Below are 115,343 nucleotides of genomic sequence, written 5' to 3'. Positions count from 1 at the left end.
CGGCGTCTTCGATGGTTTCGAGTCGACAATCGGGAAATTGCTTCATGATAGGCACCCGGTTTTCATCGACGATATAACGCGAAGCGCCACCGCGAATAAACAGGGTTGGCCCCGAATATACATCGCTATCGGGGGCGTCGCGCAGATTGTCGTAACAGTCGGCAATCGCCGCCAGATTCATCCGCCACATCCAGCCACCCTGGCCATCTCGGGCAAGGTTTTTCAACAGAAACTGTCTCACGGCAATCTCCGGCACCGCCTCGCGCAGTTGCTCATCGGCGTGTTCACGGTTGCGCAGCGAACGCAGATCCAGCGCCAACAGTGCTTCAATAATGGCATCGTGCCCACGGCCATAGCGCACCGGCGCAATATCGGCGACCACCAACTTGCTGCAGCGCTGGGGATGGCGAATGGCAAACTGCATTGCCACCTTGCCGCCGAGGGAGTGCCCGAACAGACAGCACTGATCTATCTCAAGGGCGTCCAGGGTGACTCGCAAATCTTCGGCCATTTGTGGAATGTCCATGGTATCCCGGTGGGCCGATTTACCGTGGTTGCGCAGATCCATGCGCACCACCTTATAGGCCGGCTCCAGATACCGGCCCAAACTCATCAAATTGCTGCCTGAACCAAACAGGCCGTGCAGCAACACCACTGCGGTTTCTCCGCTGCCACTGATATCGGCATGCATTTGCAGGCCGCCGTCTCTCAGTTCACTTCTCATGTTTCGATCCGGTTGTTAGAATGCTGGCGCATTCAAATGATAAAGGTGTCTCTGTGAGAATCCCGCTACTACTGACCGCTCTGCTTTCGTTGGTGTTATTTACCGCGTGCAGCTCGGTATCGTACAACCCCACGGTGTTCGATTATTTCATCGCCAAAGATGAATTGAAGAAAACGCCAGTGAAAAAGGTCATCATTGCCAGCGTTAACGTGACGGGGGAGCCCACCCGATCCATCTTACGGGACAGCGTACCGAAAATCGACGGCATGGTGATCGACTACCTGAAAAGCAACGGCTACGAAATTGCTCCGCAACACCTGTTCAACAATGCCTGGCAGCAGGCCCTGCTCAACTACGGTGACTTCTACGACCCCACCACCGGCAAGGTGGATACCGTAGGTTGGCAGCGGGTCATGGCGACGACCTTCCAGAGCCTGCAGGAGCACAAGGATATTGATGCGGTACTGTTTACCGATGTGATCGCCCACGATGTACAGCACAGTAGCAGCATGAAGCACTACGCCCGCTGGTATGGCGTGACCCGCGAGCCCGCCACCGAAGGCGCATCCTCCAGCGTGCCCATCGACTTTAACTGGACACAAATTATCAAGGGTGCAAGCCTGGTGATCACCATGTACGCCACTGATGGCCGCCCGCTGTTCGCCAGTCGCGGCGGTATGGACACCCTTCACGCGATTGACACCCGGAAATCCCAAAAGGGCTTTGTGCGGCGCAAAAAAATCCTGTCCAATAGCAGCCGTATTGAGGAAGGGATTGAGTTGGCCTTCCACCCTCTCATAAAAATGAGCGGCTATCCCGGGCCGGAAAAACCCGAGAAAAAAGACAAATCCCAATAAGCAGTACCCTGCTGTAGTCCCACACCGGGCTACAGCAGCTGCATTGCCGAGGCGGTCTCCCAGGCACGTTCCGCCACCCAGAACATCGCCAACCCACCCATCCCCAGAATAATGACACCGCGCACCCGGCGATGCAGTGACGCCCGCGGCCACAGGTCGTCCAGACGCACGACGACCGCAAAGATCAGCGCAAGTATTGCCACAAAGCCAATCTGGCCCAGTTCTACACCCAAATTAAACAGCAAAACTGCAAGTACCAGGCCGTGCTCCGACAAACCAATATCGCGCAGTGCGGAGGCAAAGCCCAGGCCGTGCAAAAAGCCCACTGCGGTAATAACCAGTGGGTACCAGCGATAACGTGGTGGCGTCCGCGCGAGACCTGCGGGGATACCGAGCGCCAGTCCCAGCACACTCAATGCAATACACAACTCAACCAACGGCAACCACAGCAACACCACGCCCAGCGCAGACAGCAACAGGCTCACGCTGTGCCCCAGGGTAAAGGCGGTGATAAGCACAATGCGCTGACGCCAGCCTGCGGTGATTAAAAAGAGCCCTAGCACGAACAGTAAATGATCTGCTCCTTGGGCAATATGTTTCAGCCCGAACCACAACAAACCTTCGTTCGCTGTATGAGCATCGTCGGCGAGCAGGTTTCGACCTGGCCGATCAACGGTGAGCACTGCCTGCTGCGCCCCACCGTCCAAGGGTTGCCAGCGCAGCAATGCGATATTTCGCGCCTCAGCCAGGCCCCGAAGCGCAACGAAAAAGCCTTCGCCACCGCAACGCAGTTGCAGGGTTTCATCCAAAGCACTGCCCTCCACCCTTTGGCGCGGCAGTGCCAGCGGCGAGCACTGCGCAGGCAGCTCCAGCTGAATGTTCGCTCCGCTTGCAACGGGGCGCCGCCACTGGATAGTGACTAACCCCAGCGGCTGAAAATCTACGTCTATCAGAAGGGGAGCCATTTTGTGGGCATGACCAGCCAGCGGCCATTGCACCAGCAGTATGACCAGTAACAGCCCACCGTAACCGAACCTAGCCATGACAGTGGTCCCGATAACGACTGCGCAGGGCTTTAACGGCCAAACGGTAGTGCTCATTACCGCCCGCCGCCCCAGGCCAGCCTTTTTCAAACGCCAGCTGAGCAATCAACAATTGGCGTAATCGCCGACGAATCACTTCGTCGCCCTGAATCAATTGCTCAAGCAGCTCGCTGCCAAGGCCTTCGCGCCGATCAAGTACTTTTTCAATGGCCTCCTTATCAAAGTTCAAAAAACCGAGGTCCTGCCGCAGGCGCTGCCGCACGACCGGATCGAAGCGGTGAAAGCCCCGCAGCAGTGCCTCGCTTAACAATATCTGTTCGTCCTTTAACAGCCGCAGTACCTCGCTTGGCTCAAGGGCCAACCCCTGACGCGCTATTGCCTCCGCTCTCGCGTTCAACATTTCCGCTGAGGGACACACCACCACCCTGGCCTGATAGCCCTCATACCAATGGTTAACTCCCCCTATCAACACCGCCAGAACCGCGAACGCCAGCAGTCGGCGCGGAGTATTCAGCGCTCGTTGTGTGCCGGTGTCACCCATATTGGTGAACTCCATGCCCGTTCGTGAATAACCGGCCGGTGGTCAGCACCGCAGCAGGCCTCGTAACCGCTCGCGATTGTCGATGGCTTGGCGCAATCCACGCCCGCTGCCACACACAGTTGCTGACTCCAGCGGCACCGAGGGTTTTCCACCGCGCGCGCGTAATAGTAGTAGCGGGTGGCAGGGTCAAAATCCGTGTCCTGCCAACGTGCACAAAGGCGCTCAGCCCCTTCACCGCTGGTGGCGCAGCTGGCGGTGTCCACCTCACCCGGCAACGCCGCCACCGCGACATCGATCACCTTTTCCCGGTGCCTGCCCTGGGTATCTACCGACCCGCGAACAATCTGCAATTTGTACAGTGGCAACCCCCGCTGTGAGGCCGAGCCTGCATCCATCGTCGCCTGCACCGCGAACACCGGCCCCGCCGGCATCGCCTCTGGCGGATTCGCTGGCACCATTATTTCCGCCCCCATGGGCACGCCCTGGCGATAGCCCTCAACGGCAAACTCGTCACTCTGACAAATATCCGCGTCCAGCTCACGTCCGCCGAAAAACCGCAGCTCAATCCGCGGGCCACTGGTGGCATAGACTTCGCGGCGCTGCAGTGCATCGAAAATCGCGTCGCGAGTGTTTTCCTCCGCCCACACGGCCGCAAGACCACCGGGATTATATTCCGCATCGTCGGGAAGGCCCTTGGGAAGATGCTCTCCGGTCGGTTTGCCCGCACCACCGTGCCCGATAAAATCCTCTTCACCAACACTGCCCGGCGCGGAGATATGCGTGTCGCTGCTGGCGATAAAGCCAAAGGCCTGGGGGTTGTCGCCGCCATTCTGCCGAGCGATGTCCATGCCATTGCGCAGCACATCCCGCAAATAGCCCGCCTCCCGGCGGGGTGGCGAGCTCAGCCCACTCCAGATTTTGCCCAGAAATTTATCGGAAAAGCGCCCGTAGGGCAGCTGTTCAAAGGCGCACAGCTCGTCCTCGGACTGCAACGGGTCGAAATAGCACTCTGAGCTGCCCTTGTGCTGCATGATTTCCACCACCCGTTCCAGGCGCGCTTGCTGTTCTACCCGCCCAGGGCCAAGGGCGCGGGATTCCTCGGCGTTATTGCGAAACATATAACCATCGCTGAGGTTGCTGTTATGGGGTATCACCAGCGCCTCACAATCGCCGCTGCCGGGGGAACACTGGGCATCGAGGGCGTCCCATAGCGCTGGCGCGGTACTGGCATCAATAAAGCTGATCGGCAATGTCGGCACCGCGTCGTTGCGAAAAATAATATTGCGATGCAGGTTGGCCAGGTTCTCTGCTGCACCGGTCCATTCGTAGGCGACAAAACTGGTAAATTCGCAGGGCGAGTTTGCCGCCTCGGCCGCCTGCCGAATATCCCGCCAGGGGCTTAGCGCCGCCATTCGGCAGTATTCACCGTCGTCGCCACAAAAACCGAGACGGCTGGCCATCGACGACCGAGTGTTAAACAGAAAAAAGGCCGCCCGGGGCATCGCGCGATACACTCGGCACTGCCAACTGTCCCAGGCTGCTTCTGTCTCGTCTACACACAATGCCGTCTCTCCCAGCAGCTCTGCGTGGTCAGTGACCGCCGCGAAGTCCAGCGGCCGCGACAGCTGAATTTCCCGCATGGGTCGGCCATCTTCCGTCCAGGGCTGAACCCCGAGCTTGCCCCCGCGGGCAAAATCGTAGGCATCCGCCGGGGATGTGCGAGTGCCTTGGGTGCTCGCATCCAGAGAGTATTTGGTGTGTACGTGGAGGTCGCCAAACAACAATTGTCGCTCGGGAGTGAAGTCAGCACAGGGTGGCATGCCAGCCGCTACCGCCAAGGGCGCACCCGATGCAGTAACGACAAGCCCCCCAACAAGAAACAGCACCCGGGCCAATGCCCCCATGGGTAACTTCATGACAAAACCCTGATTTTATTGTCATAGACAGGAGGCCGCAGTGTAGCCAATCGGTGCTGGCAATACCTCGTCCAAACAGTACATATCACCGTTGGCTTCAGCTTTGGTTCATCTTGACTGTGCCACTATGCAACCACAGCCAAGGTATTACAGCCTGGCGGTTTGATGAAAGAGAAGGACTGGGAGAAGATCATGAAAAAAGCCATTCTTTGTATCGCGAGCGCAGCAGCATTGATGTTTGCCGGTTCCGCCAATGCCGACCATGGTCACCGCGACTATCGCGCCGAGTTTCACTATGAATCCGGCCGCTACGACCACCACCGGGATCACTACCACAAGGGCAAGCATTACGGCCACTACAAACACGGCAAGAAACACGCCTACTGGAAGGGCTATCGCGACGGCTACCGTGACGCACACTACCCCAGAGAGCGCGTATATTACGAACGCCATGTTCATAGCTCTCACTGCGACCACTATCGCAAGCCCGCGTTTAACAGTCGCGTAAAAGTCTTCCTCGACCTCTAAGTCGAGGAAGACCGAGGGAGTGCTACTCCAGTCGTTCCGCCATCGACGCCCGCCAGCCTTGCAAGGCTGGACAGGTGTCGGGGACATCGCGCTTCACCCACTGGGTGAAGCCCAGACACACGTAAAGATCGATATCCGCCTGACTCAGGCTATCGCCAACCAAAAACTCGCGCCCCTCAACCTCTTGGTTCATGGCTTGGTAAAACCCGTCGATACGCTTCATACCGCGATCAACCAGTGCTGGTATCTGCTCGATAAGCACATCACCTGGCAGGGCGCGATCCTTGAACATATCGCCGGTATTACGCAGCACATCGGCCACGCCCATCAGACCCTCGACATAGAGCCGGTGGCACCAGCCGGCAATCTGCGCTTTTTCAAGTGGGGTCGTACCCATCAACGGTTTGTCCGGGTATAGACTATCGAGATAGGTGCAAATCGCAATAACGTCAGCCAACACGGTGCCGTCGTCCAGTTGCAGCGCGGGCACCGTACAGCGCGGATTGATCGCCTTGAACGCCGGATCAAACTGGGCTTTGGTGGTAAGGTCTACCGTTTCGGTCGCCAGATCAATGCCCTTGTGTTTGACAAAAAGACCCACTCGGCGAGGGTTAGGTGCCATTTCAAAAGTATAAAGTTTCACCACATGCTCCTTTTTGCTGCTTTATGTAATCATGTTAAACATTATTGATTCAGCGCAAGTTAAGCCTTGTCTGCCTAAACTGCAAGAACAAACAGGACTGTGCCCCCTGTTCAATATAGAAGATTTCCCGAGGCAAACTGCCCTATAATCTCCATCAGCAATGTAATGCCAATGTGAAACGACAGATGATATGCCAACTTTATCAGTCAGCCAGATAGCTTCCACGCTATTCCTCAGTGTTGTCGTCGCCGCGCAGTGCCACGCGGGCAACGTACTGGGTGGCCTGCCAAACAGCGGACGGCTGCTCGACCGCCAGGGGCTGGACCTCAAGGGTCAGCGTTTAACCCCTGAACTGAGCGCCCGCGACGCCATCGCCATTGCGGAAAAACGCTATGGCGGGCAGGCCGTCGGTGCTCGACCGGTTGCCACTGCCAGTGGCACCGCGTATCGCGTCCGTATCCTTCAGGACAATGGCAAAATAAAAAACGTAATTATCAACAACCCATAGGCGAATTTGATGCGGGTTCTTATTGTCGAAGATGAAGCGCCACTGCGCGAGCAGCTGGTGCGCCACTTTACCGAGGCAGGTTTCGCCTGCGATGCCTGCGGCGACGGCGAAGAAGCCCTGTTTCTCGGTAAGGAATACCCCTACGACCTCGCCCTTATCGATATCGGCCTGCCCGGCATGGACGGCATCGCTGTTATCCAGTCATTACGCAAGGACGGCATCAGTGTGCCAGTACTGATTTTGACCGCCCGCGATCGCTGGCAAGACAAGGTGACCGGGCTCGAGGCCGGTGCCGACGACTACGTCGCCAAACCGTTTCAAATCGAGGAAGTACTGGCTCGCGCCAACGCGCTGATCCGTCGCTCGGCGGGATTCGCCAGCCCGGTCATGCATTTCGACCCCCTGACCATCGACACCTCGGCAAAGAGCGCCCGAGTCCACGACCGTCCCCTTGAACTGACTGCGTTCGAATACAACGCTCTGGAATTTCTCGCCCTGCGCCGTGGCCAGGTGGTTTCCAAGTCGGAATTGACCGAGCATCTTTACGATCAGGACTTCGACCGCGACAGCAATGTGATTGAAGTCTTTATCGCCCGCCTGCGCAAAAAACTCGACCCTGACAATACCCTGAAGCCGATCGCAACACTGCGCGGCCGCGGTTATCGCTTCGAATTGCAAAGCCGGGAGTAAGTGTGCCCACTAAGCGTGGCTCAATCACCCGGCGCTTGCTGCTGGCAATGCTGGTGGCGATGCCCCTGTTACTGGGGCTAACCGGCCTCGCCATCGACAGCGCCTACCAGAGCAGCCTGCTAAAAGCCGAAGACAGCCGCTTGAAAGCCCTGTTTTTTGGCCTGCTGGGGGCGATTGAATGGCGCGACGGTGCGATAGACATGGGTGACAGGGTCAAAGAGCCGTTGTTCTGGCAATTTCGCTCCGGCCTCTACGCCGATATTCGCGGGGGCGGCGGCGAGCTGCTGTGGCAATCCACCAGTGCCGACACCCTCGAACTTCCTCAGGTGGTTGGCTCGATACCCTCCGGCGAAGGCTACTTCGGCGAGCTACCGGTGGAAGGAGCACCCTATTTTTATTATCGCTACCTGGCGATATGGGAAACCGACGACGGCAACGAGGTGCCACTGTTGTTTTCCATTTATTCTGAAAAGCGTGGCATGCTGCGCGAGCTGACCCAGTTTCGCCAGCAACTGAGTGTTTGGCTGGGCCTCGTGGTGATCTTTTCAATCATGCTGGTGGCGCTGATACAATACTGGGCCCTGCTCCCTCTGCGGCGGCTCGCCAGAGACCTGCGCCACCTTGAACAGGGCCGCCGCGATCAGCTGGTAGACAGCTACCCTCTGGAACTGCAAAGCATTACCGCCAACCTCAACCAGCTGTTAAGCAAAGAACGCAAACAAAGGGAGCGCTACCGGAACACCTTGGGCGACCTGGCCCACAGCCTGAAAACACCGCTGGCGGTGTTGCGCGACAAACACCTCGACCCGGAGGCCCGCCAGGAGCAATTACAGCGGATGGACAATATTATTCGCTACCAGCTGCGCCGCGCCGTCAGCGCCGGTGGCGGCCTGCATCATCAGACCCTGACCCACCCCCTACTGTCGAGCCTCGCCAACACCATGGACAAGGTTTACCGGGACAAGCAACTGTCAATTTCACTGGATCTCGATGAGCAATTCAGCCTGCCCGCGGATGAGCAGGATATTATGGAATTATGCGGCAATCTGCTCGACAACGCCTGCAAGGCCGCCCGCACCGAGGTCACTATTTCCGGCAGCCACACCGGTAACTACACGACCTTGTGCTTTGACGACGACGGCGAGGGCATTGCCCCGGAAGACCACCGCGGCTTGCTTGAACGCGGCAAGCGCGGCGACCAGTATGGCGACGGTCAGGGGCTGGGGCTGGCGATTGTGCTGGATATTGTCGACAGCTATGGCGCAGATTTCCGCTTTGACGCCAGCCCGCTGGGGGGCACCCGGGCAATACTGCGTTTTAAAAACCCAGCTTGAAGCGCCAGAAGAAATCAACTTCGGCGCGGCGCAAGGTTTCCTTATCAACATTGTTGTCGGCAACAGGTCGAGCAGCAATAAACTCGGTTTGCAGCACCTTCTTGTAGTCGGCCTTCAGACTGATACCGGCGTCGGCCACGCTGCGAGTATCGCCCTGCGGCCCCTCGACATCTTCATACCAGACCTGCCCGTGCTCGATAAACACGCCGGGTTTGAATTCAAAGCCCCACAATGGCAGACCGTTGGCCTCGAATTGCAGGCGGCTGTAGGCACCGGAGTCGCCCACCAGAATGCCGGGAAGATAAGCACTCAGGCCATTATTGCCACCGAGAAAATACTGCTGATGCAAGGGCAACTGGCGACCATCGCTCCACTGGCCACTGACACTGGCGGTCAACGAGGCCCAATCCACCAGCCCCAATTGCCAGGACAGGCGCGGCTTGACTACGACAAACCGGCCACTGCGTCGCCCGGGAGCAACCGTGTCTTCCCGGTCGTCGGTATCGAAGGTACCGCCGTCGGACTTCAGCCCCACATCGACAAAATTATGCAGGGTGAATTTGCTCGCAATCCCCGCAACACGGGTAAGGTGATTGTATTTTACACCCAGCTCCAGAGTAGCCTGGGGCTCATCGAGCACATCGCCTCGCCCCTCTGCGGTAATGGTCGATTCCACCACCTCCAGGCGCTCGCTCAGGGTCAAACGATAGAGGGTGTCGCTGAGCAGTACCTGCTCTCCGGTTGCCGCCAGGGACGAGGTTTTGGACTCGACATAGGTCGGTGCCGACGGGTCAACCACGTCCTGGCTCCCCGGCAATGCCGGCGGTGAGGCCAAATTACAAAACAGATCAGCAGCGGAGCAGGCTTGCGCTGTTGCCGCATCGCCAAGCTGCGCCCCATCCACTGTTCGCGCATATTCGGTGTAGCGCCCTTCCAAACCGTAGAGCCCCCACGAAGTGGGCATATTGGCGCGCAGCGTATAACCATTGTAGTAATCGCCACCATTGGTCTCGCCGAATTCGCTCAACGCGCGGTCGTAGCTGAAATTCACCTGTATCGCATTATCGAAGTCATGACGCAGCGACACCCCGGCAAAATACCGACCCAGAAAGCGATTACCGTAGTTGTTGGCATTCAGCGAAATTTCCGTGGCATCGTGGTCGCTGACCGGCTCCTCTTTAAACACCAACGTATAGGCCTGCCGATCAGGGGCCAGCTGATAGCTGACCCGATAACCTACTCCCCGGCGCTCGCTATCAAGATTGGCGAGCACTCTGGGTGCGTCAAACTCACTGCGCCGCAGATCCTGGTCACCAATCAAATCCTCAAAGTAGTGCCGAATCTCCTCTGGCGCCTTGATATCCACCAAATGACCATGCACTACATGGACATAGACCATTTTGTCCTGTTGGGAGTAATACACCGTCGTTAACAGGTGTCCCAGCTGGTAGTAGGCCTGGTTGAGGGCATTCACCGCCTGCGCAGGGGTCTTGGCAGAGGATGTCAGCAAATCCAGCTGTTCGCGATTGAGGTAACGGTTGCCACTTATACGCAGGGTATATCCGGCGATAACAACTTCGTACACAGACTCGGCACCCGCACGGCGTATCTGTTCCACCTGCGCAGTATTGGCAGCCTGGGGAGGAATGATTGGCGGCAGATCTATGGGCATGGATTTTTGTCCTTACTCTTTTTTTTTCCAGTCACAGGGTTGGTACTATTTCAACGCTCGAAGTTCAACTCTGCGATTGTCCCTACGCGCAGCTTCCAGTTCTGCTCCCTGCTTCCCACTGATGGGCACCTTCGGCGATGACTCCCCCAAACCCCGCGCTTCAAAACGCTCTGCCGAGATACCCTCGGCAACAAGAAATTCGATAACGGCCAGGGCGCGCCGCTTGGACAGCCCCAGATTAAAGGCCTCAGCCCCTACATCGTCGGTGTGGCCAACCACCTCAACACGGATATTGGGCACTGCGGCCAAAACCCGAGCCACCTGCCTCAGCACCACCGTCGAGGGCGCATCCAGTACAGCAGTGTTGGTAGCGAAATTCACGCCATACAATTCAAGAGGAGTTTTGGTGTCGAAGTGACACCCCGATGGCAATACCACCGCCCCTATTGGAGACGACAGGCATTTATCAACACTATCGCAAACGCTGTCCCGGTCCGCGTCAACACACTGCCCCGCTGTCACACCGCCCAACTGGATCGGACGCTGCCCCTCGGGCTGATCTTCACGCACGTTCTCCGACGACGAACCCCCGTTGGCGGAGCCACTGCTGATATCAATTGTCAGCACCTGTGGCGCAATATTGGTATCACTGGCGGTGCCCTGCAAAAACTCAATGACCGAGCTCTGCGCTCCGCTGAGGCCGTTTACCAAGGGAGTTAAGGCCGTGCCTCCGGCGCCGCCACCCAGGCCATCTGTTGGCGCCCCCAGCAGCAGAATATCCTGCCCGGACAGCAGCGCGGCATCGGCGCCAAGCACATCCATCGACAGCGCAGAAATATCGTCTTGCGTACTGGAAGCCCCTGGCACAACGATATCAACACCGACACCCAATACATCAACGGCAATTACTTGACCGCTGACCAATGGCGCCCAAGTGATACAACTCACCAGTAACGCAACTATGTGTGCACGAAAATTCAATAGCTTACCTTTAACTCTGCCAAGGCTTACCAGCGCTGCCGGCTCCCGCAGAAAACAATGACACTCACACTCTATTGTCGTACAGGGATGGAAATCTGTATAGGAGATTCACTGGCTATTCCGCCAGCCAGCGATACTGCTCACATAATAGCTGCTGTGTCACAGCTACCACAACCGGCTCTTCATCATAAACCGGCGCTCCCGCTCACCACCGAATGCTGGGTCGGCGCGCCTAACACAATGTGTTAAACCCGCTTTACAGGGCATTGATCAGGTAATTGAAAGGGGTCTGTCCCCGCCCTATTGTGGACAGACCCCTTCGGAACATTACTTAATTCCAGGCAAAAAAAAACAGCCACCGAAGTGACTGTTTTTAAATAATGGTCGGAACGGCAGGATTCGAACCTGCGACCCCCACACCCCCAGTGTGGTGCGCTACCAGACTGCGCTACGCCCCGATTTGAGGGGCTGCATAATACCCCAACTGTATGCCTCTGTGAACTATCTTTTAAGAACTTTTAAAAGTTCTTCCAACTCACCCAGCATCTGGCGGATCACCTGGCGAGTTTGCGAGGCATCGTCCTTGGCTTCATCTCCTGACATACGCTGACGGGCGCCACCGATGGTGTAGCCCTGCTCGTATAGCAGGCTGCGAATTTGACGGATCATCAACACATCCTGGTGTTGATAGTAACGACGATTTCCGCGACGTTTTACCGGTGTCAGCTGCGGGAACTCCTGCTCCCAATAACGCAGCACATGGGGCTTCACACAGCACAGCTCGCTGACTTCACCTATCGTAAAGTAGCGTTTGCCGGGAATGGGCGGTAGTTCGTCGTTATGACTTGGTTCCAGCATAGCCCTCTACCCTGGATTTCAGTTTTTGACCTGGCCGGAAGGTCACCACACGGCGCGCAGAAATCGGGATTTCTTCGCCGGTTTTCGGGTTGCGCCCCGGCCGTTGGTTTTTGTCTCGCAGGTCAAAATTACCGAATCCAGAGATTTTAACCTGCTCATTATTCTCTAAACAGTGGCGAATCTGCTCAAAAAACAACTCGACCAGTTCCTTCGCCTCACGCTTGTTAAGCCCGAGCTCCTCGTAGAGACGCTCGGCCATCTCAGCCTTAGTGAGGGACATCATCGCATTCAGTTCCTTAAGCTGGCACCGAAACGCTCCTGCAGGGATTGCAGTACAGTCTCGATTGACAGGGTAACCTCTTCTTCATTAAGAGTGCGCGATGAATGCCGGTACGTCAAGCCTAGGCCAATACTTTTTCGTTCTGGATCAATGCCTTTACCTTGATAAATATCAAAGAGCTTCAAGTCAATCAGACTCTCTCCTGCCGCGGTTCTTGCACACTGAAGCAGGTCCTGTGCAGCCACATCTCTGGGCAGCAACAGGGCAAGATCACGGCGAACCTCGGGCTGACGGGAAAGGGACGTGAATGCCGGCAGGTCGCGTCGCTGCAGGGCCGCCAATTCCAGTTCAAAGAAGTAAACCGGATTCGGCAGGTCAAACTTGCTCTGCAGCTGAGGGTGCAAGGCGCCAATGCGACCGATTATTTCGCCGCTCAGGCTGACTGAGGCGCTCTGTCCCGGATGGAAGGCTTTGTAGGTTTGCGCGGCAAATTGCAATTGCGTCGCGGCACTGCCGAACAAAGCCTCAAGATCACCCTTGAGGTCGAAATAATCCGCGATCGCACCATCGGACGCCCAGTTTTCCGGCTCGCGACGACCGGACAGCAACGCGGCAAAAGTCTCGGTTTGCGCAATGTTCTCGCCGGTCTTAATGAATCGCTGACCGACCTCGAACATACGCAAGCGGGACTGTTGACGTTTACTATTGTGCTCCGCCGCTTTAAGCAGGCCGGGCAACAAACTGTCACGCATTATCGCCATATCGCTGCTGATCGGATTGAGCAGCGGAATCGACTGCTCCGAGTCGCTGAGCAGCTGGTTAACCTGGGGGTCTACAAAGCTGTAGGTAATAACCTCCTGATAGCCCTTGGCCAGCATTTGCTGACGCAGCGCCGACAGGGACCGTACCGTTTCCGGCGCGGGGCGAATATGCAGGTCAGCATTGATCGGCTTCACCGGCAGGCGGTTGTAGCCATATATGCGCGCCAGCTCCTCCAGCAGGTCTACCTCAAGGTCGATATCAAAGCGCCAGCTTGGCGCCTCTACCTGCCAGGTCTCCCCCTCCCGAGTGACAACCATTCCCAGGCCCGCGAGGATTTTCTCCACTTGCTGGTCTGTTAGCGCCAGCCCCAGCATTTTTTCAATACGCGGCGCCCGCAGGGTCACCGGTTTGTCGCGCTGTGGCAAAGCCCCTTCGGCGACTACCAGCGGCCCGGCCTCACCGCCGCAAATCTGGCGAATCAATCCTGTGGCCCGCTCAATCGCCCGCTGAGGCAATTCGAAGTCTACCCCGCGTTCAAAGCGATGGGAGGAGTCGGTGTGCAGCCCGTAGCTACGCGCCCGCCCAGCCAGACGCTCCGGGGCAAAAAACGCCGCTTCCAGAAAAATATCGGTTGTTGCGGCAGAAACCGCACTGCCCTCTCCACCCATAATCCCCGCCAGCGCGAGAGCCTTGCTGTCATCGGCAATGACCAGGCTATCGGGTTTCAGCGTCAGATCCTGGCCACCGAGCAAGCGCAATGTTTCACCGTCACCGGCGTGACGAACATGAATATTGCCGTCGATATGGGCAAGGTCAAAGGCGTGCATGGGCTGGCCCAACTCGAGCAGCACGTAGTTGGTCACATCGACTACCGCATCCTTGCTGCGCAGACCACAGCGGCGCAGCCGCTCCCGCAACCACTGGGGGCTGGGCACTGAGAGATCAACGTTTTTCAGAATACGCCCCACATAACGCGGGCAGTCCTCCGGCGCCTCGATCAGCACCTCTCGACGGTCGCCATGGGTCGGCGCTACAGCATCAACAACGGGCTCAACGAGGGGAAGGTCATTCAATACTGCCGCCTCCCGGGCAATTCCCCGAATACTGAGGCAGTCGGCGCGGTTTGGCGTCAGCCCCAGCTCAATGATTTGATCATCAAGGCCGAGAAATTCGCGTATATCCAGACCGACTTCGGCATCTGCCGCCAGCTCGAGCAGGCCGTCTGAGGATTCCGCCATGCCCAATTCTTCTTCGGCGCACAACATGCCAAAGGACTCCACGCCCCGCAGCTTTGCCTTTTTGATTTTGAAGTTCCCAGGGAGTACCGCGCCGACGGTCGCTAACGGCACCTTGATGCCGGGCCTTGCATTGGCCGCACCACAGACGATTTGCACGGTTTCACCGCCGGTCGCGACCTGACAGACCTGCAATTTATCTGCATAGGGGTGGGGGCTGGCAGAAAGTATCTCCGCCACCACAACCCCACTGAATTCCCCCGCAACGGGGTCGATGGCATCGACCTCAAGTCCGGCCATCGTCAGCTGCTCAGCCAGCTCCTCGCTATTTACCTCGGGGTTAACCCACTCTCGCAACCATTGTTCGCTGAATTTCATGTTTTATCCGTTTCTTGCTATGTGAGCGCGGAGCTTAGCTCGGCGCGCATTTCCACCGACATTGTCTGGCTAGTTGAACTGCTCAAGGAATTGCAGATCATTCTCGAAAAACAGCCGTAAATCATTCACTCCATAACGCAACATGGCCAGGCGCTCTACTCCCAGGCCAAAGGCAAACCCGGTGTACTGCTCAGGATCGATATTGGAGTGTTCAAATACCTTCGGGTGAACCATGCCGCAGCCCAGAATTTCAATCCATCCGGTTTGGCTACACACCCGGCAACCATCGCCACCACACATCACACATTGAATATCCACTTCTGCCGATGGCTCGGTGAAAGGGAAATAAGATGGGCGGAAGCGCACTGCCAGATCTTTTTCAAAAAACGCGCGCAGGAAAGACTCCAGCATGCCCTTGAGGTCGGCAAAACTGCTGTCTTTATCAACCAACAACCCCTCTACCTGATGAAACATTGGGGTGTGGGTAAGATCCGAATCACAACGATAAACCCGCCCGGGACAAATCAGTTTCAACGGCGGCTCGCTGCTCTCCATCACCCGTACCTGCACCGGCGACGTATGGGTGCGCAATACCGTGCTGGCATCGACATAAAAGGTATCGTGCATCGCCCGAGCTGGGTGGTGGGCTGGAATATTCAAGGCTTCGAAATTGTGATAATCGTCTTCAATCTCAGGACCCTCGGCGATTTCAAAGCCAATACCCTGGAAAAATTCACTGATGCGCTCAATGGTGCGGGTAACCGGATGCAAACCACCGGTATGCTGACCACGCCCCGGCAGGGTCACGTCGATGGTCTCCGCTGCCAACTTGGCCGCTACGGCCTCAGCGTCGAGCTGCTGCTTGCGCTCACCAATTTGCTCAGCCAACTGCTGTTTAACCCGATTGATTTCGGCGCCAGCGGCGGGCCTTTCCTCGGCACTCAGGGTACCCAGGCTTTTTAACAGGGCAGTAATCGAGCCTTTTTTGCCCAAATAATCCACCCGCAACTGCTCCAGTACCCGCCCGTCATCGGCAGCGGCGATCTTCGCAGCGGCTTCGGCGGCCAGGCCTTCCAAACTCTCCATTTCCTACTCCCGACTGTGCAAACGAGATTGCTGGTCGCTCCACGCAACTGAATTCCAGCGAATGCGCAGAGCCTTAAAACAAAATAGGGAAAGAGCAAAGCGCCCTTTCCCTATTAAAATTGATTTGAACAACCCCCACGAGGAGGCTGAAAAATCAGGCCAGAGCTGCTTTCGCGCGGTCTACCACGGCAGCAAAGGCTTCTTTGTCGTGCACGGCCAGGTCAGCCAGTACGCGACGATCCAAAGCGATATCAGCTTTCTTCAGACCGGCAATCAAACGGCTGTAGCTCAGGCCATTGGCCCGTGACGCCGCATTGATACGGGTAATCCACAGCGCGCGGAAAGTACGCTTTTTAACGCGACGGTCGCGGTAAGCGTACTGACCAGCTTTGATAACAGCCTGCTTGGCAACACGGTAGATACGCGAACGCGCTCCGTAGTAACCCTTGGCTTGCTTAAGAATTTTCTTGTGACGACGGTGTGCGGTCACACCACGTTTTACGCGGGGCATAGTCTCTTCCTTTTAATCTTGACGGCTGTTATCAAATGGCACGAAGCATACGGTCAACCAGAACCTTGTCCGACTTGTGGACAGCGCTGGTGCCGCGCAGCTGACGCTTACGCTTTGTGGTCATTTTGGTCAGGATGTGACTTTTATGGGCGCTTTTACGCTTGTAACCGCTTCCGGTCTTTTTGAAGCGTTTTGCCGCCCCGCTGTGTACTTTTACTTTAGGCATCGTTAGATACTCCGCATTGCATCAATCAAATTAAGCAGGCCCTGAGAGCTCACTGCTTTTTCTTTTTCGGGGCAATAACCATGGTCAACTGACGGCCTTCCATCTTCGGAAACTGTTCTACAGCGCCGTATTCAGCGAGGTCTGCTTCAACTCGCTGCAACAACTGCATACCCAGTTCCTGGTGGGCCATTTCGCGACCGCGGTAACGCAGGGTTACCTTGGCTTTATCCCCATGCTCGAGGAAACGTATCAGGTTGCGCAGTTTTACCTGATAATCCCCGTCATCCGTCCCAGGTCGGAATTTGATTTCCTTGACCTGAGTCCGAACCTGGTTTTTTCGAGCCGCAGCTTGTTGCTTCTTGGCCTCGAAAACATGTTTGCCATAGTCCATGATCTTGCAGACAACAGGGTCTGAGTCAGCGATCTGAACCAAATCCAGACTGGCTTCCGTGGCGGCTTTCAAAGCCTCCGCAAGCGGTACTATGCCAACCTGATTGCCCTCGGCGTCGATTAATCTGACTTCGTGGGCTTCAATATCCTGATTTATCAGCGCGCGTTTGCCACGCCCTTTTGCGTTATCGCGTTTAATTGCTAGCTCTCCGATATTGCACGACTGCGAACAGCCACGCTTTCAGCAAGGAGTGTCATCAGGGCATCGTGATCGATTGAACCCAGGTCCTTACCACCTCTTTCGCGCACTGCGACAGTCCGATTTTCGACTTCCTTGTCACCGACGACAAGGATATACGGAACCTTCTGAATAGTGTGCTCGCGGATTTTAAAGCCGATCTTCTCATTTCTCAAGTCCGAACGGACTCTAAACCCACGTTCTTGCAGTATTTTTTGCAATTCACCGACATATTCGGCCTGGCTGTCGGTAATATTACAGATTACCGCCTGCTCAGGTGCCAGCCACATCGGGAAGGCGCCTTCGTAATGTTCGATCAAAATTCCGATAAAACGTTCAAAGGAACCGAGGATTGCCCGGTGCAACATCACCGGGGTTTTGCGCTGCCCGCCCTCATCTACATACTGGGCACCGAGGCGGCCAGGCATGGAGAAATCGACCTGAATCGTGCCTAACTGCCACACTCGACCAATGCAGTCCTTCAGGGAAAACTCAATTTTGGGGCCATAGAATGCCCCTTCGCCGGGAAGGGTTTCCCAAGGCAACGACTTGCCATCGAGGGCCTGAGCCAGGGCCTGCTCGGCGCGATCCCAGTCTTCATCGCTACCCACCCGCTGCTCAGGGCGGGTCGACAGGCGGTAAATCACTTCGCTGAAACCGAAATCGGCGTATACGTCGTGCAAAAAGTCGATAAAGCTGGCGACTTCACTCTGGATCTGCGCCTCGGTACAGAAAATATGTGCATCATCCTGGGTAAAGCCCCTCACCCGCATAATGCCGTGGAGAGACCCGGAAGGTTCATTGCGGTGGCAGGAGCCAAACTCCGCCAAACGCAGGGGCAAATCCCGGTAGCTACGCAGCCCCTGATTGAACACCTGTACGTGACAGGGGCAGTTCATCGGCTTGACCGCAAAATCGCGCTCATCCGCAGACAGGGTGAACATGCCGTCGGCAAACTTGTCCGCGTGACCGGATTTCTGCCACAGCGACAGATCCACCACCTGGGGAGTTTTGATCTCCTGATAGCCGTGCTGAATCTGCTTGCCCCGCATATATTGCTCTATCGCCTGATAGATACTCCAGCCCTTCGGGTGCCAAAACACCATTCCGGGGGCTTCTTCCTGCATATGAAAGAGGTCAAGCTTTTTACCGACTTTGCGGTGGTCGCGTTTTTCGGCCTCGGCAATACGGTTCAGATACGCCTTCAGGGCTTTCTTGTTCGGCCAGGCGGTGCCATAGATGCGCTGAAGCATCGCGTTATTCTGGTCACCGCGCCAGTATGCTCCGGCCACCTTGGTCAATTTGAAAGCCTTCAGCTTACCGGTACTCGGCACGTGAGGACCTCGACACAGGTCCATCCATTCACCCTGACGATAGAGGGAGATTTCCTCACCTTCGGGTAATTCCTTAATGATCTCAACCTTGTACTCTTCACCCAGCGCGGCAAAGGTATCTACCGCCTGTTCGCGACTCATCACCACCCGTGACACTGGCAGATCCTCACCCGCCAACTCTTCCATTCGCGCCTCGATCTTCTCGAGGTCCTCTGGCGTAAACGCCCGCTCAAAGGCGAAGTCGTAATAGAAACCGTCTTCAACAGTGGGGCCAATTGTCACCTGGGCACCGGGAAACAGATCCTGCACTGCCATCGCCAATAAGTGGGCGGTAGAGTGACGAATAACTTCCAGACCATCTTCATCCCGCTCGGTGATAATCGCCAGTTCAGCATCGTGAGCAATGGTGTAACTGGTATCGACCAGGCGTCCATCAACCTTGCCGGCAATTGCCGCCTTGGCAAGGCCTGGGCCGATATCGGCAGCGACCTGTTCGACAGTTACGGCTTGCTCAAACTGGCGTTGGCTATTATCCGGGAGAGTTATGACTGGCATAGTGATTCCTTACAGTGGTGACCCCTACGATAGGCCACATGATTGCGCAGGTGCGCGGCTGAATTTGGCCGCACATTATGTTGATTAATCATCGGCAGTGCAACACGCACTGCCCCCGACATCCGCCAATGTACGGACGAAAAAAAACCGCGCCAAGCGCGGTTTTCTCGACACCCACTCGAGATTACGAGTTTGATGTGTCGGGCGCTGACGACGGCGTGCTTGCTGCCGGAGTCACCGGAGACTCCACCTTGGGCGCGGCCACCGCACTAGGTGCAGGTTTCGCTACTGCCTTTTTCGCCGCAGACTTTCTCGCGACTTTCTTGGCTGGCGTCTTCTTAGCCGGTGCTTTTTTTACCGCGGGCTTTTTGGTCGCCGCTTTTTTAGCCGGCGCCTTTTTCGCTACGGCCTTGCTGGCAGCTGCCTTTTTCGCCACTGTTTTTTTCGCGGTAGCTTTTTTAGCTGTCACCTTTTTGGCCGCTGCCTTTTTAGCAACCGTCTTTTTCGCCGTCGCTTTTTTCGCAGCGGCCTTTTTCGGCGCCGCAGCTTTTGCAGTGCTCTTGGCGACCGCAGCCACCTTAGGATCAGAAATTTTTGCAGACAGTTGTTTAACTGCTTGCTTGTGCTTGCTTACCAATTTGCGCTCTATAACCGCAAGCTTGGCTTTATCGGCAGCACGACGTTTTTTCACAAAACGTTGCTCAAATTGCTTGAGCGCCTTGGCAAGATCCGCCTCTGCTTTGCTAGCCAATGCCTCGGCACGCTCCTGAATTTTTTGCTTAACGGCTTCTTCAGAGGCCTTTACCTTAGCCAGGGCCTTGGCGTCACGCAGTGCCACTTTGCTGTCAGCAACTTTAGCACGCAGGCCTTTCAGTTTTTCGTTTGCTTTTGCCGCAGCCGCAGCAGCCCGCTTGGCGGCATTTTTATCAACGGCCTTCGCGGTTTTTTTCGCTTTTAACTTTGCCGCCTCCAGCTTTGCTTTCGCTGCACTGGCCGCTTTGCGTTCGCTGCTAAGCATCGCTTCAACTTTCTTTAAACCCTCTTCTGCTTTTTTAACTACCGCATCACTGGCTGAGCTGGCCTTTGCAGGTTGACGCTTCGCCTTTGGGGTCGCACTTGCAGCGCGCTTGGGTCGGGGCATTTTCTTCTCCTTAACGGATTTTCCGCACTATTTGCAATAAAAATAGCACACAAAATAATCAGCGCAAAACTTTTGCATAAAAATCAATGATTTTAAGCAAAAAAAGATACGATTTTACATTTTTTCTCAATTTCAGAACGAATGCGAAGACTCAATTAACGGCCGACAAAGATCGACCATCAGTTGTTGATGCGCTTCGCTGTCATTCAGGCAAGGAATGTAACTGAATTGTTCCCCACCATTTTCAATAAATATTTCCCGCGCCTCGCCGTCAATTTCTTCCAGAGTCTCCAGGCATTCCACCGCAAAGGCGGGGCAAATAACGTCCAGACTTTTCTCTGATAGTTTCGCCAGTGCTGCCACCGTTTTGTCAGTATAGGGCTGTAGCCATTCCGCCTTGCCAAGACGCGACTGAAAACTTTGCTGCCATTCGTGAGCTTCCAGACCAAGCTCCGCCACGACCGCCGCAGTGGTTTCATTACAGTGCTGCTCATAGGGATCGCCCAACTCAACATTGCGTTTGGGGATACCGTGGAAGGAAAACAGCAGCTTCTGCCCCCGCCCGTTTTGTTGCCAATGGTCGCGAACTGTTTGAGCAAGGGCCGCAATATAGGCCGGGTGTTGGTGATAGGAACGCACCCAACTCCAGGCAGGAATATTACGCATGGTCGAGAAAACGCGACATATTGCATCGTGTGCCGCCGCCGTTGTTGTTGCAGAGTATTGGGGGTACATCGGCACGAATACAATCTGCTCGACACCGCCCCGACATAGTTCGGAAATGGTGTGACCAATAGAGGGCTGACCGTAGCACATCGCCAACCGCACACTGATCTCCCGGTCGGGGTACAAAGCCGCGAATTTTTGCTCGACCCCCCGGCTCAAACTTTCCGAAAAATGGCGCAGGGGCGAGACATCGCCAAACCAGATCTGCCGATAAGCCCTGGCGACCCGAGGCGAGCGGAACGGCAAAATGACACCGTACAGGATCAGCAGCCACAGCAGTCTGGGCACCTCAACCACCCGGCGATCCGCCAGGAACTCCCTCAGGAAGTTTCGCACGCCTTTGGTATTCGGAGTATCCGGCGTCCCCAAATTTATCAACACCACCGCAGTTTTCATATTTCCCCCACGTGTTGCCAGTCATTGCCCCAACGACAAAAAAGGGCGCCCTCAGGCGCCCTTTTCATAATTCAAGGCTGGTATAGGCACGCACTACGGCAGCACCCACCAAAGAGATCAGCCCTGTAACGCTTCCAGCACCCGATGAGTGATTTCATCGACACTGCCTACCCCGTTAATACGGGCGTAGCGCGGCGCATCGTCGCCTTCAAGCTCGCTGTAAAAGGCCACCAACGGCTTGGTCTGCTCATGATAGACATTGAGACGATTGCGTACAGTATCTTCCTTGTCATCTTCGCGCTGGATCAGGTCTTCACCGGTGAGGTCGTCCTTGCCCTCGACTTTGGGCGGATTGTAGAGCACGTGATAGGTGCGCCCGGAACCTTCATGGGTGCGGCGGCCACTCATGCGAGTCACAATTTCCTGATCTTCAACCGCGATTTCAAGCACAAAGTCTATTTTAACACCCGCCGCTTGCAGCGCTTCGGCCTGGGGGATGGTCCGTGGGAAGCCGTCGAACAGGAAACCGTTAACACAGTCTTCCTGAGTGATACGCTCTTTGACCAGAGCGATAATAATGTCGTCTGACACCAGACCGCCGGAGGCCATCACTTCTTTGACTTTCAGACCGAGCTCGCTCTCTGCCTTAACCGCTGCCCGCAGCATATCGCCCGTTGAAATCTGGGGAATACCAAATTTCTCAGTAATAAACTGAGCCTGGGTGCCCTTTCCGGCCCCTGGCGGCCCTAACAAAATAACGCGCATAGCGTACACTCCCAAAGGATAATAAAACCGGTTTGTGGCCCGTTGTGTCCAGTGCTCTGAATATTGGTGACATACTGAAGTCAAGCAGTGCGTACGCCAATCTGGTAGCCAGTTTGGCCTGCATGAAATGCTGCTGTTTTGGTTTACAGAAAGTCCGGGCGGTGTCAGACAACAACTCGCCGATGTTTTGGGCCACTTTAAGGGCCTAAACGATACACAGCTATCGTCGTTGGCACAAGCCCGAGAAGGTGCGCATAGCACAGCCCATTTACTGTACAGCACAATACAACCGTAGTCAGGCGCAATATTCACATGCAACGCGCTGTTTCAAGTTGTGTCTGAATGACTATGATAGAGATGTCGGGCCGAGATACATTCCCCGTATCCCGCGCCTCCACGCAGTATGGATGACAGGATTCGAGCAATGAAAGTACGTGATTTGTTGTCACTCTGGGAAAATACCGCCAGCGGCTCGCTTACTCCGGAGCGTTACGAAGTACGGCTGCCCATTGAGGACGCCGCCCGCCTCAAGGCTCTCGCCGAGCTCTACCCGAGACGCCACATAGAAGAGCTTATCACCGACCTGCTCAGCGCCTCTCTTGATGAGCTGGAAAGCGTCATGCCCTATATTTCGGGCAACAAGGTGGTAGCAATAGATGAACTCGGCGACCCGATGTATGAAGATGTCGGCCCAACCCCCCGCTACCTCAGTTTGACCAAAAAGCACCTGCGCAAATATCAAACCAAAGACAAGCACTGACGAAGGGCGTTTTTCGCACCTACGGGCAGCAGGGCAGCCTACAACCCCTGGGCCTTGGCTTCGTTCCAGAACAGCTCCAACTGTTCATTTGGCACGTCGGCTGCGGAGGCTTCGCCCTCGAGGGCGCGCTGTTCGACGTATCTGAAGCGTCTCTCGAACTTCTGACCGGCGCGACGCAGCAGCGTTTCCGCATCAAAACCGGCGTGGCGACAGAGGTTTACCGCGGAAAACAGCACGTCACCTATTTCGTCGGCCACGGCGTCCGGCTCACCGGCGGCAAGGGCTTGCTTTAGCTCATCCAATTCGTCATCCAGGGCCGCAAAAACCTGGTCCAGCTGCTCCCAGTCAAAACCAATTTGACTGGCTCTTTTTTGTAATTTGGCCGCCCGGCTGGCCGCTGGCAGCGCGCGGGGAATATCATCCATCAAACTGTGCTGGGCTTTGCTGCCCCGCTCGGCGCTCTTGATTTCCTCCCAGCGAGCCTTGATCTGCGCCTCGTCTGGCGCCTCCTGACTGCGGCGGCTATCCAGTGTGCCGCCGGGAAACACATGGGGGTGACGCCGCAGCAGCTTTTCGGTGATGTCATGAACAACATCGTCAAAAGTAAAGCTCCCCTCCTCCGCCGCCAGTTGGCTGTAAAACACCAGTTGAAACAGCACATCGCCCATTTCCTGGCGGATTTGGTCGGCATCGCCTTGCTCAATGGCATCGACCAGCTCGTACACTTCTTCCAACGTGTGGGGAACTATACTGCGAAAATCCTGCTTCAAATCCCAGGGACAGCCGTCAACCGGGTCTCGCAATCGCGCCATCAAGGTATGCAGGTCACTCAGGGTATGGCGCACTTACAGCTCCCTTATCCGCTTGACCGCAACAACATTGGGCAGGCCGTTCAGACGATTCATCAGTTCTGACAGCGCCGCCAGGTCGCTGATTTCAAGACGAATTTTCATCGTCGCCGTATGGTTGCTGGTATCAGTCACGGTATTCATGGAAATAACGTTAACTTTTTCGGTGGCCAGTTGCTGGGTGATATCCCGCAGCAAGCCCTGCCTGTCGTAGGCTTCAAGCTGAATGTCGACCGGATAGGTATCCACCTGGGCTTCTGCCCAATCAACGGTGATAATGCGCTGAGGTTCAACGCTCTGTAACTGCAACAGCTTATTGCAGTCCTGGCGATGCACGCTCACCCCACGCCCAACCGTGATATATCCGGCGATGGCCTCACCGGGCAAGGGTTTGCAGCAGCGGGCAAAATGGGTGAGCAGATTCCCCACCCCACTGATTCGCACCTTGCTGCTGTCGCTGGACTTCTGGCTCGGCTGGCGCAATTTAAGCGCGGTATAATCACGCCCTTCTTCCCGCCCCGCCAACTGGTGGGCCACTTTTATCACCTGCAGCGTGCTGATTTCGCCGGAGCCCACCGCGGCGTACATATCCTCAACACTGGCACAGTGAATCTGGTCGGCAATAAATTTGTAATCGACGCTGTTCAACGCCAGCCGCTTGAACTCTTTCTCCAGCAACGCCCGACCCGCTGCGATATTGTCATCCTTCGCCTGTTGCCGAAACCAGTGCTGGACCTTGGTACGGGCTCGACTGGTTTTAAGGTAACCAAGGTTGCTCTGCAACCAGTCGCGACGGGGCTTGCTATCCCGCCCTGTGAGAATTTCCACTCGCTCCCCGGTATTCAGCGTGTAGGTGAGCGGCACAATGCGACCGTTAACCTTGGCACCCCGGCATCGGTTACCCACCTCGGTATGAATATGGTAAGCAAAGTCCAGAGGGGTAGCGCCATTTTGCAGATTGACCACGTGGCCATCGGGGGTGAAGACATAGACCCGATCCTGAGCGCGGGTAAACTGCTCGGCGACATCACTGCTGCTGCCACTTTCCTCATGCCAGTCGAGCACCTGGCGCAACCAGGCAATTTTTTCGTCATAGCTGTTGGAGCTTTTGGCGTTCTTGTCAGTGCCCTTGTACATCCAGTGGGAGCACACGCCGAACTCTGCTTCCTCGTGCATGCTGCGGGTGCGGATCTGTATCTCCAACACCTTTCCACCAGGGCCAATAACAGCGGTATGCAGGGAGCGATAGCCATTTTCCTTGGGGTTGGCAATATAGTCGTCAAATTCATTGGGGATGTTGCGCCACAGTCCGTGAACCAAGCCCAACACGGTGTAACAGGACTTCACATCGGGGACCAGCACCCGCACGGCGCGAATATCATAGACTTGGGAAAAACCGATGCCCTTGCGCTGCATTTTTCGCCAAATGCTGTAGATATGCTTTGCTCGTCCAGCGATCTCGGCCTGAACGCCCTCGGCCTTGAGTGCGTCCTCCAGAGTGTGGAGTACCTCGTCGATATAGTGCTGGCGATCGAGCCGCTTTTCGTCCAGCAACTTGGCAATTTTCTTGTACGCAAGGGGCTGAACATAGCGGAAGCTCAGGTCTTCGAGCTCCCATTTAATATGCCCTATGCCCAGGCGGTGGGCCAATGGAGCGTAGATATCAAACACTTCACGGGCGACGCGATAGCGTTTTTCCGGCCGATTTTTTACCGCCCGAATGGCCGAGGTGCGCTCCGCCAGTTTGATAAGTGCCACCCGCACATCATCAACCAATGCCACCAGCATTTTTCGAATGGTTTCGCTCTGCGCCTCCGACTGGCCGAGGACAGGGGCATCGAGCTCGGCATTGACCCTGGAGATCGCCGCCATGCCCAGTACCCCATCTACCAGCTTGGCCACCGGGCCGCCAAAGGAGGCCCGTAGCGCCTCCAGCGACAGGCGGTTTTCCCGCACCGCCCGAAACAACGCCGCAGCAATCAAACTGTCCTGATCAAGGTGCAGGTCGGCGAGAATTTCCACCATTTCCAGAGCGGTGTAAAAACTGTCTGCGGTGTCATCAATTTCACCGGTAAGTGCCGACGGCTGGCTGGCGCATTGCTCTGCGAGTTCAAAGGCTTGCAGCAACCTCGCCGAATCGACCAGGGCCTCGTCGACGGGCAGGCGGGCGATCCAGCGTTGCAGGTCTACGCGACCGTCGGCCAGCCGTGGAAAATCTTCACGAACCTTAACCATACATCCTACTCACTTCGACCCAGCCTTCCCTGACAGACAACGGAGTCTCTGGTTGATTTACCCAAATACGCCAGTGGACAAATAGCGGTCGCCCCGGTCACAGATAATGGCCACAATCACCGCATTTTCAAGCTCGCGGTCCAGGCGCAATGCGCCGGCAACCGCTCCGCCGGAAGACACACCGCAAAAGATTCCCTCTTTTGCCGCCAGCGCGCGCATGGTTTCTTCGGCCTCGCCCTGCTCGATATCCATTACTCGATCGACACGGGGGGCTTCGTAAATACTCGGCAGATACTCCTTCGGCCAGCGCCGGATACCGGGAATGCTGGAGCCATCCTCGGGCTGCAAGCCTACGACCTGAATCGCAGGATTCTGCTCCTTGAGGTAGCGAGAGACCCCCATGATTGTGCCCGTGGTTCCCATCGATGACACGAAGTGGGTAATCAGACCCCGGCTCTGCTGCCAGATTTCAGGGCCGGTGGCTTCGTAATGTGCGCGGGGATTATCCCCGTTGGCGAACTGATCCAGCACTTTGCCCTTACCCTCGGCCTGCATCGCCAGAGCCAGGTCACGCGCCCCTTCCATGCCCTCCTCCTGCGACACTTCAATCAACTCGGCACCGTAGGCCGCCATCGCCAGCTTGCGCTCACTGCTCATATGACTGGGCATAATCAGATACAGCTTGTAGCCACGAATCGCCGCAGCCATGGCCAACGCGATACCGGTATTACCGCTGGTGGCTTCAATCAGGGTATCACCGGGACGGATTTCGCCGCGCTCCTCGGCGCGGGCAATCATACTCATCGCCGGCCGATCTTTTACCGATCCGGCGGGGTTATTCCCTTCAAGTTTAAGCAAAATCGTGTTGCCGGAGTTCGACAGGCGCTGCAAACGCACCAGAGGGGTATTACCAATATATTGCTCAATGGTTGGAAAATCTGTCATGCCGGAAAAGACCTCAGGGTACGCTCTGGTCACCCCTAACCGTGACTGACCACCGATTCCGCAGACAAACTACGCATCCAGCCCGTCCAGGAATAGCGACCTCATGTAATTTCGTTCATCATAATACCATTGCAGCACCACAAGGCTCTACCCGACGATGCGAAGGCGCTTAGGATTTACCTCCCTCATTTCGATACTGGGTTTACTCCCGTTGACATTGATCTGTGTCGGCCTGAGCGCCTATCTCATCGACGGTCAGCTAAAAGAACTGCGCGGCATGATTGTGCAACGAGCAGGCGCGGTATCCGGACAACTCAGTGCACTGGCAGCGCACCTGATCGAACAGGACCGGGAGCTGCTCGCGGAACTCAGCAGGTCAGCCTTGGAAGAGGCCGGTGTAAGAGCGGTGACGATATACGATGCGCAGCTGGAGCCGGTCAGCCACGCCGGCCCGGCAATACAGCCCCCCGACGTAAGCACCCTGAGCCGCGACCAGCCACAGCAATTCCACATAGATGAGGACCAGCTGCAGGTCATCCACGCCATCGTCGGCAAGCGACCCGCCGCAGGCCCCGGTAACGAGGAAATACTTGGCTGGGTGCAAATGCACTTCAGTTGGCATCAGTACGAGCTGCGCAAATACCAATCGCTGCTCAGCACCGCCATGATCCTTGGGCTTTCTGCGCTAATCTCCCTGGCCATGTTCAGCTACGTCAACCACACCCTGCGCGGCGATTTAGTCAATGTGCTGCAAGCGATTCGCCGCCTTGCCAACGGCAGCCGCGACTTCCACATTCATATTCCCGGCAACGACGAATTCAGCGACATCGCCAGGGAATTGAATCGCCTGAGTGCGGCCCAGGTTAAGGAGCTACAGGAGCTGCAGCGCAGCCTCGAAATGTCGAACAGCGACCTGCGGGAAACCCTGGAGACCGTTGAAATCCAGAATATCGAGCTCGATCTGGCGAGACGCGAAGCGGTCCGGGCCAACCGAGTGAAGTCAGAGTTTCTCGCCAATACCAGCCATGAAATCCGCACACCACTTAACAGCATCATCGGTTTCAGCAATATTCTGCTCAAATCAGAGCTTCAGGGCAGGCAGCGCGAAGCGCTGGAAACCATGCGCAACAGCGCGGAAAGCCTGCTGACCATCATCAACGACATTCTGGATTTTTCCAAACTGGAAGCCGGCAAGCTGGTGTTTGACCGCTCGCCGATCAACCTGCGCGAGCTCGCCGAAGATACCCTAATCATGCTCGCACCCCAGGCCTATGACAAAGGGCTCGAACTGGCACTGTTCATTCAACACGACTGCCCTGACACGGTGCTGGGGGATGCACTGCGCCTGCGACAAATGATGACCAACCTCATCAATAATGCAATCAAGTTCACCCCCTCCGGCCACATCCGTGTCGATATTGTGTGTGTCGACTGCAACCCTGAGTCCGCGACGCTGACGGTGCGGGTATCGGATACCGGCATTGGCATCAACGCCGCCCAGCGCGACAGTATTTTCAAGGACTTCGCCCAGGCTGACGCCTCTGTGACCCGACAGTATGGCGGCACTGGACTGGGGCTGGTGATCGTCAAAGGGCTCGCCAAGGAAATGGGCGGCGAAGTCGGTGTGGACAGCGACTTCGGCAAGGGTTCAACGTTCTGGTTTACGGTCAACTTGCCCATTGACCACAACGCCATGCAAATCCGTAACTTCAACGCACTGCGTGGCTATAGCGTAGCCCTTTACGAGCGCAGTACTTTGTATGCACAGTCGCTCAGCGACGTATTGCAAAGCTGGGGAATGGAGGTTCGCCACTGTCGGGATATCCGTCAGCTGGATCGCAGTTGCGACTACAGCATTCTCTGCCTCGACAAGCAGGAGAGCAATCGTCGTCTGCCTTCGGAAACTCCCGGACACCCGGGAATCGTGCTCAGCCCCAACCTCGGCGACCAACCCCATAACGACGGTCGCATCTGGCTGAGCAAACCGGTTTCCTGCGTGCGCTTGTACGACGCCCTCTGCGGTGACATTCATCAGCAGCTCGGTGGCAACAGAGAAGCGCCTTACTTCGGCAACAACCGAGTGCTGATTGTGGACGACAACCCGTCGAACCTGCACATTCTGTCGGCCTTTCTGGCAGACTTTGGCATTGATGCGGTGTCGGCCTGCAACGGCGTCGAGGCGCTGAGCTACTGTCAGGACCAACTCTTCGACCTGATCTTTATCGACATTCAAATGCCCCAGCTGGACGGTATCGAAGCCAGTCGTCAGATACGCCAGAGCAGCCCGAATAGCGCGACACCCATCGTTGCCATCTCTGCCTATCTCGCTCCGGAAAACCCCCAGCAGATCCAGCAGGCGGGTATTAACGAATACCTGAGCAAGCCCGTGGGCGAATCCCAGCTCGCCACAGTGCTCGACCAGTATTTACAGCGGGGATCGCCCTCCACCGAGCCAGTCGCCCACTACTTGCCCGCCAGCGAGGCATTTGCGGATGAACCGCGCCCCGTCGATATTGGCGAGTGCCTGCACCTGTCGCGCCAGCGTCCGGAGTTGGCGATCAACATGCTGGAAATGCTCACTGAGGAACTGCCGGCGACCCGAACCGCGCTCATCAACAGCTACAACGATCGGGACTGGCAGCAATTGGCGGAAATCAGTCATGGCCTGAAAGGGAACTGCGCCTATACCGGAACGCCAAACCTTCGGCAGGCGGTGCTCGCCCTGGAAAATACGCTGAAGGCCGGCGATACCCAGGCGCTCCAACCCCGGCACCGGGAAGTATTGGCAGCCATTGACGAATTGCTCACCTGGACCGACGAGCACGACCTCGAGGTGCTTTTCGAATAGCCTTCAGCGGCGAAACTGGGCAAAGAGTTTGCGGCTGTTGAGGGGACGATCGCCCAGCAGATCAGCCAATACGCGCCGATGCAGGCGTTTTGCGACCAATAAGCCCTGCCCGGAATAATCGTTATCAGCGAGGCGGCGTAACACACCGCCATGCAGACCATCGGGAGCGTCGGTCAGCACAAAGCCCTGCCGGGGAAGAAACTGATAGTTGGCATCGTCGCGCAAACCGCCGCCATCGACGTCAACATAATCAATGCCGTAGCCCAACTCCCGCAATAATCCGCCCTCAAAGCGGCGCAGTGCCAGCTCATAATTGGCATCTGTTGACAGCGCCAGCAAACAACGACCGTACAGCTGAAAAATGCCCGGCTGGGGGTCATGGCGATGCAAGAGACGTTCGATGATTTCGTTGACATAGAAGGTGCAATACAGCGCTGACCCACGCAATTCAAAACGGCTATGCGCTTGAGCGTCGGTCAGGGTCTTTAGTTCACCGCGCCCCTGCCAGGACAGGTATAACAGGTTGCCAACCTGCAAGGCCGCACGCCAGCTTTGGCGATTTTTCCCGCCGCCACGCAGCCCCCGCGCAACGACGCTCACACAGCCGTGATGCTGAGTCAGCACGTCTACAATAGCGCTGGTGTCCCGATAGGGGCGCAGGTGTAGTACGTAGGCCGGTTCAGCATCGACGCGCATGGCTAGTCGAGGTCGTTATATCCCAGACTGCGCAGGGCGCGCTCGTCATCGGACCAACCCGACTTGACCTTTACCCACAAGCGCAGCATTACCTTGCTGTCGAAGGCTCGCTCCATATCCTTGCGCGCCTCAGTGCCTATCTGGCGCAAGCGACTGCCGCCCTCACCAATCAATATTTTTTTCTGGCCCTGACGCTCAACAAGGATCAACGCGCTGATCTCGGTCAAGCGGGGAGACACTTTGAACTCCTCGATTTCAACCGTCATCGCGTAGGGCACTTCTTCACCCAGTTGTCGCATGATTTTTTCACGCACCAGCTCAGCGGCAAGAAAGCGCTCTGTGCGGTCGGTAATCTGATCTTCGGGGAACATATGCACCCCTGGCGGAAGGTGTTGCCGAATTATGTCCTCAAGACCGTCGCGGTTGTGGCCACGCAGGGCCGACACCGGCACCACACCGGCAAAATTATGCTTTTTGCTCAGCGCTTCAATAACCGGTAGCAATTCCTTTTTGTCGTTCAACCGATCGACCTTGTTAATCACCAGCAATACCGGACAGGTACAGCTTTGTACCTTGCTCAGCACCAGATCGTCTTCCTCGGTCCAGCGCTCACGATCCACCAAAAACAGCACCACATCCACATGTTTCAGCGCTGAACTTGCCGCCTTGTTCATATAGCGGTTTATCGCTTTTTCATCATGCAAATGCAGTCCCGGCGTATCCACGTAGATCGCCTGCACCTCTCCCTCGGTCTTGATACCCAATACCTGATGTCGAGTGGTTTGCGGTTTGCGCGAGGTAATGCTTAATTTCTGACCGAGTATATGGTTGAGCAGCGTCGATTTACCGACGTTCGGACGCCCGACAATGGCCACATAGCCACAACGCTGTTCGCCATCCGGGGCATTGTTCATTTTACTGTTTCTCCAATTGAAGCAGAGCTTGTGCCGCGGCGGCCTGCTCTGCTTTACGGCGGCTAGTGCCAGATGCCGTGAATGCGGTGTTCAACATGGCCACATGACACGCCACGGTAAATTGCTGCTGGTGATCCTCACCCTCAGCGGCTTGTACTACGTATTCAGGCAATGGCTGCTTGCGTGCCTGTAAATACTCCTGCAAACGGGTTTTCGCGTCTTTATGGCTGGCCTGCGGGTCCAGTGTCGCAAACCGCCCGCTAAACCAGCGTTCAATACAGTCCCGGCAGGCACTGATATCAGCGTCGAGATACACCGCGCCCAGGATCGCTTCAACGGCGTCGGCAAGCGTCGAGGCGCGGCGGTTGCCTCCGCTTTTTCGCTCGCCGACACCCAGTCGCAAATATGCCCCCAAACCGAGCTCACCAGCGACCTTTGCCAGAGTCTTGCCGCTCACCAAGGAGGCGCGAATGCGGCTGAGGTCGCCCTCGTCAAGATCCGGAAAACGTCTGTACAGGTGGTCACTAACCAGCATATTCAGCAGTGAATCGCCGAGAAATTCGAGGCGTTCATTGTGTTTGGCGGCACAGCTGCGGTGGGTAAGCGCCTGATCCAGCAGCGCCGTATCGGTAAAGCAGTAGCCGAGGGTCAATTCCAACTCGGCCAGATCGGAAAATTTATTCAACGAGGCACCTTGTAAACCATATCGTCAAACTTCACCACTGCGTCGATATTGAAGAACAGCGTCACCCGTTTTTCGTAGGAAGCGTCGATACTGACGCCATTGCTTTCCGACTTTATCAGCATTTTAGCGGGAGAAATGGCGTCAATACGGTTAGTTTGCATATAGCGGCTTAGAGTCGTGCGCACGCTGCCAGGGGTCGCATTGACACCGGTCTGATCGGCGACAACGCTTTCCAATACGCTCTTGAGGCTCCAGTTATCCATGTACAGCGGAACGAGTTTGACTGCCATCGTCAAAATCACACTCGCCATTCCCAGAACTACCAACAGGGACAACATACCCAAGCCTTGCTGTGACCGTCTCATTTAGCAACTCTCCAGAATTAACAGTGGGTTCCTGTACGCCGTCGTCAACGGATCAAGCCTACACGATCGAAGCTGGGCAACTCTGAAAACGACCGCCAGTGCATCCATATCGCAAAGGCCTTGCCGACGATATTTTCCTCGGGCACCTGTCCCCAGACCCGGCTATCGCTGCTGTTATCGCGATTATCACCCATCATAAAATAATGTCCCGGTGCCACCGTCACCTCGAAATCACCGCGGTAAATACGACGGTCGTGGTGAATCAGGTGCTCGGAATTACCCAACTGCTCGCGAATAACCTGGGTGACCGGTCTCAGTGGCGGCACCTCGGCCTCGAGGGTATGCGGTACTAGCTCGCCGTTTATGTAGAGTTTCTTGTTGCTGTAACGCAGCGTATCGCCGGGTAAACCAATCACCCGTTTGATGAAATAACGCTTGTCACCCGGGGGGAAAAACACCATTACATCGCCGCGTTTGGGCTCATCGACCTCAATGAATTTCGTGCCAATCACCGGCAGGCGCAAGCCATATTTGTGCTTATTGACCAGAATATAATCACCGATCTCCAGGCTGGGCACCATTGACGCAGAGGGAATCTGGAAGGGCTCGACAATAAAGGAGCGCAGCAGCAAGACCACCAACAATACCGGAAAAAACGAGCGCGCATTTTCGGCGATCGGCAGAGTGCCTCCCAGCTCCTGCTTGAGACTGTCCTGTTCCTGCTTGACGAAATAGGTGATGTATACCGCAACATTGCCGGCGCTGACAAAGGCGCGACGCCCCCGCTCAAACACAAACTTGTCCAGCCCCGCGATCAAGCCGGCCAACAGCGTCAGCACCACCAATGCCAGCGCAAAATCGCCGTCTTTTATCATAACGACACTGGCAATCCACACGAACCACAGCCCCGCTACGATTCGAAAGCTCCACTCCAACCAGCCGGGAATGACTTGCTGACGTAATGACTGGGCGTCGCTGGCCGTCTTTTTTTCCGCACACCACTGCAGGGCCGTTTGAATCTGGCGCCGCCCTTTCACTTCCTGCAACAACCACACAATAAGCGATGCACTGGCTACGGCCAGCAGTATCAAATTGACCATCCGGTCTGAGCCCCTCAGCTATCGACTTTAAGTACAGCTAAAAACGCCGACTGGGGAATTTCAACGTTCCCCACCTGTTTCATGCGTTTTTTCCCTGCTTTTTGCTTTTCCAACAATTTACGCTTGCGCGAGACATCACCACCATAACATTTTGCCGTCACATTTTTGCGCAACGCCTTAACAGTTTGGCGAGCGATAATATGGCCGCCAATGGCTGCTTGAATGGCCACGTCGAACATCTGACGAGGAATCAGCTCACGCATTTTTTCGACCAGCATCCGCCCCCGGTTCTGGGCAAAGTCCCGGTGCACAATCATCGCCAGCGCATCCACCCGGTCGCCGTTGATGAGCACATCAAGCTTGACCACATTAGCCGCCTCGAAGCGATCAAAACTATAGTCCAGAGAAGCAAAACCGCGGCTGACCGATTTCAGCCGGTCGAAGAAGTCCAATACCACTTCACTCATGGGAATATCCCAGGTCAGAGACACCTGCTGACCGAGGAACTGCATATCTTTCTGGACGCCGCGCCGCTCCGAGCACAAGGTCATCACATTACCCAAGTGTTCCTGGGGACACAGAATATTCACCTTGGCGATGGGCTCGCGGGTTTCCTCAAGCTCGCCCGGGTCGGGCATAGCCGAAGGGTTGTCTACCATCACCACTTCGCCGTTCTTCTTTTCTACCTGATAAATTACCGTCGGTGCCGTGGTAATCAGATCGAGGTCGTACTCCCTCTCCAGCCGCTCCTGGATGATTTCCATGTGCAGTGTGCCAAGGAAACCACAGCGGAAGCCAAAGCCGAGCGCGTCGGAGCTTTCCGGCTCATAGAATAGCGAGGCATCATTGAGCGTCAGCTTGCCCAGTGCATCGCGAAAATCCTCGTAGTCCTCGGTAGAAACGGTGAACATTCCCGCATAGACCTGGGGCTTCACCTTTTGGAAGCCCGGCAGCGCGGCGACCTCCGGGGTCGCGGCATGGGTGAAGGTATCACCGACAGGCGCGCCGAGGATGTCTTTTATCCCGGCGATGACAAATCCCACCTCACCGGCACGCAATACACCGGTATTGGTCTGCTTCGGAGTAAAAATCCCCACAACATCAACTGAGTGGGCTTTACCCAGGGTCTTGCTGATAATCTTGTCGCCCTTTTTCAGGGTGCCGTTTTTCACCCTCACCAGCGACACAACCCCTTGGTAATTATCAAACCAGGAGTCAATAATCAGTGCCTGCAAGGGCGCATCGACGTCGCCCTCTGGCGGAGGAATGGTTGCCACCAAGGCTTCAAGGGCATCGTCGATGCCCAGGCCAGATTTTGCACTGACCGCAATCGCGCCACTGGCGTCTACGCCGATAATTTCTTCTATTTCCTGCTTCACCCGCTCAGGGTCAGCCTGGGGAAGGTCCATTTTGTTAAGAATTGGCAGTACTTCCAGCCCCTGCTCTATCGCGGTGTAACAGTTCGCGACCGATTGCGCTTCAACCCCCTGAGCCGCGTCGACCACCAGCAACGCGCCTTCGCAGGCGGCCAATGAGCGCGACACCTCATAGGAGAAGTCAACATGTCCGGGGGTATCAATAAAGTTGAGCTGATAGGTCTTGCCGTCGTTGGCGGTGTAGTTCAGCGTGACGCTCTGGGCCTTGATCGTGATGCCGCGCTCGCGCTCGATATCCATCGAGTCGAGGACCTGTTCGGCCATTTCCCGCTGAGTCAGGCCCCCACAGGTCTGGATAAACCGATCCGCGAGGGTCGATTTACCGTGGTCAATATGGGCGATAATAGAAAAATTGCGAATCAGATCGAGACTAGGCACGTTTGACTGAACCCCGGGGCATGGCCGCTACATAAAATTAAGGGCGGGATTGTAGCGCAAAGGCTTACCCCTAGGCTACGCGGGCCGATATTTAAAACATCAGGGCCGGTTAACACTCTTTGATTCAGCGGGGCGATGGCGGCTCAACAACCTGCACGACCTGCTCTGCCCCTGTGCTCGCACCGGCGCCGCGCAGGCCCAGCACGGTGGGCGTATAACGCGACACTGAGGAAGAAAATAGCGAGTGGGCGCGAACCCCGACTAAACCGGCGGCCAGCCCCAGGGCCGCGCCGAGGGCAGCCATGCCGTCGGCGGCAAAATAGCGTGAAAACACGCCCATTCCCGCAAGCATGGTCAACAACGGCAACAAATACATTAAAAACGCGCCGCCCAGCAGGGCCGACTCAGGAATGGCGATATCCACTTCGTCGCCAACGTTGAAGTGCTGGTCGTCACGACAGGACACCTTGATCTGGTTGCGCTTGCCATCATGCAGGCTGTTCATCAAGCCCTGGCCGCAACCTTTCTGCGCGGAACAGCTGGCGCAGCTGCTCTGCTGAACCGTTTCCACCCACAGTCCATCACCCTCAACGGCGACAACCCGGCCGCGCTCACAGATCACTGCCGGAGCCACTCCAGCGAACGCGCAATCTGTTTGGCGGTCAGCATTGGCACTTCGCCAACAACACTCACCAGTGCCTGACGCTCCGGCACCGCGACACTGTAACTCACCGATGCACCGCGGCGCATAGGCTGTTCACTGGCAGCCTTTGTGGTAGCGGGGTTGAGCGACTCAACAAAAACAGAGATCACTGCGAGACCGTCAGTAAAGGTCATACCATTGGCATCTTCCCCTTCCACTTCCGCGAGACGAAAACCACTGGGCACCCATGTTGGACGCCATTCGCGCAGGGTTTCACTACGGGCCGCCGCGCCACGCACCGGCACTTTGTGGCTGACCTGAAGCGCCTGACTACTCACTGCGGCGCCATTTTCGCTGTCGAATTCCAATGCGACATATTGAAAACGCTCCAGCACCTTGCCCTGCTCACTAAGTATTTCCGACCGCAGCATCAGCCCGGTTTCTTCATCCAGAGTCAGGGTATAACCCAGTCGGTATTCGTCTTTAGGGCTGATTTTCATCACCACCCCATCGCGACCCGCCACACGGGTCTGACCGTCGATAGCAATGGAATACTGTTGGGTAAGCCCGCCGTCGGCCTGCTCACCCAGCAAGCGAATCATTTCCGGGCCGGGGTGAATACAATTCACATCATGCCCCGAGCGCACCCACTCAGCTTCATTGCCATCCAGGGCTTCGAGGCTCTCAAACTCCTGACCATTGCCCACATAGTGACTGATGCGAAAGCTGTTTACCCGCTCACCAACCTGGTAGGTGACGATACCGCTGTAGTTCAATTGGCGATGGCTTTCAGCCATTCGTGCCAACCAGTCGGTCGCAGCGGTTCCAGCAAAACTGGCCTGCGCCATCACTATCCCTGTAAGAAAACCGCCAACGACTCGACCCAGCACCTTATTCAGACTCCTGCGACACCACTCGGGCATATGTGACAAAACCCTGACCATTATTCAACGAGGCTCTTTCAGTATGTTTACGCAGTAACTCATCAAACCGCTTACGGGCATCGGCGTCGCTTTCGGCCATGGTCGGCATAACACCACCCTGAGCGCTTACCGCGACACCACCATTACCAGCGGTGCTCATTTGCGCGGGATACACCCGGCCGCTATTGGGACTGGCCGCCGCATTGCTCGCGATCTCAGGACCCGCACTACCCGGCAGCTGGCCGTTGCCGGCAAAGACCACCACCGCTGCAACACCAGCGGCAACTGCCAAACCTGCGAGGGTTTGCCGCCAGGAACTGCCGCTGGTCGCGGGTTCATCTTCGATCGCCGCCATCACCCGCGCCGAAATATCCAGGTCGGCAAAGGGAACCTGGCCGTCTTTGCGCAACTGCTGGCCACGGTTAAGGGCGGACCACTCGGCGCGCATCGCCTCGTCATCGGAATTGAGAATCCGACGCAGCTCCAGCTCTCCGGCCTCCCCGTCCATCAGCGCCGACAGCGCCTCTCTGTCAGTGTCTTTCATACTTCCACCTCTTCACCATTTACCTGGGCCTTAACCCGCATATCCACCGCTTCTCGAGCTCGGAATATCCTCGACCGCACCGTACCCACCGGGCAATCCATGACTGCCGCAATGTCTTCATAACTGAGACCATCAAATTCACGCAATGTTAGCGCTGAACGCAAATCTTCTGGCAATGTGTCTATGGCATCCTGCACAACCCGCTTCAGCTCGTCGCCGAACAGCCGGTTTTCCGGCGTTTCAATATCCTTTAACGCCGAGGGGCCTTCGAAATATTCTGCGTCAGCCACATCGACATCGACACCCGGTGGCCGCCGATTGCGTGCCACCAGATAGTTCTTCGCCGTGTTGATCGCGATGCGGTAGAGCCAGGTATAAAAGGCGCTGTCGCCCCTAAACTTTGGCAGCGCGCGGTAGGCCTTCACGAAGGCCTCCTGCGCCACGTCCTGGATCTCGTCGTTATCTTTCACATAGCGAGAAATCAAACCAAAGATCTTGTGCTGGTACTTGAGCACGAGCAAATCAAAGGCGCGCTTGTCACCTTTTTGAACGCGCTCCACCAACTGCTGATCTGTCTGTTTAGACTGGCTCATGATCCCTCACTAGCAGGTCACAGCCAGCTACCGTCAGATAGACCGTGGCACCCATAAGAAGTTCTCTCATTGTTTTCCTTTATTTTCACCCGGTAGTGGGCCGTACACCAAACCGCTTGCCACCCTGGCATTATCCGTCATGGGCGGCGTATATTGGTAAGTCGTCACACTGCAAGTATACTTTGCGCCCCATTTCCCCTTGCGGCATAGTATCTCCGCATCGAGTCAGGAGCAAACCCCCTGAAATGAGTACCCCCCATACCCACGATGTCCTGGTGATCGGCAGCGGCGCTGCCGGCCTTTCTCTGGCCCTGCAGCTGGCTGACCAGGCCAAAATCGCCGTCATCTGCAAAGGCGGGCTGAACGAAGGCGCCACCTACTGGGCCCAAGGGGGCATCGCCGCCGTTCTGCACAAGCAGGACAGCATAGATTGCCACGTAAAGGACACCATCAATGCCGGCGCGCAACTCTGCCATGAAGACGCCGTGCGCTTCACGGTCTCCCACAGCAGCGAAACCATTGACTGGCTGCTGGCCCAAGGGGTGCAATTCAGCCGATTCGACAGCGACCACAACGAGCTTCATCTGACGCGGGAAGGCGGGCATAGCCAAAGGCGCATCATCCATTCCGCCGACGCCACCGGCCGAGCAGTATCAACCACCCTGAGCCTCCGCGCAGAGGAACACGACCAGATTGATATTTTCCAGCGGCATGTCGCCGTAGATCTACTGACGCGCAATAATCGCTGCGAGGGCGCCTATGTCCTGAATAGAGACAGCGGCCACGTCGAATTGTTCCAGGCAAAAGCCGTTGTTTTAGCCACTGGCGGTGCCAACAAGGCGTATTTGTATACCAGCAACCCCGATGGCGCCACCGGCGACGGCATCGCCATGGCCTGGCGCGCAGGCTGCAGGGTAGCCAATATGGAATTCAATCAGTTCCATCCAACCTGTCTGTACCACCCCAAAGCCAAGTCCTTTTTGATTACCGAAGCCATTCGCGGCGAAGGCGGGAGATTGCTCAACGCCCGTGGTGAGCGATTTATGCACCGCTATGACGAGCGTGGCGAACTCGCGCCCCGTGATATTGTGGCCCGAGCCATCGACCATGAGATGAAGCGCCTCGGCAGCGACTGTGTCTACCTCGACATAAGCCACAAGTCGTCGCAATTTCTGCTCGAGCACTTCCCCACCATTAAAGCCCGCTGCCTGGAACTGGGCATCGACATCTGCCGCGAAGCCATCCCCGTCGTCCCCGCCGCCCACTACACCTGTGGCGGCGTGATGGTCGACCACCACGGCCGCACCGACATCGACAGCCTGTACGCCATTGGCGAAACCGCCTTCACCGGATTGCACGGCGCCAACCGCCTCGCCAGCAACTCCTTGCTGGAGTGTCTGGTCTACGGCGGCTCCGCCGCCAGGGATCTGCGCGAGCGCCTGCCAGACCTGCCGGCGCCCCATCCGGCACCCGCCTGGGACGAGTCCATGGTCACTGACTCCGATGAGGATGTGGTGATTTCCCATAACTGGGACGAACTGCGCCGCTTTATGTGGGACTATGTCGGCATTGTGCGTACCGACAAGCGACTGCAACGGGCGTTGAACCGCGCAGCACTGCTGCAACAGGAAATCAACGAATACTATTCCAATTACAAGGTCAGCAATGACTTGCTGGAGCTGCGCAACCTGGCCATGGTGGCCGAGTTGATTATTCGCAGCGCGATGCAGCGCAAGGAAAGTCGCGGCCTTCACTACACCCTCGACTACCCTCACATTGATGACGTGGCGGCGGACACAGTGCTGTATCCCGGCAACTGGAAGGCTTAGCCGTCGGCGGCGTGCAGGGCGAGGCAACGCAACTGGCGATGCGCGTCCGCCGCCAGTTGATCCCACAGGATTGGCACTCGGTAATCACGGCCGTTTAGCCCAATACAGGCAATAAGCAGATAGCGGCTGACAAACTCCCAGCGCAGCAAAACGGGGTGAAATGTTCCATTGGTGTACAGTGCCCACTCATCTCGGTGGCGGCGCAGTCGCAGCTGGGCATAACAGGGGTCGGCGGTATAGCGCTTGAGCATTGCGCCGCCGTATCCGGCGGCCGCCAGCGTCACGCCCAATCGCAAAACCTGCGCCACCCCGCCGACACAGGCGCTGTTGCCGGCAGCGTTTTCCCCATCGGCCAGGGCACACAGCCAAAAAGCAGGCTCGCTGAAAGCCAGCCAGGGCTGACTCAGGAATACGATACAACTACACAGGACACCCAGCAGTGCCCACCGCAAGAAGGGAGACGCGCGGCACTCAATCTCGAGCGCGACGGGTGAAGGTATTGATCTCATCAACAATCAGCGCCAGCTCGGGGTCTTCGGGAGCGCCCTTGCCAAGGAACCAGTGAAACAGCTCGGTATCTTCGCATTCCAGCAGTTTTACAAAACGCTGCTGTCCCACCTCATCAAGCGTTCTAAAGCACTGCTCATAGAAAGGCACCATGACCAGGTCCAGCTCCAGCATGCCACGGCGGCAGGCCCAGTAAATTCGCTTGATCTCGTTTTCTGAAAGCATTATTTTCCACTGCACTAATTAGCGTTCCCGCCCCTTTGTGGCGGCTAAAGGCGTATTATAGCGCGATCACGGCTACAGATTGCAGCCTGCCTGCGTTTATCTGCCGTCCTTTCCCGCACATCAACCTGTATTCAGAGAGCCATGAGCAAATTTGACCAAATCCTTGCCGACCACTTCCCCGACAGTTATTCGGACGACGACGGATATTGGGCCCCGTCACGCGAATGCGGCAACACTGCAACAGCAGTATCGGCGTGCCCTCTCCCCCAATATGATTTTGTGTTGTTAAACGGGCCGGACAGCGCCAAATTTCTACAGGGACAAACCACCTGCGACTGGAACCAGATCACCGCCGAGCAGGCCTCACCGGGGGCCTATTGCAACATCAAGGGCCGGGTCATGAGCAGCTTTCTCGCCCTTGCCCCGGACAACCAATCGGCGATGCTGCGCATGCGCCGCGACATCTGTGAAAGCACTCGGGATTTGCTGGCAAAATACATCGTGTTCTCCAAGGCCGAGATTACTGCCCCCCCGCGCCACTATCACGCTATTGGCCTGTGGGGCGCAAACGCCGCAGACACCGTACGCGAGCTGTTTGGCGAAGCCCCCTCACACCGGTTTCACAGCACTGCCGGCGAACCGGGTTTTGTGCTCCAGCTCGACGACGCCGGAACACGCTTCGAGTGCTGGCTAAGCGACGACAATGCCGCAAGTTTGTGGCCCCGAATCGCCGGGATGGCCGAGGTCTGCAGCAGTGCAGAATGGGAAAGGGGCAATATTGCCGCTGGGCTCGCAGAAATTTCCAGTATCACCCAGGATCAGTTTATTCCCCAGCAAATCAACTACCAGCTGATCGGCGCGGTCAACTTTAAAAAGGGCTGCTATACCGGCCAGGAAATAGTCGCGCGAATGCAGTATCGCGGAAAGCTGAAAAAGCGGCTGTATCGCCTGCGTACCGAGAGCACATGCAGCGCCGCGCGACTCGATGAGATATGCACCACCGACGGCACCGCAGTCGGCACCATTGCTGCCATTGTAAACGGCGGGGCCGCTAGCGACTTACTGGCCATGCTCAATATCGACGCCATAGAGCAAACGTTGCTTGTCGGCAGCGACAGGGTTCCTGCCGCCCTTGAAGACCTGCCCTACCCGCTTCCGCCTATCGACTAGCGGCCCAGGCCTCTTCCAAAGAGAATGGCTAGGCCTCCAGTGGGAGCTGCCAGTCAATGGCAGATTCCCCACGGGACTCAAGATAACGGTTTGCCGCAGAGAAGTGGCCACAGCCGAAAAAACCGCGATAGGCCGAGAGTGGCGAGGGATGGGGCGCCTTGAGCACCAGGTGGCGCGACGCGTCGATCACCGCCCCCTTTTTCTGCGCATGAGATCCCCAGAGAAGAAACACCAGGCCCTCACGCTGACTATTAAGTGCTGCCACCGCGGCATCGGTAAACTGCTCCCACCCCCGTCCCTGATGGGCGCCGGCCTGGCCCTGCTCAACCGTTAACACATTGTTGAGCAGCAACACTCCCTGCTCCGCCCAGGCTTGCAGGTAACCGTGGCCAGGTATCGTCATCCCCACATCGGCATGCAGTTCTTTATAGATATTTTGCAGTGACGGAGGCACCGCCACTCCGGGCAGTACCGAAAAACACAGGCCGTGGGCCTGGCCCGGGCCGTGGTAAGGATCTTGCCCGAGCACCACGATTTTTACCCGTTTAAAGGGAGTGGAGTTCAGTGCGGCAAACCACTGGGGTCCGGGCGGGAATATCTGTGCCCCCTGCGCCTTGCGCTCGCGCAGATACCCGCGCAGTTGCCGCATATAATCCCGATCGAACTCCTCCGCCAGAACCTCTAACCAGGACTCTTCCAACTGTACTGCTCGCACTGACATTGCTCCCCTCACCCACTGCTTTCCCGGGCGCATGATAGCGCAATCAATGCCTGGAACAAGCTGTGCGATCAGGCCCGCTCAAGCAATGGGCGCAACAAGCGGTCATAACTCGCCGGAAAGCAGCGCTGCACCCAGTCGAGCAATTTCGCATCGGCCCCGATCAACAAGCGACGGCGCCGACGTTGCGCCGCGCGTAAAATCTGCGCGGCGGCACTGTCGGCACTGGTTCGTGCAACCTCGTCGAAGGACGCGGCCATGGTGTCGCCGTCGCTGCGTTCCCCGTGCAAATTGTGGAAGTGACGGCCGTTGCGGGCGATATTGGTCTTGATCCCTCCTGGGTGCACGGTGACAACACTCACACTGGTATTGCGCAAATCCTGGCGCAGCGATTCGGAATAGCCCCGCACCGCAAATTTCGCGGCGTTGTAGGCAGATTGCGAAGGCATGGCGATCAATCCGAACAGGCTGCTGATGTTCACTATGCAGCCCGCCGGACGGGATTTCAGATAGGGTAGAAAGGCTTCGCACCCATTCACTACCCCCCAGAAATTAATATTCATCAACCATTCAAAGTGTTCCCGGGCCTGCTCCCCCGCGTGGCAACTCAGCGACACCCCGGCGTTGTTAATCACAACGTCCACCCCGCCGAAATGCGCAACCACAGCAGCAGCCCAGTCGCTGACCCCTTCGCGGTCGGCAACATCCAGGGTGGTCAGCATCAATTGCCCCTCATCCGCCAGGCTCCGCAATGCCTCGCCCCCCTCTGCCGAAACGTCCGCTGCCGCGACACAGTACCCCTGCTCCAGTAATTGCCGCACCATCGCCAGTCCCATGCCGGAGGCGCCCCCGGTGATGGCATATACCTGTTGCTGTGTGTTCATTGTGGTTCCTTAAGAAATAGCCGTTGAGCCGCACTCCGGCGATGACTGCGCTGCAGCGCCCGAGGCACGCAGCAGCTCATAATCCGCAAGGGAAAACCGCCGGGTAATCATTCGGTAACGCCACGAGAAGCCCGGCCACAGCGTGGTGTTTCGGCCATCTTTGGTGAGATACCAGCTGTTGCAACCCGACACCCAGGTGGTGCCCTTGAACATGCGCTGAATTTTGTCGTTGTAAGCTCGGTGAACCTCCGGACGCAGATCAAAGCTGCCCGACGGGGTCTGCTGCAAGGCCTGCCAATACTGCGAGATATAGCGAATCTGCGACTCAATATAGAAAATTACCGAGGTATTTCCCGGCCCCGTATTGGGCCCCATAATGTAAAGAAGATTGGGGTATCCGCTTATCGCCACGCCTTTATAGGCTTCCGCTGCATCCGCCCAGTCCTGAGCCAACTGACGGCCACCCAAACCCTTGATCGGCAGCGGCGCGCCGGCGGCAGGCACCTTGAACCCGGTGGCCAGAATCACCGCATCCACCTCACGACGCTCGCCACTGCGACTGACAATGGCGTTGGCTTCCAGCGCCGCGACGCCATCGGCAATCACCTCTACATTGTCGCGACACAATGCGGGATAGTAATCGTCTGACAACAGCACCCTTTTGCAGCCCATCGAATAATCCGGTGTGAGCTGGCGGCGCAGTGTCGTGTCGCGAATCATTGAGCGCAGATAACGCCGGCCGAGGCGCTCGCCAAAACGGGTGAACAGGCTGTCCCAGATAAAGACTGGCAGCACACTTTCCATTCTCAGGTATTGCAGCGAGCGAGCAAGCCGCTGCAACCAGGGCCACCGTGCGAAACGGCGCTGCTCTCTCGACTGCAGGGGTCGATCGCGCTTCGGCAGCACCCAAGGCGGGGTACGCTGAAAGACCGTGAGCGATTCCACCTCGGGCTGCACAGCGGGAATGACCTGAATCGCACTGGCCCCGGTACCAACAACCGCCACTCGCTTGCCACGCAGGGAATAGGCGGCATCCCACTCTGCCGTGTGCATCACCTTGCCGCGAAATTCGTCCAGGCCGGGAATATCGGGGTATTTGGGAATATTCAATGCGCCAATGGCCATTACCACCATTCGCGCTTGCTGCTGGCGACCGCCATCGAAGCTCAGGCTCCACAGGCCCTGTGCCTCATCATAGTCCGCCGCTTCGAGCGTCCAGCCGAAGCTGATGTGCCGGCGTAGATCATACTTGTCAGCACAGTGGCGCAGGTAGCGATGAATTTCCTGCTGTGGGCTATACAGCCTTCCCCAGCGCGGGTTCGGCGCGAAGGAAAACGAGTATAAATGCGACGGCACATCGCAGGCCGCACCGGGGTAGATATTGTCTCGCCATACCCCGCCGACCTCGCTGGCCCGCTCAAAAATCCGGTAATTGCACCCACCCTGCTGCTGCAAGCGAATCGCCAGCCCAAGACCACCAAAACCCGCGCCGATAATCGCCACATCGATGACGCCGCGGCCCTGTTCATTCAGTTTTGCACCCATATCTCGACCTTATATCTGCAGCGCATCAGCGGGAGTCGCCGCGATGCCGGAATGATGACTCAGCCAAAAATCCGCCATTACCTGCCCGGTGGTACGTGGCTCCTCCAGCATGGGCAAATGCCCCACCTGGGGCAAAACCATCATCCGGGCATTGTCGAGCTGACCGGCAAGGGCGTCTCCACAGGTCACATCCAGCACCCGGTCGCTGTCGCCCCAAAGGATTAAGGTCGGCTGGCGAATCGTCGGCAGGCTCTGCCAGACCTCGCCCAGAGACGCCACCATGCAGGAAAACAGGTACTGATTCAGCGGCAATCGGTGCGCCATTTCCCCCGCCATTGCCAGCGCAAGAAAAGCGCCGAGTGCCCGCTGACGACGATGCAAGCAGATACCAAACACCTGGGCAACCTCGCTGCGCCGGGCCGGCACCAGATAATTTCGACCCGCGGCGATGCCGCTTTCCAACATGCTCATATGCAGTGCCGGGGCACCTGCGGCGTTCATCAGACACACCGCCGCCACCAACCCGGGGTGACGGGCCGCCAACAGTGCCGCGATAGCCCCGCCCATTGAACTACCGGTCACAAAGACATTGTCACGGCCAAGCGCGATCAACCATTGAGCAAGGCGGTCGGCCTGCGCGGCAAGGCTGTAATCGGCGGTGCTGACAAAGCTGCTGAGGCCGAAACCGGGCAAATCCGGCATCAACAGATGAAAGCGCGACGCCAGGCGGGGCGCCAGAAATGCCCAGTTTTCCTTACACGCGCCGAAACCATGTAACAACACCAACGTGGGGCCTTCGGGATTCCCCCCCTCCCAGTAGTGAATATCGTGGCCGTCAATCCTGCGACAACGCCCTGTCTGCCCAGCCTGCAGCGTCATGAATGGCTGTAGGTAGCGCCACAAAGAGCGGTTCAGCGGCTGCCAGCTTTCCAGTCCCTGAGCCGTGGCTCGCACCAACGGCCCGGACTCGAAAACCTGTTGCATCGCGCGCAGTTCTGCCAACCCGGACTCTGCGTTATACCCACTCACACCGAGGCTCCCGCCGCCTTGTTAAAGCCCTCAACCTCAACCACCAGCTCATCGACTTCGGCCAGGTAACGGCGGTTGTCGTGGTGCCAGGGATGAAAGCCCGGTTTGAAGAAATCCAGCCAATCGGGAATCACCCGCCGCAAGGTACCCGGACGCCCCCACAAAAAGTTGACCGCCGTCATCCAACCGCGAAGATCGAACAATTTCCCCTCCCTGCGCACCAGACTGATATGAATGGGAATCACCATCGCCCAGAACAAAAAGGTTGACGCCAGCAGCGCAAAACAGCGGCGCAGATAGGCCAAAACTCCGGTGCCGACGGTCTGTTGGTACACGTCAAATGCCACCGCTTTATGCTCGGTTTCTTCCAGCGCATGCCAACGCCACAGTGCGGCAAAACGCTGCTCGCTTCCCTCGAGGGTACGTGGCTCTCTGAGCACGACATCGGCCAAAATGGCGGTTAAATGCTCCAGCGCAATCGTCACCGCCAACTGCCCGCCCTTGGGCTCTATCCGGCGCACCACGTTCAACAATTTGAGAATCAGCGCGGTATAACGACGAGCGGGCATTCCGCGTTTTTCCAATGCCTCGTTGTACTCTTCATGTTCACGACCGTGCATCGCCTCCTGACCAATAAAACCTCGCACAGCCTCTTTCAGGTTCGGATCGGTAATATCGTCGCGATAGGCGCGAACACTATCGATGAAAAAGCGCTCACCGTCGGGAAAGAACAGCGACATGGCATTAAAGAAGTGACTGACGTGAGTGCCCTTGCCGTGCCAGTCGCCAATACGTTCTTCGGGGAGATGAAATTCGAGATTGCGACGAACCGGGGTAATGTCAACAGTCATGGTAAACGCTCCTGCATACGCTATGTTTCACATATTTATGTTACATCATTTGATGTATAATTACTGTTACATCAAGCGATGTCAAATTAAATCATCTGGAATGTGCTTCACCCGACACAATTAAAAGGGGTTGAAGTGCTGGTACTTGGGGAGCGTCGCTAACTCGCGGAGCCCCTTGAGAGTTTCGTAGGGATTTTCCACAATCAATGCGTTCACGATACCCGCCGGCAAATCACCATTGGGGTCCAGGTGCAACTGAAATTCAACGGCGGTGCGGCTATCTGCCAGCGGCGTCAGCACAAAATGACCCGCAAGCTCCTCGACTCTGACCAGTCCCTTGCCGGCGGGCAGTCGCCCCCTCACTGATTCCGGCAGCGACTCTGCGGCATAGGCCTCCAGACTCACCGATACCACACGGGTCTCCGGATCCTGGGAAATCCGGTTGCGAATCAGCATTTCCCGGTCCGCAGCGGGCCAGGGAAAGTCGTTGACCAAATACTGGTAGCGGTCGAGCAAGGACGGTTTATATATCAGCCGCGCCTCTTTGCAGTTGAACATCCAGCGGGTAAATCCATCGGTATCGTCCAGCACCGCCATCAGCGAATTCAGGCCCGCGTCGATGACCACTTCACCGCGAAATGCCCGATAGGGCGACCCCTCTCGCGATGCGGTAGCTACGCGAATGCCGTCTTTGTTTTGCTCCTCTCGCCACTTCGGGGCTTCCGCATGAAGCTGCATTGCGTTGAGCAAACAGAGAAAGGAAAAGATCAGATAGCGTGCAACAAGTGACAACATAGGCGAACACCTCAGTAGAAAAAGGTCCGGCGGCAAGGGTAAGCCGCCGGACAAGCCGATTACATACGGTAGGTAAATTGCAAAGCCACAGAGCGTGGCGCTTCGATAAAGCCGGTGTGGCTGGTGGTGCCGAACAGGGTTTTGGCCAAGGGAGTGTCCGCTGCGTAGACAATTATCACCTCGTCGGTCAGATTCTTGCCCAATAGCGACAGCTCCCAGGTCTTGTCGATGGCGCCCAGACCGAGACGACCATTGAATTTATAAAAGCCGTCCTGCTCAACCCGCGGATCGAGGTTGCTCGATGGGTTGTAGTTATCGGTAAACACCACATCCAGCGACGCACCAATACCCAAAGTGGGACTGATCGGGCGCAGGTAGCCAATCAGGAAGGTACCCGACCAGTCCGATACATACTGGTTAGACCAGCCGGTGTAATCGCAGTCGCGACCGTTGGCGGCGTCCGGCGTCTGATCCTGCCGACACTGGCCATTTTTAAAATCCTTGAACTCGAAGTCGAGCAGTGCCAGAGCGCCGCCCAGGCTTAGATACTCCGTAAGCTGCCAGCGCCCATCCACCTCGATACCCATGGTGACCGCCTCTTTGGCATTACCGACCTTGAAGCCGATACTGCCGTCGAAAATACTGATTTGCAGGTTACTGTACTCGGTATAAAACGCCGCTACATTAATCTCTGCCGCGCCGTCCAGCAGGCCGGTTTTGACACCGGCCTCATAACTCATCGCCTCTTCTTCGTCGTACTCAAAGGTGCCCTCAAGTATTGTTTGATTGGGCGATACCGCCGCGGAATTGCGATAGGTGAGCTCATCATCCGGCGTTGCATTGGAGCGCGCATCGAAGCCACCGGCTTTAAAACCCTTGGTGGCGGTGACATAGGCCATGCCGTCGGCGGAGTAATCCCATTGCAGGTTTATCAGCGGCGAAAACTGGCTCTCACTGCGTTCGCCCTTCAGATTGTGTCGCTCCATGGCAAAGGTAATTGCCGCCACGGTATCCACTTCGCCTCGGGGTAATTCATTGCCGGCAAGATCGGCGATCGTCAAATGCCGCCGCCCTTTTTTATTTTCGTAGGTATAGCGCCCACCGAGGGTCAACCTCAGGGTATCGTTCACATTGATTGTCGATTGTAAAAACGCCGAGGCAATTCGCGATTCACTGCGAAAATCCCGCGGCCCGGTAATATCGCGAATGGCATTCCCCGCGTCACCAAAGCCCAGCGCCTCATACTGGTCCCCGGTGCCCCCGGCCGGGTCGAAGTCCCCCCGCGCACCGCCTTCAATAAAGTCTGCTGCGTTGAGCAGCTCCACCACCAGATTGGAGTCCTGCACCAGCTTATCGCGAAATTTCAGCGTATTGGTCTGAAAGTAGAGACCGCCGATATAGTCGACTCGCTCACCACCGGGGGATAACCAGCGAAATTCCTGGCTGAGTTGGCTGTAATCCTCTGCCATTTCAAATTTAAACAGCTCCGCAGAGGTTGCATCGCAGTCACACAGGTCTTCATATTCATACATCAGTACACCGGTGATTGCCCGGAATTCGTGTCCCTCGGGATTCACCCAGCTCACGTTCAGCGTCAGATTATTGGTGTCGTTCAGGCTGTAATTGCCGTTGGAGCCTTGTTTGTAGTCCTGATAGTTATTGCGTACCGAATCGTGGGTGTCGACATCGAGAAATGGAGGATAGAAACTGCGATCAAGAATTTCCGCCTGAGTCCGCCCCGCCAGCACGAAATTGTCCGAGGTAGAGGGCTCGTCATTGATGATTTCTGCGTGACGCCCCACCGTGTCAAAACTGCCCCGCTCGTACTTTACTTCCACCTGGGTATCGTCGTTCACGTCCCACATCGCCTTAAACCGATACGTGGCTTGATCGTATTGCGGCGAACGCTCGTCCAATAAAATATTTTCCATATAGCCATCGTATTCCCGCCAGCGCGCAGCAAACCTCACCCCGACGCTATCGCTGACCGGGCCAGACAGCATCACGTCGAGTACCTGCTCGCCGAAATCCGGCTCATAAAGGGCGGATACCATGCCCTCAAACTCATTCCCGGGCGAGGCCGTGACAATATTGATTGCCCCGGCGATACTGTTTTTACCCTGTAAAATATTTTGCGGGCCGCGCAACACCTCCACCCGTGCCAGATCCAGAAAGGGTGCCCGCGCCAGCTGAGCGCGACCATAGTAGATACCGTCTACGTACATCCCTACGGACTGCTCGAAGCCCTGGTTCATTCCAGTACCGATGCCACGGACATAAATATCGGTACTGATCCCGCTTTCGGTCACTGTGAGGTTAGGCACGTAGGCCTGCAGATCCTCCATACGATTGATGCCCGCCTCCAGCATTTTTTCTCCACCGATCGCGCTCACCGACACTGGAACATCCTGCAGACTCTGCTCGCGGTGCTGCGCCGTAACAACGACCTCTTCCAGCTTTGCAGCGTGGCCGGACAAGGAAACACCGCAGGCGATGGCTATGACACTGATACGGGATGTGTTAAAACTGAACATTATGACAGACCCTTACTAAGTCGCTTTATTATGTGACATTATTTAATGGAACATAATGCGATGTGCAATCAATGTCAACATAGCCCGAGTAAAAATGCGTAGTAAGTTCATACCTCGCGTACTTTTGTGCGCCGCGCTATGGCTCAAGGGTAAAATTCTTTAAAATGTCGGCGCCACCGAGTAACCCGCGCGAACCAGAGCTGTAATTGACTATGCGTTTCCCCGAAAACACCATAAACACGATGGCCCAGTACCTTCCCCAAAGCGCCGAGGCCGCTGACGATAGCATTGAGCAAAAAAAGGAATACAGCGTAGAAGAACTGGCTCTGGCGGCGAATACCACCGTGCGAAATATTCGCGCCTACCAGGACCGCGGTGTGCTGCCGCCCCCCGAACTGCGCGGCCGCAAGGGTATTTACAATAATCAGCACCTGTCGCGACTGCGACTGATCGCCAATCTGCTGGAGCGCGGCTACACCCTGTCGAGTATCCGCGAGCTACTCGACGCCATGGCCCAGGGCATCGGCTTGAGTGAAGTGCTTGGCATGGAGTCTGCCATCAACTCTCCCTGGGGTAATGAAGCCCCGGTGAATGTCAGCATGCCCACACTGGTAAAAATGTTTGGCACCAAACTCACCCCCAACGCGATTAAAAAGGCCTCGGATCTCGGGCTGTTCAGCGTGAATGGCAGTCAGTTACGGGTGAGCAGCATGAACACCCTCAAAGCAGCAGAGGAGCTCTGCGCCACCGGCATTCCCCTTGAGGAGTTACTGGAAATACTCGCGATGATGCGCGGCAAGGTGCAACCAGTGGCCGACGCCTTCGTAAAACTGGTGACCCACCACGTGCTGGAGCCCTACGGCGACCAAGCCCTTCCCCCCCGAGAGGAGTTTCCTCAAATTGCCGAGCTGGTCTGGCGCTTGCGACCGCTGGCGCAGATTGTGGTTGATGCGGAGTTGGGCCGCTCGATGGATATCGCCGCCAGCCGCTTCCTTGCGGACAAACTGGAATCCATTATGAAGCAGCTGCCCGAGGAATAGCGCAGGCTAATAGAAGCAATACTCACTGGTTGGCAGCACTTCAATTTCACTAAAATCGATAAATTTGGTGCAGCTTTCCATCATTTCCTGCATGTGGCGCTGACACAGATCAGGCTTGCCCGGGGCCGCGTAGAACACTTCGGCACTGGTCATCGCCTCGGCGGGAAAACACTCTTCTACAATCGCGCTATAGGCGCCACCAGCAGAGTTTAGCCCCGACAACACCCGGTTTTGCACATAGCGAAAGGTCGACTGGGTGGCGATAGCAATCTCGGTATGAGTCTGCTTCCAGTAGCTCAACCACTCCTCGTAGGCCATCGACGAAGGGCAATGCAACAGCGCCAGCTGGCTAAAGCCCGGCGTTCGTTCACCTGGCGCTGTCCAATGAAGTTTATTGGGCAGAGGCTCTTCCTCCTCCACACGATACACCGCAATCCGCTCAGCGCCATCGCTGAGCACCGCCAGCGCTTCACTGACCGTCGCATCATCGGCGGCGACAAAGCTGCACATGGCGTCAAACAGGGTGTCATACCCTGAAATCCGCTTGTCTGCGGCGGCAGCCACCGCCTCATCTGCCAGATTGAATTGCAGGCGAGCAACGCCCGGCAAGTCCAGTAAACGCGTTGCCACCGATTGCAGCAAATAGGAAAAATAGCCCTGATCCGCAGCGGGCGCCCAGAGTAATACCTGGTGTTTCGTCATGCTCGAAATTCCGTCAATGTTCAGATAAGTATGCGGGAATCCGCCACAGAAGATTAGCGCAATCACGCCTGGCTGAAAGCCGGTGTGCACAAACCTAGTGCCTGTTCACAAAAATGCTTTTCCGCGTGTATCTATGGTCTACACTTGTGCAGGCGCGAATGCTCTCTCCCCAAAGCACCTGCATGCAGAGGTCGTGGTCGCGCGCAATAATGGCAAAAATCACTGGCGGCGCTGCGCCGTGACCGATAAATTATCGCGTAATATAAATAACTGGACCTGATCAATGCGTATTGTTTCGGTAGCTGAAAAGCTCGCCTACTCCTCTTTATTGCTACCCCTGCTTGCGGTGTTATCGGTACGTTTGGGCTTAAGTCATTTTCGTCTGGGGCTGGCCGCCTTTGTTGTCGGCTTGATTCTGGCTCTTATCGCGATCACCATTTCTGCGGTTTTCAGCCGCCGCTGCGATGAAACCCAGCGTAAAAAGCTCAATCGCGCCGCTTTCGTATCTCTGCCTGTCGTTCTCGCCTTCAGCGTCAATTTTTTTGCCGCACAGGGCAGCCCGGCGATACACGAAGTCAGCACCGACGTGTCGCATCCACCGGAGTTCAAGTGGGCAACCACAGCGCGCGGCCCCGATGACAACGCCTTTGATCTGAGCCCGGCAGTGATCCAGCAGCAACAGCAATACTACCCGGACTTACGTTCGATAAAGCTGCCGCTGCCCAAGTCGGAGGCACAAACATTGGCCGTGGACGCTGCCGAAGCCCTCGGCTGGGAAGTCAAATATCAGCAGGATGGGCATGTGGAGGCCACCGTGACCAGTCTGTGGTTTGGCTTTGTTGACGACGTAGTGATTCGTATACAGGCCACCGCAGGGGGTAGCAAAATCGACCTGCGCTCATCTTCACGGGTGGGCCGGGGGGACCTCGGGGCCAATGCCCGTCGCGTCACGCAGTTTATCGAACTGATCGAAAACCATCTCAAGTAAAAACAGGAGTAGTCACATATACCAATAGCTGGGACTGGACTATGCTGCTTATGATAAAACAATAAACACCCACGGCAGACTGTGAGCTGCAAGGTGACAAACAGGAAGACACCGATGGCGTCATGGTATAAAGACAAAAGCACTGGAGGCGTTGTGAGCAGCTCACTCCGCGGCGTCCAGTGGTTTTCTCTGCTGATACTGATCGCTAGCTTGACGGTGGGGTCAAACAGTGTGGCACAAGTCTCCGGAGAGACACCCTCCGGAGAGACGCAGAGTATACGGGTCTTCACCCACGACAGTATTCAAGCCGGTGAGCTGTCTACCGCGAAATTGCGCGCGATATTTTCGCTGCGCAAACGTAGCTGGGACAATAACATTCCCATCAGAGTGTTTGTGCTCCCCGACAACCACCCTCTGCACGAAAATTTCTGCAAGTCTCTACTCAAGGTTTACCCCTATGTATTGCGAGACCAATGGGATCGCGCCATTTTCAGTGGCATAGGCACGCCACCTACCGTCGTGAAAAATATTCAGCAGCTGAAGCAGGCTGTAGAAAACACACCTGGCGCCATTGGCTATATCGCCAGCAATTATCTTCAGACACATGCGGGAAGCCCAGCTTATGAACCTGCACGGTAACACTGTACGTGGCATCAGAACCGCCGCTGCCCTCATTCTGGCCGCCGCATTGGTGTCTCCCGTATATGCCTATCAAGTCGGCGATGTACAAATACACGGCTTCGCTTCCCAAGCCTACCTGTTGAGCGACGGTAACAATATTTATGGCGACAGCCAGCGTGGCTCCACCGAATTCACTGAGCTGGGTATCAATGGCAACTGGCAGGCGAACAGCAAACTCAATGTCGCCGGCCAATTAATCAGCCGCGACGCGGGGGCGACAGACAATGGTGCGGTGAAAGTGGACTACCTCTTCGCCGATTACAAAGCTATTGAGTCCGATGAAACCGGCCTGGGCTTTCGTTTTGGACGCGTGCGCAATGCCTTTGGCTTTTACAACGAGACCCGTGACATCCTGTTCACCCGCCCCAGTATCTTTATGCCTCAGGCCGTCTACTTCGAAGGTAACGGCCTGCGGGAACTTCTGTTTTCCTCCGATGGCGTCCAGCTGTACAGCTACTGGGATAACGACGACCAGAATACCTATCTGTCAATTACCATGGGCCGCGACAAAAGCATTCCCCGGGACGTTGTCCGCAATATTCTCGGCCCGCGCTTTGCCAGCGCCGTGCGCTATGCCCGTCAGTTAAATCCGGTTTACAGCCAGTTAGGTACCAACTTGAATGGCGGTAAAACCCGCCTGGCATTATCCACCCTCGCCATTGCCCTGGAATTTGACATACATACCCCCACAGCTGTGAGCGAAATGACCCTTGATGCCAACGGTTTTGTGACTTCTATCCAACATAATTTACAACAGTGGTCATTCACCTCCGAATACAGCCAGGTGAGCGTTAAGTACAACGGGCTGTTCAGCTCAGGAGCCGGCATAACAGTCGAAGGGCTTTACGCCCAGGCCCAATACCGTTTTACCCCCCGAGTCAGCGCCCACAGCCGCATTGAATACAGCACCTACGATCGCGACAATCGCAATGAGCAGGATAGCTCGCAGCTGGTACTCGGTCTGCGCTGGACACCCGATCCACAGTGGATTATAGCCACCGACATTATTGGCGTGCGCGGCACCGGAGGCATACCTGGCGTGGACAACCCCCAGGGCACCAATGAGCGCACGGAAATCTTCTCCGTTATGGTCGGATATCGCTTCTAGTGCGCGCCTCTACTGACAAGGCTGCCATCGCAACCATTGTCGGGCGTCACAGCCTGCTGCAAAAACTCAGTGCCATTATTTTTGTCGCACTGATCGTGATTATGTCGGGCCGCGGCTACCTGGGCTACTTGAAAACCATGGACAGCCACCGACAGGCAGTACTGGAAAATATGCTGTTTTTGCGGGAGGTGTTTGACAACCTTACCAATCGCTCCCACGAAGAGCTATTTCGCAGCGCCGCTCACTATCGATTGCCGAGCGGCACTGAACTGGAGCGCAACGAGATCCGCGCCCCCAGTTTGCTGTCAGGTATCGATTCGGTCACCTTTTTCGACACGACAGGAAGAGTACTGGCCAGCGCAGCACTGGACGGTGTGACCATGCAGCCCAGTCTCACTCATACCGCCAAGGCATTGCGCAATATCGCCAGCACACAACGACCACAGGCCTCTATCACCTGCAATAACGACGAATGCGCTGAAAGTGTTTTCATCCCAATTATCAGTGACGACGGTCGTGAACTTATTATCAATATCAATCGCAATGCGGCGGGCATACTACAGGATTTCTATAATTTTACTCACACCGATATTGCACTGTTTGCCCCGGACACAGGGAAGGTGTACCTGGCGAGTCACAAGCAGTCCATTGTTCCCATTCTCACCGAAATTACTGCAAATGCGCACCTGAAATATACCGACGATGAGCAATATTTTGGCCCGGCTTCAGGCGGCTACTACGGCGCGCATTTTTTTCCATTGAAAGACAATAGCGGTCTGCATATTGCGCTAATCAGCGACGAATCCAATATAACCGCCATTGTCAGCGCAACCATCAGGGATATCGTCGCTGCCGCCGTACTGTCATCCCTTGTGCTGATTCTGATAATTGTGGTGATACTCAGACCGCCCCTGAGCCGCCTCGTGGCACTGACGGATTTGTTACCCATGTTGGCAAAAAACGAATTCCAGCGGGCGCAGGAAGGGATAGAGTCGGTCGCGACCAATCGTTTTCTACGCGACGAAATAGACGTTCTGCGCGATGTACTCCTCGATGTAAACCGCGCGTTGAAAGAGATGGCAAGCAGCGTAGAAGAACACCGTAGTGCATTGCAAAGCAAGATTTCGGCGCTCACGGAGGCAAACAACTTTAACGATATGCTCCTCGACACCTCACCCATGGTCATTGTTATTCACGACAGCGAAGGCAACATCCAAAACCTTAACGCGATGGGCAGGGCACTCAGTGGCTTGGGCACAACCATTGACCCCGGGGCCAATATCAACCACTGGGTACACGATCCCCGTCGCGATATTTCACTCTCTGAAGCCACGGCCAGCCTCCACCGTCTCCCCGGCCGTCGCCAGCAAAACGAAATGCCATTTTTCGCCGCCGATGGCAAAAGCTACGACTTTCTGTGGATTCACACCACTATTCACTTACAGAATCAGCGCCAAATTCTTTCACTGGGCATCGACATTACTGAACACCGCCGCGCCGAGGAAAGCCTGCGCTGGCTGGGTGCCCACGACCGCGTCACGGGCCTCTACAACCGCGCCACGTTTATCGACGAGGCGGAACGACTCCTGACCAGCCTTGCCCTCGGCCATCGCATTGACCTGATATTGCTGGATATCGACAACTTCGCCGAGTTCAACGACCGCTTCGGTTTTGACAGCGGCGACAAACTCCTCAAGCAGTTTGCCTCGCGCCTCGAAGCCGAACTTTCCGATGCTGCCCTGATTGCCCGCACCGGCTCCGGCGAGTTTTGCGTGATACTGGTCCGGGACAATAACGCGATCAGCCATCTCGACACGGTGCTTCCCAGCCTGACTCGAATCAGTATTGACGACGAACAGTACAGCGAAAATACCTCGGTGACGATTGTGATCGACGAGTACGACGACAACTTCACCAGCGTCGGCGACATGCTCGCCAATAGCACCTCGACCATGCGGCGAGTGAAAAACAAGGCCAAAGGACACGTTTACCACGCGGAAGACACCGACACCCGGGACAGCCGCCAGGAAAAATACCAGATGAAAGAGGCCCTGGCCCAGGCACTGGACAATAATCGCCTGGTGCTGTTCTTCCAACCGATCTACAGCCTCGAAGAAGAACGCGTCAGTCACTGTGAGTGCCTGGTACGCATGCTCGATGCCAACGGCAACTTTGTCCCACCTGGGGAATTTCTGGGTATCGCCGCCGAGGCGAACCTTATGCCACGTCTGGATTTTATCGTGCTGGAAAAAGCCATGCAGCAGCAGAGCCTGTGGCGCAAGCAAGGTATCGACGTTGGTCTGAGTATTAATATCACCGCCCCCACCCTTGAACAGCCCGACTTTGCCAAACGCCTCGCAGAGATTGTGAAACACACCGAGGCCGACCCCGAGCGACTGATCTTCGAACTGGTGGAAACCGACGCACTGGAAAACATCGACAACGCGGAAAAATTATTGGGACAATTTAAAAATGTAGGTTCGCGCATCGCCCTCGACGACTTCGGTATCGGCTTCACCTCCTTTGAGTATGTCCGCGAACTCCCGGTGGACTACATCAAAATAGATCAGGCCTTTATCCGCTTTATCCACGAGCGGGAAAACGACCAGGCACTGGTCCGCTCGATGATAGAAATGGGTCACTCCCTCGGCAAAAAAATCATCGCCGAAGGCGTCGAGACAAAAGAGGCTCTGGACATGCTGAAAGCCATGCGGGTGGACTACGTACAGGGCTACTACCTCAGTCGCCCTGTACCGATTGATGCGCTGAACCTGGCGCTGAAAATTTAGCTACGCACCCGGCCTACCGCGCGCAACCAGCCGTGGTAGCGGGTTTCCCGATCCATTTCACTCATCGTTGGTGCAAAACTGTGCTCCTGCTGCCACAAGGATGCAATCTCCTCCAGCGAGCGGTACAAGCCTAACTGCAAGCCAGCCAGATAAGCCGCCCCCAGTGCCGTCGTTTCAGTGATCTCAGGGCGTTGACAGTGGCAGGCCAGGGTATCGGCAAGGCGCTGCATCAACCAATTATTTACCACCATGCCGCCGTCGACCCGCAAATTTTCAATACTTGCACCGTCACCCGCCATCGCTTCCAGCAAGTCGCGGGTTTGGTAGCACACCGACTCCAGACAGGCCCGGGCGATATGGGGTATACCGGTGTCGCGGGTCAGACCAAGAATCGCGCCCCGCGCATCCGGGTCCCAATAGGGTGCCCCCAGCCCGGTAAAGGCCGGCACCAAATACACCCCGTTGGCACTGGGCACACTTTCTGCCAGCGCCTGGGTTTCCGCCGCCGAGCCAATTAAATGCAATCCGTCGCGCAACCACTGCACCGCCGCACCGGCAACAAAAATGCTGCCCTCCAGTGCGTAGGTCACCTTGCCAGCAAGGCGGTAAGCTACCGTGGTCAACAGGCGATGCTGAGAGTTAAGCGCCTTGTCACCGGTGTTCAACACCACAAAACAGCCCGTGCCATAGGTGCTCTTCGCCATTCCCGGTTCAAAGCAGGCCTGTCCCACGGTAGCCGCTTGCTGGTCGCCAATCATCGAAGCAATCGGTATCGCTGCACCGAACAGGCTGCAAACGCCAAAGTCATCGGCGCTGTCCTTCACCTCTGGTAGCAGGGCGCGGGGAATATTGAACAGGTTGAGCAGTTCGTCGTCCCACTGCTGGGTATGAATATTAAACAACAGGGTACGGGAGGCGTTAGTTGCATCCGTCGCGTGGCTGCGTCCTTCCGTCAGCCGCCAGAGCAAATAGCTGTCAACGGTGCCAAAGGCGAGCTCCCCCGCCTCCGCGCGCTGGCGCGCACCGGCAACATTGTCCAGAATCCAGGTCAGTTTTGACCCGGAGAAATACGGGTCGAGCAACAGACCGGTGCGTTTGCTGACTGTCGCCTCCAACCCCTTCTCTTTGAGTTCTGCTGTCCAGTTCGCGGTGCGCCGATCCTGCCAGACAATCGCAGGGTAAATAGCCTCGCCGGTCGCCCGGTCCCAGACAATTGTTGTCTCCCGCTGATTGGTAATGCCGATTCCGGCGATGTCGCCAGCATTCAACGACGCCGCCGATAATGCCGCCTCACAGCTTGCCAGGGTGGTCGCCCAGATTTCTTCCGGGTCGTGCTCCACCCAGCCATCCCGGGGGTAAAACTGCTGAAACTCCTGCTGGCCGGAGCCACAAATTCGGCCGGCGCGATCAAACACAATGGCACGACTGCTTGTTGTACCCTGATCCACCGACAGTATGTAATCACCCATAGACACCCGCTCTCCCTAAGCCTGAAATACTCCGTTGAGACTACTCAGAGCAGCAGGGAGAAACAAGCACAACACGCCCTCTGAACCGCCACTGACCCGAATTGTCACTGGCGTGGACGCGTTTCGCCCTTGTCTGCCCCACTACCCGCGCTATGCTGCGAGTATTCACGCGCTGTTAACTGCGCAATCCAATATCACCCACAGGAGAGCAATGTGGCCGATCTCGACCTCGACCAATTTCGCCTCGACGTTCGCCAATGGCTTAGCGATAACTGCCCCCCCTCCCAGCGCCAGCCGATTACCCGTGAAGAGCAGGTCTGGGCCGGGCGCAATATGCAGTTCCCCAGTGAGGACGCCAAACTCTGGTTTGAGCGGATGCGCGATCGCGGCTGGACAGTGCCCGACTGGCCTGCGGAACTCGGCGGCGGTGGCCTGAATGAACAACAGAGCAAGATTTTGCGGGACGAAATGAAGCAGCTCGGCTGCCGCACGCCGCTCTACGACATTGGCATTTGGATGCTTGGCCCAGCAGTGCTGGAGTTTGGCACTGAGGAGCAGAAACGCGAGCATATCCCCCGCATCGCCCGCGGCGAAGTGCGCTGGTGCCAGGGCTACTCCGAACCCTCAGCGGGCTCGGACCTCGCCAGCCTGCGTACCCGCGCAGAAGACTGCGGCGACCACTTTCTGGTCAATGGCTCAAAAATATGGACCACCAACGCCGACAAGTCCGACTGGATATTCTGCCTCGTACGCACTGACCCCGACGCCAAAAAGCAGGAGGGCATCAGCTTCCTGCTGATCGATATGGCCGACCCCGGCATCACCACTTCGCCGATCGAGCTGATCAGCGGCGAGTCGGAATTCTGTCAGACCTTTTTCGACAATGTAAAAGTACCCAAGCGGAATCTGATTGGTGAACTGAATCAGGGCTGGTCAGTGGCCAAGGCCTTGCTGCGCCACGAGCGCAAACTGATGGCCGAGATTGGTGGCGACACCCCCGGGCCCAGTTTCGGCCCGGTACAGGCTGCACTGCACTACGTGGGCTGTGACGCATCGGGAAAACTGAGAGACCCGGCTCTGCGCGAGCAACTGGTGCGCCACGAGATGGCCTACCGCGCGGTGGGACTCACCCACTTTCGCACCTTTGAAGAACGCATCAGCGGTCAGACCGACAGCAATGTGCCGCTGATTATGAAATACGTCGGCACCGAGGAAGGCAAACGCAAGGACGAACTGCTGGTCGCCCTGCTCGGCTTTCAGGGGCTTGGCTGGGAGGGCGACGGTTTCAACAGCGATGAACTCCTCACCACCCGGGGCTGGCTGTTCAGCAAAGCGCTGTCAATTGCCGGCGGCAGCTCCGAAGTGCAACTGAATATTATCGCCAAGCGAGTGCTTGGCCTGCCCCAACAATAGTCGAGCGCGCCGCTAACAAGAGAACACATTCATGGCCCTGGTACTGAACGAAGAACAACGATATTTGAAAGAAACCGCGCGGGAATTTTTCCGCACACAGATGCCGGTCGACGTCCTGCGGCAACTCCGTGCCGGGAAATGCCCCGTCGGCTACCGGAACGAAGACTGGCAGAAAATGAATGAGCTGGGCTGGGCGGGTATCGTATTGCCCGAGGAATACGGCGGCCTGGACTTCGGTTATATGGGGCTGGGCGCCATTCTGGAGGAAGGGGGCCGCACCCTCGCCCCCAGCCCGCTGCTGAGCAGCGTGGTAATGGGTGCCACACTGATATTGCAAGCCGGGTCGGCACAACAGCGCGAACAATTACTCCCCGCCATTGCCTCAGGTGAATTAACCGTCGCGGTGGCACTGGAAGAAGGCCACCACCACGATCCCTACCCGGGCAACACCAACCTCGTCGCCGACGGCGACGGCTTTGTCCTGAGCGGCACCAAGAGCTTTGTCGCCGACGGCTTCGCCGCCGACAAACTGATTGTCGTTGCCCGCAGCGCAGGTTCGGCAGGCCAGGCAGAAGGCCTGTCGCTGGTACTGGTCGACGGCGACCAGGCTGGACTGACCAAACAGCCCCGCTGCTTTGCCGACAGCCGCGCGGCGGCAAGTATAAGCTTCGACGATATCCGTCTGCCCGCATCCGCCCTTCTTGGCGACCTGCGCGGCGGCACACCGCCACTGGAGCTGGCACTGGACTGCGCGCGAATCTGCCTCGGCGCAGAAATGTTCGGCGGTGCGCTGGAGTGCTTTGAACGCACGGTGGATTACCTGAAGGAGCGGGAGCAATTCGGAGTTAAAATCGGCAGTTTCCAGGCACTTCAACACCGCGCATCGCTGATGTACATCGAGTTGCAGCTCACCAAATCTGTCGTGCTCGACGCGCTATCCGCCATCGACGAAAAGCGCGCTGACCTACCCCAGCTGGCCAGCCTCGCCAAAGCCCTTTGCAACGATGTTTTTGAGCTGGTTACCAGCGAAGCGGTGCAAATGCACGGCGGCATCGGCGTTACCGACGAGCTGGACATCGGCCTGTTTCTGAAGCGATCGCGTATGGCTACTCAGCAGCTGGGCAGCTCCGGCTTCCACCGCGACCGCTATGCCACACTGTGCGGCTATTGATGATGGCCGGATTGGTCGAAGCGTTGCAATACCGTCAGCAGTAAATCATCGACCTGCTGAAAGCGCTGAGTCACCGCGTCGCTGGCATCAAACTGCGGCCGGTTCTGCATAAATACCGGCACACCGAGGTGGCGGGCCGCCAGATACTTTGCCTCCAGGGCGCGGCCACCGGTATTGCGACATACCAGCCCGTTGATACGATAGTCCGCTAGCAGGAAGACTTCATCACCCACGTCAAAGGGACCGACACCGAGGACATACTCACACCGCGGCGGCAAATTCTGCACCGGCACCGCCGACCTGACCAGCATAAAGGACGCATCAAAGGTCTTTAATTGCGGGTATTGCATCTGTCCAACACTGAAGAATAACCGTGCGTCGCCCTCTGGGAATCGATGGTTAATCTTGCGCTGCAAATCGGCATAGTCGTTAAATCCGATCCACTCGTCATCATCGGTTGGCTGCCATGGCGGGCGATCAAAACGCACGCAGGGAATTCCCAGACGCAGGCACTCCCGCGCCGCAGCCTCACTCATACGCTGCGCATAGGGATGAGTGGCATCGACGACCGCGTCGACATCCTCGGCCTCCAGCCAGCTGCCGACGCCGCCGTAGCGCGAAAACCCGCCGGTGAGCTGCTCACAACCCAATTTAGCCTGCCTGACCAGGCCGGCCATACTGTAGGTGACCGACAGCCCTGCCATCGACAAACGACGGGCGATCTCCCTCCCTTCCGAGGTGCCGCCAAGTACCAGAACTCTTATCGACTTATCGCCGCCCATAGCCAGATCCTGAACGATTCAACACACATCTTTGCGAGGCAGTTGGCCATGAGCCGCGACCTGCCCCTCACAGCGCTTGGGCGAACCAGTACGCGCCAAAACCCACAGTCGACAGGGCCAGAAACCGGCGAAACCACAATAGCAGTCGTGTGCCGCGGTTAGCCAGAAAACGCTGCAGACCACCCAGTCCAGCGCCCACCGCCAACATTCCCAGCAGCACCGACAGGGAGAACACCGCGACATAGGCCACCGCCCACCCGCCGCCCATGCCGCTGGCCACCGGCACCAACGCCAACGCCGGTGCGCTGCCGGCCAAACCGTGCAACACCCCCACCAGCGCCGGAAAATGCGCTCGGGAGTCACCGGGAAGGCTGGCGTGAGCAGCCTGGCGGCGGTGATCGACCAAATGGGTGTGCTCGACATCACCGTGGTTGTGGCGGTGCAGCGATAATTGCTCCTGACGCAATTGGCGCAGTAACAGCAGGCCGATCGCGATCAACACAAGTCCTACCGATTGCTCAGCAAAGCGCTGAAGGCCAACTGGCAACCCCAATCCCAGACCAAACAACAACAGGGCGGCGACCATCAGTACCGCGCCATGGCCCAATGCCCAGAAGCCGCAGTAACGCAAACTGCGCAGGAAGATATGACGGGAATTGCGCCGCGCGCTGCTCAGCGCAGACACCGCCATAACGTGGTCAGCATCAAGCGCGTGAACAAATCCCAGGGAAAGACCCATGCCAAGAATGGCGATTATGCTGGCGGACATCGGGCCCTCGATATTACCGGAAATGAAAGTGCCAATAAGCGTAGCGCCATCGGCTGGCGATGACCGATCAATAGCAGCAGAGAGGGGTCAACGTAATGATGGGTGGAATTGTAGCGGCTTTGCCTCAGCAGGCAAAGCCGGAACTCACGGCAAGTACTAGCGCCCTCGGGTCTCCATGCGCTGGAGAAACACCTCCATCACCGCTTTATACAGACCATCGCCCATAAATTTGTCTTCCACACCGGAGTCGATGCTCGGGTTGTCGTTCACCTCTATCACCACAACCTGACCGCCCTTTTGCTTAAGATCAACACCATAGAAACCGTTGCCGATCAGTTTGCAGGCCTTGACGGCTGCCTCGAGTACCTTCTTCGGTGCCTCGTAGGTGGGCATCGTATCAAAGCCCCCTGACTGGCTGCGACTGCTGCCGTGCTTGTAGATCTGCCAGTGGTTGTGAACCATATAATAACGGCAGGCGTACAGGGGCTTGCCATCAATCACCCCGATGCGCCAATCGTAATCGGTATACATAAACTCCTGGGCCAGCAACAGCGCGGACTTTTCCAGCAGTCGCTCGCTTTCTGCCTGAAGCTCCTCCCAGGTTTCCACCTTGACCACGCCCTTTGAAAACGCGCCGTCGGGCACCTTCAACACCATTGGCAGTCCCAGGCTTTCCACCAGGCGCTCCAGCTCTCCGGCCTTGTTGCGCCGCAGAAACTCGGTGCGGGGCACCGGCACCTTATTGCTGCGCAGCAGATCCGCCAGATAGATTTTATTGGTACAACGCAGAATCGACTGGGAGTCATCCATTACCACCAGCCCCTCTGATTCCGCCTTTTTAGCGAAGCGGTAGGTGTGGTGATCCACCGACGTCGTTTCGCGGATAAACAGCCCGTCATATTCCGCCAACCGACCGTAGTCCTTTCTGGTGATCAACTCGGCGGAGATTCCCAGCTGGGCAGCCGCTTTAATGAACTTGCGCAGCGCGACACCGTCGCTGGGGGGCAGCTTTTCCTTGGGGTCTGTCAATATCGCCAGGTCGTAGCGAAAGCTTTTCCGCGCCGGAGGCTTGCGCCACATTTTACTGCTGAAGGACTCAAAACGACTGGCGAAGGCTTCCTGCTCCTCGGCAGTTTTCAGCGCCTTCAAGCCGACAGCCTGCAATTTCTTTATGTGCCAGCCGTCCTTGAACTCCAGAGTAAGCTCAATCAGCGGGCAGGGGAAATACTCGAAAATCGCCTTGCAGAAGGCCGCGTACTGACTGTCGAGGCACTCGCCAAACCAGCACATCAGACGCCGCTGCTCCCCGGCCTCCCCATCGTGCAGTTTTTTCAATTCAGGGGCGACCCCCTGCCACTGTATCGCAGACAGGGTTTTACGCTCCATCTCACTCAGGGTTTTCACCGAGGGAATCACATTGTGGCCCCGGGCCTCGGCCAGCAGCGAGCAGTAATAGCCGGTTCCCAAATAGCGATAGGATCGACACAGATTCACTACCCGCACCCGCTCTCCCCCGTCGCGACCGGCGGTTTCCAGGTATTCATCGAAACTGACAACATCCTGGCTCGGGTAGTAGGGAGACCAGTCCTTTTGCTCGTCGAGCACTACGTAAAATCGGGACATTGGGCGTTATGATTCCTCAGTGGCAAGGCGATAGGGCGCGGCGAGGGGGACTCCTCTGTGCGGACTGTTTGGCGGCATTCTGCGGCCAATTATTTACCTTCACAAGTGAATTATTAGATTGTAGTCGGTAAATAATGCGCAGTATGATCCGCCACATAAGCCGCTTATTCCGCGGCGATGAAAAACAGGCCACCACCATGCTGCAAGCCCCTCTACAACACAAGCCAACAGTGCAACCGCTGCCCCGATGAGCACGGACATCCGCCTCGCCAAAGCGGCCGATCTCCCGGCGCTTGTCGCCCTGGAAGAGCGCTGTTTCGAGGGCGACAGGCTCTCTGCCCGCAGCATCAAGGGGTTTATCCGCGAAGGCGCCCATTTACTGGTGGTATTGACCTGCGACGAGCGCATTGTCGCCTACAGCCTGTTGCTGTTTCGCCGAGGCACACTGCTGTCGCGACTGTATTCGCTGGCGCTGCACGCCGACTTTCGCGGGCGCGGACTCGCCCAAAGGCTGATGGCCGATGCCGAGAAGCGGGCCCGCGCCCGTGGCTGTCTGTTTTTGCGTCTGGAGGTTCGCAGCGACAATCCCGGCGCCATTCGCCTCTATGAAAAACTCGGCTACACCCATTTTGACGTGGTCGAGGATTACTACGAAGACGGCTGCTCGGCGCTGCGCATGGAAAAGCCCCTGCTGCCCGCCCACGATGCCAGTCTGGTTGCCCAGGCCCCGGACTACTACCGGCAAACCACCGAGTTCACCTGCGGGCCGGCGGCCCTGCTGATGGCCATGCACCGCCAGCGACCTGAACTCGCAATGAACCGGCGGGAAGAATTGCAACTCTGGCGCGAAGCCACCACCATATATATGTGCAGTGGACACGGCGGCTGCTCCCCCCACGGCCTGGCACTGGCGGCACTGCGCCGACAGTTTCGCGTGCAGTTGTATATCAGCGACAACGGCACCCCCTTTATCGACAGTGTTCGCCAGCCGGAAAAGCGCGCGGTGATGGAAGAGGTACACCGAGACTTCGTGGCCCAGCTCGCCGACTACGGCGCCCAGGTGACGGTGTCGCCGCTGGACAAGCAGCAGTTCAAGCAACTGCTGGACACCCACGACGATATGATCGCCCTGATCAGCACCTGGGCACTTGACCGAAATCGATCACCACACTGGGTTTACGTGCATCGCGCCGACCAGCACTATGTGTACATGCACGACCCCGATGGCAACCATATCAACCCGGCGCGAACGGACTCTCACTGGCAGTCCGAGAGCGATTTCCGCCACGTGCCCTTGGCCATCGACGATTTCACCGCCATGGCCAGCTTTGGCCGTCGCCGCCTGCGCTGCCTGTTGGCCATTACCGCCCTGTAAGCGCACTGAGACAGGAGTTCCCATGAATGATGAGCAACACTATGGCACCGCGCTGCGCACGCTGTCGGACGAACTGATTCGCATCCAAAAACCAATTCTGATTCTGGACTCCATCAAATGGCCCCAGTCGATGGAAACGCGCTTTTTCGAACAGGGAGCCCAACGCCTTCCGGAGGTTAGCCGCGAGGACTATTTGCGCAGCAATCCGCTGAGCTTTGACCCCGACAGCAAAAAACGCGAGCTGGAAGACTTGCAGGGTAAAATTCGTCATACACTGGGTGACGGCGATCCACTTGGCCGCATTTTGAGCGAGACGGTCGCCCAGTATCGGGTGGTGGTCGATATGATCGACGCGCGCGGTACTCCGGGCTTTATGGCCGCCAGCCAGCAACTGTATGGCTCGGCCCGGGACCATCTGCGCGGCGACAAGCTCAGCCTGATCGATATGAGCAAACGCCTGTGCGATATTTTTTCGCTGCCGGCGGCCACACACCTGGCCTCGGCCTACCCCAAAAATATTGCCGCCGACGAGGCCGTGCGGCAACTGCAGGCTCGGCTACAACCTTTCTTTCACAACAGTCCGTTCAACGTCAGGGAAACCGACGGCATCGTGTCCGATGCCTCTGCCGGAGGCGACTGTATCAAGGTCAACACCCATGCCCGTTTTTCCAGCCTCGATATACAGGTACTGGAAGTGCACGAAGGCTGGGTGCACGTCGGCACCACACTGAATGGCCGCAACCAGCCCTGGGCGACGTGGTTGAGTGTCGGCTCGCCGCGGATTACGGCCCTGCAAGAGGGCCTGGCGGTGCTGACCGAAACCCTCACCTTTTCCTCTTACCCGGGGCGCGCACGTAAAATCAGCGACCGCGTGGTTGCCATCGACATGGCCGAACAGGGCGCGGATTTTATTCAGGTGTATCGCCACTTTGTCGGCCAGGGACTGACCCCGAAGGAAAGCTACAAAATTGCCCAGCGGGTATTTCGCGGCGGCAACGTCGCCGGCGGCAGCTGCTTCACCAAAGACTTGTCCTACGTGAAAGGCTTTATCGAAACGGTGAATTTTATCCGCAGCGCAATACTGTCCGACGTGCCGCAGATCCTGCCACTGCTTTTCGTCGGCAAGGTCTCGCTGGACGATGTGCCGGTACTGTATCGCTACGTCACCGAGGGCGTTATCCAGATGCCCCAATACCTGCCGCCGATGTTTCGCGACCTCAACGGGCTATATGTGTGGTTTGGTTTTTCCAGTGGCATATCCAACGTCAATCTGGACAGCATCCAGGCCCATTTCCACAATCTGTTTCAAGGTCTGTCCCCGAGGGCAGACCTATAGCCTTAGCCTTAGCCGTAGAAACAGGCGTAGGAACTGGTCTGCTCGATTTTCAGGTCGAAGCTGCTGTTGGCGGGCACATGGAATTCTTCACCGGCCGCGAAAGTCTGCCAGTTCTCACTGCCGGGCAGCAGGACGGTCAACGCGCCACTGGTCACCACCATACGCTCGGCGGCTTCGGTGCCGAAGCGATATTCGCCCACCGCCATAACGCCGACGGAAACCGGCTGTGATTCGCCCTGAAAGCCCAGTGACTGGACGTTGTTGTCGAAGTAGCTGTTGTGTTTAATCATGGCAAGGCTCGCTCGAAAAAGCGGCAATGATACGCGCCCGCTGGCGGGCGCGCCAGTCGTGTCAGCTGTTGGACACAGCCGTCGCAGGCAGTTTGCCCTGGGCGACTAATTTGCTGTAGTCACGACCGATATACAGATACATCGCCGGCACAACAAACAGGGTGAACAGGGTGCCAATGGTCATGCCCGAGGCTATCACCATACCCAGCGCAAAGCGGGAGGAGGCCCCGGCACCGTCGGCAAACAACAGCGGCACCATCGCCATCACCAATGCCGCAGTCGTCATCAGTATCGGACGAAGGCGCACCGAAGCGGCCTCTTCAATCGCCTCGCGTTTGCTTGCGCCTTCCTGTTGCAAGCGGTTGGCGAAGTCAACGATCAGTATACCGTGCTTGGAGATCACTCCAATCAGGGTCACCAGACCGACCTGGGTGTAGATATTCAAGGTCATACCGGGAAAATTCGTCAACTGCATAAAATTCGTCAACGCCAAAACATTCATCGTCAACAGCGCGCCGCACACCGACATCGGCACTGTCACCAGAATAATCAAAGGGTCGCGGAAGGACTCAAACTGCGCGGCCAATACCAGGTAGATAATCACGATCGCGAACATAAATGTGGCAACCAGAGCACTACCCTCTTCCTTGAATTGACGAGAGGCGCCGGCATAATCCAGCTGAAAATCCTTGGGCATTACCTCTCTGGCGATATTCTCCAGAATTTCCAGCGCCTCGCCCTGGGAGACATCGGGTCGGGGCACCGCCGAAATCACGTTGGAGTTCATTTGCTGGGCGTGGGAAATCGACTGGGGCTTGGTCGTGTAGGTGATGCTCACCAGCGTTGACAGCTGCACCAGCTCACCGTTTTTGGTACGGGTATAAAACTGTTCCAGTTGCGAGGGGTCGAGCCGATCCTTGCGCTGGACCTGGGTCATCACTTTGTACGAGCGGCCCATATAAGCGTAGCGATTTACCTCAGCACCGGCCATCATCGTGGCCAGATCAGCGCTTAATGTCGCCATATCTACTCCCATCGCCGCGGCCTTGTCACGGTCGATTTCTAACACAGCCTCGGGCCGATCGTACTGCAAGCTCGGCGCGAGATAGAAAAACCGCTTGGTCTCGTAGGCGCGGGCGACAACTTCTTCGCCGATTTTGGCCATCAATTCCGGAGACGTCGTCGATTTCAGCACAAACTCAACGGGGAAGCCCTGCCCCGGCGTGGGCAATGGCGGCGGAGTAAAGGTCGCGACCTTTACTGGCCCCAGAGCTTTAAGGGACTCGCCTATCTCTTCGAGCACCTGGCTCATGGGCTTGTCGCGATCATCCCAGGGGCGACCAATAACACCGATAAACCCCTTGTTGGTCGACCCCATTTCCGGAAAGTTAAACGCAAAGGTATTGGCCGTTGCCTCGTGGGCCAGTGCGGTTTGCTGGGAAGCCAGAAACGGCTTTACAAAATACTCATTGGAGGCATAACCATCCGCCTCAACCATGATGCCACCGAAACCCAGGTCTTCCATCGGCGCCAGTTCCGAAGCGCTGGTGCGGTAAAGGAAGACACAGGACACCAGTACAATTAGGCCAAACACGCCTACCACGTGCACCTGATTCATCGTCGCGTGGAGCTGCTGTTTATAGCCCTGACGCCAGAATTCAAACCTTTCGTCGAGGAAGGTTTCCAGGCGGCTGGCGGTCTCCCCCTCACGGGGGCTGTGCAAAATCTTTGAGCACATCATTGGCGTCAAGGTCAGCGCAATCACTCCGGAGATCAACACCGCTCCCGCCAGGGTAAAGGCAAACTCGGTGAACAGGGTGCCGGTCATACCGGTGAGAAAGCCGATGGGCGCGTACACAGCCACCAAGGTAATGGTCATGGCAACCACTGGCCCAACTAACTCTCTTGCCCCCTTGATTGAAGCATCCAGCGGAGTCATGCCCTCTTCAATGTGGCGGTGAATGTTCTCCAATACAATAATGGCGTCGTCCACCACCATACCAATGGCCAGCACCATCGCCAGCATGGTCAGCAGGTTCAGGGAAAAGCCCAGCACAAACATAAGGAATATCCCGCCGACCAGCGACAGCGGCACGGTGACCGCCGGAATCAGCGAGCTGCGCACCGAGCCGAGGAAGAGGAAGATCACCAAAACAACAATCAGTACCGCCTCGACCAGCGTTTGCAATACATCGCCAATGGCAGCATTGACATAAATCGTAGAATCGAAGGCAATCTCAGCTTCTATTGCGTCCGGCAGCGCTTCCACCACCGCGGGCCACTTTTGCCTCACCCGCTCAATAACATCCAGCAAATTTGCGTCGGGCATGGCATCCAGCCCAATGAAAACAGTCGGCTCGGCGTCCCAGAACGACAGGGCATCGTAGGACTCATCGCCAACCTCAACATCGGCGACATCTCCCAGCCTTACCACCTGGTCGCCATCATTCTTTATCGCCAGCGCGCGAAATTCATCCGCATGGCCGAGGTCGGTACGGGCAGCTATGCCAACCTTAACATTCTGACCATTGGCAGTTCCCACCGTCGACAGCACATTCTGGCGTTTGATCGCGCCGTGTACTTCGCTGGGCGTGAGGTTGTGGGCGGCCAGGCGATCTGCATCCAACCAGATACGCATAGCATAGGTTCGCCCTCCCATAATCATGGCGCGTTTGACGCCGGGTATGGAGGCCAGCTCCGGCTCGACGACCCGGCTAACGTAGTCAGTCAACTGCGCTGCTGTCAGGCTCTTGGAGCTGAAGGAAAGGTACATTGCCGCAGTACTACTGCCGATCCCCGGCGCGATAATCGGATCTTCGCTGCCTTCGGGCAGCTGGCTGCGCAATTTGTTGACCTTGGAGGATATCTCGGTAAGCGCCTCGTTAGGGTCTTTGTCAATCGCCAGGTTAGCGGTAATTACCGCCATTCCCTGGGAAGAAATCGAGGTGAGAAAGTCGATGCCATCTGCCGAGGCCATTTCCCGCTCAATGGGCGTGGTAATAAATCCCTCAATCAGCTCCGGTGACGCCCCCGGGTATATCACCGTGACATCAATTTTGGAGTTTTGCATTTCCGGGTATTCACGCACACTCAGCTCATTCGCCGCACGCACCCCCAGCAGAAAAATGACCAGGCTGACCACTACCGCCAGCACCGGGCGCTTTATGAACACATCAGTAAATTGCATTTATATCTTCCTTAACGGGGCATCGACGGATACGGATAATGACTCAGCCCTTGGGCGGCATCGGTGATAGTTCCGCCGTGGGTGCCAGGGCATTTTCAATCACTACCGGTACGTGGCTGCGCAATTTGAGCAATCCACTGCCCGCCACCACGTCATCTGCCTCCAATCCTTGTTTTACTTCTACAAAATCACCGCGCACTTCACCCAGCTTGACGAAGCGCTGAACGACCTCGAGCGTGGGTTCCTGGCTTGTCGCGTCGCCGTCAGCAGACGCTACCTGCTCACGCTCTTGCAACACAAATACCGAATCACCATAAGAGCTGTATTTAATTGCGGTACGGGGCACCACGAGCAGCTCCCTCGCCGCGCCGTACTGAACCCGAATTTTGGCAAACAGGCCCGGCTTGAGCTTCAGCTCAGGATTTGCCAGTCGCGCACGCACGTCGAAATTGCGGGTATCGGGATTGATTTTGGGCTCAATCGCGAGGATTTTTCCGGTGAAGCGCTCCCCGGGAAATGCGTCAATACGGGCGCTGATTTCTCTCCCCGTAGCAACCTTGTTTAACAAGCGCTCAGGCAGAGAGAAGTCCAGCTCAATCGGATCGAGGGCTTGCAGTGTGACAATCGCGGTGCCCGCCCGCACATACTGCCCCGCCGCGACCCGGCGTATACCCAACGTACCGCTGAAGGGGGCGCGCAGTACTTTTTTCGCCAGGCGACCTCGTTGCGCCGCTACCGCGGCTTTGGCGCCGTTGGTTTCAGCAAGCGCCGCATCGTATTCCGACTTGGAAATGGTGCCGCGCTTGTACAATTTTTCCCGACGGCGGCGCTCGATTTCCACCAGTTCGGCCTGGGCCTCCAGCCGCGCCAGTTCGCCCTGCTCGACCGCCGAGTCGAAGGTCAGCAGCAGCTGTCCTTTTTCAACCTCCTGCCCCGATTCAAAGGCGATCTCTGTGATCGTGCCATCGGTTTCGGCAGTCAGGTCAGCACCGTGCACGGCGACAAGCGTCCCTACCGCATCCACATACTGCTCCCATTCATGCCGCTCTACCGCAGCGGAGCTGATGGTCTCAGGGGGCGTTGGCATCGCATCAACAATCTCATTCAGCATATTGGTGCTGAATGCCTTTAAGCCGAATACGCTGCCAAACACCGCACCGGTAATCAGCAGCATAATCATCATTCGCTTGGTCATCGGAGTTCCTTTTCTCTCGGTGGTGCTAATACCAAACATCGCGACCGGAAGACGGCGCATCGCGAGTTGTCACACAGGACAGTTTATTCAGGGGTGAAGCATATCAGGCGGGGTCATCTGTTTGGATTAATATTCGGACAGGTTACGGCTTAAACCCTTGATTTAGAGGGAAATGCCTCACGCCACCCTCCTCCACCGGGGGCTCCGTCATGGGCCGACGGCCCGGATCCACTGTCGCTTATTGGTAACAAGCTCAACGATTCCACACCGTGCGCTCCTCTCCGCGGCCATAAGGCCGCAGCACCGGGCATTTCCCCACTTCCGGGAGCACCCGGCAAGTCGGAAGCTCCCACTTTTACACCCACTCGCCAGCAAGCGCCCTATGACTGTTGGGTTTCAGCAACAGATATCCCTCCTCCACATGCGCCTCCGCGCACACGCAGTCGCAACCAACTGTTTTTAAACAACTTTTTAATTGGCATAGCATTTGCGCTATTGCCCACCAGGAGACACAGATCTCGATTGGCGCCTAGGGGGTACTCAGCGCAAAGGAACGGGACACCACGATTCGGAGGATCAACAATGGTAAAAAACAGTACTGCACCCATCATAGTCCTGGGCGGGGACGGCTATATCGGGTGGCCGCTGGCACTGCGACTCGCCCGGGAAAACCGCCACCGCAACATTATCATCGCCGACAACCTCGCACGGCGGCGCTGGGTAAAGGGGGTAGGCTCAGACAGCCTGATCCCCATTGGCAGCCCCAGTGACCGGCTCGCCGCCGCTCGGGCCATTCACAACGTCACCAATCTGGAATTTATCCACCTCGATGTGAACAGCGACTCGCTGACCGCACTGATTCGCTCCCAACAACCCGCGGCGGTATACCACCTGGCCCAGCAGTGTTCTGCGCCGCTGTCGATGCGCAGCAGGGATGATGCTCTGATGACCCTGCGCAACAACGAAGAAGGTAATATGCGGCTGCTATGGGCGGTGAAGGACTACGCCCCTGAATGCCATATTATTAAGCTGGGCACCTTTGGTGAATACGCCAAATCAGGTCTGGATATCGCCGAGGGTTATTTTACCCCGAGCTACAATGGCAAAGTCGCCGAGCGTCCGGTGCCCTACCCACGTCAGTCCGATGATTTTTATCACGCGTCCAAAATCAACGACACCAACTATATTTCCATCGCCTGTCGGCATTGGGGGCTGCGTATTACCGACATTATGCAATCCACCGTGTTCGGGGCCTGGACAGAAGACGCCGCCGGGCACCCGTCCTTGTATACCCGGCTGGACTACGATGAGTTCTTTGGCACGGTGGTCAATCGCTTCCTGACCCAGGCGTTGTGCGGCATGCCTCTTACGGTGTACGGCAGCGGCCACCAACGCACGGGGTTGATGTCGCTGAATGACTCGGTGGTGTCAATGTCGGAGCTGTGGCAACAGAGCCCTGACAAGGGCCAACACCGGGTCATCAATCACCTCACCGAGGAGTCGTTCTCGATTAATGAGCTGGCCGATACCATCCGTGAACTGGCCGGCAAGGCGGGCTATGAGGTGGATATTCAACGCGGTCGCTTCGACCCACGCAGCGAGAATGAAACCAGCAAACTGGAGTACAACGTCGAGCGGCACTACGTTAAAAGTCGCGGTGAGCACGAAACTCTGGAACAGGTCGTGGCAAAAACCCTGAAAATTCTGCTGCCCTTTCGCAATGCGATCAATGCCGAGCTGTTCCAGCCCAGACACGGCTGGCAGCGGGAGGCCACCACAGAGCAGCAACGGGGTGCCGATATCGTAGCGCTGAACATTACTCCTCAGGGTGACGACAGTGACAGTCGCTGGGAACACTTCCGTCGCACCGAGTTTCCCTATCGACATATCAACCTCAATCCCGGCACCCTCGGCAGCCCTGCTGCCTCGGTGTTAGCGGCGCAACGGGACTTTGAAAACAGCGATGTAATGGCCTTTCCCATCGGCCAATACGGCGAGGGACGGGCGGCACTCAAGCGCGCCGTCGACACCGCCAACGCGCTCTGGCCCAGCCCAGATCACCAGCTGCAGGTGAGCGCCGGCGCCTCCCAGTGCTCCAATATTCTCGCGCTGAATTTGTTGCGCATGTGTCGGACAACAGAGCGCAAACTGAAGGTACTCACCACGCCCCACGAGCACATCGGCGGCACCGGGGCCTTTGAACGGCTGCCCGAGTTTGACGTTCGCTATCTCACCACCGAACAGCTCAACAGCATTGAGGCCTTCGCCCATGCGGTGTATGTGCAGCGCCCGGATGTGGTGTTCTTTTCCCATATCGCCTACGACAACGGCCATATTTTCCCGGTCAGCGAATGGGGTCGCATCGTCAAGGAAATGGTGCCGGAGTGTTGGGTGCTTTACGATGTTTCCCAGTCTCTGGGCTTGATGACGCCGCCGATGGCGCACGCCGATGTGGTCTTTGGCAGCTGTCATAAGTGGTTGTTTGGCCCACGGGGCAGCGGTCTGATGTGGACCAGCGAGGCCTTTCGCGAGCGCTCCGGCGGGTTGAACTGGTCGGGCCTGCCCCTGGTGAATGACGCCACGGCAATTGGCTTTTCACCGGCGGGAGGCATGGACTTTTCGGTATTCGCCGGGGTTCACGCGGCATTGTCGTTACATACAAAAGTCGGTGAAGCGACGATCCGACAGCGGGGACGCTACCTTGCCAGCCGTTTGCGCGCCGGTCTGGACCAACTGCTGGAGGAGTACGGTATCGCCCACCGATTCCTTAATCAGCAGTATGCCCTGAGCTGCGAAGCCGGCGTGTTAACCGTCGCCTTTGACGACTACGACCCCTACCCCCTGTACAACGCCATGAATGCCCGAGGGGTACATTGCAAGTGCATTAAGGACACCTGCAAGCAAGGTGAGCCGCGACAACTACTGCGCTTTGGCGTGCCGTTCTATGAAACCGAAAGCCGCCTGGAACACGCGCTCTCGGTGATGGATCAGTGTATGAAGCAGGTCAGTCTGTCGGGCAAATTTGTCGTGGCGGGACAACGCGCGCCATTGCACTAGTCGCTGGCCATAGGCTGCAGAGCGCTCACAGAGAACTCTGCAGCTTCTCTACCCAGATATTATTCGAGGTAGAGCGGCCAGCCCACCAGCAGCACGACAAGGGTGATCACGCCCACAAATATATTCATTGGCACCCCCACCCTGACAAAATCCGCAAAGCGATAGTCCCCCGGCCCCAGCACCATCAGGTTGGTCTGGTAACCCAGGGGCGTAGCGAAACTGGCTGACGCAGCCATCATAATGGCAAACACAAAGGGCTCCGGGTTCAAGCCGGAACTCTCACAGATTCCCAGCGCGATGGGCAACATAATGACCGCCGCCGCGTTATTACTGATAGTCTCGGTGAGTAATGACACGGCAATATAGGTCAACGCCAGCATCAGCCACGCTTGGCCGAAGCTCAGGGCGACGATATTTTCGGCGATCACCTTCGCCACACCGGTTTTTTCCAGCGCGGCGCCGAGTGCAAAGGAGGCCGCAATCGTTAGAATAACGGTTAAGTCCAAACTCCGCTCCGCCTGTTTTAGCGAACAACACCCGCAGGCGATCATCAGCCCCGCACCAATCAGCGCGGCATTCAGCATCGACAATACCCCCACTCCCGCTGATCCCACCACGGCTACCAGAATTGCCAGCGACAGCCAGGCGCGATCGTGACGCGGCGCTTCCTGGCCGAGATCGCTCACCAGTAAAAAGTCCCGGTGGCGACGCTGGGCATCGATAAATCCCGGCCCGGTTTCCAGCAGCAGAATATCCCCGGCTTCCAATGTAGTGGTGCCAAGATTGCCCTTGACCCGCTCGCCGCCACGGGCCACCGCAAGCACCGCCGCCCCGTAACGTTCGCGAAAGCCGCTGCGCCGCAGCGACTGACCTATTGCCTCACACTGGGAGGACACCGCCACCTCGACCAGACGCCGTTCAGCGCGTCGGCGACTGTCCGGCTGCTGATCTGATGCGGCGATGCCCTTAATGCGCAGCAGGTCGGAAATGGCATCAGTGTCGCCGGCAAACACCAGACGATCGCCGCTGCATAACACCTCTTCAGGGGCCACGGGACTGTGAATCACCCCGCCTCGATCAATTTCTACCAGATAAATGCGTTTTAGATTGCGCAGTCCCGCGGCGGTAATACTCTTGCCTACCAGAGGGCCACCCTCGGCCACGCTGACCTCAAGGGTAAACTCACGCAGGTTGGACAACAGAGCATCATTTTGTCGATGCGGCAGCAGGCGGGGGAAAAACAGCCACATAAAGGCCATGCCGGCGACGGCGACCGGCAATCCGACCAGAGTGATTGAAAACAGCGAAAAGCCTTCGTCCCCTGTCAACGCCTGATACTGACCATTGACCACCAGATTGGTACTGGTGCCAATCATCGTCAACGTCCCGCCCAGGATGGCGGTATAACTCAGCGGGATCATCAGTTTACTGGCGGGAATATTGATTCGCCGCGACCAACTGTGAACCACGGGAATCATTGTCGCAACCAGCGGCGTGTTATTGACAAAAGCACTGAGCGCCGCCACGGGCGCGAAAATACGCAACAGGGCCCCACGCTGGCTGGTCGGTTGTCCCAGCAAGCGATGGCCAAGCAGGTCAATACCGCCCGAGGCGTGCACCCCGGCCGCGACAACAAACATCGCCGCCACGGTAATCAGCCCCGGATTGGCAAAGCCGGAAAGCGCCTCTGCGGGGCTGATAACCCCTGACACACTGAGCAGTGTCATCACCCCCATCATCACCAGATAGGGCGCCACGTGGCTGAATATCAGACACAGCAACGCCGCCACCGTGAGTGACAGTACCAGCCATGCTTGCCAATCCATATTTGTACTACTTCAAAGGAGGGAAATTGGGCGCAAATATATTCCGAACCACAGGCCACTGAAAAGAATTATTAGCACTATTGGCGATATTTTTTATACTCGAAAAATCGCTTTCCGATCAATGGGGATAACACCAATGGGGCCGAGGTCGCTACCCGGGCCCCATGGAGAATATTATTGTTTTGCAGCCGCCGTCGTCAGGTTCGACAGTACGCCGCTTTTCTCCACCGCTGACTCCAGCGAGAGCTTGGCATCCTGTACCGCTTTTTTCGCCCCGGTGGACGTTTCATCGGCCACCCGCTCGAAAGGCTCTGTCACTGTGGTCGGCAGCGACCATCGCGGAATGCGGCCCTCGATGGGGGTACCGGAGGTCATATCCAGGGCAAAGGTTTTGTCGTCCTTGGGCCGCGCCTCAACAACAATGGCAGAGCTGCCGGGCCGGTAGTTGCGCTGCAATTCCTCGGGTAGCGATTCCATCGACGGATACACTTTATTTACCACCAGCTCCAACTTCGAACCATCGGCGCGGGACACCGGAATGACCATGTCCTTCTGCAACTTGCCCTGTGCCGCGGGAGGGAAATACAGATAAGCGCGCAGCTGGTTTTTATCGACGATTTCAACCGCGGGCTCGCCCGCGCGCAGAACATCGCCCTTCGATACCGGCACCCGCGACACGGTGCCCGCCATCGGCGCGCGCAGCTCCAGTGCCGCAAGCTGGTCCTCAATGGAGGTGTGCAGCTCTTTCAGTGCCGCTAATCGTTGGGACAGCTCCGGCGCGCCAGAAGATTCCTTGCTGCCGCGAAGCGTCGCCAGCTGGCTACGTGTCGAGGCCAGCTGGGCCTCCACCCGACGATATTCCGCCCAGGTTTTATTGTGCTGACTTTGCAGCTGGTCGAGGTTGCCGCGCTGCGTCGCACCGGCTTCGACCAGTTCACGCAGGGCATTGAGCTGCTGGGTCTCCTGGAAATACTGGGACTCCAGATACTCCATTTCAGCCTGCAAGGATTGCACTTCAGCCTGCAACTGCGACTCGTTACCCGAGCTGGTTACCGAGCGCTGTGCCAGGTCACTTTGCAAGCGGGCCATTTCCGCTTCGTTTTTGGCCAGTGACTGCACCAGGGCCGGAGAACTGAGCTTGGCGAGCAGGTCGCCCTCTTCGACCGTGTCTGACGGGGAAACCAAAATCTCCTTGATCGACACTGTGTCCGACGGCGCGACATTGTATTGCGTGCCATTGATAAAACCACTGGCCGAAAACCAGAAGAAATTCAGGTAGACAAAGCGCAGGGCGATATAGGCAATGCCGAGCAAAATCGCGAAGTAAATCCAGCGTCCCCACTGGGGCTTGCGCGGCTGAGCGACCTCCAGCGCAGCAGCGGGTTGCGGGCTCGCCGCGGTATGCCACTGGCGCCAGGGGCGCGCCTGTACCGAGTTGACGGGCTGTCGCCCGTAGACGCTGGGATCGCGACGCTCGGGAACAATTTTGTCGGGATACCGGCCATTACCGGCATCATCTCTCATATCGCTTTTAATCATTTTATTCACCATGGATCATACATCCTTGATTGTTTCTGAACATGTTCTGGCACATAGGTTTCGTAGTACGAGGTGCGCAGGAAATATTCGTCAGCGTAGGCGATAAGCCGCACGATTCTCAGGTAAAAGCCCATGAAAAGGCCATACAGGGGAATGTATGGCAGCATTTTCAGATCGACCCAGGGCCGTTCACTCAAGGCCAATGCGACAACGAAATGCACATAGTTAAGCGCGGTATATAAAATCAATATCACCAGCATCAGCGGGTAGAAAATCTCGTTGTGGGTCATGTAGAGCCACACGAGATAGATCGGAAAGGTGATGCTCAATACCAGCTGGTAAACCACCGTGTCGATATTGGCAATGAGATTGCGAATATCGAAGGGACGGCGAAAGGGATTAAACAGCCAGCCGTATTTGCGCACATTGAAACGGATCATGCTGCGGTTCCAGCGCAATTGCTGACGGTAATAGGGCCACCAGGAATCCGGTGCATCAGTCATGCACATGGCCTCCGGTGCAAAGGCCACATCTCCCCCTGCAACGCGGTTTTTCACCGTGACATCGCCGTCTTCACCGGGTCCGGTTTCCCAACCGCCGGTGCCCACCACCGTCGAGCGTCGCAGCGCACCGAAGGCACCGGACACGATAAACAATATGCCCAGCATCGCCGACACCCGACGACCCACACCGATGCCAAACACATATTGCATGGCCTGCAAGCGCGTCAGCAGATTGCTATCGGCGTTACGCACGCGCAGGTTACCCGCCACCGCCGACACCTCCGGGCGATAAAACTCGACCAGCAGATGCCAGATGGAATCGGTATCGAAGGTGGAGTCGGCATCGCAAATTACGATGAATTCGCCCCGCGCCGCGTTCAGGGCAAAGTTGGCCGCCGACGACTTGCCACCGCGCATGCGATGCTCGAAGTAGCGCACCCAGCCGCGGTTAGCCAGCTTGCGGCCGACCTCGCCCATACCATCAGTGGAGCCGTCGTTGACCACGATGATCTCCAGATTCGGATAACTCTGCTCACGCAGTGACAACACCGTGGTTTCCAGCGTGTCGCGCTCGTTGTAGCCGGGCAGCAGTACCGACACCAGTGGCGGGTTCACTTGCAGGCGCTGGCGAAAGCGGGTTTTTTCCTCCGGCTCGGGACGCAAGCCCTGATAAAGAGCGAACAGCTCGGTCAACACAAAGCGCGGCACGGTCAGCAGCAGGAAGGGCCACATCAACATGACCAGTTGCCAGGGTGTCAGCGCAAACAACATCGCCAGACTGGCTTCAACATAGCCGACAACCATATTGATAATATCGGTCATGTCAGTCCTCCTTTCCCTGATAATCCATTAGCGGCCATATCACAGCCTCGCTGCCCGACCGAGGGGCTCAGCACCACTGATCGTCACGATGTCAATCGTCAGGCCAGCCCGGCGATACACGTAGTCCTGCATTTCCTTCATCGTTGGAATATCGTCGCCGGCGGGCAGTAGAATGAGAAAGTCGGCATCGCTGGTATTGACCACGACATCAGATTCCCGCAGCACCTCCCGCAGCACCTCGCGGGTTTGGGAGAGCATCTCCTGCAGTTCCTCAGCGTCCACATCACTGTGTTTTAGCGAGGCTTTATAAATCGTCATTGAGCGACCGCTCTGCTGCGCCAGCTCGACCACCTTCAGGGCCAGGGCCTTGCTGTAGTCCTGCTCCAGCTGTTCGCTGCTGCGCCCCTCCGGCACGCCCAGCTCGTCGCCTATATCGCGGCCATCGGCCAGAGCGGGACCACCCCACCGGCCTATACGTGCCACATTGACACCGGCCTGCCCCAGCACAAAGGTGTTGATATTGACCGGCTTCAGGTCTGCGGGAGAATGGTACTCATTGCAGTTGGCGCACCAGGCCGCGAGGTCGGGATCGGCCGCCCAGAAATTACACTGGCGGCAGATCGAAAAACGCCCCGGACGGTTATACTCGACGCCGATATGCCGAATGGCCGAAAAGCACTTCGGGCATTGATTTGTGCCGTTCACGGTAAACTCCGACTCCGGCCCAACATAGCCACAGCGGAAATGATGTATCGACTCTTCAACCCCCAGGTGAGTCGACTTGCACTCGGGGCACAGCTCCTTCACCGGAACCTGATAACTTTCGCATGACGGACAGGTGAACAGACGATCGACGTGACGCCCTTGCAGCAAGCCCCGCGACGCCATGTCCTGCAAAATGGAGTTGGACTCCAGCACATCGCTTTGCAGCAGGGTTTCCGCAAGGGGATAGCGGTAAGCGATGGGGCTGTCGGCATCGACCTCGGCCTCGATATCGCGCCCGCGTGTGTAGAGGAACTGCAACATGGTCAGCGCCGAATCTCTGGGAGCACGCGGCAGGCGCTCAATATGAGTGGCCAGGGTAGACAGGGTCGCCGCCGTGCTGACCAGGTCATCTTCCCGTGGGTGCGGGGGCAACACAATATCTGCCAACTGGACAATATTGGCTGTCAGTTTTGCGCCATCGAGGCCAACCACAGCAATCGGGCGCAGCGCAGAGAAGCCCTCGCGCTGCTCAATCAAAAGCTGTTCGATCTTGAGATGGTCATAACCGACGATCACCAGCGGAACCTGCGCGACATCGCGATCACCCAGCTGCGCCAGCGGCTCGCCGAGAACGGCTTTAACCGCCACCGCCTCATCGGTGCCTCGATCAAACTCGCGAAGTTCCAGAAGCTGGAATTGCTTCAATCGTCCTTCGCCCGGCTGGCGGCTTGTTCGCTTACTTAATGAAAGATCCATTGCGTTACACCTTGTTTCGTTCGGGTTTTACAGGCCAGCGATGTCTTCGCAGGCACCATAGGGAGCGCACAACGTGTAGCTGCTTTCCGGATTCGGTTCACGGCTATGCGCGTGTAAATACTGCGGGTTTAACAGACCCCAGGTGAGCGCGTTCTGAATCCACTGGGCGCGTTCTTCCCAGACGTCGGCCACAGCGTTCCAGAACACCGTTTCCTGCATATCCACTTCCCAGGGTTCCGGTGCACGGCCCGAGCCGGGTGAGCGCGAGCGCTTTTTCATTTGCGATAACAGGGTGGCTTGCTGACGCATATACTCCTGCGCCTGATTCAACCGAGCCACCGACTCTGCCCATTGGTCGCGCAGCTTCACCAGCGCCCGCTGACTTTGACGAACCGCCGCGTTAGCCCCCAGCGTAGCAGCGTGGGCCTGGTACTCTGCCGCACGGCGTTGGTGGTATTGGCGGCTGCCCAGAGGGATATTCAATTGCACCCCGTACTGTGGCCCGCTGGTGCTGGCCGCCGTATCGCTGTCAATGTCGGTGGGACTGCTCTTTCTCTCGACATATCCACCGAAAATTGACAGGGCCATGCCATTGCCACGCAGCGACTCCGCCTCTTCGGCGAAGGCCATGGATTCAGCACGCAGTCGCTGTGCATTCAGATCCTGATTCGCCACTTGGTTAATCTCATCGCCACTGGGAGGCGTCAGCGGCAACATGGAAAAATCACCGGGTGGCGTGGGAATATTGGGAATCAACGGAGAAATTGAATCGAGCTTATTCTTCACCTCACTGTGCAGAATAATCGCCTCGGCCACTTTCACCGGCGTCGCCTTGGTAATTTCCGGCATCGCCGCACTTTCCGACAAACGCAGTTTTCCTTTGGCGCTTTCCACTCCGGCCAGTGCATTGCGCAAAGCCTCGCGGCGGTAGCGATAGGTCCATGCAGTCACCGCGTCTTCCATCAGATTTACCGCGGCTTGGTTCGCCTTCAGCGCCATTTCATACTCCGCGCTTTCAACTCTCGCTTTGGCGCCGTCTACCGCTGAACCCCGTCGCGCCAGCAGGTGCATCAGGTCGAGCGACAACCGAGCTTCGGAGTACTCTTCCAGCTCGCTGACCGCACCATCATCAATTTCTGACCCTGAGCTTTCAGGAAAGCGCGTATGACTAACGCTTAAATTAAGCCCCAGATCACCACGCTCTGCGTAGTAATTCTGCCGCTCAGCTTCGAGCAATGACGATTCCGCCATCATTGCCGGCGAAGACATCGCCACTTCGCGCAACTGCTCCAGAAACGCCGCCCAAGGCATTTCACTCTGACTCTGACTTTCAGGGCTGGCCGCTGCTTGCCCAGCAGGCACATCCTGCGCCATCGCCGAAATGCTGGCGCCGCTCAGCGCGACGGCAACTGCCAGCGATAATGCTCCGTATACTTTTTTCATTTAATAACCGCTCCCATTACTGAATTCATGTTGAGGTGCCTATCCTGCTGTTCGCCGCGCCCTTTCTGTCGAGGGCACTAAACATTCAGCTACCCAGTTCCGGGATGTTGTTGGGATGGGTCGAAAAATTTTCCGACGACTCCCGCAGCGTGATGTGGGGTGGTATTGCAAACCGCTACATCCGCACTGTTGGCCAAGCAAGGGCAAAGAGTGTGCCAAGGGACAGAAATCCCAGTGGGCACAGGGTTTAACACGGCATAGCAATTAGTTCCCTGACACATTGGCGCCCAGGTTGTTGCCAAAGCGGCACACCCACCTGGAAGACATATCGTATCTATATGTTTTTATTATCATTTATTGCGTCGCCAATCGGCGACAATCGCTATTTTCAGCAATAGAAAAGCCGTGTTTTTTGCCCCTGAGGACAGATTGATTTGCGGTAATTTTGCGGAAATCAGCCAAAAACCTCGCCCGATTCTTGCATCTGTAATGACTGCAATTGCTTAAACAACAACACGGTCAATGCGCTGCGCAGGGTTAGCGCTCAATAGTTAACGGGACTGAATTCACAGTGAAACTACAACGAAAAACACTGGATAACGACAACGCCAAAGCACTTGAGAAACGCCCGGAGTGGCGGGTACCGCTTTCAGAATTAATGAAGGCGCTGGACGCCGAAATTCATTTCTTTCAACGACAAACTGAATTACTACATCAGCGACGCCCCGGCCGATTCAATAGCAACCTTCCCATTAACCGCCCTTCACAAATTTTGTCCCCCACCGACTGGGCAAAACTCAACCCTGTTGCCCAACAGCGACTACAGGCTGCTGAACAGCGAATGGCCCAGGCGAAATCCCGACTCGGACTCATCGTCGCCGACATTAACGACTACAACGATAAAGTCAGCGGCGAAGGATTTCTTACCGGCCTGTGGCATTTCCGCTCACGCCGGGCTGAAGCTGACGAACTGATAAAACGACGCGCCCGCGCGATTCGCCACCTCAATATTGCCGAGAAGCATTTGGAAGCGGAGCTTGTTTGGATACGGCGACACGGAATTTATCGCCCGGAGCAGAACGAAGAAAACACCACCGGCGACCATCACATCGATCCGATTTACCGCGATCGACAGCTGGCGATTTTGCAGAACTTTCAGCGCACAGAACTGGCTATGCGCCAGGAGTTACGCGACCAAATCAATGATATTGATGTCAATAGCACTGTCCAGGTCAACAAACGAAATCTCGACGAAGTGATTGTCGATCGCCACTTTAAAGCACAAATTCATCAACTCAAAAGGCGGCGAAACAGCCGCCGATAAGTCCTCTCACTCGCGGCATTGTCACAATCCGGCGACAAAAACCGGGAATCAGATGCAGCAAATATTTCCCAGTGCTTACCAAAGGCCCGGCAGCTCTGGCTTGCAAGCTGCTGGCATATCGTTTGCGTTGTGGCTGCTGAACACGGGCACCGCCAATCGATTCGGCGGTAAACGGTATCAGCCGCAGCACTGACGCTCGGCATAACTGGCAATACTGAGGAAATACTATGTGTGGACTGGTCGGTGCAATCGCAAATCGCGATGTTATCCCTCTTCTGGTTGATGGCCTGCGTAATCTCGAATATCGAGGTTACGACTCTGCGGGCATCGCCACGCTGAACGGTGCGGGACTGTCGAAACAACGCGCCGTGGGCAAGGTAGACGAACTTGCCAAACAACTCGCCGCAACAGGCATGTCTGGCACTATGGGCATAGGCCATACGCGTTGGGCCACCCATGGCTCGCCGCTGGAGCACAACGCCCACCCCCATGTTTCCACTGAAATGGTGGCTGTGGTTCACAATGGCATTATCGAAAACTATCAGCCGTTGCGCGAAGAATTAAGCAAACTCGGCTATCGCTTTGACTCCCAAACCGACACTGAAGTGATCGCCCACCGTATTCACTATCACCTGCAGCGGGAGGGCTCGCTCCGTGCCGCGGTGCAAGCGACCCTACCCGAACTGGAAGGCGCGTTTGCCATTGCCGCGATCAGCAGTGATGAGCCCGGTCGCATGATTGCCGCCCGTCTGGGCAGCCCCCTGGTGGTGGGAATCGGCGACAAGGAAAACTTTGTCGCCTCGGACGTGACGGCGCTGCTCTCGGAAACCCGACGGTTTATATATCTGGAGGAAGGCGACGTCGCCGATATTACCGGCGACGAGGTCAAGGTCTACAACCGTTACAACCGTCTGGCGGAGCGCCCGATTCAAACCTCGACGCTGGAAAAAAACGCGGTCAGCAAAGGGGAGTATCCCCACTATATGCTGAAGGAAATTTTTGAGCAGAGCACCGCGATTCGTCAGACCCTCAGCCCGGCGCTGAGTAATGACCGGCTCGACGAAAGCTGTCTGGGCGACTCCGCGTCCACCCTGCTCGACGGCGTAAAGGCCGTGCAAATTTGCGCCTGCGGCACCAGCTATCATGCCGGAATGGTCGGCCGCTACCTCATTGAATCACTGGCCAAAATCCCCTGCGGGGTCGAGCACGCCAGCGAATTCCGCTACCGCAGCCCTGTGGTGCCGGCCAACACCCTGTTTGTGGTGTTATCCCAGTCGGGCGAAACCGCCGACACCCTGGCCGCGCTGCGCTACGCCAGGGAAGCCGGTTATCACGCCACCTTGGCCATCTGTAATGTCGGCAGCAGTTCGCTGGTACGGGAAAGCGATCTGAGCTTCCTCACCCAGGCCGGACCTGAAATCGGCGTGGCTTCTACCAAGGCCTTTACCACCCAATTGCTGGCACTCAATATTGTGTCGCTGTTTCTCGCTCGGCGAAACGGACTCGATCCCCAGGTCGAAGCTGACATCACCAATACATCACTGAAACAGGCCTGCTTTGCGGTAGATGCGGCACTCGCACTGGACGACAAAATCAGTGAGGTGGCTGAACAACTGGTGGATCGCGAGCACAGCCTGTTCCTCGGACGCGGCGTGATGTACCCCATTGCCCTGGAAGGCGCACTCAAGCTGAAGGAGATCTCCTACATCCACGCCGAAGCCTACCCCGGCGGAGAGCTGAAGCATGGGCCACTGGCGCTGGTCGACGAGAACATGCCCATCATCGCAGCAGCCCCCGGCGGCAAGCTGTTTGCGAAAATGCAGGGCAACTTGCAGGAGGTCGCTGCCCGGGGCGGTCAATTGTTTATTCTCACCGACAAGCCCGAGGAATTTTCCACCAGCCACGACTGTCAGGTATTAACCATGCCGACGGTGGACGAGGTCCTCGCGCCGCTGGTGTATACCATTCCGCTGCAGCTGCTGGCATATCACGTCTCGGTAATGCGGGGTAACAACGTAGACCAACCCCGCAACCTCGCCAAATCCGTGACAGTGGAATAGGAGAGCAGCAATGAAATGGAGCAAGCGCGTGACGGCTGCGGCCATCTGCGCACTCGGTATAGGGGGCGCGATCAGCTACGCGTCCAACCCCGGCGAGCGCCACAGCAGCCTCGCCGGCCATAGTGCCTGGATTTACGACAGCCTGAACCTGCCGGGAAAACCCCGGCAGCTGCAACCGGGCTACCACATTGACGCGATTAACGACTACAACCGGCGCGCTGGCAAGCACCAGCGCCTCAGCGCGGTGTACAGCTATCACGGCAGTCTGGAGATGTATTGCCCCGGTAAAAACGCCAAGCGCTGCAAAGAAGACCAGTTGATCCTGAGTCTGGCCACCCCTGTAAAAAGGGGCCGGGGCGATAGCGACAAGGGCAGCAGCCTGGCCCATTACCGACAAGGGGTTAAACCTCAGGATGACAGCCACCGTGTGGCCGCCGTGGCGGTTATTGACGGCGTGGTTAACGGCGACTATGAAGGCAGTCTGGAAGGATTCAACGAATTGCCCCGCCACCTCGCAGAAGGCTTCGCCGACAAAGTCAGCGCCAGCCTGTGCGCCGACCCAACGATAGACGGCGTACAGTTTGATATTGAGCCGCTCAATCTCGATACCAAAAATGGCCAGTATTACTTTTATCGGCGCATCGCCGAAAACTTTTCCGGCACCCGCTCCTTGGCAGGGGTGAACTGCAAGACATCGGCCCACCCGGAGGGACGGTTTTTTTCCGTGTTCGCGCCAGTACGCGCGTTGGCCCCAAACAGCCTGAGCGCAGCCAATATGGCGGAAATTGTTAACACTCACCGCAACGGCTATATGATTGCGCCGATTTACGACCTGGACGCCAGCCCCCTCGGCCACGCGACGTCGGTCAGCGATTATTCGCGTATGGCGATGCAGCAGCTCAGCCAGCTCAACGATTGGGCGAACCAGGCCAAGGTGCCATTCAAGATCGGCATTCCCGCTGCTGCGTCGGTCCATGAGTATGTCGGCTGCAATGGCCCCCCTTGCCGAAACAGTAAGGCAGCAGCGACCTCACAGCTCGCCTACGTTAAATCTGTTATCACCGCCCTGGACAGCAGCGGTGCCCGGGACAACCCATTGTTTCTCGGCAATGCCATCTGGGCCTGGAGTCGCGGCATCAGCCACGGCGGCGCAAGTTTTACCCCGCAATCGCCCCCCGAGGAGGTGCTGGATTACCTGGCGAAGCGGCTTTGATGACCATCAGAGCCACCTTTGCCCCAACCCGAATGAGGGGAACCCGACGCACTCACCGTTGTCGTAGCGGAACCAGCTGTCAGGCAAAAGTCAGAATAAAGATGGCGATGCTGTGGAGTTATCCACTGCGACAACACCCATTCCGGACAATGCTATGACTATTTTTTTTGACCATGAAAACGACAGGACACCCGTAGCACAGAGCGGCCCCATCAAGTCGTCCCGCGTACACCGGAGATTATGGCAAAAGCTGTCGCCCGCTCGCCGTCTGACCCTTTATCCAAGATCGCTGACCCAGCTCATCTCCGCCAGCATGCTTGCGATGGTGTTTATGCTGGTCACCGCGCTGGTTATCGCCGGTGTTTACCTCGAGAAGGCCACCTCGAAGGGCCAACAGGCCGTAATCTATTCCACCGAGGCCGTGCAACACAGCCTGATGCTATCCGAGCTACTCAAGGACATGGAGCGCAGCGCACGCATTTATCAGGTACTTGGCAACGAAAGTCTACTGGCGAATTACGCGCAACTCCGCCAGAAACTGCAGGACACCGCAGGCAATCTGAAGGCCCTTGAATTCAATAACAGCGTTGAGCAATCGATAGATACTCTACTGAAAAAGGAAAAGCTGGCATTCCATATTCTCGCTACAGAAGGTCCCGGCACAGAACAGGCCGGTAAAACCGTAGAAGTCTACGCCGAGCTACGGGACATTGCCGCCGAGCTGATCGCCCACAATAGCCAGACCATCGAGACACGCGTCAAGGAAATGAAGGAAACCGCCGCGACGACCCGACAGGTACTGTTCCTCGAGGGCACGATTACCCTTGCGCTGGTACTGTTTGTCGCCATCTGGGTGATTCCACCACTATCGCGCTACGTGCGCGATCTAGACCGCAGCATCCTTCAGATTGGCAATGGCAACCTCGACAACACCATAGAATTGAAAGGCCCGCGGGATATTCGAGAACTCGGCGCTCGACTGGAATGGTTACGCAGCCAGTTGCAGTTACTGGAAAGCCGCAAACAGCGCTTCCTGCAACACTTTTCCCATGAACTGAAAACTCCCCTGGCCAGTTTGCGCGAGGGCACCAGCCTGCTGTCCGAAGGCATCGCCGGCACATTGAACGACGAACAACGGGAAATCGCCGGTATTCTTCAGCGCAATTGTGTCAATCTTCAACAGCAAATTGATGATTTACTCAACTACAGTGTTTCCATGCAGCCCTTCCAGAGCTTCGATCAGCAGGAATTCCGGCTCGATGAACAAATTTTAGGCGTCACTAGGGAACATCAGCTGCAAATTCGTGCCAAAGAGTTATCTGTAGACACCACACTTGATGCTGTCACGATCTACGCCGACACCGGGCAGATCACCACAGTGCTGGATAACTTGATCTCCAATGCTGTGAAGTTTTCGCCACAGGGCGGACACATCGAGATCAAGTTGTATACCAACGACACGAATGTGGTAGTCGATGTTGCCGATGAAGGACCAGGGATTCCGAGTTCAGAGCGCACTCGAATATTTGAGGCGTTTTACCAGTCACCCTCTTCAATGCAATACAACAAAGAGGGCTCCGGGCTCGGGCTGTCATTAGCCAAACAGTATAGCAACGCACACGGAGGGGACATTGAAGTCATCGATAGCAATTCCGGCGCCCACTTACGCCTTATGCTTCCACGACAGGAACGGCCATCGTAAGTACCTGTGGCCATTCATCCTGCTTGTTTTGCTCTCATCCGGGTGCACCACAAGCAAATTTTCTTCTTATGTACCGGGCAAGGCCATTGCCGCATCCGGGGAAAGCTTCTCCCGTACAGAGCTGGGACTTGTTGCCTTTGCCAATCACATTACAGGACTGAGCCGCAGCCAGTTGACCAAGGAACAAACCCTTGCGGAACAGCGCTATCGCGCCGACAAGGACGGATACAACACGCTATGGCTGTCAATTGTATTGATGCAGTCCCCCGCAACCCAGCAGCGCGCCACAACGCTTTTACGTGATTACTTGAAACATGCACCCGCAGCGGCACATCGCCGTCCCGGCCAATTCACCGGTGGCAGCGACAGCTATGCCACACTCGCAGAATTCCTGCTCAACAACGCCGGTCAGTATCAACAACTTGCGAGCGAAAATTTATCGCTGCGTCAAAAAATTGAAAAGCTGATGTATATCGAAAACAGCTTCAACCACCCCGGTGCCAAAACACTGTCCACCTCACAATAACCTTTTGCGGAGATTTTCATGCCGAGAATAATGGTAGTCGACGACAATACCGATATCCTCCATCTGCTGAAATTGCGTCTGCAATCAGCCGGCCATCAGGTAGAAACCGCCGAAAGCGGCGAACATGCGCTGGCCTATATGCCCAATTTCCAACCACAGCTGGTTATCACCGACCTGTGCATGGACGGCATGGATGGAATGACCCTGTTTGAAAAACTCAAATTCAACCAACCCTCATTGCCAGTGATTGTGATCACTGCCCACGGTTCTATCCCCCATGCGATAAAGGCCACCAAGCAAGGGGTATTCAGCTACGTTACCAAGCCCTTTGACAGCAACGCCCTGCTCGACGAGGTGAACCGCGCACTGGCAATTACCGGCTGTGACGACACCCAGACAGGTGGCGCCGACTCCCCCTTTGCCGAAATTGTTACCCGTAATACCACGGTGCTTGAGACCCTGCAGCAGGCCAAGATGGTCGCCGCCAGCGAAGCCAGCGTATTGATTCAGAGCGAAAGCGGCACCGGTAAGGAATTACTGGCCAGAGCGATCCACCGCGCCAGCCCTAGGGCCAACAAACCCTTTATCGCCCTGAACTGTAGCTCGGTGCCCGACTCGCTACTGGAGTCAGAGCTGTTCGGCCATGTAAAGGGCGCCTTCACCGGCGCCACCCGCGACCACCAGGGCCTGCTGCTGGCCGCCGACGGCGGCACCCTCTTCCTCGACGAGGTCGGCGATATGCCGCTGGACTTCCAGGTAAAACTGCTGCGGGTATTACAGGAGCGCGAACTTCGCCCGGTGGGCGCAACGGAGACGAAATCCTTCGACGTCAGAATCATTTCCGCCACCCACCGCGATCTGGAAGCACTGATTGAAGAAGGCAAGTTCCGCCAGGACCTGTATTACCGCCTGCATGTGGTTCAGCTGGAGCTACCACCGCTGCGTAACCGGCGCGATGACATCCCCCTGCTCTCCCAGTATTTTCTCGAGCAATTGTCAGGCGGAAAGCGCAAGAAGCACTTTTCCTCCGACGCCATGGAAACACTCGCCTCCGCCACGTGGCCCGGCAATATTCGCCAACTGCGCAATGTTGTCGAGCAGACCATGGTGCTGTCGCACACCGCAGTTATTCCCGACACATTGGTGAAAAAAGCGCTCAAACAAGACGAAAGCCGCATTATTCCCTTCGTGGATGCCCGGGATCATTTCGAACGGGACTATCTGGTTGAAGTGCTACAGGTGACCGCCGGCAACGTCACCCAGGCAGCCCAACTCGCGCGCCGTAACCGCACCGAGTTTTATCGCCTGCTGCGCCGGCACCATCTTGACCCGCACAGTTTCCGGGGGGGAAATGAAAATTTTTTGCCCCAAAGCGGGAATACGACAGCGAACGCGGCGACCGCTGAGCGGGCCTGAGTCGCGTTGTGTTCACCGCGGAGGCAGGAAAGGCAAGAAAAGGGTCTGTCCCCAAAAAACGGGGATGGACCCGGTCTGGAGGACCCGGTCAAGAGATATATTTTTTAATCTTATCGAGAACAAATTTCGACGGCATTCCCGTGCTGCTTTGCACTAGAGAAAACAGACTCTTATCCCCATCAGCAAAACAGGCATCGGGGTCCCAACCGTCAAGCCCCTCTATTTTCCACACCGCCTTCTCCGATAACAGCGTATAGCCGATAGAGCTGTCGGCGTGATAGGTCTCCACCAAGTTGTGTTTCTCCAGATACAACCAATACAGGGTGTATTCTGTCCAGCGATGGCGATGCTTCCAGCGGGGGTGAAACCGTGCCTTCGACGTGGGCAGGTGCGGCTCGAGTAGCTTGTCCACCCAGTCGACTTTTGCCGACAATTCCTTAATCAGCCCCTGGGTCGCCTCGGTAGACAGAATCGCAGGTGTCACCTGTATACCGTCTTCGTTGAGCCTTGTTTTCATCTTTAGGTGGTAAGCGGAAGACTGCCACCATTTTTTATGAACAGCCTTCGCCTCATACTGGGTCAAGGCCTTCCCATCAGGCAGCAGCTTTTCTTCACTTACCGGGTGGGTAAAAAATATATCCTGATCAAAGGTAAGGTAAAAAGGCGTCGCAACCCGCTCGGCAATCGCGAGCTTAAGAATTTGCTGAAGCCGCCAGCCGTCCACAATACCGGCATAGTTAGCTAGCGACGGTACCAACGCGACTTCATCAATCACCTCGATGTTCACGTAATCGACTTTTTCGGCGTAGGCTTTGAGCGGCTCAACGTCGCGTGGTGGCGCAATAATAAAAAATCGCTCAAACAGGCCGGGCTGAGCAAATTTCTTAAGGGACAAAAACAAATTATCCAGAAGTCCAAAAGGTGCCTCAGCTTCCCGCCCCGCCAATGTCACCGGTAATACCGCACTGATTTTTGACAAACCCAATTTCCCTTAACCTTCGGTTTCCGCACATTCACCAATGTCTGCAAGAGACCGACTGGACTGGAACATTCCAGGCCCCCTCCCTACGGCACCATGCACTGCGAGAAACACTGCACACATCCAAATGTTATCGGCGCTGTCGACGGCCCCACTGCCGTCGCGTCAGAAAGCCCACGCGAGTCACCAGATAGCGGATGGCAAGAAATAGACCGCCCGCTCAAGGGGAAAATTATAACGACCCAGGGAGTGAAGATCGAATAAACATAAGGAAATAGCGCCACTGACCCGGTGCAAACAAAGCGTTGGCCTGCCATCCAGCGTCAATAATTCAGCACATTTCCGCCCTGGCGTAGATTTTTACGATAATGCGGCAAATTTTCTGAAGAAAACTGAAACAGCTTTCCAACGGGGTCTGTCCCCGCTACATTTGGTGCGCAAGGGGTCTGTCCCCGCTTTCTTGGGGACAGACCCCTCGACCTAACGGGAGGGTTCTCACCCGACTTTTCCGAGACAAAACAAAAAAGCCCCAGTCTTTCGACTGGGGCTTTTTTGTTTTGTAATGGCGGAGAAGGAGGGATTCGAACCCTCGATGAGGCTATAAACCCCATACTCCCTTAGCAGGGGAGCGCCTTCAGCCACTCGGCCACCTCTCCGGAAATTGTGCGTTGCTGACGTGTCAGCTACCGCGTGTTTATTCGCTAAGGTCTTGTTTTCAAAAGACTGTATTAGCTAATGAACGCGCGGCATGATACCACACTGAGCGCATTTGCAAAGTCCTTTAGGCAAAAAAGCGCTTATTCTTTGTTGCCGTCTTTTTCGCCCTGAATGCGCTCATAGATTTCTTCACGGTGCACGGCGACGTGCTTGGGTGCATTAACCCCAAGGCGCACCTGGTTTCCTTTTACCCCCAGCACTGTCACGGTGACTTCGTCACCAACCATCAGGGTTTCACCAATACGACGAGTTAGTATCAACATAATAAATTCTCCATGTCAGAGTTCTGTTCCATACCCCGTGCGTATCCCTGTGCAGCGTAGCATTACATCTCTGAAGCTTCAGGTGTTGGGCTCTTTATCCAGATCAAAAGCCGAGTGGAGGGCACGTACTGCCAACTCCAGGTATTTTTCATCGATCACGACGGAGATCTTGATTTCCGACGTGGTTATCAGCTGAATATTGATGCGTTCTTCAGCCAGGGTTTTGAACATTTTGCTCGCAATACCCGCGTGGGAACGCATGCCGACACCTACCAAGGACACTTTCGCGATTTTGTCGTCAGTTTTGACTTCTCTCGCGCCGGTTTGTTGCACGAGATTTTTGACGATTGCGCTGGCCTTGGCCAGGTCGCCCCGGCTTACGGTAAAGGTCAAATCTGTGGATTTGTCCTCCGCCACGTTTTGTACGATGACATCAACTTCGATGTTGGCATCGCTGATCGGCCCCAATATCTGGTAGGCCAGTCCCGGGGTGTCGGGCACGCCCAGTACGGTTATCTTTGCTTCGTCGCGGGTAAACGCGATACCCGAAATCGCCGGGTTTTCCATATCTGACTGTTCCTCTAGACTGATCAATGTGCCGGGGCCTTCTTCGAAGGCGTGTAAAACACGAAGCGGGACGTTGTATTTGCCCGCAAATTCCACTGAACGGATCTGCAACACCTTTGAACCGAGGCTGGCCATTTCCAGCATTTCTTCAAAGGTAATGCGCTCCAGCCGTCGTGCCTGACTGACAACCCGTGGGTCAGTGGTATAAACCCCGTCAACATCAGTGTAGATCTGACATTCGTCTGCTTTCAGCGCCGCAGCCAAAGCCACGCCCGTGGTATCTGATCCGCCTCGACCCAGGGTGGTGATATTGCCATCCTGATCGACGCCCTGGAATCCGGCCACGACAACAACATTGCCATCGGCCAGGTCCTTGCGCATTTTCTCATCGTCGATTTCACGAATGCGCGCTTTGGTGTGGGCTTCATCAGTGAGAATCCGCACCTGCGTTCCCGTATACGACTTTGCACCACAGCCTAGATCATGGAGGGCCATACACAGCAGGGAAATGGTGACTTGTTCTCCGGTCGAAACCAGAACGTCCAGCTCCCTTGGTGTGGGTTGCTCCTGCATGGCTTTCGCCAATTCAATCAGTCGATTGGTTTCACCGCTCATCGCGGAAACAACGACCACAACGTCGTGCCCCTGCGCTTTGAAGGCCGCTATTTTTTTAGCAACGGCCTTGATGCGGTCTACCGTACCAACTGAGGTACCGCCAAATTTCTGAACAATTAGACTCATTTTGTGATCTGCAAATGAACGCCTTGGTTGGAGGGCGCTCATTAAACAACAACTCTACGGTAAAGGAAATGATACAGCCCGTTCTATAAGTGATTAACGTAATCTTTTACGGCTTTTAGCGCCTCTGGGATGGCGTTCACGTCTGTTCCGCCCCCCTGGGCCATATCTGGCCGTCCACCGCCTTTGCCGCCAACGGCAGCGGCGGCAACTTTCATGACGTCACCCGCCTTGACTCGCCCGACCAGGTCTTTGGTCACACCGGCCACCAGCGCGACTTTGTCGCCGTCGGCGGTCGCCAGCAAGACCACCGCTGAACCGAGCTTGTTTTTCAATTGATCGACACTGTCGCGCAGGGTTTTCGGGTCTGCTCCGTCGATTTTAACCGCCAGCAAGCGTATACCGTTGATCTCCTCCGCCTCGGCGGCGAGGTCGCGACTGCCAGCAGTGGCCAGCTTCGCTTTAAGTCGCTCCAGCTCCTTTTGCTGCTCGCGGTGGCTGGCAAGGAGTTGAGCCAGTTTACTGTCGAAGTTATCGCTGCCGGTCTTCAGGGCCGCACAGGCGGCTTGCAAACGCGCGCGATCGGCATTCGCCTCCGCCAGCGCCGCCGCACCGGTGACGGCCTCGATACGGCGCACACCCGCCGCAACGCCGGATTCGCTGACAATGCGGATCAGGCCAATATCGCCGGTACGACTGACATGGGTACCACCACACAGCTCAACAGAGAAGTCGCCGCCCATGCTGAGCACCCGCACGGTGTCGCCGTATTTTTCGCCAAACAGCATCATCGCACCGCGCTGCTTGGCCGACTCGATATCGGTTTCCAGGGTTTCTACCGCGGTGTTACGACGAATTTCAGTGTTCACCAGTGCTTCAATTTCCGCCAGCTGATCGGCCTTCACCGCCTCTGGGTGGGCGAAGTCAAAGCGCAGCCGCTCGGCGGTTACCAGAGAGCCTTTCTGGTTAACGTGCTCGCCCAATACTCGACGCAGGGCAGCATGAAGCAAGTGCGTGGCCGAGTGATTGAGCGCCGTTGCCTGACGAATATCGGCATCGACCTCGGCATTGACCCCCTGGCCGACACTGACGCTACCACTGGCGACCACGCCCAGGTGGATAAAGTGGGCACCGGCCTTCTGGGTGTCGCGTACTTCAAAACGCAGGCCTTCACCAAGGATCACTCCGCTGTCTCCAGCCTGGCCGCCCGACTCGGCGTAGAACGGCGTTGCGTCGAGCACGAGCGCTCCTTCGTCGCCTTCGCTCAGGGCTTTCGCCGGCTCATTACCCTTGAGCAAGGCCACGACAACTGCGGCTTTGGCGAGCTGCTGGTAGCCGGCAAATTCGGTGGCACCCTCTACCTCCAGACGCAGATTGGCGTCCATTTTGAAGTTGGAGGCAGAACGGGCGCGCTGGCGCTGGGCTTCCATCGCGGCTTCGAAGCCGTCCATATCCAGGGTCAGGTTCTGCTCCCGAGCGATGTCGGCGGTGAGATCCACCGGAAAGCCGTAGGTGTCGTAGAGACGGAAAACCGTCTCGCCGGGAATCTGGCTACCCTGCAAGTCCTTGAGATCGGCCTCAAGAATACGCATTCCCTGATCCAGGGTCTTGGCAAACTGTTCCTCCTCTTGCAGCAACGCTTTTTCAATTTGCGATTGCAGGGTTCGCAGCTCGGGGTAAGCCTCGCCCATTTCTGTGGCCAGTGCATCCACCAGGCGGTGAAAGAAGGGTTCCGCCGCGCCCAGTTTATTACCGTGGCGTACCGCTCGACGAATAATACGGCGCAGCACATAGCCCCGCCCTTCATTTGACGGCAGCACGCCGTCGGCAATCAGGAAGGCGCATGAGCGAATATGGTCGGCAATCACCCGCAGCGAGGTGTGGCTGCGATCTTCTACCCCCAGCACATCGGCGGTGGCGCGAATCAAATTGTCGAACAGGTCAATTTCATAGTTGCTGTGCACGTTCTGCATCACCGCAGAAATGCGCTCAAGGCCCATACCGGTGTCTACAGAAGGCGCTGGCAGTTCGGTCATGGTGCCGTCGGCATCGCGGTTGAACTGCATAAATACGTTGTTCCAGATTTCTATGTAACGGTCGCCATCTTCCTCAGGGCTGCCAGGAGGGCCACCGGCGACATCTTCGCCGTGGTCATAGAAGATCTCGGTACAGGGACCACAGGGGCCGGTGTCGCCCATCGACCAGAAGTTGTCGCTGGCATATTTTGCGCCCTTGTTGTCGCCAATGCGTACCATGCGCTCAGCCGGAACCCCCACTTCTTCGTTCCAGATTTTGTAGGCTTCATCATCGTCGGCATACACCGTCACCCACAGGCGTTCGCTGTCGATACCCAGCCAATCACTTGAGGTGAGAAATTCCCAGGCGAACATAATGGCGTCGCGCTTGAAGTAGTCGCCAAAACTGAAGTTACCCAACATTTCAAAAAAGGTGTGGTGACGCGCGGTATAGCCGACATTTTCCAGGTCGTTGTGCTTGCCCCCGGCGCGTACACAGCGCTGACTGCTCACCGCTCGAGTGTAGGGGCGCTTGTCTTCACCGAGAAAGACATCCTTGAACTGCACCATACCCGCATTGGTAAACAGCAGAGTAGGATCGTTACCCGGCACCAGTGAACTACTGGCCACGGGGTGGTGTCCCTTGCTTTCAAAATAACGGATAAAGGCATCGCGAATCGCAGCGCTTTTCATCAAACAGTCTCACTCGTGGTCTACAACGACAAACGCCGGGAGTGGGCCCCGGCGAAAAGAAAAATTATAGCGAACTCAGCACATTTTGTATGCGCTTGATTAACCGAGCTTTTCGTCGGTAGTCAGGGGGCGGGCCTCCGACTCCAGCATGACTGGAATCCCGTCGCGAATCGGGTAAGCCAATGCGCTGGCACGGCAAATGAGTTCGTTGCTCTCGGCGCTGTATTCCAGCGGAGCCTTGCTGACCGGGCAAACCAGAACTTCCAGTAACTTCTTGTCAATCATCTCGTGTCTCATTCTCGTAGGCGGCCGGGCCGCTATTGCGCCGATGCCGGCATCGGCCCCAGCAGCAATGCGGGGTCCAGTTTCTGACCAAACCAGTTCATTCGCCAGTCCAGGTGTGGGCCGGTGGCGCGACCGGTGGCGCCAACCTCAGCGATTTCCTGTCCCTGACTAATCTCCTGCCCCTCGGTGACCAGTATTCGACTCAGGTGAATAAAGGTCGATGAAATCCCCTGACCGTGGTCCACAATCAGGGTACCGCCGGAGTAGAACATATCGTCATAGGCCAGAGTGACGACCCCGTCCTGGGGCGCGACCACACGGGTTCCCGTCGGCGCGGCCACATCCACGCCGTAGTGGGGGCGACCGGGGGTGCCATTATAGACACGCTGGCTACCGAAAACACCCGTTACCGGCCCAATCAGCGGCCAGATAAAGGGCTTGGTAAAGTCGTTGCGATACAGGTAGTTACTGCGAGCCTTGCCAATCAACGCCGATTCCTTGCGAATACGCGCCAGCACCGAGGCTGGCGGGGTCACGGTTTTCTGCGGCACCCCTTCGATGCGCTGCACATTGTACTTCCGCTGTTCGATACCCAGCTCAGTCACCTCGCACTGCCCGTCAGACGCGCATATTTTTAATGGCATCACCGCCGGAGCATCGCGGTCAAAGCCCGCTGCAATCAAACCGTCAGGGCCGACCTTGACCTCGTGGGCACCCAGCTCCACACGACTACCGGGCGCGACACGCCCCCAGATCATACCGCCCTGTATCAGCGAGCCCTTCAAGCCCACGGCTTCAGCTTCGGTGACCGGCCCAGCGGACAGCGGCGCAGCGGCGATGGTCAGCCACAGCGCCAACAGCGAAAAACGCTTTCTCATGTAGTTCTCCACGTCTGTTAATACACGATATGATAAATCATTCAGCACAGTGTTCAGAGGTTAGTGTTCAATGAGTCGGTATCGACCACCCCGCCCCCGCGGCTCACGTTATATCACCCCGGAGGGTGAGGCAGTGTTGCGCAATGAACTGCGCCAACTCTGGAAAGTAGAGCGCCCCCAGGTCACCGCCACAGTACACGAAGCCGCCAAGAACGGCGACCGCTCGGAGAACGGCGACTACATCTACGGCAAAAAACGACTCCGCGAAATTGACAGCCGTGTGCGTTTTTTAACCAAACGCCTTGAGGAAATTACCGTCGTCGATGAAAAACCCAAAGACCGCGACAAGGTGTTCTTTGCCGCCTGGGTTACCCTTGAGGACGAAGACGGCGAACAAAGCCGCTACCGCATCGTCGGTCCCGACGAGTTCGATGTCAGCGCGGGAAAGCTGTCAATGGATTCGCCACTGGCACGGGCTATGCTCGGCAAACGCCTGGATGATGAAATTATGGTAAGCACGCCAAAGGGCGATCGCTACTATGCTATCGTCGCCATCGATTATTAATTCGCCAAGGGAGTTCGCCGCATGTTGTTGCTGTCGCTATTCTGGGCCTGGTTGAGCTGGAACGCTTACCACCCATGGAAGGGCAAACCCGAATTTATGGGAGTACTCAGTTTTATTTTCGGCCTGATCGCCGGTGAACTCCCCCTTCATCTGATCGCTACCGAAGTCGCCATCACCCTGCTGGTTGTTAGCTTTGGTGACTTGAACGGTTTTAGCGACGCGCTGGCACTGGGCATCGCTCTGGCAAGCTGGCTGGCACTGTTGAAGTTTCACGACCGCGCCGCCCAGGCTGAGCCCGTGCTGCGCGAGGCAGTCAACAGCGCACTGGGCCAGCTCGACCCCGGCTACGACCCCCGCATTGCGCCGCCATTTGCCGAAGACCAGCCCCTGCTCAACCCCTTCGATTATCGCCACCCGCTGGTGCAGCGTCACCAGAATATTCCCTATTGTGATGCCACTGGGTCGCCGCTGCATGTCGACATTTACCAGCGCCGGGACTGCCCGAAAAACGCCCCGGTACTCTTTCAGATTCACGGCGGCGCCTGGCTGCAAAACCTCGGCTCCAAAGAGCAGCAAGCTCTGCCACTGATGCGCCGCCTTGCCCTGGAGGGCTGGGTCTGCGTGTCGGTGCAGTATCGCCTGAGCCCCAAAGCGACCTTTCCCGACCACATCATCGACTGCAAAAAAGCCCTGGTGTGGGTGAAGGAAAACATTCACCGCTACGGCGGCAACCCGGAATTTATCGTGGCCACCGGCGGCTCTGCGGGCGGCCACCTGAGCAGCCTGCTCGCCCTCAGCGCCAACGCCCCGGAATTCCAGCCGGGCTTTGAGCAAATGGACACTCGAGTTCAGGGCTGCGTGCCGATCTACGGTGTTTACGACTTCACCAACAGCGAAAACCAGCGCGGCGACAGCGGACTGGAGAAAATGGTCGCCGACAAGGTGCTGAAAATTACCCGCAGCGAAAACCCCGGCCTGTGGCGACAGGCATCACCGCTGTACTGGGTGAACGAGCAGGCGCCGCCGTTTCTGCTGATTCACGGCGAAGCGGACACCCTGGTGCCGGTAGAAGAGTCGCGCCTGCTCTATGCCAAGCTTAAGGAAGTCTCGCACCAGCCAGTGGCCTACGCCGAACTGCCCGACGCCCAACACGCCTTTGAGCTGATGAACTCACGTCGCACGCAGATCACCGCAAACGCGCTGTGCTTTTATCTAGACCAACTCTACCAACGCCATCTCAGCGGTAGCGCCGATACGCCCAATGACAACGTGGTCAATATTGCCGCCAGCGCGACTGAAGACAGCGGCACCACCTAGCGGCACTTACTGCCCGGCAAGGGCCGCAAGCGCCGCGCTGACGTGATTGCCATTGCGGTGCAGCAGCACCTGCAATTTCAGCAGAGCCGCAACGCTCATGGAATCGGTAATGTCGCCGCTCATGGCCATGGCAATGGCTGCGTCCAATGGCAGTTTACGCACCTCGAGCTGCTCCGTGTCCTCGGGTTCAGCCTCCCCTGCGGTCAACCCGGTGGCGACATAAATATCCGCGACCTCATCGGTGCAGGAGTTACTGGTATGCAATCGCAACAGGGGATGAAGACCAGTGCAACGCAGGCCGGTCTCCTCAGCCAATTCCCGCCGTGCGGTATCTTCCGGGTTTTGCCCCAGCGGACAGCCACCCTCGGGAATTTCCCAGCTATAGCTTTCCAGCGGATAACGATACTGGCCCACCAGCCAGGTATTACCCTCACGATCAATGGGCACCACCCCCACTGCGGTGGTGTTAAAGCACACCTTGCCGTAGATACCGGGGGTCTGTCCCGGCGTGGTCACTTCATGGTGTTCCAGACGCAACCACGGATTCTCATATACCGTGGTATTACTGTGCTGAAGCCACGGCCCTAATGTTTTTGGCATTGGAATATCCTTAAGAAAAAACCTGGGTCAGTCTCGCGCGCAGCGCGGGCAGCGTGTCGCGCTCGAACCACAAATTGGATTTAAACCAGCGAATATTGCGCGGCGATGGGTGAGGCAAGCAGAAGCCAAGACTGTCCGTCGGCTGAGCCCGCAGGCGCTCGGTCAGGGTTCCTGTGGGTGTCCCAACCCCCAGCTTCTCGGCGTAGTGGCGTTGGGCATACTGCCCAATCAGCAATACCAACTCAAGATGGGGCATTTCCTGCCACAGCGGCTCATGCCAGGTTGCCGCGCACTCGGGTCGCGGCGGCAGATCGCCACTACGCCCTGCCCCTGGGTAACAAAATCCCATCGGCATAATGCTCAGTCTTGGGTCGCCGTAGAATGAGGCGCGATCCAGCTGCATCCAGTCGCGCAAGCGATCTCCGGAGGGATCGTCCCAGGGCACACCCGATTGATGGACTTTTCTGCCCGGAGCCTGACCAATTATCAATACTCGAGCGGCCCCATTCACCACCACGACCGGGCGCGGCCCCTCGGGCAGGTGTGCGTCACAAAGGCGACAGGCGCGAATATCAGAGAGAAGGGAATTCAGAGTTGCCATTGGCGCATCATGCCCCAGCCACCAGGCCGGGGCAACGCCTCAGCAGGCGTGAGTTTCAGGCGCCGCCAACGTAGGCGACACCCAGGGCCTCCAGAGTTTCAATAGACAAACGCCCGGTGGCCAGGCCCTGTTGACGCTGAAAATCTTCAATGGCCTTGAGAGAGCGCTTGCCCAGAACACCGTCGGCATATCCGGTGGGGAATCCACGTTGGGTCAGCGCCTTTTGCACCAAGCGGATCAGCTCCGGGCCGCGATGCCGTTCGCAGACAATTTCCCGCCAATCCAGCTTTTCCTCGCTGAGCTTTTCCCGGTAGCGATACTTTTCATATTCCGCCGGAATCACCACCCGCAGCTCAACGGCTGGCTCAACCACCTTTTGCACCCGCACGGTTTTATACACCGCGGGCACGGTCACTTCGCGGCTGTGTTCCGGGCGATCCACCACACGTTTTTTCACTGTTTCAAATACCGCCGGCTCAACCACCTTTTCGTAGACCGCCGGCGTGTCCAGCACCTGCTTTTCGACAGTTTTATATTCGGCGGGCAACTCGACATAGTGCAGAATTTCGCCGGACTCGGGGTCAATTTTTTCAACATCGCCGCGCCCCGGACGCCACACCCACTCAGCGGGTTTGGCCAGAATTTTTTCACTCACGGTTTTATAGCGGGCCGGGCTTACCAGTTTTTGATGAATCTTGCTCGGCAGCACTTCAGTGCGCTCTTCAACCCATTTGTAGGTGGCGGGCACCACCTCGATGCGGGTATGGGCTTCGCTGACGACAACCTGCTCCTCTACCCACTCGGTACGGGCCGGTTTCACCTCGATTTTTTCCGAGGCTTCCTTGACGATACGTTGGGACTCCCGCTCGATATACTGGGCAGGCACCGTCATCTTGGCATAGCAGGCCCCGGTGCGAGCATTGGGCGGCATATCGGGAAGGGTGTCGGTGACGGTTTGCGCTTTGATTTTTTCGATCTGGATGAGTGCATCAGCAAGGGCGGATTCCAGCGACGCGACACGACCAGCGGATGAATTGACCTCCTGCACCGGCGCAACCTGACCACCGCGGTAATGTTGTTGACCGGCGCAGGCGCTGCACAGCACCACCCCTATCAGTAGCCATCCCTGCCGAAAAAACACCCTCATACCTCCCCCGAATAAACACACCACGCCGGGCGGCCCGTGCGACTGCCCTAGACGTTGCGGTGTAATAAATAAGCGCAAAGTTTATAACGAAAGCTTTAAGCCTATCGACACAAAAGCCGCCGCATACGTATAAGCCGCAACATAAGCTCGCTGAATGGGGTAATCTGCAGGGAAAATATGACTATTGACCGGGAATTTTGCCGCGAAAACCCCAGGTCAATATGCTTTAATATCGCCCGTTTTTTCCACGCCCAACCCAGTGCAGGCAGCAATCGACCATGACCCATACCCTGGAACAGCTCAGCGACTCCGGCAATTTCCAACAACGCCACATCGGCCCTGGCCCGCAGGACACCGCCACAATGCTGGCCAAACTCGGTTACAGCGACCTGGATGCGCTAATCAAAGACACTGTACCGGCAGCGATCCTGCGTGAGTCGCTGCCGCTGCCCGCGGGCCTGAGCGAAGTAGACGCCCTTGCAGAACTGCGCGCCATCGCCGCCAAAAACCAGTGCGCCAAGTCCTTTATTGGCATGGGTTACTACGACACCATCACCCCCAATGTCATTCTGCGCAATGTCCTGGAAAACCCGGGCTGGTACACCGCCTATACCCCCTATCAGCCCGAGATCGCCCAGGGCCGCCTGGAAGCACTGTTAAACTTTCAGCAGATGGTGATCGACCTGACCGGGCTCGACCTGGCCAATGCCTCGCTGCTTGATGAGGCCACCGCCGCAGCGGAAGCGATGGCAATGTGCAAGCGCTCTGCGCGCAAGAACAAGAGCGATGTTTTCTTTGTCGATGCCCACTGCCACCCGCAAACCATTGCAGTGCTGAACACTCGCGCGGAAGCCCTGGGGCTGGAAGTGGTGGTTGGCGATGTCTTTGCCGACCTCGACCAACAGGAGTGTTTCGGCCTGCTGGTGCAATATCCGCAAACCGATGGCCGGGTGCGTGACCTGCGCGAGCTGTGCAGCGCCGCCCAGCAAAAAGACTGCATGACGGTGGTTGCCGCCGACATTATGAGCCTGGTTTTGCTCACTCCTCCCGGCGAACAGGGTGCCGATATTGTCGTCGGCTCCGCCCAGCGCTTTGGCGTACCCATGGGGCTCGGCGGCCCCCACGCCGCCTTCTTTGCCACCCGCGACAAATACAAGCGCTCGGTGCCCGGGCGAATCATCGGCGTGTCCGTCGACAGCCGAGGAAAGCCGGCCCTGCGCATGGCGATGCAAACCCGTGAACAACATATCCGCCGGGAAAAAGCGACATCCAATATTTGTACTTCCCAGGCACTGCTGGCGATCATGGCCGTGTTCTATGCGATTTATCACGGCCCCGAGGGGCTGGGACGTATCGCCCGGCGGATCAACCGCCAGGCTGCAGTATTTGCACAGGGCCTGCAGCAGCTCGGCTATACCTGCACTGACAGCTTCTTCGATACCATCACTGTCGACGCTGGCAGCCGCAGTCAGGCCATCGCCGATGCCGCCGAAGCACAGGGCATCAATCTGCGCCGCGGCAGCCAGACATTAGGCGTCAGCTTTGACGAAACCAGCAGTAGCGACGACATTCGCGCCCTGTGGGCGCTGTTTGCCCCCGAGGGCAGCACACTGCCTGAGCTGAGCGATGTGGACGCCCAACTGGCCCCATTGAGCAGCATTCCCGCCGACCTGCAACGCCACTCGGCCATTCTCGACCACCCGGTGTTTAACAGCTACCACTCCGAAACGGAGATGCTGCGTTACATGAACCGCCTGGAGCGTCGCGACATCGCGCTTAACCACTCGATGATCGCCCTCGGCTCCTGCACCATGAAGCTGAATGCCACCGCCGAGATGATTCCCGTCACCTGGCCGGAATTTGGCCGCATCCACCCCTTTGCGCCGAAACAACAAATCGCCGGTTATTTGCAACTGATCGATGAACTGGAAGCGCAACTGGTGGCCTGCACCGGCTACGACAAATTCTCCATGCAGCCCAATGCCGGCTCCCAGGGTGAATACGCCGGACTGCTGGCAATCCGCCGCTATCACGAAAGTCGCGGCGACCATCAGCGCGATATCTGCCTGATTCCCAGCTCGGCCCACGGCACCAACCCGGCCTCTGCTGCCATGGCCAGCATGCGCGTAGTCATTGTCGACTGCGACAAACTCGGCAATGTCGATATTGACGACCTTCGTAATAAAGCCGAGCAGCACAGCGAGCAACTCGCCGCCCTGATGGTCACCTACCCTTCTACCCACGGCGTCTTCGAGGAGGGCATTCGGGAAATCTGCGACATCATCCACCAACACGGAGGTCAGGTTTACGTCGACGGCGCCAACATGAACGCATTGGTTGGTTTGGCGGCCCCCGGCCACTTCGGTGCCGACGTATCCCACCTTAACCTGCACAAGACCTTCTGCATTCCCCACGGCGGCGGTGGCCCGGGCATGGGCCCCATCGGCGTAAAGGCACACCTTGCGCCCTTCTTACCCAACCACCCGGTACAGCCCATTGACGGCCTGAATACAGACAACGACACCGTTTCCGCCGCCACCTACGGCAGTGCCAGCATTCTGCCGATCTCGTGGATGTATATCCGTATGATGGGTGGCGCCGGCCTGCGCCGGGCGACGGAAATCGCCATCCTCAACGCCAACTACGTCGCCAAGCGACTGGGCGACCACTACCCGGTGCTCTACACCGGACGCAATGGCCGCGTGGCCCACGAGTGCATAATCGACCTGCGTCCCCTCAAGGAGAGCAGCGGTATCACCGAAGAAGACATCGCCAAGCGACTGATGGACTATGGCTTTCACGCCCCCACCATGTCCTTCCCGGTGCCCGGCACGCTGATGATCGAACCCACCGAAAGCGAATCACTGCGCGAGCTGGACCGCTTTTGCGAAGCCATGATCAGCATCCGCCGGGAAATCGCCAGGGTAGAAGCCGGTCAACTTCCCGCTGACAACAACCCGCTGGTTAACGCCCCACACACCCAGGACGATGTGATCGCCAGTGACTGGACCCGTCCCTACAGCCGCGAGGAAGCCACCTGGCCCGTTGCCAGCCTGCGTGAAGGCAAATACTGGCCTACGGTCAATCGCATAGACAATGTGTACGGCGACCGTAATCTGATCTGTTCCTGCCCGCCTATCGAGAGCTATCGATAGCCGGTCTTGCGCCACGCCCACGGGTTTAGAACCCGCTCTGGGTTGTGGCGCGCTCGCCCTTCGCCACCCGGGCCCATTACATAGCCCTGCCGCGACGCACCGCGCACCAATCCCGCAACAGTCTACGCACTAAAAAACGCCCCGCGACTTCCCCACAACACCTAACAAGCGACACTCCGACGCCAGTCGCGCCACAGATCTGGATAGTGTTAAAAATACCAATTTCGTCCGTCGCGAACTTCATAAGTTGCTTTAAAAACCGTACTTTAGTGAACACATCACAGAAATATTCACCAATTTGCCTCTAACATACAAACCTAGAGGCGTATGCAGTTGTTTTTAGCTGGCAGTTCCGAGAAACTAGCGATATAAGCATACATACAATTACGAATACCTTTGGCCATTAATACTGCTTCTCCGGGAGGGGAAATAATGACATCGAATAGACTCGCGCTATCACTGACGCTCGCATCGAGCTTGTTGGTAGCTTGTGGGGGTGGTGGCGACGCCCGGAGCCCCGACCGCCCGAATTTACGCCTTGATCCCGAAACCCTTCGCCTGGATTTCCCCCGCGGTAATGTACTGCCCGGCACCGGCAGCAATATGATTCCCGTGCGTCTGCTTGGCCTGCAGACCGACCAACTCAACACCAACCTTGGCCCCGAATTGAACGTGACCCGCGCGGCCTCGTGGACCATCACCGGTAACCTGCGCGACCCCGCCGTTGCGACTCTCGCTGACGACATTCGCAATGCCGGTAGCCTCCGTGATGTGCAGGATATTATCAGCAGTGTTCGGCTGCTGACCAACGACTCGCCACTTCAGGGCACCATTAATGCCACCTATCGTTTTGGCCAACAGGATTACGTTCGCAGCAGCAACTTTACCGTTGCGCCACCGGTACCCCTGGGGGCTCCTTATATCGATGGACAAGCAGCCATCGCCTTCAACCCGTTAAAGCCCGGCGCGACCTTTAAAACTGAATACAAACTGCTGCAAGCACTGCGCGACATCGCCGTGCAGGAAAACCAGACCGGCCGCGTGACCTTCTGTTCGACAAACACCGATATCGTCAGCTTTGAGGAAAAGCCCTACCTGGACTCGGTGGAAACCACCTTCACCTCGCCGTTTACCCTGAGCAACAATACCGAAATTGTCTCGCTGGAAATCTACGCCATGAGCGCAGAAACCACCCCCCAGCTTACCTGTGACCAGCTGGGTCAGCGCAGCGACCCCAACGACGATAGCAGTCCATTGATAGAGGCGGTCGCCCGCAAGACGATTCAAGTCATTCCCGCCATCGTCACCTCGATGGAAGTTTGCTCCATTACCAACCCGGCGGCCAATATTTGTGATCCGATCACCGGCGCCCTTAACCAGGGCTTTGTTAAACAGTGCAAAGGCCTGGATACCAACGGCAACCTGATCACCAGTGTCAATGAACCCGCTGGCGAAGACGTGCAAATGGCGGCCAAACTGGTTTACACCAACCCCCAAAATGTCAATCAGCCTCTGCTGACTCAGTACCAGTGTTCCGGCACCGACCGTCTCAGCTGGGCGGTGAACAATGTACCTGGCGCCAACATCTTTGACGCCAACGGCCTGGATGAAGAGGGCGGCTTCGGCGACTTTATCAGCCAGTCAGCTTACGAGGCTATCAAGGCCAACAACCCGCAGAACAAGGTCACCGCGACCTTTGTGAACAGCCTCGATGACAATGGCGAGCCCGAAGACACCATTTCGGCAGACCTGACCCTGAAGCTCACCGACGCCACTGTATCAGCCATAACCGTCAATCCAGTAGACCATATTGTGGACAATACGGTGCTGCTGAATCTGGTCGGCGCTGGCATCAAGTACGATACAAGCTGTACCTTCGGCACGGTGAACACGACTCAGGGAGCCTGTAGCGGTGGCAACGTCAGCTGGTCGGTTGTTGACGATACCCTGATTGAAGTCGATCAAAACATCGGCGCCAGCGTGACGGTCAACTCGGTTGATCAGCAAACCGAGGGCAGCACGGTTCTGAAAACCACATACAACGGCACAACCACGAATGGCGCCCCCATCACCGTGGACACCAACGTTGATGTCAAAATCGACCCCATCGTGTCCCTGCGTCTATTGCAAACTGTCAGAGCGAGCGAAACGCCTCCGGCTGGCGCGCCAACCGACCGCGTTGAAGACCCATTCTCTTGCTTGACCACCACAAGCCCGACCCCTGAGCCACCGGCAATTCAGTACCACGCCTACGCCCTGTTCGAAAGCCAAAAAAATGCCGAAGGACTGAGTGATCAGGACATCATCGACATCAAGGCCAACGACCCCAATAGCGGCTATTTTGATCTGTTCTTTGATGTCACCAACCAACCGCAAGTCACCTTTGCGGCGGTGCCAGGCTATTGGGCGGGCAACACCAGCGCCGACCGTGTGTGCTTCAGCGCATCGGCCTCTGACAGCAGCCCGGAGCCAGCTATTCCCGACCCCAGTGACCCCGATTTCGACCCCACTGACCCATCACAGGCACCGGTTCCGACCGACCCCGCCCAAATCAGTGTTGCCGGAATCGTTGTTGCCAATCTTCCCAACCTGTTCCCCGCCGGCGCGCCGCCAGCGCTGTTCAGCGCCACGTCAAAGGGACTGCTTGAGCCGGTGGGCATCAACCGCTTTGCCACCGTATGCATCCGCGTTTTTATCGATGAGAACGCGGATCAAAAATACAACGGCCCAGAGGGCCAGAGTGTTGGCGAACCGATCTCCTATGAGGGCAGCAGTGTACTGGTAACCAACGAAGGCTCCAGCGATCTTTGTACCGGAAGTGAAGGTCAAGTAGAGACCGAACAGCGCAATTCACCGAATCAGCAAGTGACTCTGCCCGCGTTTTATGCGCAAGGCCTCGCTACCGATCCGCTGTTACAGATGTCCGACGACAGTCAACCCCCCGCCGCGCCCTGAGGGAGCGGCCTGCGCCAGAACAACAAACTACAAACGCGCCCCATTCGGGACGCGTTTTACGATGTAAAGTGCATATGGAGACATTTACATGAGGAATCTGCGTACAGCCGCGCTGGCACTGGTCATGGCGACCACGATGCCCGCCTTCGCGGACGATGAGGAAACGGTAATCGATACCCGCTGGCGTGCCCACGCCATGATTGGCACCACCGTTGCCGACGACGAAGACAAGGACAACGGCGAGCAGTATAAAATTGGCTTCGGCAAGCCGATCAGTTCTTATTTTATGTTCGACCTGCACGCCAATGTCGGTGAGTTGAAAACTGATCGCAATGATGTCTACGAGCGTCAGGCCGCCGGTATCGACCTACTCTACTTCCCCTTCGGCGCCTTTGCACTGGACGCGACTCCCATGCAACCCTTTTTGGGTGTGGGCGCGACCTACCACGAAATCGAGTTTCTCGGCAGCAGCGAGAGCAACCACGGCAACGACGTGATTCTCGGTTTTATGTACGAACTGGACAAAGTGTCGCTGCGCGGTGAAGCCCGCTATCAGCTGGACAATATCGACGGGGTTCCCCATCCCACCAACCCCGGCACCAACATCATCGAAGAAGACACCTTCTACACCTATGCCTTTATGATCGGTGTGTCTGTGCCCTTCGGCGAAAAACCGCTGCCCTATAATTACGACAGCGATGGCGACGGTGTACCCGACCGTCTGGACAAGTGTCCGAACACCCCCCGCGGCACCCCTGTTGATGCCACCGGCTGCCCTCTGGACAGTGACGGCGATGGCGTTCCCAACTTCCGCGACAAGTGCCCCAACACGCCACCCGGTGCCAAGGTTAACGTGGATGGCTGCTCTATTGACGACGACCGTGACGGCGTACCCAACGATATCGACCAGTGCCCGGGCACTCCATATGGCGTCCCCGTTGATTCCCGCGGCTGCCCACTGGATAGCGACGGCGATGGCGTTCCCAACAAGATCGACGAGTGTCCCGGCACCCTGCCCGGCCTGAAAGTGAACTCGCGTGGCTGTGTCATCTCACAGACCGTCGATCTGAGCGGCGTACACTTCGAGTTCAATAAGGCACGCCTGATGCTGGATTCGAAAACGGTGCTTGGCAATGTTGCCAAATCGCTGGCGAACGAGCCCGACATCAGCATCATTATCGCGGGCCACACCGACTCCGTCGGCAGCGACGCGTACAACAAGAAGCTGTCGCAGGAGCGTGCGCAATCGGTTGTTGACTACCTTGTCACCCAGGGTATCAGCCGTTCACGGCTGCGTGCGGTGGGCTACGGCGAAAGCAAACCCGTCGCCGACAACAACACCGAAGAAGGCCGCGAGCGTAACCGCCGCGTAGAACTGCAGGTCATCAGCCCGAATCAATAAGGCTGAGTGAACTGAACGAAGGGGCGGCATTGACCGCCCCTTTTTTATGTCTGGACGACGGGAGACGGTGTTTTGCCTCCGTGACCTTTCAGTCAAACCGAATCTATAGATGTACGATAAATTCCGCACCCGCTCAGGCCGCCTTTGCGTTTCCCGTCCAGCGTCTCCGGCTTTTCAGCGCAAAACACTAACGATCGTTCGTTGACATGCTCTCAACATCTCCCTACACTCTCACCATTCCAAATAAAAACGACTGAGCCTGAATCGATATGCGTAGCCTGACCCTGAGCGCCAATCGCTGTAACGATAGCAGCGATGATATCCTTCCGAGTAATCGCCTGCCCAAGGGTGCCAAGGCCGGGATACTGAAGGCAGCATTGCGGTTGTTCGCTACCAAGGGCTTTGCCGGGGCGTCGATGCGGGATCTGTCTCAGGCGGTGGGCTTGCAACCGGCGTCGCTGTATTCCCATTACAAATCCAAGGACATTATTCTCGGCACCCTGATCGACATCGGTCACAGTGAACATCTTGCACAGATGGAGCAAGCTCTCGCCGATGCCGACGACGACTATTGCAGCCAGCTCAGTGCCTATGTTCAGGCCAATACGCGCTTTCACGGTGACTACGCCCTGCTGGCCACCGTCATCAATCTGGAGCTTCACGCCCTTTCCGATGAGTTTATGGCAGCGGCCCTCGCCGCCCGCGCCCGCTCTATTCAGCTGGTGATGGAGATCATTACCCAGGGCGCGAAAGAGGGCGTATTCAATATCGCTCACGACCCCCGTTTGGCCACTTCTGCGGTATGCGCAATCAGCCTTGGCATCAGCCAGTGGTACAACGCTGAGGACGGACACAATCTCGACAATATTGCCCTGGCCAACTCCGACTTCGCGCTGCGTCTGGTCGGCGCTGCATAGGCCGCACAGGACACTAACCTTTACTAACAATTCGAACAGGAGGTTCAAAAATGCGACACGCCACGACCCTCAATATGCTGCCGATCATCGCCCTCGGCACTGTATTCTTCACTACCTTTCACATCGCAGCCCACGCCCAGCTAAGCGCACGCAGTTCAGGCCAGCGGGTTATTGAAGAAGTCATAGTATCTGCGCAAAAGCGGGATGAAGCACTGCAGGATGTGCCAATATCCATGTCAGTGATGACCGGCGATTTTATGGCCGAACAGGGCGTTACCGACCTGCGAGAAGCATTGCTTTACGTGCCCAATGTGCAGGTAGAGCAGGCAGGATTTTTCTCTGCCCCCCGCGCCCGGGGCTTTACCTTCAACAATAGCAATAAAGCCTTTGAGCCCCCCCTGGGCATTGCCATCGACGGCCTGCCCTACACTCGCATTCCCTATTTTCTGGCGGCGACCTTTGACCTCAAACGCATCGAGGTACTGCGCGGCCCCCAAGGCACGACCTTCGGCAAGAACACCACAGCGGGCTTGATTCATATGCTCACCGCAGACCCCGGCGAGGAAGTGGAAATGAGCTTTTCCGCCCAGGGGGGCGACTACGGTCGGCAACGCTATGAAATGATGTTCAGCACACCGGTGGTTGAAGATCGTCTGGGCATTCGTGTCGCGGCCTTTACCGATAAACGCAATGGCTTTATGGACAACACTACCAACGCGGTACAGGAAATGGCCCAGAGTGAATTCCGCGGCCACGACCGCAATGGCTTGCGGGTGAAATTTCTCTTTCCCGATTTGTTTGGCACCCATTTCAAGATCGGGTTCGAGCAGGTCAAACTGACAGACCTCGGCACCGGCATTGAAATTATCCAGGCCTCCGATGAGGTTAAATCGTTCCTGCGTAGCTACGACCCCAACACCGACTTTAGCGCCGACAACTACATCGCTTCACTGGACGCCCCCGATGGCCGGGATGTGCGTATCCGCACCGTGTCCAGTGAATGGACTATTGACCTCAACGAGTGGTCGCTCATTATGACCGCCGGGCACTCGGAGCTGGAGCAGTATTTCACTTTGGACACCGACTTTTCCCCGGCACCGGCCATTTGGGGTCGCTCCGGCGACACCAGCCCGACCAGCAGTATCGAATGGCGTGTGGTCTCACCGATCATGGACGGGCTGTTTGGCCTCAACAGCCTGTTCGGTCGTGAACTGGGCTCCACCGACTTTGTCGCGGGGGTGTTTTACCAACGCCGCTCCATGGACGACAGCTTCTTTCGCTTCACCTTCGACCTACCCGCCTATATCGGCCTGACCACCGCCGCCGATGCCGGCAATTCCAGCCCGACGTCGCCACTGTTCGGTATCGTCGCACCGCCCCGTGATAGCGGTGTGGTGGAGGATACCACCCAGGTATTCAACCAGCGCGCCGCGGAACTGGCGGCCTTCGCCGAATTCAAATGGCACTTCGCCAATGACTGGACCTTGCAGGTGGGTGTGCGCAACAGCACCGAGGAAAAGGAAGCCAGCTGGAACCAGTTCTTCAACCAACCGCAACCGGCTGTGGTACTTCCACAGGCAGGACTCGACGAATTCCAGGCCGAACGCGATATGAGGGACAGCGAGTTTCAACATAAAATTGCCCTCAACTGGCAGCCGCTGGACAATGTCAGCCTGTTTATCCACCGCGCGGAGGGGGTGAAAGGCGGCGGTTTTAACGCCTTTGCCTTCCGCGATGTCGATGACGAACTGTCCTTCGGCGCCGAGTACACCACCGAGTGGAGTATCAACGCCAAAACCAGCTGGCTCGACAATTCACTGATGGCCAACTTGTCATTGTTTCGCATGGACGTAGAGGATTTTCAGGTGCTCACTCGGGACCCTGAGCGCACCAATATCGGCATCGGCGTCACCCTGGTACGCAATGCGGCCGAGGCTCGCTCCCAGGGTTTGGAGGGGGATATCCAATGGCTGCCCACCCACTGGCTGCGGGTCATTGGCACCGTCGGCTACAACCACACCGAATACCTCAATTTTACCGATAACGAGTGCGCACCGGACCAATCCGACGACCCTGACTGCGGCATTGCCACCGGCAAGGCCTTCCCCTTTGCCCCGGAGTGGAACAACACCCTTACCGGTATTATCAATACGCCGCTGGGGGGCACCGGACTGGAGTTCACCGCCAGCGCCACCATAGAGCAAGTGTCCGAGCAGTTCCTCGACCTCGACCTGGACGAGCGCAAATTACAGGAGGGCTTTGAACGCTACAAGGCCAGCCTCGGCCTTGCCAACCCCGAGCAGGGTTGGTCGCTGAAGCTGATTGGCGAGAATCTGACCAACAAGGCCACCGGCATTCGCCAGGGGGATTTATTCTCGGGCATTATCGTCGAAATCGCCGAAGCGCCACGTACCTTCTACGCCCAGTTCAACTGGTCCTACTAGGGTCATGGCTTTCCTCAAGGGACTCTACGGCGTTATGGCGATACTCCTGCTGAGCGCCTGCGGGGGCGGCTCAGCACCTGCGGTGCCCGCCCAGCACCGCCAGGAGTCGCTGACCTTTCGCCACGACACCCTGCCCCAGAGGGATTATATTTTGTTTATGCCGGCATCGGCCACCGACCAGGCCCCGCTGCTGGTGTTCCTGCATGGCTGTACCCAGTCCGCCGAGGACGCCCTGCTCGGCACCGGGTTCAACCAGCTCGCGGTGGAAATGGGCTTCGTCGTCGCCTACCCCGACCAGAAAAACCCCAACGACCTTCCACCCGGCGAAGCCTGGCTGGACGCACACCTGAACGACGGCAATGGCGCCGACTGCTGGAGCTCGGGCCAGCCCACCAGCATTGTGCGCGACTCCGGAGAAGCCGGTACACTGGCAGGTATAACTCGGGAAATCATCGCCCGCCCCGACCTGAATATCGACCCGCAGCGGGTGTATATCATGGGCTTTTCCGGCGGAGGGTTTATGACGAGCGTTATGGCCGCCACCTACCCCGACCTGTACGCAGCTGCGGGCATTGTTGCCGGCTGTAGCTATATGGCCTGCACTGACCTTGGCGGGATAATGGCCTATCAGGCAATGGGCGAATACGCCGTCAGAATGCCAGTGATTCTATTCCACGGCAGCGCCGATGAAATTATTCCCTATCCCCTGGGTCGCGATGCCCTGCAACAATGGCTGGCGACCAATGACTGGATCGACAACGGTCAGACCGACGCCTCACTGCCCTATACGCCCGCCGCAATCCGGCAGTTCTACAGTGACGCAGCATCTCCCCCTGACGCACCGCCCGCTGGAACGGCCAACACCGACTCCGCCTGTCTTTACTACCCCAACTCCCCCTGCCTCGGCGGCACTGCGGGATGGCAGGACTATCCTCACACCATTGAATACTACGGCGACGCGGAGGGCTGTCTGCTGGCGGAGTTCTGGACGCTGCACGGCTTGACTCATAATTTTCCCGCTGGAAACAGGGAAGGCAGTTTTACCGACCCCCTTGGTCCCGATATCAAGCGTGCGGCAATGGCTTTCTTTCTCGCCCAGACATCGGGGCAATGCGTTAACGTCACCGAACCGTTCGTCCCGGACGTGGAGATGGAATAAAGGCTGGCACAATGGCGGAGGCTTACGTTACAAAGAGTACGTAACAAAGAAAGTGCTCAGCAGGAGGCCCACCAAAGGGCACACCACAGGGATACAAGGCAATGCCCTACCCTGATTTGATTAACCTTTATCGAAAACCCAAGGAAAGCAACGACGTGTTTATGAATGTGCTAATACTGATTGTGATGACCTGCATCGTGGTGCCGGTGCTACTCTACCGCCTGTTTCCCCTCCAGATCGCTGGCCTGCTTCAGCGTATGCTTTACTCACAGTGCGGCCTGACCTCCCGCACAATCAGTGTGGACGGCATTGACTGGCCCTACCTCGAAGGGGGCAACCCCGACGGCGAAACCATGGTACTGGTTCACGGCTTTGGCGCCAACAAGGACAACTGGCCCCTGTACGCCCGCAACCTCATCAAAGACTACTATATTATTTGTCCCGACCTGCCCGGCTTTGGCGACAACACCGCCGACCCCGCCCTGAGCTATCACACCCAGGCCCAGGCCGAGCGCCTGAATGCCTTTATTCGGGCATTAGGGATCAACCGCTGCCACCTGACAGGCAACTCGATGGGGGGAATGATCACTCTGCGCTATGCCCTGAGCTTTCCCGAACAACTCCATACCATCACCCTGTTCAATAACGCCGGTGTCAGCGGCAGTAACAAAAGCGAACTGGAGCTGGGCGTGGAACAGGGTAAAAACCTGTTGAGCATATCCACCATGGAAGACCTCGATGCACTGATGACCTTCGTTGTGCATCAACCGCGCAAGATACCCATGCCAATCAAAAAACTGATGTACAGCAAAGCCAAG

General features: G+C 56.9%; 96 protein-coding genes and 2 tRNA genes (2 of these 98 running past the window's edge). 34 read left to right on the top strand and 64 right to left on the bottom strand.

Annotation, left to right across the window (positions count from 1 at the left end; genetic code table 11):
- Positions 1-724 carry the 5' portion of an alpha/beta fold hydrolase gene (locus HCU74_RS06760; protein ID WP_168449646.1) on the bottom strand. It extends 71 nt beyond the left edge of the window, so only the first 724 of its 795 coding nucleotides appear in the window; the start codon lies at positions 722-724; its stop codon lies beyond the left edge, outside the window.
- Between the two features lie 53 nt (positions 725-777).
- On the opposite strand from HCU74_RS06760, the gene HCU74_RS06755 reads away from it, so the two are divergent.
- The gene (locus tag HCU74_RS06755; RefSeq protein WP_168449645.1) at positions 778-1,581 is read left to right on the top strand and encodes a hypothetical protein; all 804 of its coding nucleotides are present in this window, start codon (positions 778-780) and stop codon (positions 1,579-1,581) included.
- Positions 1,582-1,610: 29 nt separating this feature from the next.
- On the opposite strand, the gene HCU74_RS06750 is transcribed toward HCU74_RS06755, so the two are convergent.
- Genes HCU74_RS06750 through HCU74_RS06740 form a run of 3 tightly spaced genes read right to left on the bottom strand, consistent with a single transcriptional unit; the run spans position 1,611 to position 5,081 of the window.
- Positions 1,611-2,624, bottom strand: coding sequence for a HupE/UreJ family protein (locus tag HCU74_RS06750; protein WP_168449644.1), 1,014 nt, complete (start codon positions 2,622-2,624; stop codon positions 1,611-1,613).
- Positions 2,617-3,165 (bottom strand): hypothetical protein, encoded by a 549-nt coding sequence (locus tag HCU74_RS06745; RefSeq protein ID WP_168449643.1) that lies wholly within the window; start codon positions 3,163-3,165, stop codon positions 2,617-2,619. Before HCU74_RS06745 ends, HCU74_RS06750 begins: the two co-directional genes overlap by 8 nt.
- Complete coding sequence (locus HCU74_RS06740; protein WP_168449642.1) at positions 3,135-5,081, bottom strand: DUF3604 domain-containing protein; 1,947 nt, start codon at positions 5,079-5,081, stop codon at positions 3,135-3,137. The genes HCU74_RS06745 and HCU74_RS06740 overlap by 31 nt, the downstream gene beginning before the upstream one ends.
- A gap of 192 nt (positions 5,082-5,273) precedes the next feature.
- On the opposite strand from HCU74_RS06740, the gene HCU74_RS06735 reads away from it, so the two are divergent.
- The gene (locus tag HCU74_RS06735; RefSeq protein WP_168449641.1) at positions 5,274-5,609 is read left to right on the top strand and encodes a hypothetical protein; all 336 of its coding nucleotides are present in this window, start codon (positions 5,274-5,276) and stop codon (positions 5,607-5,609) included.
- A gap of 22 nt (positions 5,610-5,631) precedes the next feature.
- Here HCU74_RS06735 and HCU74_RS20315 read toward each other — a convergent pair whose 3' ends face one another.
- Positions 5,632-6,252 carry a glutathione S-transferase N-terminal domain-containing protein gene (locus HCU74_RS20315; RefSeq protein ID WP_168449640.1) on the bottom strand — a complete coding sequence of 207 codons (621 nt, stop codon included), beginning with the start codon at positions 6,250-6,252 and terminating at the stop codon, positions 5,632-5,634.
- Positions 6,253-6,442: 190 nt separating this feature from the next.
- Here HCU74_RS20315 and HCU74_RS06725 point away from each other — a divergent pair, with 190 nt between their 5' ends.
- The 3 genes from HCU74_RS06725 to HCU74_RS20310 are packed head-to-tail and all read left to right on the top strand — an operon-like array spanning position 6,443 to position 8,784.
- Positions 6,443-6,760: a PepSY domain-containing protein gene (locus HCU74_RS06725; protein WP_168449639.1), complete on the top strand. Its 318-nt coding sequence runs from the start codon at positions 6,443-6,445 to the stop codon at positions 6,758-6,760.
- 9 nt (positions 6,761-6,769) lie between these two features.
- Positions 6,770-7,450, top strand: a complete 681-nt coding sequence (locus tag HCU74_RS06720; protein WP_168449638.1) for a response regulator transcription factor — start codon at positions 6,770-6,772, stop codon at positions 7,448-7,450.
- 2 nt (positions 7,451-7,452) lie between these two features.
- Positions 7,453-8,784 carry an ATP-binding protein gene (locus HCU74_RS20310; RefSeq protein ID WP_168449637.1) on the top strand — a complete coding sequence of 444 codons (1,332 nt, stop codon included), beginning with the start codon at positions 7,453-7,455 and terminating at the stop codon, positions 8,782-8,784.
- Here HCU74_RS20310 and HCU74_RS06710 read toward each other — a convergent pair.
- From HCU74_RS06710 to adk, 14 genes are all read right to left on the bottom strand, one after another.
- Positions 8,768-10,456 (bottom strand): ShlB/FhaC/HecB family protein, encoded by a 1,689-nt coding sequence (locus tag HCU74_RS06710; protein ID WP_168449636.1) that lies wholly within the window; start codon positions 10,454-10,456, stop codon positions 8,768-8,770. The two genes, HCU74_RS20310 and HCU74_RS06710, sit on opposite strands and share 17 nt — an antisense overlap.
- Before the next feature lie 45 nt (positions 10,457-10,501).
- Entirely contained in the window at positions 10,502-11,437 is a 936-nt protein-coding gene (locus HCU74_RS06705; RefSeq protein WP_168449635.1) for an OmpA family protein, read from the bottom strand.
- Between the two features lie 381 nt (positions 11,438-11,818).
- Positions 11,819-11,895, bottom strand: a tRNA-Pro gene (locus HCU74_RS06700).
- A 43-nt stretch (positions 11,896-11,938) separates the two neighbouring features.
- Complete coding sequence (locus HCU74_RS06695; protein ID WP_168449634.1) at positions 11,939-12,295, bottom strand: MerR family transcriptional regulator; 357 nt, start codon at positions 12,293-12,295, stop codon at positions 11,939-11,941.
- Positions 12,276-12,578: an integration host factor subunit alpha gene (gene ihfA / locus HCU74_RS06690; RefSeq protein WP_168449633.1), complete on the bottom strand. Its 303-nt coding sequence runs from the start codon at positions 12,576-12,578 to the stop codon at positions 12,276-12,278. Before ihfA ends, HCU74_RS06695 begins: the two co-directional genes overlap by 20 nt.
- 5 nt (positions 12,579-12,583) lie before the next feature.
- Positions 12,584-14,950, bottom strand: a complete 2,367-nt coding sequence (pheT, locus tag HCU74_RS06685) for a phenylalanine--tRNA ligase subunit beta (protein ID WP_168449632.1) — start codon at positions 14,948-14,950, stop codon at positions 12,584-12,586.
- 69 nt (positions 14,951-15,019) lie between these two features.
- On the bottom strand, positions 15,020-16,036 hold the full coding sequence (gene pheS / locus HCU74_RS06680; RefSeq protein ID WP_168449631.1) for a phenylalanine--tRNA ligase subunit alpha: 1,017 nt from the start codon (positions 16,034-16,036) through the stop codon (positions 15,020-15,022).
- A gap of 154 nt (positions 16,037-16,190) precedes the next feature.
- On the bottom strand, positions 16,191-16,547 hold the full coding sequence (gene rplT, locus HCU74_RS06675) for a 50S ribosomal protein L20 (protein WP_168449630.1): 357 nt from the start codon (positions 16,545-16,547) through the stop codon (positions 16,191-16,193).
- Positions 16,548-16,578: 31 nt separating this feature from the next.
- Positions 16,579-16,773, bottom strand: a complete 195-nt coding sequence (gene rpmI, locus HCU74_RS06670; protein ID WP_022960515.1) for a 50S ribosomal protein L35 — start codon at positions 16,771-16,773, stop codon at positions 16,579-16,581.
- A gap of 49 nt (positions 16,774-16,822) precedes the next feature.
- The gene (gene infC, locus HCU74_RS06665; RefSeq protein WP_428480337.1) at positions 16,823-17,320 is read right to left on the bottom strand and encodes a translation initiation factor IF-3; all 498 of its coding nucleotides are present in this window, start codon (positions 17,318-17,320) and stop codon (positions 16,823-16,825) included.
- 44 nt (positions 17,321-17,364) lie between these two features.
- Entirely contained in the window at positions 17,365-19,290 is a 1,926-nt protein-coding gene (gene thrS / locus HCU74_RS06660) for a threonine--tRNA ligase (protein ID WP_168449629.1), read from the bottom strand.
- Between the two features lie 184 nt (positions 19,291-19,474).
- Entirely contained in the window at positions 19,475-20,431 is a 957-nt protein-coding gene (locus HCU74_RS06655; protein ID WP_210425136.1) for a hypothetical protein, read from the bottom strand.
- Between the two features lie 132 nt (positions 20,432-20,563).
- Entirely contained in the window at positions 20,564-21,553 is a 990-nt protein-coding gene (gene hemH, locus HCU74_RS06650; RefSeq protein ID WP_168449628.1) for a ferrochelatase, read from the bottom strand.
- Positions 21,554-21,670: 117 nt separating this feature from the next.
- Positions 21,671-22,318, bottom strand: a complete 648-nt coding sequence (gene adk / locus HCU74_RS06645) for an adenylate kinase (protein ID WP_168449627.1) — start codon at positions 22,316-22,318, stop codon at positions 21,671-21,673.
- A 424-nt stretch (positions 22,319-22,742) separates the two neighbouring features.
- Between adk and HCU74_RS06640 the strand changes: the two genes are divergently transcribed.
- Positions 22,743-23,078: a type 1 pili tip component gene (locus tag HCU74_RS06640; RefSeq protein ID WP_168449626.1), complete on the top strand. Its 336-nt coding sequence runs from the start codon at positions 22,743-22,745 to the stop codon at positions 23,076-23,078.
- Positions 23,079-23,116: 38 nt separating this feature from the next.
- On the opposite strand, the gene mazG is transcribed toward HCU74_RS06640, so the two are convergent.
- The 3 genes from mazG to cysM are packed head-to-tail and all read right to left on the bottom strand — an operon-like array spanning position 23,117 to position 27,106.
- Positions 23,117-23,923 (bottom strand): nucleoside triphosphate pyrophosphohydrolase, encoded by an 807-nt coding sequence (gene mazG / locus HCU74_RS06635; protein ID WP_168449625.1) that lies wholly within the window; start codon positions 23,921-23,923, stop codon positions 23,117-23,119.
- Positions 23,924-26,161 carry a GTP diphosphokinase gene (relA, locus tag HCU74_RS06630; protein ID WP_168449624.1) on the bottom strand — a complete coding sequence of 746 codons (2,238 nt, stop codon included), beginning with the start codon at positions 26,159-26,161 and terminating at the stop codon, positions 23,924-23,926.
- Between the two features lie 57 nt (positions 26,162-26,218).
- Positions 26,219-27,106 (bottom strand): cysteine synthase CysM, encoded by an 888-nt coding sequence (cysM, locus tag HCU74_RS06625; protein WP_168449623.1) that lies wholly within the window; start codon positions 27,104-27,106, stop codon positions 26,219-26,221.
- Positions 27,107-27,317: 211 nt separating this feature from the next.
- Here cysM and HCU74_RS06620 point away from each other — a divergent pair, with 211 nt between their 5' ends.
- Positions 27,318-29,954 carry an ATP-binding protein gene (locus tag HCU74_RS06620; RefSeq protein ID WP_168449622.1) on the top strand — a complete coding sequence of 879 codons (2,637 nt, stop codon included), beginning with the start codon at positions 27,318-27,320 and terminating at the stop codon, positions 29,952-29,954.
- A gap of 3 nt (positions 29,955-29,957) precedes the next feature.
- Here HCU74_RS06620 and recO read toward each other — a convergent pair whose 3' ends face one another.
- From recO to rpoE, 10 genes are all read right to left on the bottom strand, one after another.
- The gene (gene recO / locus HCU74_RS06615) at positions 29,958-30,650 is read right to left on the bottom strand and encodes a DNA repair protein RecO (RefSeq protein ID WP_168449621.1); all 693 of its coding nucleotides are present in this window, start codon (positions 30,648-30,650) and stop codon (positions 29,958-29,960) included.
- Between the two features lie 2 nt (positions 30,651-30,652).
- A complete protein-coding gene (gene era, locus HCU74_RS06610; RefSeq protein ID WP_168449620.1) occupies positions 30,653-31,564 on the bottom strand; it encodes a GTPase Era in 912 nt (303 codons plus the stop codon).
- Position 31,565: 1 nt separating this feature from the next.
- The gene (gene rnc / locus HCU74_RS06605) at positions 31,566-32,249 is read right to left on the bottom strand and encodes a ribonuclease III (RefSeq protein WP_246864479.1); all 684 of its coding nucleotides are present in this window, start codon (positions 32,247-32,249) and stop codon (positions 31,566-31,568) included.
- Positions 32,246-32,614 carry a DUF4845 domain-containing protein gene (locus HCU74_RS06600; protein ID WP_168449619.1) on the bottom strand — a complete coding sequence of 123 codons (369 nt, stop codon included), beginning with the start codon at positions 32,612-32,614 and terminating at the stop codon, positions 32,246-32,248. The genes rnc and HCU74_RS06600 overlap by 4 nt, the downstream gene beginning before the upstream one ends.
- Before the next feature lie 44 nt (positions 32,615-32,658).
- Positions 32,659-33,714: a signal peptidase I gene (gene lepB / locus HCU74_RS06595; RefSeq protein ID WP_168449618.1), complete on the bottom strand. Its 1,056-nt coding sequence runs from the start codon at positions 33,712-33,714 to the stop codon at positions 32,659-32,661.
- Between the two features lie 14 nt (positions 33,715-33,728).
- Positions 33,729-35,528, bottom strand: coding sequence for a translation elongation factor 4 (gene lepA, locus HCU74_RS06590; protein ID WP_168449617.1), 1,800 nt, complete (start codon positions 35,526-35,528; stop codon positions 33,729-33,731).
- 124 nt (positions 35,529-35,652) lie between these two features.
- The gene (locus tag HCU74_RS06585; protein ID WP_168449616.1) at positions 35,653-36,150 is read right to left on the bottom strand and encodes a SoxR reducing system RseC family protein; all 498 of its coding nucleotides are present in this window, start codon (positions 36,148-36,150) and stop codon (positions 35,653-35,655) included.
- Positions 36,147-37,061: a MucB/RseB C-terminal domain-containing protein gene (locus HCU74_RS06580; protein ID WP_210425135.1), complete on the bottom strand. Its 915-nt coding sequence runs from the start codon at positions 37,059-37,061 to the stop codon at positions 36,147-36,149. The genes HCU74_RS06585 and HCU74_RS06580 overlap by 4 nt, the downstream gene beginning before the upstream one ends.
- Before the next feature lies 1 nt (position 37,062).
- Positions 37,063-37,638, bottom strand: coding sequence for a sigma-E factor negative regulatory protein (locus HCU74_RS06575; protein WP_168449614.1), 576 nt, complete (start codon positions 37,636-37,638; stop codon positions 37,063-37,065).
- Positions 37,635-38,231 (bottom strand): RNA polymerase sigma factor RpoE, encoded by a 597-nt coding sequence (gene rpoE / locus HCU74_RS06570; RefSeq protein WP_168449613.1) that lies wholly within the window; start codon positions 38,229-38,231, stop codon positions 37,635-37,637. Before rpoE ends, HCU74_RS06575 begins: the two co-directional genes overlap by 4 nt.
- Before the next feature lie 245 nt (positions 38,232-38,476).
- On the opposite strand from rpoE, the gene nadB reads away from it, so the two are divergent.
- Positions 38,477-40,060: an L-aspartate oxidase gene (gene nadB, locus HCU74_RS06565; protein ID WP_168449612.1), complete on the top strand. Its 1,584-nt coding sequence runs from the start codon at positions 38,477-38,479 to the stop codon at positions 40,058-40,060.
- Here the strand turns inward: nadB and HCU74_RS06560 are convergent.
- Together HCU74_RS06560 and HCU74_RS06555 are read right to left on the bottom strand one after the other, a co-directional pair.
- Positions 40,057-40,569, bottom strand: a complete 513-nt coding sequence (locus HCU74_RS06560) for a hypothetical protein (protein ID WP_168449611.1) — start codon at positions 40,567-40,569, stop codon at positions 40,057-40,059. The genes nadB and HCU74_RS06560 overlap by 4 nt on opposite strands.
- The gene (locus tag HCU74_RS06555) at positions 40,532-40,792 is read right to left on the bottom strand and encodes an FAD assembly factor SdhE (protein WP_168449610.1); all 261 of its coding nucleotides are present in this window, start codon (positions 40,790-40,792) and stop codon (positions 40,532-40,534) included. The genes HCU74_RS06560 and HCU74_RS06555 overlap by 38 nt, the downstream gene beginning before the upstream one ends.
- Positions 40,793-40,933: 141 nt before the next feature.
- On the opposite strand from HCU74_RS06555, the gene ygfZ reads away from it, so the two are divergent.
- The gene (gene ygfZ / locus HCU74_RS06550) at positions 40,934-41,962 is read left to right on the top strand and encodes a CAF17-like 4Fe-4S cluster assembly/insertion protein YgfZ (RefSeq protein WP_168449609.1); all 1,029 of its coding nucleotides are present in this window, start codon (positions 40,934-40,936) and stop codon (positions 41,960-41,962) included.
- 28 nt (positions 41,963-41,990) lie between these two features.
- Here ygfZ and ung read toward each other — a convergent pair whose 3' ends face one another.
- The 7 genes from ung to HCU74_RS06515 all read right to left on the bottom strand — a co-directional run bounded on the left by ung (position 41,991) and on the right by HCU74_RS06515 (position 50,318).
- Positions 41,991-42,683 carry a uracil-DNA glycosylase gene (ung, locus tag HCU74_RS06545; protein WP_168449608.1) on the bottom strand — a complete coding sequence of 231 codons (693 nt, stop codon included), beginning with the start codon at positions 42,681-42,683 and terminating at the stop codon, positions 41,991-41,993.
- 68 nt (positions 42,684-42,751) lie between these two features.
- The gene (locus tag HCU74_RS06540) at positions 42,752-43,564 is read right to left on the bottom strand and encodes an SDR family NAD(P)-dependent oxidoreductase (RefSeq protein ID WP_168449607.1); all 813 of its coding nucleotides are present in this window, start codon (positions 43,562-43,564) and stop codon (positions 42,752-42,754) included.
- A gap of 9 nt (positions 43,565-43,573) precedes the next feature.
- The gene (locus HCU74_RS06535) at positions 43,574-45,109 is read right to left on the bottom strand and encodes a flavin-containing monooxygenase (protein WP_168449606.1); all 1,536 of its coding nucleotides are present in this window, start codon (positions 45,107-45,109) and stop codon (positions 43,574-43,576) included.
- Positions 45,110-45,118: 9 nt separating this feature from the next.
- Positions 45,119-46,138 carry an alpha/beta fold hydrolase gene (locus HCU74_RS06530; RefSeq protein WP_168449605.1) on the bottom strand — a complete coding sequence of 340 codons (1,020 nt, stop codon included), beginning with the start codon at positions 46,136-46,138 and terminating at the stop codon, positions 45,119-45,121.
- The gene (locus tag HCU74_RS06525) at positions 46,135-46,989 is read right to left on the bottom strand and encodes a metal-dependent hydrolase (RefSeq protein WP_210425134.1); all 855 of its coding nucleotides are present in this window, start codon (positions 46,987-46,989) and stop codon (positions 46,135-46,137) included. Before HCU74_RS06525 ends, HCU74_RS06530 begins: the two co-directional genes overlap by 4 nt.
- A 120-nt stretch (positions 46,990-47,109) precedes the next feature.
- A complete protein-coding gene (locus tag HCU74_RS06520) occupies positions 47,110-47,784 on the bottom strand; it encodes an START domain-containing protein (RefSeq protein ID WP_168449604.1) in 675 nt (224 codons plus the stop codon).
- Between the two features lie 59 nt (positions 47,785-47,843).
- Positions 47,844-50,318, bottom strand: coding sequence for a TonB-dependent receptor (locus HCU74_RS06515; RefSeq protein ID WP_168449603.1), 2,475 nt, complete (start codon positions 50,316-50,318; stop codon positions 47,844-47,846).
- Positions 50,319-50,530: 212 nt separating this feature from the next.
- Here HCU74_RS06515 and HCU74_RS06510 point away from each other — a divergent pair, with 212 nt between their 5' ends.
- Positions 50,531-51,358, top strand: a complete 828-nt coding sequence (locus HCU74_RS06510; RefSeq protein WP_246864529.1) for a MerR family transcriptional regulator — start codon at positions 50,531-50,533, stop codon at positions 51,356-51,358.
- 6 nt (positions 51,359-51,364) lie between these two features.
- Here the strand turns inward: HCU74_RS06510 and HCU74_RS06505 are convergent, their stop codons facing one another.
- A complete protein-coding gene (locus HCU74_RS06505) occupies positions 51,365-52,060 on the bottom strand; it encodes an EthD domain-containing protein (protein ID WP_168449601.1) in 696 nt (231 codons plus the stop codon).
- 283 nt (positions 52,061-52,343) lie between these two features.
- On the opposite strand from HCU74_RS06505, the gene HCU74_RS06500 reads away from it, so the two are divergent.
- From HCU74_RS06500 to HCU74_RS20305, 4 genes are all read left to right on the top strand, one after another.
- Positions 52,344-53,048 carry a DUF1499 domain-containing protein gene (locus HCU74_RS06500; RefSeq protein WP_168449600.1) on the top strand — a complete coding sequence of 235 codons (705 nt, stop codon included), beginning with the start codon at positions 52,344-52,346 and terminating at the stop codon, positions 53,046-53,048.
- 153 nt (positions 53,049-53,201) lie between these two features.
- Complete coding sequence (locus HCU74_RS06495) at positions 53,202-53,687, top strand: type 2 periplasmic-binding domain-containing protein (protein WP_168449599.1); 486 nt, start codon at positions 53,202-53,204, stop codon at positions 53,685-53,687.
- Positions 53,671-54,837, top strand: coding sequence for a hypothetical protein (locus HCU74_RS06490; protein ID WP_168449598.1), 1,167 nt, complete (start codon positions 53,671-53,673; stop codon positions 54,835-54,837). The genes HCU74_RS06495 and HCU74_RS06490 overlap by 17 nt, the downstream gene beginning before the upstream one ends.
- Positions 54,837-57,626, top strand: coding sequence for an EAL domain-containing protein (locus HCU74_RS20305; protein ID WP_168449597.1), 2,790 nt, complete (start codon positions 54,837-54,839; stop codon positions 57,624-57,626). The genes HCU74_RS06490 and HCU74_RS20305 overlap by 1 nt, the downstream gene beginning before the upstream one ends.
- Here the strand turns inward: HCU74_RS20305 and glpK are convergent.
- The gene (glpK, locus tag HCU74_RS06480; protein WP_168449596.1) at positions 57,623-59,095 is read right to left on the bottom strand and encodes a glycerol kinase GlpK; all 1,473 of its coding nucleotides are present in this window, start codon (positions 59,093-59,095) and stop codon (positions 57,623-57,625) included. The genes HCU74_RS20305 and glpK overlap by 4 nt on opposite strands.
- Before the next feature lie 213 nt (positions 59,096-59,308).
- Here glpK and HCU74_RS06475 point away from each other — a divergent pair, with 213 nt between their 5' ends.
- Together HCU74_RS06475 and HCU74_RS06470 are read left to right on the top strand one after the other, a co-directional pair.
- Positions 59,309-60,508: an acyl-CoA dehydrogenase family protein gene (locus HCU74_RS06475; protein ID WP_168449595.1), complete on the top strand. Its 1,200-nt coding sequence runs from the start codon at positions 59,309-59,311 to the stop codon at positions 60,506-60,508.
- A gap of 31 nt (positions 60,509-60,539) precedes the next feature.
- Complete coding sequence (locus HCU74_RS06470) at positions 60,540-61,679, top strand: acyl-CoA dehydrogenase family protein (RefSeq protein WP_168449594.1); 1,140 nt, start codon at positions 60,540-60,542, stop codon at positions 61,677-61,679.
- Here the strand turns inward: HCU74_RS06470 and HCU74_RS06465 are convergent.
- From HCU74_RS06465 to HCU74_RS06455, 3 genes are all read right to left on the bottom strand, one after another.
- Positions 61,673-62,461 (bottom strand): precorrin-6A/cobalt-precorrin-6A reductase, encoded by a 789-nt coding sequence (locus HCU74_RS06465; protein WP_168449593.1) that lies wholly within the window; start codon positions 62,459-62,461, stop codon positions 61,673-61,675. The genes HCU74_RS06470 and HCU74_RS06465 overlap by 7 nt on opposite strands.
- Before the next feature lie 67 nt (positions 62,462-62,528).
- Complete coding sequence (locus tag HCU74_RS06460) at positions 62,529-63,230, bottom strand: urease accessory protein (protein ID WP_168449592.1); 702 nt, start codon at positions 63,228-63,230, stop codon at positions 62,529-62,531.
- Between the two features lie 156 nt (positions 63,231-63,386).
- Positions 63,387-64,853 carry a RimK family protein gene (locus tag HCU74_RS06455; protein ID WP_168449591.1) on the bottom strand — a complete coding sequence of 489 codons (1,467 nt, stop codon included), beginning with the start codon at positions 64,851-64,853 and terminating at the stop codon, positions 63,387-63,389.
- Between the two features lie 247 nt (positions 64,854-65,100).
- On the opposite strand from HCU74_RS06455, the gene HCU74_RS06450 reads away from it, so the two are divergent.
- Both HCU74_RS06450 and HCU74_RS06445 read left to right on the top strand, forming a co-directional pair.
- Entirely contained in the window at positions 65,101-66,228 is a 1,128-nt protein-coding gene (locus HCU74_RS06450; RefSeq protein ID WP_168449590.1) for a GNAT family N-acetyltransferase/peptidase C39 family protein, read from the top strand.
- Between the two features lie 22 nt (positions 66,229-66,250).
- Positions 66,251-67,564 carry a flavohemoglobin expression-modulating QEGLA motif protein gene (locus HCU74_RS06445; protein WP_168449589.1) on the top strand — a complete coding sequence of 438 codons (1,314 nt, stop codon included), beginning with the start codon at positions 66,251-66,253 and terminating at the stop codon, positions 67,562-67,564.
- Positions 67,565-67,572: 8 nt separating this feature from the next.
- Here HCU74_RS06445 and ppnP read toward each other — a convergent pair whose 3' ends face one another.
- The 3 genes from ppnP to HCU74_RS06430 all read right to left on the bottom strand — a co-directional run bounded on the left by ppnP (position 67,573) and on the right by HCU74_RS06430 (position 72,236).
- The gene (gene ppnP, locus HCU74_RS06440; RefSeq protein WP_168449588.1) at positions 67,573-67,854 is read right to left on the bottom strand and encodes a pyrimidine/purine nucleoside phosphorylase; all 282 of its coding nucleotides are present in this window, start codon (positions 67,852-67,854) and stop codon (positions 67,573-67,575) included.
- A 61-nt stretch (positions 67,855-67,915) separates the two neighbouring features.
- Complete coding sequence (locus tag HCU74_RS06435; protein ID WP_168449587.1) at positions 67,916-71,041, bottom strand: efflux RND transporter permease subunit; 3,126 nt, start codon at positions 71,039-71,041, stop codon at positions 67,916-67,918.
- Between the two features lie 43 nt (positions 71,042-71,084).
- A complete protein-coding gene (locus HCU74_RS06430) occupies positions 71,085-72,236 on the bottom strand; it encodes an efflux RND transporter periplasmic adaptor subunit (protein ID WP_246864478.1) in 1,152 nt (383 codons plus the stop codon).
- A gap of 582 nt (positions 72,237-72,818) precedes the next feature.
- Between HCU74_RS06430 and HCU74_RS06425 the strand changes: the two genes are divergently transcribed.
- Positions 72,819-75,293 (top strand): aminotransferase class V-fold PLP-dependent enzyme, encoded by a 2,475-nt coding sequence (locus HCU74_RS06425; RefSeq protein ID WP_168449586.1) that lies wholly within the window; start codon positions 72,819-72,821, stop codon positions 75,291-75,293.
- Between the two features lie 59 nt (positions 75,294-75,352).
- Here HCU74_RS06425 and HCU74_RS06420 read toward each other — a convergent pair whose 3' ends face one another.
- From HCU74_RS06420 to HCU74_RS06400, 5 genes are all read right to left on the bottom strand, one after another.
- On the bottom strand, positions 75,353-77,119 hold the full coding sequence (locus tag HCU74_RS06420; protein WP_168449585.1) for an SLC13 family permease: 1,767 nt from the start codon (positions 77,117-77,119) through the stop codon (positions 75,353-75,355).
- Between the two features lie 174 nt (positions 77,120-77,293).
- Positions 77,294-78,658: an HlyD family secretion protein gene (locus HCU74_RS06415; protein WP_168449584.1), complete on the bottom strand. Its 1,365-nt coding sequence runs from the start codon at positions 78,656-78,658 to the stop codon at positions 77,294-77,296.
- A 5-nt stretch (positions 78,659-78,663) separates the two neighbouring features.
- Entirely contained in the window at positions 78,664-79,983 is a 1,320-nt protein-coding gene (locus tag HCU74_RS06410; RefSeq protein WP_168449583.1) for a glycosyltransferase family 2 protein, read from the bottom strand.
- Positions 79,984-80,022: 39 nt separating this feature from the next.
- Complete coding sequence (locus HCU74_RS06405) at positions 80,023-81,444, bottom strand: TackOD1 domain-containing metal-binding protein (protein WP_168449582.1); 1,422 nt, start codon at positions 81,442-81,444, stop codon at positions 80,023-80,025.
- Positions 81,445-81,471: 27 nt separating this feature from the next.
- Positions 81,472-82,887, bottom strand: a complete 1,416-nt coding sequence (locus HCU74_RS06400) for a TolC family protein (RefSeq protein WP_168449581.1) — start codon at positions 82,885-82,887, stop codon at positions 81,472-81,474.
- Positions 82,888-83,458: 571 nt separating this feature from the next.
- On the opposite strand from HCU74_RS06400, the gene HCU74_RS06395 reads away from it, so the two are divergent.
- From HCU74_RS06395 to HCU74_RS06370, 6 genes are all read left to right on the top strand, one after another.
- Positions 83,459-84,211, top strand: coding sequence for a hypothetical protein (locus HCU74_RS06395; RefSeq protein ID WP_168449580.1), 753 nt, complete (start codon positions 83,459-83,461; stop codon positions 84,209-84,211).
- A gap of 227 nt (positions 84,212-84,438) precedes the next feature.
- A complete protein-coding gene (gene glmS / locus HCU74_RS06390; RefSeq protein WP_168449579.1) occupies positions 84,439-86,271 on the top strand; it encodes a glutamine--fructose-6-phosphate transaminase (isomerizing) in 1,833 nt (610 codons plus the stop codon).
- Positions 86,272-86,281: 10 nt separating this feature from the next.
- Positions 86,282-87,484, top strand: coding sequence for a hypothetical protein (locus HCU74_RS06385; protein ID WP_168449578.1), 1,203 nt, complete (start codon positions 86,282-86,284; stop codon positions 87,482-87,484).
- A 154-nt stretch (positions 87,485-87,638) separates the two neighbouring features.
- Positions 87,639-89,186 carry a sensor histidine kinase gene (locus tag HCU74_RS06380; RefSeq protein ID WP_168449577.1) on the top strand — a complete coding sequence of 516 codons (1,548 nt, stop codon included), beginning with the start codon at positions 87,639-87,641 and terminating at the stop codon, positions 89,184-89,186.
- Entirely contained in the window at positions 89,116-89,712 is a 597-nt protein-coding gene (locus HCU74_RS06375) for a hypothetical protein (protein WP_168449576.1), read from the top strand. The genes HCU74_RS06380 and HCU74_RS06375 overlap by 71 nt, the downstream gene beginning before the upstream one ends.
- An 18-nt stretch (positions 89,713-89,730) precedes the next feature.
- On the top strand, positions 89,731-91,128 hold the full coding sequence (locus HCU74_RS06370) for a sigma 54-interacting transcriptional regulator (RefSeq protein WP_246864477.1): 1,398 nt from the start codon (positions 89,731-89,733) through the stop codon (positions 91,126-91,128).
- 88 nt (positions 91,129-91,216) lie between these two features.
- On the opposite strand, the gene HCU74_RS06365 is transcribed toward HCU74_RS06370, so the two are convergent.
- From HCU74_RS06365 to HCU74_RS06335, 7 genes are all read right to left on the bottom strand, one after another.
- On the bottom strand, positions 91,217-92,107 hold the full coding sequence (locus HCU74_RS06365; RefSeq protein ID WP_168449575.1) for a DUF6492 family protein: 891 nt from the start codon (positions 92,105-92,107) through the stop codon (positions 91,217-91,219).
- Between the two features lie 563 nt (positions 92,108-92,670).
- A tRNA-Ser gene (locus tag HCU74_RS06360) sits at positions 92,671-92,763 on the bottom strand.
- A gap of 141 nt (positions 92,764-92,904) precedes the next feature.
- Positions 92,905-93,087, bottom strand: a complete 183-nt coding sequence (csrA, locus tag HCU74_RS06355) for a carbon storage regulator CsrA (RefSeq protein ID WP_168449574.1) — start codon at positions 93,085-93,087, stop codon at positions 92,905-92,907.
- Between the two features lie 78 nt (positions 93,088-93,165).
- Positions 93,166-94,395, bottom strand: coding sequence for an aspartate kinase (locus HCU74_RS06350; protein ID WP_168449573.1), 1,230 nt, complete (start codon positions 94,393-94,395; stop codon positions 93,166-93,168).
- A gap of 83 nt (positions 94,396-94,478) precedes the next feature.
- On the bottom strand, positions 94,479-97,100 hold the full coding sequence (gene alaS, locus HCU74_RS06345) for an alanine--tRNA ligase (protein ID WP_168449572.1): 2,622 nt from the start codon (positions 97,098-97,100) through the stop codon (positions 94,479-94,481).
- Between the two features lie 99 nt (positions 97,101-97,199).
- Complete coding sequence (locus tag HCU74_RS06340) at positions 97,200-97,385, bottom strand: Trm112 family protein (protein ID WP_168449571.1); 186 nt, start codon at positions 97,383-97,385, stop codon at positions 97,200-97,202.
- A 32-nt stretch (positions 97,386-97,417) separates the two neighbouring features.
- On the bottom strand, positions 97,418-98,263 hold the full coding sequence (locus HCU74_RS06335) for a M23 family metallopeptidase (protein ID WP_168449570.1): 846 nt from the start codon (positions 98,261-98,263) through the stop codon (positions 97,418-97,420).
- A gap of 70 nt (positions 98,264-98,333) precedes the next feature.
- On the opposite strand from HCU74_RS06335, the gene greB reads away from it, so the two are divergent.
- Complete coding sequence (gene greB, locus HCU74_RS06330; RefSeq protein WP_168449569.1) at positions 98,334-98,828, top strand: transcription elongation factor GreB; 495 nt, start codon at positions 98,334-98,336, stop codon at positions 98,826-98,828.
- Between the two features lie 21 nt (positions 98,829-98,849).
- A complete protein-coding gene (locus HCU74_RS06325) occupies positions 98,850-100,145 on the top strand; it encodes an alpha/beta hydrolase (RefSeq protein WP_168449568.1) in 1,296 nt (431 codons plus the stop codon).
- A gap of 6 nt (positions 100,146-100,151) precedes the next feature.
- On the opposite strand, the gene HCU74_RS06320 is transcribed toward HCU74_RS06325, so the two are convergent.
- The 3 genes from HCU74_RS06320 to HCU74_RS06310 are packed head-to-tail and all read right to left on the bottom strand — an operon-like array spanning position 100,152 to position 102,493.
- On the bottom strand, positions 100,152-100,745 hold the full coding sequence (locus HCU74_RS06320) for an NUDIX domain-containing protein (protein WP_168449567.1): 594 nt from the start codon (positions 100,743-100,745) through the stop codon (positions 100,152-100,154).
- A gap of 10 nt (positions 100,746-100,755) precedes the next feature.
- Positions 100,756-101,346 (bottom strand): uracil-DNA glycosylase family protein, encoded by a 591-nt coding sequence (locus HCU74_RS06315; RefSeq protein WP_168449566.1) that lies wholly within the window; start codon positions 101,344-101,346, stop codon positions 100,756-100,758.
- 55 nt (positions 101,347-101,401) lie between these two features.
- Entirely contained in the window at positions 101,402-102,493 is a 1,092-nt protein-coding gene (locus HCU74_RS06310) for a peptidoglycan-binding domain-containing protein (protein WP_168449565.1), read from the bottom strand.
- 278 nt (positions 102,494-102,771) lie between these two features.
- Here HCU74_RS06310 and gcvP point away from each other — a divergent pair, with 278 nt between their 5' ends.
- The 7 genes from gcvP to HCU74_RS06275 all read left to right on the top strand — a co-directional run.
- On the top strand, positions 102,772-105,648 hold the full coding sequence (gene gcvP, locus HCU74_RS06305; RefSeq protein ID WP_168449564.1) for an aminomethyl-transferring glycine dehydrogenase: 2,877 nt from the start codon (positions 102,772-102,774) through the stop codon (positions 105,646-105,648).
- Between the two features lie 432 nt (positions 105,649-106,080).
- Positions 106,081-108,603 (top strand): hypothetical protein, encoded by a 2,523-nt coding sequence (locus HCU74_RS06300; protein WP_168449563.1) that lies wholly within the window; start codon positions 106,081-106,083, stop codon positions 108,601-108,603.
- Between the two features lie 88 nt (positions 108,604-108,691).
- A complete protein-coding gene (locus HCU74_RS06295) occupies positions 108,692-110,005 on the top strand; it encodes an OmpA family protein (RefSeq protein ID WP_168449562.1) in 1,314 nt (437 codons plus the stop codon).
- A gap of 269 nt (positions 110,006-110,274) precedes the next feature.
- Positions 110,275-110,922 (top strand): TetR/AcrR family transcriptional regulator, encoded by a 648-nt coding sequence (locus HCU74_RS06290; protein WP_168449561.1) that lies wholly within the window; start codon positions 110,275-110,277, stop codon positions 110,920-110,922.
- A 50-nt stretch (positions 110,923-110,972) separates the two neighbouring features.
- On the top strand, positions 110,973-113,366 hold the full coding sequence (locus HCU74_RS06285) for a TonB-dependent receptor (protein ID WP_168449560.1): 2,394 nt from the start codon (positions 110,973-110,975) through the stop codon (positions 113,364-113,366).
- 34 nt (positions 113,367-113,400) lie between these two features.
- Positions 113,401-114,525 carry an extracellular catalytic domain type 1 short-chain-length polyhydroxyalkanoate depolymerase gene (locus HCU74_RS06280; protein WP_210425132.1) on the top strand — a complete coding sequence of 375 codons (1,125 nt, stop codon included), beginning with the start codon at positions 113,401-113,403 and terminating at the stop codon, positions 114,523-114,525.
- A 101-nt stretch (positions 114,526-114,626) separates the two neighbouring features.
- Positions 114,627-115,343, top strand: partial view of an alpha/beta fold hydrolase gene (locus HCU74_RS06275; RefSeq protein WP_168449558.1) — the 5' portion only. 279 nt of this gene lie beyond the right edge of the window; 717 of the gene's 996 nt are visible here — the first part of the coding sequence; the start codon lies at positions 114,627-114,629; its stop codon lies beyond the right edge, outside the window.

The organism is Spongiibacter thalassae (genome assembly GCF_012272835.1).
GTDB lineage: Bacteria > Pseudomonadota > Gammaproteobacteria > Pseudomonadales > Spongiibacteraceae > Spongiibacter > Spongiibacter thalassae.
This window is presented reverse-complemented; position numbering and strand designations above follow the sequence as displayed.

Excerpts from the sequence above, each read along its gene's own strand:
- HCU74_RS06750 (WP_168449644.1), bottom strand. The coding sequence starts at position 2,624 with ATGGCTAGGTTCGGTTACGGTGGGCTGTTACTGGTCATACTGCTGGTG.
- HCU74_RS06745 (WP_168449643.1), bottom strand. The coding sequence starts at position 3,165 with ATGGGTGACACCGGCACACAACGAGCGCTGAATACTCCGCGCCGACTG.
- HCU74_RS06740 (WP_168449642.1), bottom strand. The coding sequence starts at position 5,081 with ATGAAGTTACCCATGGGGGCATTGGCCCGGGTGCTGTTTCTTGTTGGG.
- HCU74_RS06735 (WP_168449641.1), top strand. The coding sequence starts at position 5,274 with ATGAAAAAAGCCATTCTTTGTATCGCGAGCGCAGCAGCATTGATGTTT.
- HCU74_RS06725 (WP_168449639.1), top strand. The coding sequence starts at position 6,443 with ATGCCAACTTTATCAGTCAGCCAGATAGCTTCCACGCTATTCCTCAGT.
- HCU74_RS06720 (WP_168449638.1), top strand. The coding sequence starts at position 6,770 with ATGCGGGTTCTTATTGTCGAAGATGAAGCGCCACTGCGCGAGCAGCTG.
- HCU74_RS06710 (WP_168449636.1), bottom strand. The coding sequence starts at position 10,456 with ATGCCCATAGATCTGCCGCCAATCATTCCTCCCCAGGCTGCCAATACT.
- HCU74_RS06695 (WP_168449634.1), bottom strand. The coding sequence starts at position 12,295 with ATGCTGGAACCAAGTCATAACGACGAACTACCGCCCATTCCCGGCAAA.
- ihfA (WP_168449633.1), bottom strand. The coding sequence starts at position 12,578 with ATGATGTCCCTCACTAAGGCTGAGATGGCCGAGCGTCTCTACGAGGAG.
- pheT (WP_168449632.1), bottom strand. The coding sequence starts at position 14,950 with ATGAAATTCAGCGAACAATGGTTGCGAGAGTGGGTTAACCCCGAGGTA.
- pheS (WP_168449631.1), bottom strand. The coding sequence starts at position 16,036 with ATGGAGAGTTTGGAAGGCCTGGCCGCCGAAGCCGCTGCGAAGATCGCC.
- rplT (WP_168449630.1), bottom strand. The coding sequence starts at position 16,547 with ATGCCCCGCGTAAAACGTGGTGTGACCGCACACCGTCGTCACAAGAAA.
- rpmI (WP_022960515.1), bottom strand. The coding sequence starts at position 16,773 with ATGCCTAAAGTAAAAGTACACAGCGGGGCGGCAAAACGCTTCAAAAAG.
- thrS (WP_168449629.1), bottom strand. The coding sequence starts at position 19,290 with ATGCCAGTCATAACTCTCCCGGATAATAGCCAACGCCAGTTTGAGCAA.
- HCU74_RS06655 (WP_210425136.1), bottom strand. The coding sequence starts at position 20,431 with ATGCCCCGACCCAAGCGCGCTGCAAGTGCGACCCCAAAGGCGAAGCGT.
- hemH (WP_168449628.1), bottom strand. The coding sequence starts at position 21,553 with ATGAAAACTGCGGTGGTGTTGATAAATTTGGGGACGCCGGATACTCCG.
- adk (WP_168449627.1), bottom strand. The coding sequence starts at position 22,318 with ATGCGCGTTATTTTGTTAGGGCCGCCAGGGGCCGGAAAGGGCACCCAG.
- HCU74_RS06640 (WP_168449626.1), top strand. The coding sequence starts at position 22,743 with ATGAAAGTACGTGATTTGTTGTCACTCTGGGAAAATACCGCCAGCGGC.
- relA (WP_168449624.1), bottom strand. The coding sequence starts at position 26,161 with ATGGTTAAGGTTCGTGAAGATTTTCCACGGCTGGCCGACGGTCGCGTA.
- cysM (WP_168449623.1), bottom strand. The coding sequence starts at position 27,106 with ATGACAGATTTTCCAACCATTGAGCAATATATTGGTAATACCCCTCTG.
- recO (WP_168449621.1), bottom strand. The coding sequence starts at position 30,650 with ATGCGCGTCGATGCTGAACCGGCCTACGTACTACACCTGCGCCCCTAT.
- era (WP_168449620.1), bottom strand. The coding sequence starts at position 31,564 with ATGAACAATGCCCCGGATGGCGAACAGCGTTGTGGCTATGTGGCCATT.
- HCU74_RS06600 (WP_168449619.1), bottom strand. The coding sequence starts at position 32,614 with ATGAGACGGTCACAGCAAGGCTTGGGTATGTTGTCCCTGTTGGTAGTT.
- lepB (WP_168449618.1), bottom strand. The coding sequence starts at position 33,714 with ATGGTCAATTTGATACTGCTGGCCGTAGCCAGTGCATCGCTTATTGTG.
- HCU74_RS06575 (WP_168449614.1), bottom strand. The coding sequence starts at position 37,638 with ATGAAAGACACTGACAGAGAGGCGCTGTCGGCGCTGATGGACGGGGAG.
- rpoE (WP_168449613.1), bottom strand. The coding sequence starts at position 38,231 with ATGAGCCAGTCTAAACAGACAGATCAGCAGTTGGTGGAGCGCGTTCAA.
- nadB (WP_168449612.1), top strand. The coding sequence starts at position 38,477 with ATGAGTACCCCCCATACCCACGATGTCCTGGTGATCGGCAGCGGCGCT.
- HCU74_RS06560 (WP_168449611.1), bottom strand. The coding sequence starts at position 40,569 with ATGAGATCAATACCTTCACCCGTCGCGCTCGAGATTGAGTGCCGCGCG.
- HCU74_RS06555 (WP_168449610.1), bottom strand. The coding sequence starts at position 40,792 with ATGCTTTCAGAAAACGAGATCAAGCGAATTTACTGGGCCTGCCGCCGT.
- ygfZ (WP_168449609.1), top strand. The coding sequence starts at position 40,934 with ATGAGCAAATTTGACCAAATCCTTGCCGACCACTTCCCCGACAGTTAT.
- ung (WP_168449608.1), bottom strand. The coding sequence starts at position 42,683 with ATGTCAGTGCGAGCAGTACAGTTGGAAGAGTCCTGGTTAGAGGTTCTG.
- HCU74_RS06540 (WP_168449607.1), bottom strand. The coding sequence starts at position 43,564 with ATGAACACACAGCAACAGGTATATGCCATCACCGGGGGCGCCTCCGGC.
- HCU74_RS06535 (WP_168449606.1), bottom strand. The coding sequence starts at position 45,109 with ATGGGTGCAAAACTGAATGAACAGGGCCGCGGCGTCATCGATGTGGCG.
- HCU74_RS06525 (WP_210425134.1), bottom strand. The coding sequence starts at position 46,989 with ATGACTGTTGACATTACCCCGGTTCGTCGCAATCTCGAATTTCATCTC.
- HCU74_RS06520 (WP_168449604.1), bottom strand. The coding sequence starts at position 47,784 with ATGTTGTCACTTGTTGCACGCTATCTGATCTTTTCCTTTCTCTGTTTG.
- HCU74_RS06515 (WP_168449603.1), bottom strand. The coding sequence starts at position 50,318 with ATGTTCAGTTTTAACACATCCCGTATCAGTGTCATAGCCATCGCCTGC.
- HCU74_RS06510 (WP_246864529.1), top strand. The coding sequence starts at position 50,531 with ATGCGTTTCCCCGAAAACACCATAAACACGATGGCCCAGTACCTTCCC.
- HCU74_RS06505 (WP_168449601.1), bottom strand. The coding sequence starts at position 52,060 with ATGACGAAACACCAGGTATTACTCTGGGCGCCCGCTGCGGATCAGGGC.
- HCU74_RS06500 (WP_168449600.1), top strand. The coding sequence starts at position 52,344 with ATGCGTATTGTTTCGGTAGCTGAAAAGCTCGCCTACTCCTCTTTATTG.
- HCU74_RS06490 (WP_168449598.1), top strand. The coding sequence starts at position 53,671 with ATGAACCTGCACGGTAACACTGTACGTGGCATCAGAACCGCCGCTGCC.
- glpK (WP_168449596.1), bottom strand. The coding sequence starts at position 59,095 with ATGGGTGATTACATACTGTCGGTGGATCAGGGTACAACAAGCAGTCGT.
- HCU74_RS06470 (WP_168449594.1), top strand. The coding sequence starts at position 60,540 with ATGGCCCTGGTACTGAACGAAGAACAACGATATTTGAAAGAAACCGCG.
- HCU74_RS06465 (WP_168449593.1), bottom strand. The coding sequence starts at position 62,461 with ATGGGCGGCGATAAGTCGATAAGAGTTCTGGTACTTGGCGGCACCTCG.
- HCU74_RS06460 (WP_168449592.1), bottom strand. The coding sequence starts at position 63,230 with ATGTCCGCCAGCATAATCGCCATTCTTGGCATGGGTCTTTCCCTGGGA.
- HCU74_RS06455 (WP_168449591.1), bottom strand. The coding sequence starts at position 64,853 with ATGTCCCGATTTTACGTAGTGCTCGACGAGCAAAAGGACTGGTCTCCC.
- HCU74_RS06450 (WP_168449590.1), top strand. The coding sequence starts at position 65,101 with ATGAGCACGGACATCCGCCTCGCCAAAGCGGCCGATCTCCCGGCGCTT.
- HCU74_RS06445 (WP_168449589.1), top strand. The coding sequence starts at position 66,251 with ATGAATGATGAGCAACACTATGGCACCGCGCTGCGCACGCTGTCGGAC.
- ppnP (WP_168449588.1), bottom strand. The coding sequence starts at position 67,854 with ATGATTAAACACAACAGCTACTTCGACAACAACGTCCAGTCACTGGGC.
- HCU74_RS06435 (WP_168449587.1), bottom strand. The coding sequence starts at position 71,041 with ATGCAATTTACTGATGTGTTCATAAAGCGCCCGGTGCTGGCGGTAGTG.
- HCU74_RS06430 (WP_246864478.1), bottom strand. The coding sequence starts at position 72,236 with ATGACCAAGCGAATGATGATTATGCTGCTGATTACCGGTGCGGTGTTT.
- HCU74_RS06425 (WP_168449586.1), top strand. The coding sequence starts at position 72,819 with ATGGTAAAAAACAGTACTGCACCCATCATAGTCCTGGGCGGGGACGGC.
- HCU74_RS06420 (WP_168449585.1), bottom strand. The coding sequence starts at position 77,119 with ATGGATTGGCAAGCATGGCTGGTACTGTCACTCACGGTGGCGGCGTTG.
- HCU74_RS06415 (WP_168449584.1), bottom strand. The coding sequence starts at position 78,658 with ATGATTAAAAGCGATATGAGAGATGATGCCGGTAATGGCCGGTATCCC.
- HCU74_RS06410 (WP_168449583.1), bottom strand. The coding sequence starts at position 79,983 with ATGACCGATATTATCAATATGGTTGTCGGCTATGTTGAAGCCAGTCTG.
- HCU74_RS06405 (WP_168449582.1), bottom strand. The coding sequence starts at position 81,444 with ATGGATCTTTCATTAAGTAAGCGAACAAGCCGCCAGCCGGGCGAAGGA.
- HCU74_RS06400 (WP_168449581.1), bottom strand. The coding sequence starts at position 82,887 with ATGAAAAAAGTATACGGAGCATTATCGCTGGCAGTTGCCGTCGCGCTG.
- glmS (WP_168449579.1), top strand. The coding sequence starts at position 84,439 with ATGTGTGGACTGGTCGGTGCAATCGCAAATCGCGATGTTATCCCTCTT.
- HCU74_RS06385 (WP_168449578.1), top strand. The coding sequence starts at position 86,282 with ATGAAATGGAGCAAGCGCGTGACGGCTGCGGCCATCTGCGCACTCGGT.
- HCU74_RS06380 (WP_168449577.1), top strand. The coding sequence starts at position 87,639 with ATGACTATTTTTTTTGACCATGAAAACGACAGGACACCCGTAGCACAG.
- HCU74_RS06370 (WP_246864477.1), top strand. The coding sequence starts at position 89,731 with ATGCCGAGAATAATGGTAGTCGACGACAATACCGATATCCTCCATCTG.
- csrA (WP_168449574.1), bottom strand. The coding sequence starts at position 93,087 with ATGTTGATACTAACTCGTCGTATTGGTGAAACCCTGATGGTTGGTGAC.
- HCU74_RS06350 (WP_168449573.1), bottom strand. The coding sequence starts at position 94,395 with ATGAGTCTAATTGTTCAGAAATTTGGCGGTACCTCAGTTGGTACGGTA.
- alaS (WP_168449572.1), bottom strand. The coding sequence starts at position 97,100 with ATGAAAAGCGCTGCGATTCGCGATGCCTTTATCCGTTATTTTGAAAGC.
- HCU74_RS06340 (WP_168449571.1), bottom strand. The coding sequence starts at position 97,385 with ATGATTGACAAGAAGTTACTGGAAGTTCTGGTTTGCCCGGTCAGCAAG.
- HCU74_RS06335 (WP_168449570.1), bottom strand. The coding sequence starts at position 98,263 with ATGAGAAAGCGTTTTTCGCTGTTGGCGCTGTGGCTGACCATCGCCGCT.
- greB (WP_168449569.1), top strand. The coding sequence starts at position 98,334 with ATGAGTCGGTATCGACCACCCCGCCCCCGCGGCTCACGTTATATCACC.
- HCU74_RS06325 (WP_168449568.1), top strand. The coding sequence starts at position 98,850 with ATGTTGTTGCTGTCGCTATTCTGGGCCTGGTTGAGCTGGAACGCTTAC.
- HCU74_RS06320 (WP_168449567.1), bottom strand. The coding sequence starts at position 100,745 with ATGCCAAAAACATTAGGGCCGTGGCTTCAGCACAGTAATACCACGGTA.
- HCU74_RS06315 (WP_168449566.1), bottom strand. The coding sequence starts at position 101,346 with ATGGCAACTCTGAATTCCCTTCTCTCTGATATTCGCGCCTGTCGCCTT.
- HCU74_RS06310 (WP_168449565.1), bottom strand. The coding sequence starts at position 102,493 with ATGAGGGTGTTTTTTCGGCAGGGATGGCTACTGATAGGGGTGGTGCTG.
- gcvP (WP_168449564.1), top strand. The coding sequence starts at position 102,772 with ATGACCCATACCCTGGAACAGCTCAGCGACTCCGGCAATTTCCAACAA.
- HCU74_RS06300 (WP_168449563.1), top strand. The coding sequence starts at position 106,081 with ATGACATCGAATAGACTCGCGCTATCACTGACGCTCGCATCGAGCTTG.
- HCU74_RS06295 (WP_168449562.1), top strand. The coding sequence starts at position 108,692 with ATGAGGAATCTGCGTACAGCCGCGCTGGCACTGGTCATGGCGACCACG.
- HCU74_RS06290 (WP_168449561.1), top strand. The coding sequence starts at position 110,275 with ATGCGTAGCCTGACCCTGAGCGCCAATCGCTGTAACGATAGCAGCGAT.
- HCU74_RS06285 (WP_168449560.1), top strand. The coding sequence starts at position 110,973 with ATGCGACACGCCACGACCCTCAATATGCTGCCGATCATCGCCCTCGGC.
- HCU74_RS06280 (WP_210425132.1), top strand. The coding sequence starts at position 113,401 with ATGGCGATACTCCTGCTGAGCGCCTGCGGGGGCGGCTCAGCACCTGCG.